The 115,343-nt window shown below is 36.9% G+C and carries 90 protein-coding genes and 3 pseudogenes (2 of these 93 running past the window's edge); 54 read left to right on the forward strand and 39 right to left on the reverse strand.

Annotated elements, in window-relative coordinates; translation table 11 throughout:
* Positions 1-1,106 carry the 3' portion of an NAD-dependent DNA ligase LigA gene (ligA, locus tag ACY45D_RS04095; RefSeq protein WP_463108560.1) on the forward strand. It extends 925 nt beyond the left edge of the window, so only the last 1,106 of its 2,031 coding nucleotides appear in the window; the start codon falls outside the window, past its left edge; the stop codon is at positions 1,104-1,106.
* A 152-nt stretch (positions 1,107-1,258) separates the two neighbouring features.
* Here the strand turns inward: ligA and ACY45D_RS04100 are convergent, their stop codons facing one another.
* Complete coding sequence (locus tag ACY45D_RS04100) at positions 1,259-2,323, reverse strand: SDR family oxidoreductase (protein WP_463108561.1); 1,065 nt, start codon at positions 2,321-2,323, stop codon at positions 1,259-1,261.
* Between the two features lie 388 nt (positions 2,324-2,711).
* On the opposite strand from ACY45D_RS04100, the gene ftn reads away from it, so the two are divergent.
* Positions 2,712-3,176: a heteropolymeric bacterioferritin subunit Ftn gene (gene ftn, locus ACY45D_RS04105; RefSeq protein ID WP_010116029.1), complete on the forward strand. Its 465-nt coding sequence runs from the start codon at positions 2,712-2,714 to the stop codon at positions 3,174-3,176.
* A 119-nt stretch (positions 3,177-3,295) separates the two neighbouring features.
* Here ftn and ACY45D_RS04110 read toward each other — a convergent pair whose 3' ends face one another.
* Positions 3,296-3,871 carry a peroxiredoxin gene (locus ACY45D_RS04110; RefSeq protein ID WP_463108562.1) on the reverse strand — a complete coding sequence of 192 codons (576 nt, stop codon included), beginning with the start codon at positions 3,869-3,871 and terminating at the stop codon, positions 3,296-3,298.
* Between the two features lie 162 nt (positions 3,872-4,033).
* Between ACY45D_RS04110 and ACY45D_RS04115 the strand changes: the two genes are divergently transcribed.
* From ACY45D_RS04115 to bioD, 6 genes are all read left to right on the forward strand, one after another.
* On the forward strand, positions 4,034-4,360 hold the full coding sequence (locus tag ACY45D_RS04115) for a DUF6176 family protein (protein WP_463108563.1): 327 nt from the start codon (positions 4,034-4,036) through the stop codon (positions 4,358-4,360).
* A 543-nt stretch (positions 4,361-4,903) separates the two neighbouring features.
* Entirely contained in the window at positions 4,904-5,623 is a 720-nt protein-coding gene (locus ACY45D_RS04120; protein ID WP_463108564.1) for a lipase family protein, read from the forward strand.
* A gap of 115 nt (positions 5,624-5,738) precedes the next feature.
* A complete protein-coding gene (bioA, locus tag ACY45D_RS04125) occupies positions 5,739-7,034 on the forward strand; it encodes an adenosylmethionine--8-amino-7-oxononanoate transaminase (protein WP_463109422.1) in 1,296 nt (431 codons plus the stop codon).
* A complete protein-coding gene (locus ACY45D_RS04130; protein WP_463108565.1) occupies positions 7,031-8,200 on the forward strand; it encodes an 8-amino-7-oxononanoate synthase in 1,170 nt (389 codons plus the stop codon). The genes bioA and ACY45D_RS04130 overlap by 4 nt, the downstream gene beginning before the upstream one ends.
* A 15-nt stretch (positions 8,201-8,215) precedes the next feature.
* Positions 8,216-8,986, forward strand: a complete 771-nt coding sequence (gene bioC / locus ACY45D_RS04135; RefSeq protein ID WP_463108566.1) for a malonyl-ACP O-methyltransferase BioC — start codon at positions 8,216-8,218, stop codon at positions 8,984-8,986.
* Positions 8,983-9,624: a dethiobiotin synthase gene (gene bioD / locus ACY45D_RS04140; RefSeq protein WP_463108567.1), complete on the forward strand. Its 642-nt coding sequence runs from the start codon at positions 8,983-8,985 to the stop codon at positions 9,622-9,624. Before bioC ends, bioD begins: the two co-directional genes overlap by 4 nt.
* A gap of 71 nt (positions 9,625-9,695) precedes the next feature.
* Here bioD and ACY45D_RS04145 read toward each other — a convergent pair whose 3' ends face one another.
* From ACY45D_RS04145 to ACY45D_RS04170, 6 genes are all read right to left on the reverse strand, one after another.
* Positions 9,696-10,133 carry a hypothetical protein gene (locus tag ACY45D_RS04145; RefSeq protein ID WP_463108568.1) on the reverse strand — a complete coding sequence of 146 codons (438 nt, stop codon included), beginning with the start codon at positions 10,131-10,133 and terminating at the stop codon, positions 9,696-9,698.
* Positions 10,134-10,311: 178 nt separating this feature from the next.
* Positions 10,312-10,734, reverse strand: a complete 423-nt coding sequence (locus ACY45D_RS04150) for an ExbD/TolR family protein (RefSeq protein ID WP_463108569.1) — start codon at positions 10,732-10,734, stop codon at positions 10,312-10,314.
* A 21-nt stretch (positions 10,735-10,755) separates the two neighbouring features.
* Positions 10,756-11,181 carry an ExbD/TolR family protein gene (locus tag ACY45D_RS04155; protein WP_120383880.1) on the reverse strand — a complete coding sequence of 142 codons (426 nt, stop codon included), beginning with the start codon at positions 11,179-11,181 and terminating at the stop codon, positions 10,756-10,758.
* Between the two features lie 14 nt (positions 11,182-11,195).
* The gene (locus ACY45D_RS04160; RefSeq protein ID WP_463108570.1) at positions 11,196-12,050 is read right to left on the reverse strand and encodes a MotA/TolQ/ExbB proton channel family protein; all 855 of its coding nucleotides are present in this window, start codon (positions 12,048-12,050) and stop codon (positions 11,196-11,198) included.
* A 31-nt stretch (positions 12,051-12,081) separates the two neighbouring features.
* On the reverse strand, positions 12,082-12,768 hold the full coding sequence (locus tag ACY45D_RS04165; protein WP_463108571.1) for an energy transducer TonB: 687 nt from the start codon (positions 12,766-12,768) through the stop codon (positions 12,082-12,084).
* A 150-nt stretch (positions 12,769-12,918) separates the two neighbouring features.
* On the reverse strand, positions 12,919-15,621 hold the full coding sequence (locus ACY45D_RS04170) for a TonB-dependent receptor (protein ID WP_463108572.1): 2,703 nt from the start codon (positions 15,619-15,621) through the stop codon (positions 12,919-12,921).
* A 771-nt stretch (positions 15,622-16,392) separates the two neighbouring features.
* On the opposite strand from ACY45D_RS04170, the gene ACY45D_RS04175 reads away from it, so the two are divergent.
* Genes ACY45D_RS04175 through ACY45D_RS04200 form a run of 6 tightly spaced genes read left to right on the forward strand, consistent with a single transcriptional unit; the run spans position 16,393 to position 25,884 of the window.
* Complete coding sequence (locus tag ACY45D_RS04175) at positions 16,393-18,141, forward strand: ABC transporter substrate-binding protein (RefSeq protein WP_463109423.1); 1,749 nt, start codon at positions 16,393-16,395, stop codon at positions 18,139-18,141.
* Between the two features lie 20 nt (positions 18,142-18,161).
* Positions 18,162-19,970: an ABC transporter substrate-binding protein gene (locus ACY45D_RS04180; protein ID WP_463108573.1), complete on the forward strand. Its 1,809-nt coding sequence runs from the start codon at positions 18,162-18,164 to the stop codon at positions 19,968-19,970.
* A gap of 23 nt (positions 19,971-19,993) precedes the next feature.
* Positions 19,994-22,030: a M3 family metallopeptidase gene (locus ACY45D_RS04185; protein ID WP_463108574.1), complete on the forward strand. Its 2,037-nt coding sequence runs from the start codon at positions 19,994-19,996 to the stop codon at positions 22,028-22,030.
* A gap of 14 nt (positions 22,031-22,044) precedes the next feature.
* On the forward strand, positions 22,045-22,983 hold the full coding sequence (locus ACY45D_RS04190; RefSeq protein WP_010116887.1) for an ABC transporter permease: 939 nt from the start codon (positions 22,045-22,047) through the stop codon (positions 22,981-22,983).
* 7 nt (positions 22,984-22,990) lie between these two features.
* Positions 22,991-24,133, forward strand: coding sequence for an ABC transporter permease (locus ACY45D_RS04195; RefSeq protein ID WP_463108575.1), 1,143 nt, complete (start codon positions 22,991-22,993; stop codon positions 24,131-24,133).
* 11 nt (positions 24,134-24,144) lie between these two features.
* A complete protein-coding gene (locus ACY45D_RS04200; RefSeq protein ID WP_463108576.1) occupies positions 24,145-25,884 on the forward strand; it encodes an ABC transporter ATP-binding protein in 1,740 nt (579 codons plus the stop codon).
* A 617-nt stretch (positions 25,885-26,501) separates the two neighbouring features.
* Here the strand turns inward: ACY45D_RS04200 and rluB are convergent.
* The 3 genes and pseudogenes from rluB to ACY45D_RS04215 all read right to left on the reverse strand — a co-directional run.
* Positions 26,502-27,359 (reverse strand): annotated as a pseudogene (rluB, locus tag ACY45D_RS04205) (23S rRNA pseudouridine(2605) synthase RluB); the annotation flags it as partial.
* A 41-nt stretch (positions 27,360-27,400) separates the two neighbouring features.
* A complete protein-coding gene (gene scpB, locus ACY45D_RS04210; protein ID WP_463108577.1) occupies positions 27,401-27,991 on the reverse strand; it encodes an SMC-Scp complex subunit ScpB in 591 nt (196 codons plus the stop codon).
* Complete coding sequence (locus ACY45D_RS04215) at positions 27,988-28,779, reverse strand: segregation and condensation protein A (protein ID WP_463108578.1); 792 nt, start codon at positions 28,777-28,779, stop codon at positions 27,988-27,990. Before ACY45D_RS04215 ends, scpB begins: the two co-directional genes overlap by 4 nt.
* A 444-nt stretch (positions 28,780-29,223) precedes the next feature.
* On the opposite strand from ACY45D_RS04215, the gene ACY45D_RS04220 reads away from it, so the two are divergent.
* From ACY45D_RS04220 to ACY45D_RS04230, 3 genes are read left to right on the forward strand one after another with little or no spacing between them, the layout of a single operon-like run.
* On the forward strand, positions 29,224-31,956 hold the full coding sequence (locus tag ACY45D_RS04220; protein ID WP_463108579.1) for a type VI secretion system Vgr family protein: 2,733 nt from the start codon (positions 29,224-29,226) through the stop codon (positions 31,954-31,956).
* Positions 31,957-31,974: 18 nt separating this feature from the next.
* Positions 31,975-33,033 carry a T6SS immunity protein Tli4 family protein gene (locus tag ACY45D_RS04225; RefSeq protein WP_463108580.1) on the forward strand — a complete coding sequence of 353 codons (1,059 nt, stop codon included), beginning with the start codon at positions 31,975-31,977 and terminating at the stop codon, positions 33,031-33,033.
* A 1-nt stretch (position 33,034) separates the two neighbouring features.
* Positions 33,035-34,759: an esterase/lipase family protein gene (locus ACY45D_RS04230; RefSeq protein ID WP_463108581.1), complete on the forward strand. Its 1,725-nt coding sequence runs from the start codon at positions 33,035-33,037 to the stop codon at positions 34,757-34,759.
* Positions 34,760-34,874: 115 nt separating this feature from the next.
* Here ACY45D_RS04230 and ACY45D_RS04235 read toward each other — a convergent pair whose 3' ends face one another.
* From ACY45D_RS04235 to ACY45D_RS04250, 4 genes are all read right to left on the reverse strand, one after another.
* Positions 34,875-36,290 carry a hypothetical protein gene (locus ACY45D_RS04235; protein WP_463108582.1) on the reverse strand — a complete coding sequence of 472 codons (1,416 nt, stop codon included), beginning with the start codon at positions 36,288-36,290 and terminating at the stop codon, positions 34,875-34,877.
* 151 nt (positions 36,291-36,441) lie between these two features.
* Entirely contained in the window at positions 36,442-38,472 is a 2,031-nt protein-coding gene (locus ACY45D_RS04240; RefSeq protein WP_463108583.1) for a TniQ family protein, read from the reverse strand.
* A 3-nt stretch (positions 38,473-38,475) separates the two neighbouring features.
* Complete coding sequence (locus ACY45D_RS04245) at positions 38,476-39,414, reverse strand: TniB family NTP-binding protein (protein WP_428854133.1); 939 nt, start codon at positions 39,412-39,414, stop codon at positions 38,476-38,478.
* Positions 39,407-40,039 carry a Mu transposase C-terminal domain-containing protein gene (locus ACY45D_RS04250; RefSeq protein WP_463108584.1) on the reverse strand — a complete coding sequence of 211 codons (633 nt, stop codon included), beginning with the start codon at positions 40,037-40,039 and terminating at the stop codon, positions 39,407-39,409. Before ACY45D_RS04250 ends, ACY45D_RS04245 begins: the two co-directional genes overlap by 8 nt.
* A 284-nt stretch (positions 40,040-40,323) precedes the next feature.
* On the opposite strand from ACY45D_RS04250, the gene ACY45D_RS04255 reads away from it, so the two are divergent.
* Positions 40,324-45,003, forward strand: a complete 4,680-nt coding sequence (locus tag ACY45D_RS04255; RefSeq protein ID WP_463108585.1) for an RHS repeat-associated core domain-containing protein — start codon at positions 40,324-40,326, stop codon at positions 45,001-45,003.
* Positions 45,004-45,008: 5 nt separating this feature from the next.
* Entirely contained in the window at positions 45,009-45,431 is a 423-nt protein-coding gene (locus ACY45D_RS04260) for a hypothetical protein (RefSeq protein ID WP_463108586.1), read from the forward strand.
* A 175-nt stretch (positions 45,432-45,606) separates the two neighbouring features.
* On the opposite strand, the gene ACY45D_RS04265 is transcribed toward ACY45D_RS04260, so the two are convergent.
* Positions 45,607-46,149 carry a hypothetical protein gene (locus ACY45D_RS04265; RefSeq protein ID WP_463108587.1) on the reverse strand — a complete coding sequence of 181 codons (543 nt, stop codon included), beginning with the start codon at positions 46,147-46,149 and terminating at the stop codon, positions 45,607-45,609.
* 95 nt (positions 46,150-46,244) lie between these two features.
* Here ACY45D_RS04265 and ACY45D_RS04270 point away from each other — a divergent pair, with 95 nt between their 5' ends.
* The 8 genes from ACY45D_RS04270 to ACY45D_RS04305 all read left to right on the forward strand — a co-directional run bounded on the left by ACY45D_RS04270 (position 46,245) and on the right by ACY45D_RS04305 (position 60,705).
* Positions 46,245-46,451 carry a helix-turn-helix domain-containing protein gene (locus ACY45D_RS04270; RefSeq protein ID WP_111035174.1) on the forward strand — a complete coding sequence of 69 codons (207 nt, stop codon included), beginning with the start codon at positions 46,245-46,247 and terminating at the stop codon, positions 46,449-46,451.
* 189 nt (positions 46,452-46,640) lie between these two features.
* Positions 46,641-46,811, forward strand: a complete 171-nt coding sequence (locus ACY45D_RS04275) for an acetyltransferase (RefSeq protein WP_463108588.1) — start codon at positions 46,641-46,643, stop codon at positions 46,809-46,811.
* 237 nt (positions 46,812-47,048) lie between these two features.
* Positions 47,049-49,424, forward strand: coding sequence for an EcoAI/FtnUII family type I restriction enzme subunit R (gene hsdR, locus ACY45D_RS04280; RefSeq protein WP_463108589.1), 2,376 nt, complete (start codon positions 47,049-47,051; stop codon positions 49,422-49,424).
* Between the two features lie 53 nt (positions 49,425-49,477).
* Entirely contained in the window at positions 49,478-50,953 is a 1,476-nt protein-coding gene (locus ACY45D_RS04285) for a type I restriction-modification system subunit M (protein WP_463108590.1), read from the forward strand.
* Between the two features lie 15 nt (positions 50,954-50,968).
* Entirely contained in the window at positions 50,969-53,392 is a 2,424-nt protein-coding gene (locus tag ACY45D_RS04290) for a restriction endonuclease subunit S (RefSeq protein WP_463108591.1), read from the forward strand.
* Positions 53,393-53,487: 95 nt separating this feature from the next.
* Positions 53,488-55,398, forward strand: coding sequence for a DUF262 domain-containing protein (locus tag ACY45D_RS04295; RefSeq protein WP_463108592.1), 1,911 nt, complete (start codon positions 53,488-53,490; stop codon positions 55,396-55,398).
* Between the two features lie 520 nt (positions 55,399-55,918).
* Entirely contained in the window at positions 55,919-56,620 is a 702-nt protein-coding gene (locus tag ACY45D_RS04300; protein WP_463108593.1) for a hypothetical protein, read from the forward strand.
* 38 nt (positions 56,621-56,658) lie between these two features.
* On the forward strand, positions 56,659-60,705 hold the full coding sequence (locus ACY45D_RS04305) for a type I secretion C-terminal target domain-containing protein (protein WP_463108594.1): 4,047 nt from the start codon (positions 56,659-56,661) through the stop codon (positions 60,703-60,705).
* 63 nt (positions 60,706-60,768) lie between these two features.
* Here ACY45D_RS04305 and ACY45D_RS04310 read toward each other — a convergent pair whose 3' ends face one another.
* From ACY45D_RS04310 to ACY45D_RS04330, 5 genes and pseudogenes are all read right to left on the reverse strand, one after another.
* On the reverse strand, positions 60,769-62,742 hold the full coding sequence (locus ACY45D_RS04310; protein WP_463108595.1) for a TniQ family protein: 1,974 nt from the start codon (positions 62,740-62,742) through the stop codon (positions 60,769-60,771).
* A gap of 11 nt (positions 62,743-62,753) precedes the next feature.
* On the reverse strand, positions 62,754-63,695 hold the full coding sequence (locus ACY45D_RS04315; RefSeq protein ID WP_463108596.1) for a TniB family NTP-binding protein: 942 nt from the start codon (positions 63,693-63,695) through the stop codon (positions 62,754-62,756).
* A pseudogene (locus ACY45D_RS04320) lies at positions 63,682-65,562 on the reverse strand (Mu transposase C-terminal domain-containing protein). The gene ACY45D_RS04315 and the pseudogene ACY45D_RS04320 overlap by 14 nt, the downstream one beginning before the upstream one ends.
* Position 65,563: 1 nt before the next feature.
* Entirely contained in the window at positions 65,564-66,268 is a 705-nt protein-coding gene (locus ACY45D_RS04325; RefSeq protein WP_463108597.1) for a TnsA endonuclease N-terminal domain-containing protein, read from the reverse strand.
* Positions 66,269-66,508: 240 nt separating this feature from the next.
* Positions 66,509-66,775 carry a hypothetical protein gene (locus tag ACY45D_RS04330; protein ID WP_463108598.1) on the reverse strand — a complete coding sequence of 89 codons (267 nt, stop codon included), beginning with the start codon at positions 66,773-66,775 and terminating at the stop codon, positions 66,509-66,511.
* A 164-nt stretch (positions 66,776-66,939) separates the two neighbouring features.
* Here ACY45D_RS04330 and ACY45D_RS04335 point away from each other — a divergent pair, with 164 nt between their 5' ends.
* Complete coding sequence (locus ACY45D_RS04335; protein ID WP_463108599.1) at positions 66,940-67,809, forward strand: hypothetical protein; 870 nt, start codon at positions 66,940-66,942, stop codon at positions 67,807-67,809.
* A 65-nt stretch (positions 67,810-67,874) separates the two neighbouring features.
* Here ACY45D_RS04335 and ACY45D_RS04340 read toward each other — a convergent pair whose 3' ends face one another.
* Positions 67,875-68,117: a transposase gene (locus tag ACY45D_RS04340; RefSeq protein WP_425918046.1), complete on the reverse strand. Its 243-nt coding sequence runs from the start codon at positions 68,115-68,117 to the stop codon at positions 67,875-67,877.
* Between the two features lie 117 nt (positions 68,118-68,234).
* Between ACY45D_RS04340 and ACY45D_RS04345 the strand changes: the two genes are divergently transcribed.
* The gene (locus ACY45D_RS04345) at positions 68,235-68,465 is read left to right on the forward strand and encodes a helix-turn-helix domain-containing protein (RefSeq protein WP_463108600.1); all 231 of its coding nucleotides are present in this window, start codon (positions 68,235-68,237) and stop codon (positions 68,463-68,465) included.
* Positions 68,466-68,491: 26 nt separating this feature from the next.
* Here the strand turns inward: ACY45D_RS04345 and ACY45D_RS04350 are convergent, their stop codons facing one another.
* The 8 genes from ACY45D_RS04350 to ACY45D_RS04385 all read right to left on the reverse strand — a co-directional run bounded on the left by ACY45D_RS04350 (position 68,492) and on the right by ACY45D_RS04385 (position 78,599).
* On the reverse strand, positions 68,492-69,706 hold the full coding sequence (locus tag ACY45D_RS04350; protein ID WP_463108601.1) for a hypothetical protein: 1,215 nt from the start codon (positions 69,704-69,706) through the stop codon (positions 68,492-68,494).
* Positions 69,707-69,720: 14 nt separating this feature from the next.
* The gene (locus tag ACY45D_RS04355; protein WP_463109389.1) at positions 69,721-70,251 is read right to left on the reverse strand and encodes an IS630 family transposase; all 531 of its coding nucleotides are present in this window, start codon (positions 70,249-70,251) and stop codon (positions 69,721-69,723) included.
* Positions 70,248-70,625 (reverse strand): IS630 transposase-related protein, encoded by a 378-nt coding sequence (locus ACY45D_RS04360; RefSeq protein ID WP_463106851.1) that lies wholly within the window; start codon positions 70,623-70,625, stop codon positions 70,248-70,250. Before ACY45D_RS04360 ends, ACY45D_RS04355 begins: the two co-directional genes overlap by 4 nt.
* A gap of 52 nt (positions 70,626-70,677) precedes the next feature.
* The gene (locus tag ACY45D_RS04365) at positions 70,678-73,242 is read right to left on the reverse strand and encodes a YobI family P-loop NTPase (RefSeq protein WP_463108602.1); all 2,565 of its coding nucleotides are present in this window, start codon (positions 73,240-73,242) and stop codon (positions 70,678-70,680) included.
* A gap of 227 nt (positions 73,243-73,469) precedes the next feature.
* Positions 73,470-74,753, reverse strand: a complete 1,284-nt coding sequence (locus ACY45D_RS04370; protein ID WP_463108603.1) for a ribonucleotide-diphosphate reductase subunit beta — start codon at positions 74,751-74,753, stop codon at positions 73,470-73,472.
* A gap of 135 nt (positions 74,754-74,888) precedes the next feature.
* Positions 74,889-75,287 carry a hypothetical protein gene (locus ACY45D_RS04375; RefSeq protein WP_463108604.1) on the reverse strand — a complete coding sequence of 133 codons (399 nt, stop codon included), beginning with the start codon at positions 75,285-75,287 and terminating at the stop codon, positions 74,889-74,891.
* 173 nt (positions 75,288-75,460) lie between these two features.
* Positions 75,461-75,589, reverse strand: coding sequence for a preprotein translocase subunit YajC (locus ACY45D_RS04380; RefSeq protein WP_463108605.1), 129 nt, complete (start codon positions 75,587-75,589; stop codon positions 75,461-75,463).
* A 139-nt stretch (positions 75,590-75,728) separates the two neighbouring features.
* On the reverse strand, positions 75,729-78,599 hold the full coding sequence (locus tag ACY45D_RS04385) for a ribonucleoside-diphosphate reductase subunit alpha (protein ID WP_463108606.1): 2,871 nt from the start codon (positions 78,597-78,599) through the stop codon (positions 75,729-75,731).
* A 555-nt stretch (positions 78,600-79,154) separates the two neighbouring features.
* On the opposite strand from ACY45D_RS04385, the gene bfmR reads away from it, so the two are divergent.
* Positions 79,155-79,871, forward strand: coding sequence for a response regulator transcription factor BfmR (gene bfmR / locus ACY45D_RS04390; RefSeq protein WP_463108607.1), 717 nt, complete (start codon positions 79,155-79,157; stop codon positions 79,869-79,871).
* 45 nt (positions 79,872-79,916) lie between these two features.
* Complete coding sequence (bfmS, locus tag ACY45D_RS04395) at positions 79,917-81,545, forward strand: sensor histidine kinase BfmS (protein WP_463108608.1); 1,629 nt, start codon at positions 79,917-79,919, stop codon at positions 81,543-81,545.
* Between the two features lie 449 nt (positions 81,546-81,994).
* Here the strand turns inward: bfmS and ACY45D_RS04400 are convergent, their stop codons facing one another.
* Complete coding sequence (locus ACY45D_RS04400; RefSeq protein WP_463108609.1) at positions 81,995-82,345, reverse strand: hypothetical protein; 351 nt, start codon at positions 82,343-82,345, stop codon at positions 81,995-81,997.
* Positions 82,346-83,086: 741 nt separating this feature from the next.
* Here ACY45D_RS04400 and ndhC point away from each other — a divergent pair.
* From ndhC to ACY45D_RS04475, 15 genes are all read left to right on the forward strand, one after another.
* Positions 83,087-83,635: an NADH-quinone oxidoreductase subunit A gene (gene ndhC, locus ACY45D_RS04405; protein ID WP_463108610.1), complete on the forward strand. Its 549-nt coding sequence runs from the start codon at positions 83,087-83,089 to the stop codon at positions 83,633-83,635.
* A gap of 7 nt (positions 83,636-83,642) precedes the next feature.
* Complete coding sequence (locus ACY45D_RS04410) at positions 83,643-84,320, forward strand: NuoB/complex I 20 kDa subunit family protein (RefSeq protein ID WP_463108611.1); 678 nt, start codon at positions 83,643-83,645, stop codon at positions 84,318-84,320.
* 86 nt (positions 84,321-84,406) lie between these two features.
* Positions 84,407-86,194, forward strand: coding sequence for an NADH-quinone oxidoreductase subunit C/D (gene nuoC, locus ACY45D_RS04415; RefSeq protein ID WP_463108612.1), 1,788 nt, complete (start codon positions 84,407-84,409; stop codon positions 86,192-86,194).
* A 13-nt stretch (positions 86,195-86,207) separates the two neighbouring features.
* A complete protein-coding gene (gene nuoE, locus ACY45D_RS04420) occupies positions 86,208-86,717 on the forward strand; it encodes an NADH-quinone oxidoreductase subunit NuoE (protein ID WP_463108613.1) in 510 nt (169 codons plus the stop codon).
* Positions 86,714-88,045: an NADH-quinone oxidoreductase subunit NuoF gene (nuoF, locus tag ACY45D_RS04425; RefSeq protein WP_463108614.1), complete on the forward strand. Its 1,332-nt coding sequence runs from the start codon at positions 86,714-86,716 to the stop codon at positions 88,043-88,045. Before nuoE ends, nuoF begins: the two co-directional genes overlap by 4 nt.
* Positions 88,046-88,056: 11 nt before the next feature.
* The gene (nuoG, locus tag ACY45D_RS04430) at positions 88,057-90,741 is read left to right on the forward strand and encodes an NADH-quinone oxidoreductase subunit NuoG (RefSeq protein WP_463108615.1); all 2,685 of its coding nucleotides are present in this window, start codon (positions 88,057-88,059) and stop codon (positions 90,739-90,741) included.
* 2 nt (positions 90,742-90,743) lie between these two features.
* On the forward strand, positions 90,744-91,757 hold the full coding sequence (gene nuoH / locus ACY45D_RS04435) for an NADH-quinone oxidoreductase subunit NuoH (protein WP_120383909.1): 1,014 nt from the start codon (positions 90,744-90,746) through the stop codon (positions 91,755-91,757).
* A gap of 18 nt (positions 91,758-91,775) precedes the next feature.
* Positions 91,776-92,318, forward strand: coding sequence for an NADH-quinone oxidoreductase subunit NuoI (gene nuoI, locus ACY45D_RS04440; protein ID WP_120383910.1), 543 nt, complete (start codon positions 91,776-91,778; stop codon positions 92,316-92,318).
* A complete protein-coding gene (gene nuoJ, locus ACY45D_RS04445) occupies positions 92,318-92,836 on the forward strand; it encodes an NADH-quinone oxidoreductase subunit J (protein ID WP_463109424.1) in 519 nt (172 codons plus the stop codon). The genes nuoI and nuoJ overlap by 1 nt, the downstream gene beginning before the upstream one ends.
* The gene (gene nuoK, locus ACY45D_RS04450) at positions 92,836-93,144 is read left to right on the forward strand and encodes an NADH-quinone oxidoreductase subunit NuoK (protein ID WP_004827952.1); all 309 of its coding nucleotides are present in this window, start codon (positions 92,836-92,838) and stop codon (positions 93,142-93,144) included. The genes nuoJ and nuoK overlap by 1 nt, the downstream gene beginning before the upstream one ends.
* Complete coding sequence (gene nuoL / locus ACY45D_RS04455; RefSeq protein WP_463108616.1) at positions 93,141-95,033, forward strand: NADH-quinone oxidoreductase subunit L; 1,893 nt, start codon at positions 93,141-93,143, stop codon at positions 95,031-95,033. Before nuoK ends, nuoL begins: the two co-directional genes overlap by 4 nt.
* A gap of 7 nt (positions 95,034-95,040) precedes the next feature.
* A complete protein-coding gene (nuoM, locus tag ACY45D_RS04460; protein ID WP_463109425.1) occupies positions 95,041-96,645 on the forward strand; it encodes an NADH-quinone oxidoreductase subunit M in 1,605 nt (534 codons plus the stop codon).
* 2 nt (positions 96,646-96,647) lie between these two features.
* The gene (nuoN, locus tag ACY45D_RS04465) at positions 96,648-98,144 is read left to right on the forward strand and encodes an NADH-quinone oxidoreductase subunit NuoN (RefSeq protein WP_463108617.1); all 1,497 of its coding nucleotides are present in this window, start codon (positions 96,648-96,650) and stop codon (positions 98,142-98,144) included.
* Positions 98,145-98,265: 121 nt separating this feature from the next.
* Positions 98,266-98,901 (forward strand): uracil phosphoribosyltransferase, encoded by a 636-nt coding sequence (gene upp, locus ACY45D_RS04470; protein WP_463108618.1) that lies wholly within the window; start codon positions 98,266-98,268, stop codon positions 98,899-98,901.
* A gap of 62 nt (positions 98,902-98,963) precedes the next feature.
* A complete protein-coding gene (locus ACY45D_RS04475) occupies positions 98,964-100,757 on the forward strand; it encodes a hypothetical protein (protein WP_463108619.1) in 1,794 nt (597 codons plus the stop codon).
* A 94-nt stretch (positions 100,758-100,851) separates the two neighbouring features.
* Here the strand turns inward: ACY45D_RS04475 and gigC are convergent, their stop codons facing one another.
* Entirely contained in the window at positions 100,852-101,730 is an 879-nt protein-coding gene (gigC, locus tag ACY45D_RS04480) for a LysR family transcriptional regulator GigC (protein ID WP_463108620.1), read from the reverse strand.
* 83 nt (positions 101,731-101,813) lie between these two features.
* Here gigC and ACY45D_RS04485 point away from each other — a divergent pair, with 83 nt between their 5' ends.
* Positions 101,814-102,575, forward strand: a complete 762-nt coding sequence (locus ACY45D_RS04485; RefSeq protein WP_463108621.1) for a ferredoxin--NADP reductase — start codon at positions 101,814-101,816, stop codon at positions 102,573-102,575.
* A 98-nt stretch (positions 102,576-102,673) separates the two neighbouring features.
* Here ACY45D_RS04485 and ACY45D_RS04490 read toward each other — a convergent pair whose 3' ends face one another.
* The gene (locus ACY45D_RS04490) at positions 102,674-103,096 is read right to left on the reverse strand and encodes a hypothetical protein (protein ID WP_463108622.1); all 423 of its coding nucleotides are present in this window, start codon (positions 103,094-103,096) and stop codon (positions 102,674-102,676) included.
* A gap of 155 nt (positions 103,097-103,251) precedes the next feature.
* On the opposite strand from ACY45D_RS04490, the pseudogene ACY45D_RS04495 reads away from it, so the two are divergent.
* The 3 genes and pseudogenes from ACY45D_RS04495 to ACY45D_RS04505 form a co-directional block, all read left to right on the forward strand.
* Positions 103,252-103,386: pseudogene (locus ACY45D_RS04495) on the forward strand (hypothetical protein); the annotation flags it as partial.
* 418 nt (positions 103,387-103,804) lie between these two features.
* A complete protein-coding gene (locus tag ACY45D_RS04500; RefSeq protein ID WP_463108623.1) occupies positions 103,805-105,439 on the forward strand; it encodes a mechanosensitive ion channel in 1,635 nt (544 codons plus the stop codon).
* Positions 105,440-105,553: 114 nt separating this feature from the next.
* Positions 105,554-105,727 carry a hypothetical protein gene (locus tag ACY45D_RS04505; RefSeq protein WP_463108624.1) on the forward strand — a complete coding sequence of 58 codons (174 nt, stop codon included), beginning with the start codon at positions 105,554-105,556 and terminating at the stop codon, positions 105,725-105,727.
* A gap of 138 nt (positions 105,728-105,865) precedes the next feature.
* Here ACY45D_RS04505 and ACY45D_RS04510 read toward each other — a convergent pair whose 3' ends face one another.
* From ACY45D_RS04510 to ACY45D_RS04530, 5 genes are all read right to left on the reverse strand, one after another.
* Complete coding sequence (locus ACY45D_RS04510; RefSeq protein WP_463108625.1) at positions 105,866-107,065, reverse strand: BaiN/RdsA family NAD(P)/FAD-dependent oxidoreductase; 1,200 nt, start codon at positions 107,063-107,065, stop codon at positions 105,866-105,868.
* Between the two features lie 103 nt (positions 107,066-107,168).
* On the reverse strand, positions 107,169-108,038 hold the full coding sequence (locus tag ACY45D_RS04515) for a 1-aminocyclopropane-1-carboxylate deaminase/D-cysteine desulfhydrase (RefSeq protein WP_463109426.1): 870 nt from the start codon (positions 108,036-108,038) through the stop codon (positions 107,169-107,171).
* 172 nt (positions 108,039-108,210) lie between these two features.
* Entirely contained in the window at positions 108,211-109,344 is a 1,134-nt protein-coding gene (locus ACY45D_RS04520) for an HlyD family secretion protein (RefSeq protein WP_463108626.1), read from the reverse strand.
* Between the two features lie 70 nt (positions 109,345-109,414).
* On the reverse strand, positions 109,415-111,067 hold the full coding sequence (locus tag ACY45D_RS04525) for an MFS transporter (RefSeq protein ID WP_463108627.1): 1,653 nt from the start codon (positions 111,065-111,067) through the stop codon (positions 109,415-109,417).
* A gap of 8 nt (positions 111,068-111,075) precedes the next feature.
* Positions 111,076-111,627, reverse strand: coding sequence for a TetR/AcrR family transcriptional regulator (locus ACY45D_RS04530; RefSeq protein ID WP_463108628.1), 552 nt, complete (start codon positions 111,625-111,627; stop codon positions 111,076-111,078).
* A 209-nt stretch (positions 111,628-111,836) separates the two neighbouring features.
* Between ACY45D_RS04530 and ACY45D_RS04535 the strand changes: the two genes are divergently transcribed.
* Positions 111,837-112,487: a D-Ala-D-Ala carboxypeptidase family metallohydrolase gene (locus ACY45D_RS04535; RefSeq protein WP_463108629.1), complete on the forward strand. Its 651-nt coding sequence runs from the start codon at positions 111,837-111,839 to the stop codon at positions 112,485-112,487.
* A gap of 262 nt (positions 112,488-112,749) precedes the next feature.
* Positions 112,750-112,932, forward strand: coding sequence for an NF038215 family lipoprotein (locus ACY45D_RS04540; RefSeq protein WP_463108630.1), 183 nt, complete (start codon positions 112,750-112,752; stop codon positions 112,930-112,932).
* Between the two features lie 233 nt (positions 112,933-113,165).
* Here the strand turns inward: ACY45D_RS04540 and ACY45D_RS04545 are convergent, their stop codons facing one another.
* Positions 113,166-113,618, reverse strand: a complete 453-nt coding sequence (locus tag ACY45D_RS04545; protein WP_463108631.1) for a DIP1984 family protein — start codon at positions 113,616-113,618, stop codon at positions 113,166-113,168.
* 255 nt (positions 113,619-113,873) lie between these two features.
* On the opposite strand from ACY45D_RS04545, the gene ACY45D_RS04550 reads away from it, so the two are divergent.
* Positions 113,874-114,497 carry a LysE family translocator gene (locus ACY45D_RS04550; RefSeq protein ID WP_463108632.1) on the forward strand — a complete coding sequence of 208 codons (624 nt, stop codon included), beginning with the start codon at positions 113,874-113,876 and terminating at the stop codon, positions 114,495-114,497.
* Positions 114,498-114,726: 229 nt separating this feature from the next.
* Positions 114,727-115,343, forward strand: partial view of a type VI secretion system Vgr family protein gene (locus tag ACY45D_RS04555; protein WP_463108633.1) — the 5' portion only. It continues 2,092 nt past the right edge of the window; the window shows 617 of its 2,709 coding nt (coding positions 1-617); its start codon is at positions 114,727-114,729; the stop codon falls past the right edge of the window.

Raw genomic sequence — 115,343 nt, forward strand, 5'->3', positions numbered from 1 at the left:
AACCTCGTTGGGCAACCGCTTATAAATTCCCAGCAGTTGCAGCATTAACGACTGTAGAAAATATCGATTGGCAAGTTGGACGTACAGGTACTTTAACACCTGTTGCTCGCTTAAATCCTGTCGCTGTAGGTGGTGTAACTGTTTCGAATGTGACTTTACACAATATTGGTGAAATTCACCGTTTAGACGTCCGTATTGGCGATACAGTCAGTGTTTATCGCAGTGGTGACGTGATTCCAAAGGTTGAAAAGGTTTGGTTAGAGTTCCGTCCTACAGATGTTGTTGAAGTGCATCTACCTGAAAACTGCCCAGTATGTTCTTCACCTGTGGTGATGCCAGAAGGTGAAGCATTGGCACGTTGCTCGGGTGGTTTATATTGCTCAGCACAACGTATTGAAGCGATTCGTCACTTTGTTTCTCGTAAAGCTTTGGATATTGAGGGCTTGGGTGATCGTTGGGTAGAATCACTTTTACATTTAGATTTACTCAAAGATGTAGCAGATATTTATCATCTGCATGAACATCGTGAACAGCTATTAACCATTGAAAAAATGGGCGAGAAATCAGTTCAGAACTTATTTGATGCAATTGAAAATAGCAAAAAAACCACTTTAGCTGCCTTTATTTATGCTTTGGGGATTCGTGGCGTAGGTGAGACAACAGCACGTATGCTTGCCAACACCTTCCAAACACTCGATGCAATTCGTCATGCAGATTTAGATGCATTGAAAAAAACTCCAGATGTGGGTGATATTACCGCTGAATGGATCGCCGACTTTTTCCAAGCACCACATAATCTTGAGGTGATTGATCGTTTACTTGCCGCAGGCATTCATTGGGATGCACCGATTGCACCAACCCGTCAGCCATTAAATGGTGAAAGTTGGGTCATTACTGGAACATTGGCAACGATGGGACGTGATGATGCGACGCAGATGCTACAAGCACTTGGTGCACGTGTCAGTGGTAGTGTTTCAAGTAAAACAAAATGTGTGGTTGCAGGAGAGAAGGCTGGTTCTAAGCTTGAAAAAGCTGAGAAATTGGGTGTTCCCGTACTAGATGAGCAGGTATTTTTAGAATTGATGAAGGAATATGGGCAGATGTAAACGATCTCTCTATTCAAAGCATTTAAAAAGCAAAGGTTTGATGCCTTTGCTTTTTATATTGATGAATATGAGTTCAGTTTTATTAACGTTCGTTTTTCTCAATTTAATTCAAATGATTAAAGTAAGAAAACCGAATATGAATGCTTAAGCACTTAAATATACTTCTTCACTACACCATCATCTAACAGCTGTTGGAAGTGTTCAACCAAACTGGTTTCAATATTGTGATAAGTGACGCCAAGTTCTTGCTTACTTTTATCTGCATTGAAAATAATCGGGTAACCCATGTTCTTTTCAATAAAATCACGTGAATAACCGAAAGCAGGGCCAAGCAGTTTAAACATTCTTTTCGGCACTTGGTTACGTGGGAATGGGAATTTTTGACCAAAATGCTGACGTAAAATTTTCCCCATTTCCAATAAGCTGAGTGAACCACCGCTGATAATATAGCGACCCGATGCATTTTCATTAAAAGCAGCAAGGATATGCGCATCTGCAACATCACGGACATCGACGATACCATTCCACATTGGCGGAACACCAAATAGAGTCATACCATTGGCAAATTGTTCTAATACTTCAACACTACCCGATTGCGTTGTAGCCGTTAGGGAAGGGCCGAGAACTAAAGCAGGGTTAACGCAAACCAAAGTCCAGCGGTCCTGTGCATCTGCCATCTCCCAAGCTTTGCGTTCAGCCATAACTTTCGAGTATGGATAAGGTTGGTGTGTTGTAGAACTGGTGGTATTCCAATGTGATTCATCAAATTGATTTTCTTCAGTTTCTAAAATATCAATCGCATCACCATAAGTCGATGCAATACTTGACGTCACAATCACACGTTTCACAGACTCAGTTTTATTGACACTATTTAAAACATTTTCTGTCCCTAAAACTGCAGGTTCGATAATGTCTTTCACCGCATCTTTATAATTGGTGACAACGAATGGAGATGCCATGTGTAGCACGATTTCACAGCCTTGCATGGCCTCATCAAAAGAGCCATTTTCGAGCAAGTTCGCCTTAAATAACTTCAATGTACCTGCGTTTTCTTGTGCAATTTTTTCTAAATGTGCAAAGCTTTGTTTTTTATTTAAATCACGAACAGTCGCGTGAACAGTATAACCTTGTTCGAGTAGTTTACGAATCACCCAACTTGCAATATAGCCAGTCGCACCAGTAACAAGAATTGGGGCTGATGTATTTCCTTGGGACATCATTTTTTCCTTCTAATTTTTAATATTCAATATCATAAATATTAAATTTGATAATGTCTTTAAATATTATCATCAATATAAAGTGAATCAGTTGGCATGAGTGACAGTTCATTACAAAACATGAAAATACTCAATAGATACCCCGAAATAAGAAGCATTTTTAATGGTTACAAAATGAATCAGATCACATTTTCAATCAAAAAAGGCTTTGAGAATACGATATGTTTTTGCAAGCGGTTATTTTTTATATGGAAAATTAGGAATAAGAATTGCAAATGCGTATGTTTCTCATTTTAATTTTATAAAAATCATAAACTTACGAATATTATATTTTGCAAAATTTATAAAATTTGTCCATAATAGCTGAAAAGGGTATGGAGTTTTTGAAATGCGTGGCAATCCAGAAGTTGTAGACTATCTAAATATGTTGATCGGTGGTGAACTGGCTGCTCGTGATCAATACTTAATCCATTCTCGTATGTACGAAGATTGGGGTTTAAGCAAAATTTTCGAACGTATTGACCATGAAATGCAAGAAGAAGCATCACATGCAGACGCTTTAATTCGCCGTGTGTTGTTCCTTGAAGGCACACCCAATATGAATCGTGATGATATTGTGACGGGTGAAGATGTTGTCACTTGCTTAAAAGCAGACTTAGCACTTGAGTATCATGTACGTGAAAAGTTAGCTCAAGGTGTAAAACTTTGTGAAGAAAAGGGCGACTATGTAACTCGTGATATGTTACGTCAGCAGATGAATGATACTGAAGAAGATCATACCTATTGGCTTGAAAAACAGCTTCGTTTGATCGAACTGATTGGTTTACAGAATTATATCCAATCTCAAATGTAAGATTTTATTTTACAGATAGTAAAGCCTTTAGATACAAGTCTAAAGGCTTTTTTTGTATGACCTAATCTAAGTGAATCCTTGGTTTGTTTGAGTTTTACAATAAATAGTTTTTCGGATCTTTACTTCTTTTTCGCAAACTTTTGAACGTCTGCCAAAACTTGTACTGCATGTGTCTGTGTATTCACACTGCTGTAGTGGTAGACAATATTGGCTTGCGGATCAATCAAAAAGGTTTCTCGTTTGGCAATTTTTGCGATGCCTAAATTACGAACAATGCCAAACTGACTTGCAAGCTGGTGATTATTATCAGCCAATATCGGGAAATTCAGCCCAAGTTTTTCTGAGAATTTTTGATGTGATTTAACATCATCCAAACTTACACCAAGGACTACCGCATTATTTTTAATAAATTCTGGGTATAAGGATTTGAATTGATTGGCTTCTTGAGTGCAACCCGGTGAGTCATCTTTAGGGTAAAAATACAGAACAACCCATTTGCCTTTGTACTGGCTCAATTCATGCCATTTTGAGTTTTGATCTTGTAATTTAAATTTTGGCGCAGGTTTTCCAACCCATTGTTTTTGATCTGAATCAAATTTAGAAAAGATTGAATTTTCAGCATGACTGAATGTGCTGGTTATGCATAAGGCAGAAATAGAAAGTAAGCCAATACCGACGAGTTTTAATGATTTCATATCGCATACTTTCCTGAATGAATTCTAGCTTGATCTTAGCAAATTTTAAGCATTTATGTGGATGATAAATGTTGGCATTTATTCCAAACAAATAGATGATTTTGTTACGGGTCATGTTATTAATGAGAATGTTTATCTGAGAATAATGAGTAAGCGTAGATAATGGATGTTGGCGCAGTTTTAATACAGCTTAAACTGAATGTTTTAACCCATGTCGATGCATGGCAAGCAGAACTCAATGCACGTAAAGATGAGGCAATTGAAACGTTAAAAGCAGAAGGCGTTTTGGTTGAGTCGTGGTTTTTTCTAGAATTGGAAGGACAAAATTATTTATTGGCCTATACTCGAGCAGAGAATATTGAGAAAGCACACGCACTTGCCCGTAACAGTCATTTCCCAATCGATCAAGTGCATCAGCAGTTTAAAAGCAATTGGTTGAAAGTCATTCCAGCAAAGTTATTGCTTGATTTAGAGAATAACGTTGATTGAAAAGATAACATTGATTGAAAAGATAACATTGATGTACTAAGTAGTTAACGTCAGTTCGGGATAAACTTTGATGTAAGTAATTAAAAAGATAGATCAGGCACAGCGGAGTCTTACCGTTTAAAGTCAGATGTAAGGATTAACCCACTTCGTCTTGCACTTCGCTTGAAATATATTTCAATCTTGTTCAGGTTCGACCTGAGAGGTACTACCTCGCAAGGCTTTCGGGAAAAGTAGGCAAACCATTTGTCAGTCGCCAACTCGACAAATACTATCAAGTACCTAATATATCGCAAAAACAGTATATTACAGATCTTACGGAATATATTCCTCATGCCTCGAACAATGCGACTGACGTTTCCGCGTATCATATAATTGGGAATATATCTTATCCCGAACTCAGGTTAGTTAGTATTTAAAAAATAGCGTGGATATAAAAGATGATTTGAATTCTAAAAATATTGCAGATTAAGCAAATAGCCTAGATTTAGAAAATAGCGAAGCCTTATACTATTAATCATCTTCAGTCATTGCATAGAGTTTAAATTGAATCAACGTATTTTACTCATTACAGGCTGGGGCGGTGGGACAAAGCTGCTCAATTCACTTCAACATGCTTTACAACAAAGAAGCTATGATGTTGAGCTTATGAATATATTCAATGCTTTGGATGAAAAAGTATTAAATCAGTATGTTGAAAAGGCCAAAACGGTTGATGTGATCATCGGTTGGTCATTGGGTGGACAACTTGCAACTTTACTGGTCGATCAAGTAGAAAGAAAATATTCAGAGAAGAAAATTCTGATTACATTGGCATCCAACCCTTGTTTTGTTGCCAATGCTGAATGGCAAACAGCAATGGATCAATCGACATTCCAAAACTTTAAACAATCCTTTGGAAATGATGCTATTACGACATTAAAAAAATTTGGTTATATGGTCTGTCAAGGCGTAGAGACAACAAGAGCCGATTTTCTAACTTTGCAAAGTTTGATTCAGCCGCAGAAAATTGAATTGCTTCAAGAAGGTTTAAAGCTTTTAGAAAATTTAAATCTTGTCAGTATCCTAAAAAATTATTCAGGTCTGCAATATCATTTATTCGCCAAACAGGATTATTTAGTTAGTTACAAAGTATTTGATAATTTACAACAATTAGATGCAAAGTTTTTGCAAACTGAATTAATCAGTGGCTCGCATGGCTTTCCAGTTTTTAAATCTGAAGAAACAACTGATAAAATCTGCCAATATTTACAAAAATTGAATTAAATCTGTAGACGAGTGGTGAATATCGCAATTTCTTTTTGATCCACACAGGTTTAAGATCATTAAATTGTTTTGTTGTAACTGATACGTGTACATGGAGTTTGGGATGACTGATTTGATGGCTGAATTAAATGATCAACAATTTGATCATGCACATATTTGGCATCCCTATACGTCGATGACCCATCCATTACCGACGTTTAAAGTTAAAAAGGCTTACGGTGCAACGATTGAGCTTGAAGATGGTCGCCAACTGATTGATGGCATGTCGTCATGGTGGTGTGCGATTCATGGCTATAATCACCCTGAACTGAATCAGGCGGTTGTTGATCAATTACAAAATATGTCGCATATCATGTTTGGTGGTTTCACACATGATCCTGCAATACAACTTGGAAAATTATTACTAGAAATTACCCCACCCAGTTTAGATAAAATTTTCTATGCAGATTCAGGTTCAGTCGCTGTTGAAGTTGCTTTGAAAATGGCTGTGCAGTTTTGGTCTGCTCAGGGAAATATTCAAAAAACCAATTTTGTTACACCACGTTCGGGGTATCACGGTGATACTTGGAATGCGATGTCGGTGTGTGATCCCGTCACAGGAATGCATCAGATTTTTGGTTCAAGCTTACCTAATCGTATATTTGTTCCTGCGCCGCAAGTCGGTTTTTATGATCAATGGGATCAAAGTGACATTCTCGAACTCGAAAAAACATTAGCAGAACATCATGCAATGATTGCAGCTTTAATTCTGGAGCCGATTGTACAAGGCGCAGGAGGAATGCGCTTTTACCATCCTGAGTATTTACGCCAAGCCAAATTACTTTGTGAGAAATACAATATTCTGCTGATTTTTGATGAAATTGCGACAGGTTTTGGCAGAACTGGTAAGCTGTTTGCATGGGAACATGCACAAGTTGAACCTGACATTATGTGTATAGGTAAGGGTTTGACAGGAGGCTATATGACACTTTCTGCAACTTTAACCACAAAGCATGTCGCAGAAACTATCAGTCGAGGGGAAGCAGGCATGTTTATGCATGGGCCAACTTTTATGGCTAATCCATTGGCATGTGCTGTGGCTGTAAAAAGTACTCAATTGCTGGTTTCGCAGGATTGGCAAATGAATATTCGCCGTATTGAAAATCATCTTCGACAGGTTTTAACACCATTACAAACACTTGAATATGTACAGGATGTACGTGTATTAGGCGCAATTGGTGTGGTGGAATTAAGCTTTAATGTGGATATGAAAATCCTACAACAAGAATTTGTCAAAAGAGGAATTTGGATCCGTCCATTTGGAAAATTAGTCTATGTTATGCCACCCTATGTGATTTCCGAACAGCAACTAAAAATATTGTTAGAACAATTGGTTGACGTTGTGAAAGGCATGCAGGAGCACGTTGCATGAGTGTTATAAACTCACATCTTGAGCATTTTTCACAGCAATTAGATGACTTAAAACAGCAAGGCAATTTGCGTCAATTTACTGTCAATATTCAACAGCAACGCTATATCACCATTGATCAGCATCAAATGTTGAATTTAGCTTCTAATGATTATTTAGGTTTGGCGGCTGATGTTCAGCTACGTGAACAATTTTTCGATGAAACGCCGAATGAACAACGTTGGATGAGTTCATCGTCATCTAGATTACTGACAGGAAATTTTCCTGAATATGAACAATTGGAAGCCAGTTTAAGCCAAGCCTTTCATGGGCGAGCAGCACTATTATTTAATAGTGGTTATCATATGAATATTGGTATTTTACCTGCGTTGGCAGATAGTAAGACACTGATTCTTGCAGATAAATTGATTCATGCCAGTATGATTGATGGGATTCGTTTATCGAAAGCTAAGTATCTACGTTATCGCCATAATGATTTAGTGCATCTCACACAACTTTTACAGCAATATCATGATGATGATGCTTTTGAGCGCATTATTATTGTGACCGAATCTATTTTTAGTATGGATGGTGACGAAACTGATCTTGCTGAATTAGTTCAGATTAAAAAACAATTTTCTAAAGTCATGCTCTATGTTGATGAGGCACATGCGATCGGTGTACGTGGTGTTCAGGGTTTAGGTTGTGTAGAACAGTATGAAGTGATTGATGATATTGATTTTTTAGTCGGTACTTTTGGTAAAGCTATTGCATCGGTGGGCGGTTATTTGATTTGCCATCCTATTATCCGCGAGTATCTGATTAATAGTATGCGTCCTTTGATTTTTAGTACAGCTCAACCACCGATTTGTATGGCGTGGACAGATTTTATTTTTAAAAAAGTACAAGTACTCAATTCACAACGCCAGCATTTACAAAGCATTAGCCAAAACCTACAACACGCCGTTCAAGCCAAAGGTTTTGATTGCCCATCGACCTCGCATATTGTACCTGTGATTATTGGTGATTCAGCTAAAACTGTTGAAAAAGCCAAGGCTTTGCAAAAAGCTGGTTTTTATATCATGCCTGTACGTCCACCAACCGTACCTCAGTATAGTTCACGTCTGCGTATTTCCTTAACAACGCAAATTCTACACACGGATCTCGATCAACTTGTGAATTTATTGTGAGGGCAGTTTAACACTATGGATATTGATAAATCACAAGTGGCTTTGCGTTTTGCTCAGGCGGGAAAAAGTTATACTCAACATGCTGTGGTGCAAAAGCAGATTGCACAGCAGTTGTTTGATTTAATTAGACAATTTTATCCAAAAACCCATATCAAGTCCGTGTTTGAAATTGGTTGTGGTTCAGGGAATTTAAGCCATCTTTTGATGCAAAATCTAAACATTCAGCATTTGATTCTGAATGATTTATATGTGCAGGTGCAGCAACATTTTCCAACAGATCAAAAATTAGAATGGTGCATAGGGGATATTGAACAGCAGGATTTCCCACAACATTTGGATTTGATTGTTTCGAGTTCAGCGTTGCAATGGATCGATGATTTAGAAGCGATTTTTCAAAAATCTTATCGCAGTCTAAAAAGTGATGGATATTTGTGTTTTTCGACCTTTGGGCAGAAAAATTTACAAGAAATTAAGACTTTAACTGGGCAAGGTTTGACTTATTTATCGATTGAAACGATCCAAGAAAAATTACGGAATAGTGGTTTTGAAGTCTTATATTTGTCAGAGCAAGTAGAGCATTTAAACTTTCAGTATCCCAAACAAGTTTTACAGCATTTAAAAGCTACGGGTGTCACAGCAACAGCTTCAAATTTTCGTTGGACAAAACAGACGCTACAAGACTTTTATTTGAATTATCAAAAATTTATGCATCAAAATGAGTTCGGAGAGCAATTTTACTCACTGACTTATCATCCAATTTATTGTATCGCTCGGAGACTGCCATGACTGCATCCATTTATTTTATTAGTGGAATAGATACGGGTATTGGTAAGACGTACACGACGGGTTATTTAGCCAAGTTGTGGAATGAGCAGGGTAGCAAGACCATCACTCAAAAGCTGATTCAAACGGGCAATATTGATATTTCAGAAGATATTGAACAGCATCGCCAAATCATGGGCATGGGGTGGTTTCCTGAAGATGAAACTAAACTCACGATGCCTGAAATTTTTACTTATCCAGCATCTCCACATTTGGCGACCAAAATCGATGGTCGTGAAATTGATTTTCAGAAAATTGAAAATGCGACTCAACAACTTGCTGAGAAATACCAAGTTGTTTTACTGGAAGGCGCTGGTGGGTTAATGGTTCCATTGACAACTGATGTGTTAACGATTGATTATATTGTGGAAAAACAGTTTCCTGTGATTCTCGTCAGTTCAGGCAGATTGGGAAGTATTAACCATACTATTTTAAGTCTGGAAGCATTAAAAAGTCGTGGTCTAGCATTGTATGCTTTGGCCTATAACTTAAATGATGAATCACAAGATGCATTAATTTCCCAAGATACTGCTGAATACTTAAAGACTTATTTAGCAAAACATTTTCCAGAAGCTTTGTGGATTGATATTCCAGTTTTGTAATGGATTAAAGATTGAAAATAAGTTTTTTGAGATCAATAAAACGAAAGCTTATCGTTTTATTGATCAGTTTTTTATTGGTTGGTTTGCTGCGGGTAGATGTATTTACGATATATCGGCAATACAAAAGGTAAGATTAGAAAGTGAAATAAGCTACTTGTCCAAATGACAATAATCAATGCTGCGATGTAAGACGGGACATCAATTGCCCAAACAAAACTGAGCAAGGGGAGAAGAATAGGTAAGATTGAACAGAATGCATAGCTGATAAAAGGGTGCTTCATTGCATATTTTGAGCAAAATAAGAAAGCATAACTGGCGATCCAGATGGCATATATAAAACATGCTTGTAGAATTTCAGATGTTGGATAATTATTTTGTATTTGCAAAGATAAAATTTTAGCGTTATCGATTTGTTCTTGCGTAGGAAATTGACCTTGATAAGCAATGTAGCTACAAGCGCTTAGCCAAATAAAAAACAGTGGAATCAATATAAAATATCTTCTATTCATCTTGTTATTTTTTGATCAATAAATAATCACTATAAAAATAGTCACTTTTGATTGCAAGTTGTGTGTGGCTTTGTTCTGTATATATTCAGTATACATGTTGTGGTTGTGGGGAGTTCATCTGGTATTAAAAAAGCGCTAATAAACTGAATTATTAGCGCTTTCTTTTACTCATTGCTGATCAATTGGCATTGGCTGAAATACCAATCTTTTTCACATTTAAGCGTTGAGCGGCGGCCATGACCATTGCAACATCTTTATATTCAGACATTTTGTCAGGCTGCACTTTAATTTGATCTTGATCAGATTTCTGTGCAACACCTGCAAATAAAACTTCTAAAGCTTGTTTGTTTTCAACAGGCTGGCCATTCCAAAAGAGTTTACCTTGCGCATCAATACGTAATGTAATCGGCTCAGGCGGTTTCTCATTGGTTGGCGGTGGTGGTGCTCCGTTAGGTAAATCAATATTAATTGAGTTATTCGGAATTGGAATAGTGATAATAAACATGATCAACAATACCAACATCACGTCAATAAGAGGAGTCATATTGACGTCTAACATCACATCATCATCGTCTTTATTGGAACCTACATTCATACCCATAAGTTGTTCCTTCTTATCCGATTATGGTGCAGCGACAGGTGTAGTGACAAATGCAATTTTGCCAATACCCGCCTGTTGAGTCGCACTGATGACTTCGTCAATCGCTTCATATTTGGTAACTTGGTCACCACGAATATGAACTTCAGGTTGTGGGCGTTTTTGCGCCTCAACCTGTAACCGACTAATCAATGTACTTTTATCTGCGATATATTTTTCATTCCAAAAAATATCTCCAGCCTTATTCACAGCGATTTGAATATTGATCGGCTTGGTTACATAAGGAACGTTTTTTTCCTCAGGTAACTTGACTGGAACTGTATGAATCGCAACAGGTACTGTAATTAAAAAGATAATCAGTAATACCAACATAATATCAACCAATGGTGTGGTATTAATGGCTGAAATTACATCATCTTCGTCACCATCTGAATTGATCATCATTCCCATGGCTGATGCCTCACTTATTTAATTTCGTTATTTTTAGTGCTATCGTTTTTGATTTCGCCACTTAATAAAACAGTATGTAAATCAGAACCAAAAGTACGAACATTATCCAATACAGCTTTGTTACGACGCGTTAACCAGTTGTAACCCAATACGGCTGGAACAGCTACCGCAAGACCAATTGCTGTCATAATCAAGGCTTCACCTACAGGGCCAGCTACTTTATCGATAGACGCTTGACCTGAAATACCAATCGCAGTTAATGCATGGTAAATACCCCAAACGGTACCAAACAATCCAACGAAGGGTGCAGTTGAACCGACTGTTGCTAAGAATGCTAAACCACCGCTTAAATGACTTTGGATTTTATCAATCGCACGTTGAATAGAAATCGTTACCCAAGTATTGAAATCAATACGTTCTAGTAAGTTGCCACCATGTTTCTTGGTTGAATTAATGCCTTTTTCAGCAATAAAACGATACGCACTTTCTTCAGCAAGCGTTTCAGCGGCATTGTCAATAGATGCAGCTTCCCAGAATTTTGCTTCAGCTTCTTTACCTTGACGTTTAATTTTTGCTTGTTGAATAAACTTGGTCACCATGATGTACCAAGTACCAATCGACATGAGTACCAAAATAAATAGGGTAGATTTTGCAACGATGTCGCCTTCACGCCACAATGCTTCCAAACCATAAGGGTTATGAGTAGGTGCTGCCGCAGGTTTTGGTGGTGGCGTATGTATTTCACTATTTGTCGCTGCTGCTGGTGCAGCTGATTCTTCAGCAAATGCTGACTGAATTGGGAGTAATGTACTCGCAGCTAAAATTGTTGCTGAAGCAAATAGTTGAGCAGGTTTCATCATTTTATTCATTCATAATCTCCAAAATTTTTTATGCAATTCATTAATTCAGTACAAATTCATAAGGAATGTCATACCAAGATTCTTGAGGTTCACCATTTTTCATTGCTGGTTTAAAAGTACATAAGCTAAATGCTTTTGATGCCGCTTTATCGAGAGATTTAGCACCACTTGATTTTTTAACTTTAGCTTCTTTCACTTTACCGTCTGTACCGACATAAACTGAGATCAACACTTCACCCTGTTCCTCATTTTGTAAAGCATCACGAGGGTAGTCAGGTTTTTTGCAGCCTGCTTCACCGCCAGCCACACCACGTGTTTCACCAGTTGGTTTGGGTGCTGGTGTAGGTTCAGGTTTAGGTGTTGGTGATGGATTTGGACTCGGAGATGGATTTGGACTCGGAGATGGTGTTGGATTCTGAGTAGGAGTCGGTGTTGCCTGAACTTTTTCTGTTGGTTTTACCACAGGTTTTGGATCAGGTGTTTGCAATACTTTATCGACAAGCTTTGGTGGCTCAGGTGGTTTTTCAATTGGTTTTGGTTTCGGTGGATCTGGTTTTTTGTCCTGAATAATGAGTAACTCAACAGGCTGTTCTACTGGTTTTTCACCATTTTTAGCTAAACCTGTGATTAATCCATAGAGAACGATTAGATGCAGTAATATTACTACTCCAATACCAATCAGGCGTTTGGCAGAGTTATTTTCTAAATCTGAAAAATTCGTGCCCATTGTTACTCCTGAAATGAGAGACAAACAATCAATAGTAAAAGTGTGACTATAAAAAAATTGTTATTTCAATTCTGTTGTTTGGCTTAAGTGAGGTATTTAAATCTTGCAAACACCACCTAGAAATTTAGGCAATGTTTGCAAAACACCCATTTAGAACTTGTAAGTACCTCTTACGAAATACGCACGTCCTACTGGATCTGTATAGCGAGGATCATAACCATATTGGAAATTATCCGTTACGTTAGACGCTGAAGGTTCTTCATCAAAGATATTTTTGATACCTGCAGTCACTTCAAGATTTTTGAATCCACTATACGTACCAGAAATGTTGTATAGCGTGTAATCACTTACACGGTGATTGTCATATTTCTCATCACCTGTTGTGTTTTGATCTTTATAACCACGTGTAAATTGTTGTTCAAAAACCATTTTCCAGTTTTCATAGCTCCAATTTACATTCGCAACATGCTTCCAGCGAACGATTGCTGGGTCATCATAAGTACCAACAATACCTTCCCATTTCCCACCTTTTTCATCTTGGCGATCATACTTCATGATGTATGTACCATCGATACCAAAGCCGAAACGACCTGTTTTAGTGGTTGGCGCAAGATAGTTTAGACTTAAATCTACACCTTCAGTTTTGATACCACCCATATTCACTAATGTCGTGTTTACATACTTAATACGACCATCGGTATCACGAATGAAACGATCTGAATATTTTTCTGGATCATCAAAAATCATAGCATCGCTGATTGTAGAAATCAGGTTATCTACTTCAATATTGTAATAATCCGCAGTGAATACTAGGTTTTTGATTGGCTCTAAAACAAAACCAGCTGTATATGAGGTTGATTCTTCAGGTTGCAAATCAGGTGAACCACCTTGCATACGCTTGAATTGAACATTACATTCAGTTTGGTATTGTGGCGAAGTCGCTGTACCACCTGGGCAGAGTACAGGGTCATTATATTTAGAACCTGTATAAGTTTCGCTTTGCGGTGCATTGATGTCATATAAGCTTGGTGCACGGAAACCAGTACTATACGAAGTACGGAACATTAACTCTTTCATTGGTTCCCAACGGAACGCAATTTTCGGGTTAAAAGTATCACCAAAGTCACTATAGTCATCATAACGTGCAGCAAGCTGTGCTTCTAAATTCGCTAAGATTGGAATATGGAATTCAGTGAATAGTGCTGAGATATCACGATCACCTTCACTGATTGGTTTATTTGGGTCAATACCGCTACTTGGCACTTGGCTCACAATTGCCGAGTTAACTTTTTGGTCCCATTCTTGTTTAGTGAAGCTACCACCAAATGCAAAACCAACCTCACCCGCTGGAAGGGTGTAGATAGGACGAGATACAGTAAAATCAGCAGTTGTTGATTTTAGTTTCCCTTTATTGGTATCGCCATTAACTTCAAAAGATTTCCAAAGATTTGAATCAGCTGAAGCACCAAATGGGTTAATTGAACCATCATTAAGTGCAGCTTGAAGTCTAGAGCGATTTAAATAACCACCTGCAAAACTATCTGTTGCTTCACTTTGAGCATACGTCAAGCCACCATTCATATCCCAACCGTATGCTTCACCTTCAACACCCGCAAAAACACGATGCGAGTCAGTAGTGGTTTCGCTCATACGGTTGCCCGCTTGAGAGCGAAGGTAAAGTTGAATAGGCTGACCGCTAATCCCGTCTACATCAGGCGTGATTCCTTGACCAGGATAGTATTGGCTTGAAGATGGAAGTGATACAGAACGGCTATAAACATCTGGTGCAATTGAGGTAGCTACTTTATTGCGCGAGAAGATATATTCACCAACTAGATTGAATGTATCTGAAAGTTTGAATGTACCGCGACCTAAAGCAGAAACTGTTTCAGTTTTAGGCGTAATACCAATCAATGCTTGAGTATTTAAGTAACATAATCCACCATCTGCAACGACATTTGGGGTGTTACTACAATTACTGTCACCATAAGGGTTGCCAAGTAGTCCTTCAGGGTCCCCATTAGCATCTAGTGGGCCACCATTCGGATCGTAAAAGTTTGCAGGGAAACCATTTGCAGAACTTGCATCTAGGCCAAGTTCTGGAAGTACACCACCACGACGACTGATTTTACGGTCTTTTGCCATGATGTTGTTGGTTCTACGATAATCAACAACACCGTAGATATTGAAACCTTGTTCGTCTAAATCACCATAACCACCAAAGATTGAAATATCTTGTTGATCGCCACCAGATTCTTCAGGTTGTAGTGCGCCTGCACTGATGTTTAAACCTTCAAAAGATTTCTTGGTGATAAAGTTGATTACCCCAGCAATCGCATCTGCACCGTAAACAGCAGATGCGCCATCACGTAAAATTTCAACACGTTCTACCATCGCCATTGGAATGATATTGAGGTTGGTGGTTGATGTACTGAAAGGGCTATACGCTAAACGGCGGCCGTTTAATAAAACTAATGTTTTATCTGTACCTAACGCACGTAAGTTTGCAGATGAGCCTTCAGTATTACTTGCTCCCACGTTTTGCGAAGTTGTGAAACCTGCTTGGTTTGAGCTGACCTTCGTCAACGCTTCCTCAACAGTCGTGATCCCTTGCTTCGCTAAATCTTCACCTTTTAAAATGGTGATTGGTGATGCGCTTTGAGCTGCAACCCCTTTAATTGACGACCCCGTTACAGTCACTTTTGCGACTTTTGTTGGTTGATTTGTTTCCTCTGCTTCCGCAGCGTGAGCTAGCGATAGACACATCATACTTAAACTAAGCGCGCTTAACTTAAGTAACGATTTGCCAATCGTTGGCGATCCCAAAGAACGAACAGCGTTGTTCATTTTCATATTTTGAAACATCCTTTTTTGTTGTACTTAGCGATATTGCTGCATTGCCTTCTAGCAATTCAAGTGCCAACTATATAATTATATGTTTTAAAAATATACAATATATTGATAAAAATTTACGTTATTAGTATTGAATATCCTTATACATTCGTGACTTTATAGTTGAAAAAAATGTTTGGAATTAATTTAAAAGAATGTTAAAGCAGTATTAAGAAATGATTAAAAAATGATCGATTAGCTATATTTTAGTGCATTTCTTATTCATTTACTGTTCTGTTTAATATATTTTATACAATATATAATTTATTTTTATGTGTTACTTTAAATTGATTAATTATTTATAATCAATCTATTGTGTGTATAAAATATAGTCTTTGATAAAATAAATGGGCAATTTTGAAACATCAGTGTATTTTAATTGTGCATTATGAATTGTTTTGATATTGGTTATCTGAATTTAATATTTAGGTGAAAAATATAGGAATCGATAGGATGTCGATACATGATAAATAACTAATTAATGTGGCAATTTTACGGTAAAAGGGAATTAAATTTAGCCCGAAACAGGAGTAGTGGCATGAAATTAGCTTTGCATTTGGGGCTGTTCTATTGTCCAATTTTTCACTATTGTTAAATTAGCATTGCAGCAGAATGCACAACGTAGTGAATTACAGGATGACAAACAAAGTAAAAAGTTCTGTCAAAACATAATCTTATTTTATAAAAAATGTAGGTACGAATTTGGAATTTAAACGTTTACAAGTTGCACTGATGGCTTGTGCAATGAGTTGTGGGGGAGTGGCGATTGCAAAATCACCAGCGCAGCCAAATAAAGTCTTAAATTTGGCATTTGAAGCGCCAGATGATGGTTTTGATATGGTGAAAACCTATAATTTCTATAGCGGTAATATTGCAGAAGTTATTTTTGAACCTTTATTGAAATACGATTACCTTGCTCGTCCTGCCGTGCTGGTTCCAAATACAGCGCAAGCAATGCCAAAAATTGAACAAGAAGGCAAAATCTATACCTTTAAAATTCGACCTGGTATTTATTTTTCTGCTGATCCTGCTTTTAAAGGCAAAGCTCGAGAGCTTACTGCACAAGATTATATCTATTCAATACAACGTATTAGCGATCCCAAAAACCGTTCACCTGCATTTAATTTTATTGATGGAAAAATCCTTGGGATGGACCAAGCGGTTGCCAATGCCAATAAAACTGGAAAATTTGATTACGATGCGCCGATTGCAGGTTTAAAAGCTGTAGATCGTTATACTTTGCAATTCACTTTGACTCGTCCAGATTATAATTTTCAATACATCCTCGCTTATGTTGCTTTTAGTGGAACTGCAAGGGAAGTGGTTGAATTTTATGGTGATCGTATAGGACAGCATCCTGTGGGAACAGGGCCATATCAACTCAGTAAATATGTGCCTCGTAGTAAAATTGAATTGGTTGCAAATCCTGAATATCGTGGTTTTGTTTGGAACTTTAAATCGACTGGTACTGCTTGGGATAATAAGTTAGTCAAAGAAATGTCAGGCAAAAAAATGCCTCAAGTCGGTAAAGTCACAGTCAGTATCATTGAAGAAGAGCAGTCTCGCTGGTTGGCTTTTAAATCAGGACAACTCGATTTTGACAAACTGACTTCAAATGCGGTTCCGCAAGCACTCAACGGCAATCAACTGAAACCCGATTTACAAAAACTCGGCATTCAACATTTTCCAAATAAGGATGCTGAAATCACCTACACCATGTTCAACATGAAAGATCCAATTGTTGGTGGTTTTAGCTTAGATAAAATTGCTTTACGTCGTGCTATTAGCATGTCTTATAACCAAACTGAAGCGATTAAACAGCTTTATAAAGGTCAGGCGGTTAAGGCTGAAATGTTTATTCCAGAGGGTGTGCAAGGCAATAATCCAAAATATAGAAGCAGTGTGGGTTATAACCCATTGTTGGCAAATAAGTTGCTCGATCGTTTTGGTTATAAAAAAGGCAAAGATGGTTACCGTACTTTACCGAATGGCCAACCTTTAACGCTTAGATACAACACTGAAAATAGTTCTAGTTCAATTATTCATTCTGAGCTTTGGAAGAAAAATCTAGATGCTATTGGAGTTCGTGTTGAATTCAAAGTGAGTAACTTCGCCGACAACATGAAAGAAGCCATGCAATGTAAATATATGATGTGGGGCGGTGCTTGGATTGCAGATTATCCAGAAGGAGAAAACTTCGCACAGTTATTGTATGGGCCAAACTCGGCACGCGGTAATTTAAGTTGTTATCAGTCAAAAGCTTATGATGCACTTTATGATAAAGCGATGGTCTTATTACCTGAAAAACGACAACCTTTCTATGAGCAAATGAACCGTCAAATAGAAGCGGAGAACCCATGGATTATTCATACCACACGTGTTCGAAATTGGTTAATCCATCCTCAAGTGCAAGGTTATAAAGCCCATCCAATGATGAATACCACATGGCAATATCTTGATGTACAACCTGTCAAAAAATAACCATATTTAAGTTGATGAAAATGATGAAGGACAATCTCAATCGGAAATTGAAGCAAATCGGGGTGAGTGTTTTGTTGGGAAGTATGTTTCTCACAGGCACGATGAATGTATTTGCAAAAAGTCCAGCCGATCCAAATAAAGTTTTACGTTATGTTTTCCCTGTCGCTGAAACAGGTTTTGATCCAGCTGGAACACATGATTTGTATTCCGCGCATGTACATAACTCTATTTTTGAAGGTCTATATACTTACGATTACTTAGCATCTCCTGCAAAGTTAACAACGCGTACAGCCGTTGCGATGCCTGAAGTCAGTAAAGATGGTTTGGCCTATACTTTTAAAGTTCAAAAAGGGATTTATTTTGCCAAAGATTCTGTGTTTAAAGGTAAGCCACGTGAGTTAACGGCACAAGATTATGTTTATTCTTATAAACGCTTGCTTGATCCATCTTTGCGTTCCCCAAATAGTTGGTTATTTGATGACAAAATCGTAGGTATGGATAAAGTCCTTGCACAAGCTAAAAAAACCGGCAAGTTCAATTATGATATGCCAGTTGAAGGCTTGTATGCACCTGATCGCTATACTTTGGTGATTAAACTCAAACAACCTGATCAAAATTTCCCAATGTTATTGGCACATCAACCCGCGGGTGCTGTGGCAAGAGAGGTGATTGAGCATTATCGTGACAAAGCAGGCTTTGCGATGGCAAATCCTGTCGGTACAGGGCCTTATGTTCTTTCTAAATGGACACCGGGTTCACGCATTATTCTCAAAGCAAATCCAGACTTTCGTGGCTATGTTTGGGATTTCAAAGCCTCTTCACCTGAAGATCAGAAAATCGTCAATGCGATGAAAGGCAAAAAAATGCCTCAAATCGGCGTTGTTGATATTCAAGTGATGGAAGAAGGGCAATCTCGCTGGTTATCTTTCAGCAAAGATGAAACAGATCTTTTTGTTTTGGATGGTGAGCTTACTGTTCAAGCAATTCAGGATGGTAAGTTGAAACCTGAATTAGTTAAAAAAGGCGTTCAGCTTTCTCGTATTGTTGATCCATCTATCGATTATCATTATTGGAATATGCAAAACCCTGTAGTTGGTGGGTTGACCAAAGATAAGATCGCTTTGCGTCGAGCAATGGCGATGGCTTATTCGGCGGATAATCAAATTAAAATTTTGTTAAAAGGGGATGCGCAGAAGCTGCAATACCCAATTCCTTATGGCATTGTGGGCCATGATCCAAATTATAAAACCAGTATTCCTTATTCAGTTAAAGCAGCCAATTTACTGTTAGACCGTTATAACTATAAAGTTGGCGCGGATGGTTGGCGGACACTGCCTAATGGTAAACCCCTTGTGATCGAAATGACATTGTCGGGCAATACCTTAAAGAGCCAACAAGGTGCCGAATTTTGGAAAAAGACTTTAGACAATATCAAAATCAAAATGACCACCAAGTCGATGCCGTTTGCTGAAGCATTAAAAGCTGAAAAACAATGTAAAACTATGTTTAAAGGTTCAGCTTGGATTGCCGACTATCCTGATGCAGACAATTTTATGCAATTGTTCTACGGCAAAAATATTCATGTCACCAATAATGGCTGTATGAAAATTCCTGAATATGACCGTTTGTATGAGCAAACCCAGAAAATGAAGCCGGGACCTGAACGTGATGTTTTGTATCGTCAGATGGCACGAATCATGGAAGTCTATATGCCTGTTCAGATGGAATCGACACGTTATAGAAATGCACTTGCCCAACCCCGTGTGATTGGATTTAAAAAGCATCCAATTATTCCTTCGGAATGGATGTATTTCGACATTAAAAAGTAAGCAAAATTGAATGATGTAGAAAAATGAATAAATTGGAAATTGGAGAAAACATGAAGACTCAAGCCTTTAAACTGACAACACTCTGTATGTTAAGCATGGGGATTAGCCAAGTTGCATTCGCCGACACTGCACGCAGTACTTTACCTAAGTTTCAGACCAAAGATATTCCAGCTCAGTGTGATGCAACCATCGCAAAGATTAAAAAGCAACTGACTGATTTTGAAAAAATTAAGTTGAAAGATCATGCAGAGGCAGGGCCAGTTTTAGCCAAATGGGATCAGATTTTTGCTGATTTTGAAGATTTTTATGGGCCAATCAATTTATATAGTAATGTTGATCCGAGTACAGACTTACGTAAGGCTGCTGAAGATTGTGAAGTTAAAATTAGCCAGTTCCAAACTGAAGTTTATCAAAACTCAAAGCTCTATCAACAAATCAAAAAAACCAAAGCGAGCAATGATATAGATACTAAATATCGTCAAGATATTTTAGATGGATTTGAAGATACAGGCGTACAACTTCCTGCGGAAAAACAAGCACGTTTAAAAGTTATCCTCGATGAACTGACCAAGATTCAACAAGAATATGCACGTAATATCCGTGATAATCCTGAAAAATTAGAATTTACACCAGCCGAACTAAAGGGTTTACCTGAAAGCTATATTGCTGCTTTAAAGAAAAATGAGAAAGGTAACTATTTACTCGGTTTTGATTCACCAGAGTACCGTCCATTTATGGAATTGGCTGATAATGATGATGCACGCAAACGTTATCAAATCGCCTATACGCGTCGTGGTACAGAAAAGAATTTGGTTTTATTGAAACAAGCCATGGACTTACGTCATGAATTGGCTCAGTTGTTTGGTAATAAAAGCTATGCAGATTGGGCACTTAAAAACCGCATGGCGAAAAACCCAGAAACGGTCAACAAATTCTTAAATGAAGTCCACAGCACCGTCGCACCTTTAGAGAAAAAAGAAGTACAAGAATTACGTCAGTTTAAAGCTGAAACTTTAAAAATACCTGTAGAAAAAGCTGAAATTGATCGTTGGAGTGAAGGCTATTGGAGTGAGAAATTACGCCAAGCTAAATATAAGATTGATCAAGAAAAAATGCGTGAATATTTTCCAACGCAAGCATCTCAAGACTGGTTATTTGCAATTTCATCTGACTTATATGGTATTGAATTTAAGCCTGCCAAAGTGGATGTTTGGCAAGATGAAGTTGAATACTATGATGTAACTGATAAAAAAACGGGTCAATTGCTCGGTGGCTTGTATATGGACAAATTCCCTCGTGAAGGGAAATATGGCCATGCTGCGGTTTGGGGTGTAAAAGGTGGCAGTACACTGACACAGCGTAAACCGATTTCAGCTTTGGTGACGAATTTTAACCGTAAAGGTTTAAACAGTGATGAGTTAGAAACTTTTGTACATGAGTTTGGACATGCGCTGCATGGTATTTTGTCGAATACGCGTTATACGTCCCAATCAGGAACGTCAGTAGAGCGTGATTTTGTTGAAGCACCTTCTCAAATGTATGAGGAATGGGCACGTCGTAAAGAGAGCTTATCCAAACTGGCAGATTATTGTAAACCTGCTTGCCCACGTATCGATGACGAGCTGATTGCCAAACTCAAAGCTGTAAATAATTATGGACGTGGTTTGTTCTATTCACGCCAAACTTTATATGCACAATTTGATATGGCACTACACACAGCAGATGCACTAAAAACTCAGCCTTTAGATGTGTGGAAAAAACTTGAAGGCGCTACGGCTTTAGGTTATGTACCAACCACAGAATTCCCAGGTCAATTTGGGCATATCATGGGCGGTTACCAAGTCGGTTATTATGGTTATATGTGGTCTGAGGTGATGGCTTTAGATATGTTGTCTGCATTTGGAAATAACTTAAATAATCCAGAAGTAGGGCAACGTTATCGTCAAACGATTTTATCTCAAGGCGGTCAAAAGAAAGCATCACAACTGGTGGTGGATTTCTTAGGTCGTGAACCTGATAACAAAGCCTTCTTTGATGAAATTACTGGTCAACGTGATTAAAAGGAATTAATACTATGTTGGCATATATCATACGCCGTATTTGGCAAATGATACCCACGATGTTGGGTGTCGTTTTGCTCATATTTTTCCTATTTAACTGGGTCGGAGGCGATCCAGCTTATATTCTTGCAGGAAAAATGGCGAATCCAGAACAAATTGAAAATATTCGTCAGCAATTGGGGGTGGATCAACCGTATTACGTCCAGTTGTGGATATTTATCAAACAAATCGTCACTTTTGATTATGGTTTTAGTTGGAGTACGGGGGAGTCAGTATCTGACATTATCCTGACTCGTTTAGGGCCTTCACTTACCATTTTGATTCCATTGGTTATTTTACAAACTGTGGTTTCTATCGTACTTGCTTTAGCAGTTGCTGCTGTACGTGGTTCATTGACTGACCGTATGGTGATGATGCTGTGTACGATTGGTATGTCGATTAGTATTCTAGTGTATATCATTGTTTTTCAATATGGTTTGGCTTACAAGCTTGGTTGGTTCCCAGTACAAGGCTGGAGTGATAGCCTGAGTGAAAACCTTTTTAAATACTCATTATTACCAATTCTCATCATGTTGGTGGTGAGTATTGCACCGACTTTACGTTTATACCGTAGCTTTGTTTTAGATGAAGTCAATCAAGATTATGTGCGTACTGCACGTGCCAAAGGTGTTGGTGAAAGCCGTATTCTGGGCATACATGTATTGCGTAACGCTTCGATTCCAATTGTTACAGATGTAATGGCGAGTTTGCCTGCATTGTTGATTGGTGCATTTTTAATTGAACGTTTCTTTGGTATTCCGGGCATTGGGCGAGAAGTCATTATTGCGGTAGAGCGTAGTGATTTTCCAGTGATTAAAGCCATTACGGTTTATGTCGCTGCGGCAACCATGATTTTTAACCTGATCGCTGATTTGATTTATAAAGTGATTGATCCACGTGTACAGTTGAAGTAGGTGAGCCATGCTTGGAACTTTATTAAAAAGCAAAGCTGAAGCTCAAGATCATTCAGCTTCTCCTGGGTTATGGCGTTTAGCCATGCGTCGCTTAAAAGCAGATCGAATTGCGATGGTTTCGCTATTTGTTGTGCTGTGTTATTTCGTCATGCTCATTTTATCGATGACAGGTGTTATTGCATCAAACTGGAATAAAGAAGTCGCTGTCAGCTATGCACCGCCTACGTTTATAGGTGCAGAGCAAAGCACGGCTGATCCTGCTAAAAAGGCGGCTGTTGTTGAAGCATTGCCAGAAAATCCTGTCGACCCTTTAAAAGATGTGATTAAAGAATTAAATACTCAAATTGCAACTGAGCAAAGCTCAGGTGGTGTGATTGACTATTATGGTGTGCAAGATCCTTTGGCTGAAGATATGAAAGCCATTGATCAACAATTAGGTGGGCATTTACTCGACCAAAAAACTGAATTGAAACAAACTTTACCTTTTGGTGCGGACAAATGGGGGCAGGATGTTCTGCTTAAAACCATTAAAGGTGCTGAAACTTCGATTATTGTCGGTGTGGTCGCAGCTTTGGTTGCTGTTGTGATTGGTACGATTTTAGGTGCAATTGCAGGTTACTTTGGTGGTTGGGTGGATGATGTTCTGAACTGGTTCTATAACATTTTTACTTCAATTCCATATTTATTGCTGGTTTTGGCAATTGCAGCGGTATTACAACAAAAAGGGATTCTCTCTATCGTCCTGATTCTCGGGCTAACGGGATGGACAGGCGTGTTTCGTTTAGTTCGTGCTGAATATATGAAGCATACTTCTCGTGAGTATGTACTTGCAGCCAAGGCGATTGGGGTAAGTCATTACCGTCGTATGTTCGTACACATTTTCCCGAATGTAAGCCATATTGCTCTGGTACAAATGTCGATTCTTGTGGTTGCATTCATTAAATCAGAAGTCATTCTAAGCTTCTTAGGTTTTGGTGTCCCTGTTGGCGTCGTGTCATGGGGAAGTATGTTGAATGAAGCGCAAAGTGAATTGATTTTAGGAAAATGGTGGCAATTGGTTGCAGCTTCAGTCGCAATGGCGATTTTGGTGACTGCATTTTCAATGTTTACAGATGCATTACGTGATGCATTAGACCCTAAACTCAAATAAGGAGCGGCAGAATGTCAGAACAACAAACTACAACTTCTGCGCTACTTCGTGTAGAAAATTTAAGCGTAAGCTTTAAAGGTGAAAATAAACAATTTGTTGAAACAGTGAAGGGAATTTCTTTTGATATTCCACCAAATACGACTGTTGCACTCGTGGGTGAGTCGGGTAGTGGTAAATCGGTGACTTCACTTGCAACAATGGGTTTGTTACCTGTAGGGCAGTCTCGAATTGCTGAAAAAAGTAAAATCATTTTTGAAGGGATAGACTTACTCAGTTTACCGCCTAAGAAGATGCGAGAAATGTGTGGTAAAGAAATTGCCATGATTTTTCAGGAGCCAATGTCCTCACTGAATCCAGTGTTTACGGTTGGCGATCAAATTGCTGAAATCCTACGTTTGCATCTCAATATGGGACGTAAACAAGCAAGACAACGTGCTTTAGAATTGTTAAAAGAAGTGGGTATTCCTTCACCTGAAACAAAAATTGATGCCTACCCAAGTCAACTTTCAGGTGGTCAACAGCAGCGTGTCATGATTGCTATGGCGATTGCCTGCGAGCCTAAGTTATTGATTGCGGATGAACCGACAACGGCATTAGATGTCACCATTCAAAAACAAATTTTAGATTTGCTTGAAGACCTACGTAAACGCCGTCAAATGTCGATGTTGTTTATTACCCATGATTTAGCCTTGGTGAGTGAAATTGCTGATGAAGTGATCGTCATGCGTCATGGTGAAATCCGTGAACAAGGTTTAGCCAAAGATGTTTTGGAGCATCCTAAAGATGCTTACACCAAGGCATTGTTAATGTGCCGTCCTCAATTGTCACATCGTCCATATCGTTTACCCATGATCAGTGACTTTATGAAGCAAGAGGGCGACCAATTGGTCGAGGCGCAGAATTTATCTGAGGCTAATCGTGCTGAACGTAGTCGCGGCTTGGTTGGAAATGAAGAGATTATTCTTGAGGTCCAAGACCTTAAAAAGTCGTTTTATAGTCGTAAAGGGCTGTTTGGAAAAGATGAATTTAAAGCGGTAAAAGGCGCTTCTTTTAAACTGGCTAAGGGTAAAACTTTAGGTTTAGTTGGGGAGTCTGGTTCGGGTAAAACCACGATTGGTTTATTGTTGATGCGTTTACAAGAATCAACGGGTGGAAAAGCATTATTCGAAGGTAAAGATATTTTAGCAATGTCTGAAAAAGAGTTTGCTCAGTATCAACGTAAAATTCAAATTATTTTCCAAAATCCGTATGCATCTTTGAATCCACGATTTACTGTGGGGCAAATTCTGATGGAGCCGATGCAAGTTCATCACATTGGCGCGAATGATGCAGAACGTAAAAAAATGGCACTTGAGTTATTAGAGCGTGTCAGTTTACCTGCACAAGCTTTTGATCGTTATCCGCATGAGTTTTCAGGTGGTCAGCGTCAACGAATTGCGATTGCACGTTGTTTAACGTTAAAGCCTGAAATTTTGATTTGTGATGAATCTGTTTCGGCACTCGATGTTTCTGTACAAGCGCAAGTTTTGAATTTACTTCAAGATTTACAAGATGAGTTTGGCTTAAGCTACATTTTCATTTCACATGATTTATCTGTCGTGAAGTATATTTCAGATCAAATTATGGTGATGAATCATGGTGATATTGTCGAGATTGAAAATTCAGACGAATTGTATCGAGCACCAAAACATGAGTACACCAAACGGTTGTTGAGTGCTATTCCTCAGGGTGCAGTAGAGCATATTGGTTAGTGATTGTTGAATTTAGGAAATGTAAAAAGCCACTCAAATGGGTTAATGCTAGTCAGTTAAGAGTAATTTAATCGTTACTCATTTAAGAATCTCCCCTAACCCCTCTTTAAAAAAGAGGGGAACTACTGAGAATTTAAAATAATTTTAGATTCTTGGTACTCCCTCCTTTATCAAAGGAGGGTTGGGGAGGATTTAAAAAGGCTTAACTGATCAGCATTACTCAAACGAGTGGCTTTTTACTGTCTTACAGAAGTTTTAACGAATTAAAACTTCTTAAATCCTTTATTTACAACAAAAGGTTTTTTCTTTTCAGGCTGTTCACTACGTTCTTCACGGTCTGCATAGTCACGACGCTCATTATATTGAGGGCGACCTTCAGAACGTTTATTTTGACCATAACGATTTTCAGAGCGATCATTGTGGTAGCTATTACCACGGTTGTCTGAACGGTTATCCGAACGACTGTTGTTATAACCATTACCACCTGAACGTGCTTTGTTAAAGCGATTTTCAGAGCGTTCATTGCGGCTGTCAGAACGATTCTCAGAACGGTTTTGACCATACTGGTTATTCGTTGCTTGGTAATCGCGCTGTTCTGGTTGATTGCTATGTACTATTTCACCTTCGCTATCACGGCGTTGTTGACGTAAGAAGCCCCCACGACGTGCCGCCATTGGTTTATCTTGCATACGCTCAGTACGGCGTTTAGCCATACCAAATAAACCAGTACCTTGACGTGGTTTAAGCTCAACCGCTTTAGTGAGGTTGTCGATATCATTCTTATCGAGTTCCATCCAACGACCAGTACGAAGCTCACGTGGCAAGATAACAGTACCATAGCGAGTACGTAATAAACGGCTAACCTTTAAACCTTGCGATTCAAAGATACGACGAACTTCACGGTTACGACCTTCTTTTACCACAACTTGGTACCAACGGTTGATCCCTTCACCACCAATTTCAGTGAAAGATTCAAATTTTGCAGGACCATCATCTAAAACAACACCTTTAATCATGTTGTTTTTCAACTGTGGTGTCACTTCACCCATGACACGAACAGCATATTCACGTTCGATTTCATTCGATGGATGCATTAAACGATTGGCAAGTTCACCGTCATTTGTAAAAAGTAGTAAACCTGTAGAGTTGATATCTAGACGGCCCACCATAACCCAACGGTCATTGGCAATCGTTGGAAGATGTTCAAATACAGTTGGACGTGACTCAGGATCATTACGTGAGCAGATTTCACCTTCTGGCTTGTAATAAATCAAGACACGACGACGAATTTCGTCTTCAATTTGGAATTGAACTTTACGACCATCGATGCGAAGCTCATCAGTTGGTTCGATACGTTCACCCACTTGAGCAACCTGCCCATTGACACTTACACGACCAGCCGCAATGACCTCTTCCATATATCGGCGAGAGCCCAAACCAACTCGTGCGAGTACCTTTTGCAATTTTTCACTCATGACAGCATAACCTTAGAAATAATCATCAACAGTGCACCTATTTAAGACTTTGGAGCTTGCGCATCCAAAGCCATAAAAGCTTCCTTGGCGTCCTGCAGGGGAGGCAATTGATCTATAGAAATTAGACCAAAAGCATTTAAAAACTGTGGCGTTGTGACTAACAACGCAGGTCTTCCTGGGAGTTCTCGGAAACCAGATTCTTTAATCCAGTTCCAATCGAATAATGTCCTTAAAATCTGACTGTTATTCGTTACTCCACGTATTTGTTCAATATCAGCACGTGTTACAGGCTGATGATAAGCAATCACTGCAACTGTTTCTAACAGTGATGGCGATAATCTTGTTGGTCGATCAGGCCAAACTTGTGCAATCACATTTCGATATTTTGCACGAACTTGAAAGCGATAGCCTAAAGCGGTTTCAACCAGTTCAATCGAGCGACCATGTTGCAAAATCGACAATTGCTGCAAATGTTGGCGTAATTGTTGTTTAGAATATTGATCTTGGAAAGCTTCTTTTAAACGTGCCAATGATACTGGTGCATCGCTGGCAAAGATAATCGCTTCCAATTGCATTAAAACTTCGTGATGCAACTCATCAACATTGAATGCATTATTTTGATCAATCGTCATGCATGCGCTCCTTGAATCGAAAGCGGAGCTTCAACACCTGAAGAAATAATTTGAACTTTTTGCTGACGTGTTAATTCTAAAATAGCCATAAAAGTAACAACCATGCCCATACGACCTTGGCTAGGCTTGAGTAACTCTTGAAAATTGAGCACTTCGCCAGTTTTAACCATTAGTTCAATATAGGCGATCCGCTCCTCAAGTAAAACAGGTTCTTGTTCGATTTTGTGGGTAATCGGTTCAGGACGATTGAAAATGCAGAACAATGCATCTCTGAGCATTTCCACTTTATAGCCTTCGTATACTTTGGGAATATGACCGATAGAAACACTGGTCATATAAGTATCCCGATCTAAAACAGGCATTTGCCCTAAACGTTCAGCAGCTTGTTTAATACGTAAATAAGTTTCAAGACGGTCAATTAATTCTTGTTTTGGATCTTTTTCGATATGAACAGTCTTAGGTTTTGGCAATAACAAACGAGATTTTAAATCTGCTAATAATGCTGCCATGACCATATAGTCTGCGGTTAGCTCAATATTTAAGGACTTCATATTGTCCATATATGATAAATATTGAGCAGCAATCGGTGCAATATCGAGTTGTAATAAATCAAAACCGTTTTTTTGAATCAAATAAATTAAAAAGTCGAGTGGTCCTTCGAAATGTTCAAGTAGAATTTCGAATGCAGCAGGCGGAATATACAAATCTTCTGGAATGGTTTCATGCCATTCATCCAATACTCTGATGTGGGAAACCGATTCCATAGAATCATGCGATGTTTGAGTCATTACAATTTATTAGCCACGCGAATTTTCAAAGGCATGTTTTATCGTACTGCCACTCAATGAAACATGTACATTGGAGAGAGGTGGAGACGAGTTACAAAAAGATAGTAAGTCTATTTTAAAGGAAAAGCACGTAGGAATACATTGCTAAATCATAAAAAACGATAAAAACCTGAAAATAAATAGGGAATTTTTTAATTTATGCTGCGATTAAAATGATCATTATGAGAATGTGTAGAGTACATATTCGTATGAGTTGAATTAAATGGAAGTTTGATATGGAGAGTTTTATGCACTTCTAATGATTATGTAAATACCAAATTGGACGATATATCGTTCAAGGCTATAAACGACTGTTAACTAAACTGAAACAAAATGAAAAGCTTTAAATATTGAGTATTTCTTATATTGTTATTAAGATTTATTAATTAATAATAGGTCATAATAATGATAAATAATATTTTTGGTATTTTGGATAAATTAGGTTATGGCACACGCAAGCGTGCCATAACCGCCCAGTTTTCAAATGAGGAATTGAACGCTCAGGTCGTGTTACAACGCATTGAAGGACATCATGGTATTAACGATGGTTTGTCTGCTGAGTTAATTTGCCTTTCAACCAATCCTTATATCGCTTTAAAAGAATTTATCGGTTGCCAAGTGGCTGTTGATCAAATCACAGATATGGGGCAACTATTTAGAACCACAGGGATAATTACAGGTGCGAGTCAGGGACAATCTGATGGAGCATTTACGCTTTATCGCCTAACTATGCAAGATGCAAGCAGTTTATGGCATAAACGGCGCAATAGCCGTGTGTTTATGAATAAGAGTGTTGTTGAAATTATTGCTGTTATTTTCAAAGAGTGGCGGCAGCGGAGTGCCTTATTTGCGAGTAGTTTAAAGCTGGATTTGAGTGGTTTAACAAAAGATTACGATATACGCCCTTTTTCAATGCAATCGAATGAAAGCGATTTTGCATATTTGACCAGACTAATGCGTGAAGAATCCATTAATTACTTGATTGATGAATCTCAGCATATAGTATCTGCACAGAGTCAAAGCATAGAACCACAAAAACTCCGTTTAATTGACGACAATAACCAATTTAAAGCACTTGAACGCAGGGTCATTCGATACCATCGCTCAAATGCAACAGAACGATATGACACGATCACCAGCTTTATTGCACAACGACAATTGCAATCAACAGCGATTCATTTACAACGTTGGCAGGCAGACTATTTGAGTCAAGAGGATGGCTGTGGTTCAGTACTTAGTTCACACAAGCACAGTAACCAAAGGCACAATGAAAGTTTAAGTCTTGAACAGGCATGGAGTTTATCACCCGCATGGATCAGTGACTTAAAAAGACAAGACCAAGCAACTGTTTCGAATAATCATCAACTAGACAAGCTGAATAAACATCTCAGTCAATACCAATCGCTGCAAGCTAAATATTTTACAGCACATAGCAGCGTCCGAGATAGCCAAGTCGGTTATTGGTTTCAACTGAGCGGGCATCCTGAACTTGATCAAAATCATCGTGACAATGATAAGGAATTTTTGATCTTAAATAAAAATTTCTACAATCAGAATAACTTCCCCAAAGATATACAAGACAAAGTTGAGAGACTACTCAGGTTGAGCCATTGGCAAAAAAATAAGGACAGTAGCGAGGAACGCCAAGCAAATGAATTGATGTTGGTACGTAGAAATATCGCGATTGTTCCTGAATATGATCCGTTGGAACATCGTCCAGTTGCACATGTGCAACGCGCTAAGGTCGTAAGTGATGGAGAAGAAATATGTGTAGATGAATGGGGACGGATCAAAGTTCGGTTCTTATTCACACGGAAAGAAGATCATACGCATGATAGTGGAGCAGGAAGTAATGATACGACGATGGACTCTGCGTGGGTGGATGTACTGACGCCGTGGGCGGGTGATGGTTATGGCGCACGATTTTTACCACGCAAAGACGAAATAGTCGTGATCGACTTTTTTGACGGCAACATAGACCGACCATTCGTGACAGGGCGAATCCATGAAGGAAGACGTTCTCCAACCCAGTTTGATGTTAAAGGCAAATTACCTGCGACCAAAAAACTCAGTGGTATTCGTTCCAAAGAGGTTAATGGTGAGGGTTTTAACCAACTGCGTTTTGATGATACGACAGGGCAGATTAGTACTCAACTTCAAAGTAGCCATGGTGCTACGCAACTGAATTTGGGAAATTTAAGTCATCCTAAAGAACAGGCTGAAAGTGAAGGTCGTGGTGAAGGTTTTGAGTTGAGGACGGATGATTGGGGAGCTGTTCGAGCACCAAAGGGTATTTTGATTACAACAGAAACCTCGGAACAAGCTCAAGGTGAACAGCTTTCAAGAAATAAAGTTCAGGAAAATATGAACTATCACACAGAGAATAACAAATACTTTAAAGAGTTAGCTTCCGTTCATGAAGTTGATGAGCCCAACTTAGAATCGCAAGCCACTATCAAAGATAAACTTGAAAAGTGGAATGAAGAAGCGAATGGTATTGTCGCTTTACATAGTGAATCAGCAATCATTTTAGACAGTAAAGAAGGTATTCATATTGAGTCAAAAGATAATATTGATGTTAGCACACCTAAAAATCTTCAGTTTTTTACTGGAAAAAGTTGGATTGCAAAAGCGTTAGATAAAATTAGTATTTTTGCGAAGCATGCAGGGATCAGAATTAAATCAGGTGAAGGGGATATTGATGTAGCTGCTCAAAAAGGAAAAATGACATTATCTTCAAAACAACAAATGCATGTTTATTCACTTAATGACTTTGTACGAATAGAAAGTGGTAAAGGAATATTGATTACTTCAGGTGAGGGATATATCAAAATTAAGGATGGAAATATTGAAATTGGCTGTCCTGGTTTACTTGAGCTAAAAGCAGGGCAGATTAAAACGAATAGTGGTGCAAGACTTTCTAGCCAACTCCCTGCTATGCCAGAATTTAATGCAGAATATGATGAACACTTTATTTTGCATTACCCTGATGGAGCACCAGCGAAAAACCTCAAATATAAAATTACGACTAATGATGGTCAGATTTTTGAAGGTGTATCAGGAGAAGATGGTAAAACGCAGGTTTGTAATAAAAACGTTATGACGGCTTTGAAAATTGAAGTCTTTTCACCTGAATAAAACGATAGAGAGAATAAGATGAAAATATTAAAAGTTATTGTTTTTTGCTTATTTATAACAGTTTCTTTTAGTGCATGTTCTAATGTTGAAAAACAACAAGAAGGTATAAACGTGATAGATTTTAAAAATCCTAAGAAGGTATGTTTTGGTCGGATTGAAGTGACTGTTCCAAAGGAAACACAAATTGAATACAGTAATTTTAATTATAATGGTAGCGATTTAGAAGTTGATGAAAGTATAAAAACTTATGAAGCTTACCAAAAATTAATCAATGATAAAATTCAGCATTTAAAAAATGAACCTCATGAGACTGAGGGAAGATTATTGACAAGTGAGATGAGAGGGCCTGTACAACAAGTAGGGCGTTCAGTGAGTCATATTATTGTTTTTAGAGATGGAAAATACGTTAGTTCATTATATGAAATTTATGGTTATCTCTATTTAAGCCCTAAAAAGCTTATTATATTAAAGAGTGGGGCAAGTAATGATCTGTTAGAAGAGTCGTTAACAGAGATGCAGCATAACTTGGCAAATATAAAAATAAGATCAAAGAAAGATGAAACACAAGCAGGTCTATGTTGGAAAGATTTTTTTATTTTAGATGATATGAGTAAAAACATTCCATTTACAGGGGGATATTTACATTTTAGCTTTCCAAGCTATCCTCGGGTTCGAATTGATATTTCACATCGTGTTCGTCTAGAGTCAGATGTACCATTAATCGAGCTTATGAGAAAAAATAAAAATGATTTACCAGAAATTGTAAAAGCCAGAATGAAAATTGAAAACTTAAGAGAGGATAAAAAAGTGATTAACGGTTTGGCGGGTGAAGAAGTGCTGAATCATATGTCACAACGAGGGTATTTTGAAAGAGGATTTGAAGATGGGGCATGGCAATACTTAGGTGATTTAAATAATGATAATGACCCCTATATTAAATTTGATTTTGAAAGTGCCGAGTTGGTTCATGATGATGAACCTTTGATCTCTACGGTAAGCCAAAAAAATGCCTTGCAACTGTATGATTTTATATTAAACAGTGTTCAAACTTCACCAAATAATAAGAAGGAAAAATAAAATGGCTGAAGTCGTATCACAAACAAACTCAGTGACTAGCCCTAGTTCAAACAAGCTAGGTACTCATGTCGAGATCCCTTTAAATGATACCATTCCAATTATATTTGTACCCGGAATTATGGGGTCAAATATATACAATACAGCTTTAAAAAAACCAGTTTGGAGAATTGGTAATGGTATTACTGGTCAAGTGGGTACTTTGACATCACAAATGAAAAAATCGCCTGCTGATTTGCAAACGGAATTAGATCCTTTAAATACTCGGGTAGATACGACAGGAGACATTAAAGTTGATACTCGTTTAAAATTAACAGAGAAAGTATTAAGAGATCGTTATTGGGGAACTGTGCATTGGGATAGTTATGGTGGTGTTTTAACGTATTTACAATTGGTCTTGAATAATGTCGATTTAAACGAAAAACCTATATATAGTATGGGAGGTGTAGGTGGAGGCTATGCTGCTATTCAGCAAATGAAATTGCAAGAATCTATTTATGAATGGAAAAGCCTTTTAAATAAAAAAGAAGTAGAGAGTTGGCACCCTCAAGAAGCATTTACAAACATAAATCAACAAGACATTGAACACTTAAAGGCATTTCATTTCCCTGTATATGCAATGGGCTATAATTGGCTTCAATCGAGTGAAGATGGCGCAAATATAGCCGCAGGAAAGCTTGACGCAATTAAAAAGTCATTGGGTGCGCGCTTTCATAAATTCATTATCGTGACTCATTCTATGGGGGGATTATTAACTCGCCGTTTAGTGCAATTGAGATCTAGTGATATTGCAGGTGTGGTACATGGGGTGATGCCAGCAGAAGGTGCTGCGGCAGCTTATCGACGTATTGTTGCAGGTTCAGGGGATGTGGGTGCTATACCAGCTTATGTACTCGGGAAAAATACGGAACATGTCACAGCGGTTTTAGCAAATGCACCTGGTGGTTTAGAGTTACTACCTAGTAAAGTATATAACAATGGAAAACCTTGGTTATTTTTAAATGGGTCAGGGCTCATGAATGGGCAAGATTTGCAAAATAATGTGGTTTCGTTGCCAACTAGAGGCGATCCTTATGAGGAAATTTATAAAGCAGATGGTGTCTGGTGGGAAATGGTCAAAGAAGAGTTGATTGATCCTGCGAAATTAATAAGTCAAAGAAATCCAGGTAAGAGAATAAAAGATATATATTTTAAGAAAATTGAAAAAGTTAAAGAGTTCCATAGTTTAATAACCAATAAATACCACCCTCATACTTATGTCAATTATGGGCATGACCCAAAATACGCTAGTTTTGGTACTTTGACTTGGACTTTAGATCAAGCTTTAAGGGGGTTAACGGCTGCACAAATGAAAAGGTTGCCAAGAGTAAGTGCTCAAGAGGTTGAAGCATATAATCAAAATGTTGCAAAAGATGCGATGTATATGGGGCAAGGTGCTTCGTATTACATCAAGGAAAATATTAAAAAAAATAATGGATTACGATATATTAAATTGACCAGTGGTAAGTTTGGGACGTTTAAAATCTCTGAAAAAAATGCGGATGGTGATGGTACTGTTCCTTACCAGTCTGGTTGTGCTCCATTTAAACAAGTAGGTGTCAAACAAGTTTTTAAAATGACAGGTTTTGATCATCAGGGTTCTTATAATAATACTCAGGTTAGGCGGTCAGTTCTTTACTCAATAGTCAGAATTATTAAGGACAATAATATTCAGCCTAAATTTAGATAGAAGTGTTTTAAAATGAGTTTTGATTATTTTTTATTAGAGCCTGTTGATATTTTAAGCTGTAAATTTGTTCTACAATGGCAACTTGAAAATCGTATCTATATAAAATATGAGTAAATTATTCATTTTTATCTGAACTATTCAAGATTCTATTCAGAAAAGGAACATTTTTGAATGGGAGAGTATCTATAAAGTTATAATTTGCTTTTTGTGAGCTTTCTCTTTCTGCGAACTGTTGATATCTATTAAACTCTGAATTCAAAAACTCTCTTATAAGTTTCATTTTTCGATCAACACGTAGTTTTTGGATAATTTCTTCATTTAGAGAGCTATGTTCACTATCAGAAACATCGCGAGCAAGCATACTAATTTTTGAAAGATTTAACTCTTGTTGTTGAATTTCTGTTAAATGACGAACCATTTTATATAAGAATGCTAAACACATAGAAGCTAATGTAATTATGAGTAATGTAAATGGCAATCTTTGAATCAAGATTATCCATGCTTTTTCAAACGTATCAACTGTTGATATTGTGGTGAAGTCTTTTAAAGTCTTCCAAGAAAGATTTACAATAAACCCTAAAATAAGTAGGGGAATGAATGCTAAAAATCCATAAGTCCATTTAGTTTTAGTTGATCGTGCAACAAAACCTTCAAGATTATCAGGAAATAAGTTTACTGATTTCTCTAACTCTTTTCTTCGTTCCTCTAAGCGCTCATTACCGTCACTTAAATATTTCGAACGGTTCTGTAACTCTAAAAAATCTTCATTTAGTTTTGATAATTGATTATCTTTCGCAGTAATTTGTGAGTTAAGTGATTCAATTTCTGCATTTTGCTGGTTTATATTATTTTGAAAATTTCTCTTTTGTTCTTTTAATTCATCTATATTGCTTTCTAGCTCAGTTTCATGTTCTTCTTGTGTTGCTAAATATTCTTGATATTCATCAAATTTGTTTGTAATTCTTTCAACTATTTGGGTTAGTTCTCTTTTTTTTGTTGAGATAATTTCTTCATATTGATTGCGATCTTCTTTAATTTGGTAAAAATTATTTAGTTGGGTAACTGCATCATTAAACGTAATTCCATAAAGTTCAAATTTTTCTAAGTTAGTTCTCTTTTTTGCGAAAATTTTTTCATTATTGAATTTTAACGATATTTGTTTAACACAATCGTTAGTCCAGAAAATGATTCTTCCTTGTGTATCTAGCTTCTCTTGACGTAATACTTTTTTTATACCAAATAAATTTGTATATGTAAGCTCAAATACACCATCTTCTTTAGGGGTAAATAATATTGCAGATACAAAAAAGTTATCTGTAAATGTAGCTATAGAGCTTGCTTTATTTAGTGAGTAATTTAATTTAGAGTTCTCAACAAATCTTGCAAATTTGCTATTTTCTAAAGCTATTGTAGGAGATAGGAAAGTATCTTTATATAGATTTATAAATAGATTTGGATTCTCATCCTCTTCTTGTAATTGATTGATTTCAGGATTTATTGAATCTAAATCAATACTGAGTTCTTTATTCATATTTTATTCTCAGATATTGAAAGGTCGAGAAAACTCGACCTTTCCAGTAAATGACAGATAATGTGAGATTGGTTTTTTTAATTAAATCAATAGCTTTTAATTTTTTGTGACACGTGATCTGAGCTACTTTTGACACATAAGTTAAGATTTTCTAAGAATCTGTGTCACATAAGTTAAGATTTTTCTCACTACGTTGATTTCCATAACCTGAATGAAGTAAATTTTCTACATCCTTTTTTTTAAATAACCTGATGGAGTAATGATGATTGCCATAAAAATATGGTTTGATTAATCCACGCGTTACTAAATTCGTAATGTGCGTTCGATGCATGCCTAGATATTTATTAGCTTCCGAAGCTGTAAAAAATTCCTTTTTAATCTCTAACACATGATTGAATTGTTTCTTAGTGAATAATCGGCAATAACCAATAGATTTTATTGTTAAGAAACCAGTCATAATCCAATTTTTTTGTAGCTGATTGAAAGTACAATTTAGAGTTCTGAGCACTTCATCTATTTCAATATATGAAGGATCATTCTTTTGTTGTAGTAGTTTATTAACACTGCTTCTAGGAATGCGGTAAGGCCGTGCATCTAGATCTTCGACTTGAATCCAATTATGTTGAATTAGTTGGGCTACTTGTAACGATGAAATGCTCAAAAGCTCAGCTGCTTCATTTAGACTCATAAAATTATTTTTTCTATCCTGAAATGTAGTATTTTTTTTATTACGCCTGCGATTGTTTTTATATGTTGTTATTTTTTCAATTATATCTTTAGTTAAATGGCTAACTGAACTTCTATTATAGTAAGCAGGATAAGTTTTATCACTATCAATTGGGTTAATATTTAAACTTGAAAGTTTATCTCTTAAAGTAAATACTGAAACATCTAAAGTCCTAGCAAGAGAACTTAAAAAAATATAATTTTTATTGAATTTATTAACGAATTCCTTCTCAAGACATAGTTGCATAGAGCGATTGATATATTTTTTGGTTGCTGGAATGGTTGGCATTTTAAGAAATAACCGTGTATTACCAATATTAATGTCAAGTATTTTCATGATTTCAGTAATGGTATAATAGTGACTGGATTCATCTTCTAATGCTGGTGGACGGTTATATTTGTAGTTGCCATTGATATTTTGTTTTTCATAAATAAGCCAGTCCTCAAGAATTTCTATAGTGAAATTAGTTTTATCGCTATTGATAAATTGCTCATGATATAAAATTCCAGCTTTCAATCTTTTATTGAATGATACGAAAGTTATCCCAAGTATATGAATAACATCATTTTTGTTGAATTTTTTACTGATGGGTAGGGATGATTTTTTTTTATAATCTCTAAAGTAGGATTGCACATCATTTACAATATTTCTAAATCTAGTTTTATTTCTTGAAAATGGTAGTATTTGAATTTGAGGATGAGCATAATTTAAATTATTCTCGATTTCTTTGATAAATATAGATGCAAATCTTTTTTCATTGTGAAAATACTCGTGACATAATTTTAAAATATAAGAATAGTTTGCTGTAATTTCTAAATTGGAAAAATATTCAATTAATGCTATCCATATATCAAAAAATATTTCAACAAAATTTTCTTCAGCTGAATTTAGTTTTTCTATGAACCAGCTGTTAATATTCATATTTTCAGGGGCAGATGGTTCTATCAGGCTTTTTCGAAGATCAAAATTGCAATTTGAGCATTCGAATAAAGATCTTCGATTTGTTTGCAACGTGGTGTGACATTCTGGGCAGTTGCTTATTAAATTAACATGATGATCTGGACAAATTAATAAAGGAGTTAATAACCAGTTATTTTTCCAATAACCATTTTTATCTAAACAAATTGGACAGAACTTATTTAAACCAATTGTAAGCAGTTTTGGTTGAATTATTTGATTATTATTCCAAAAAAAATATTGAGAAGTTGGAGGAACTTTTTTTATGACTAATTCTAATAAATCATATGAAAGATCTAAACACTCTATGATTTGTTTGAATTTATTTTCGTCAGTAAATATAGAATCATATGATAATTTATAAACTGGAATGCCAACACTATTTAGCATTTGTTTCGGCGATTGATAACCGTTTGAGTATGATGCTCTAAGTAGAAAGCTTGCTAAAAATTCATCACTAAACGGAATTGGCGTATGAGAAAGAGTCAGTTTTTTCATGATTTAAATTAGAATTTCAGTAATTTGAGAAGGATTGAGTTGAAAAATATTTTTTTGAGTCATTGGTTTATATAAGATACTTTTCGAAGCATATGCTTCATGAAAGTCGCTTATTGAAACAACTAGGCGGTTATTGTTCATCGCATTTAAGCAACTCTGGTGTACAAGCTGCATAACATAAGCTTGATAGCCACTAGTCGCTAAAAATATTCGCGTTGATAGATCTTTTGAGCTAATTTCTGGATCAAATCTAATGTTAAAATTCTTTAACATATATATAGAAATTTGCTTTAAAAAAGGTATTAGTGTCGAATTTTCTGCATGTACATCTAAAGTCAGAGGGTTGAGTTTTACAACACATGAGAACCTTCGTGCTAATTGGCTATCAATGAACAGATTGTGTTGAATATTCGGTAATCCGACTAAACATATAGATATTTTCGTTTCATCCGCTAATGTCTTGATCCAGTTCGCAACATTTTCCGAAGTCTTATTTTTTTGAGCGCTTGAGCTGTAAATGTGATGAAACTCATCAAGCATAATCAGTTGTGTTTTGCATTCTTTTAAAAGAATGCGTAATCGATAATTTAATTGCTCACTAGTACCTTTGTGGTCAGTACATCCAAGCTCTTCTAGCATTCTGATTGCTAGGCTCTTGATCGTGATTGGAGATGGGACTGGAAAATAAAAAGCGGGAACAATTAACTTCTCCATATTATCTTCAATAGATTTATATGTTTTATATCTACTTCTAATAAGCTTACATATCGTTGATTTACCAACACCTCCTTCACCAAGCAATAATGAGCCGATAGGACGATTATTCAGGTAACTCATCTGCATACATTCATCAATACAGGTCAAAGCATTTGAAAAATCAGAATGGTGACAAATGAAGTTTCTTAACTTAGAGAGAACTTCAATATTTGTATTATTATTCATCGAAATTAATCTCTTCGTAAAAAAAATCAGTTAAATCTGAAGGTAAATTGTCAGATGTAAGGTGAGGGATATCGTCTATATGAATATTGGATGAACGTACATCAACTTTTTCATCATTTAGACTTGTTAGCTTTAAACGATCTTCCTGCTGTTTAATCATCAAAGGTAAATCATTTTTAACTTGTCTAAAACGTTTATTCTTCTTATTAAGTGTTTGTATTTTTAATAAGAAGTTTAAGCGTGCTAGATATAAAGTCTCTTCATTTTTGATTTCATCAGGATCAAATTTATACTTTTCACGTAAGATTTCCTTTGCTTCTAACCATTCTGATAGAGTTAAATCTTTAGTAGCTTCTGGATAAATTGAGTCTGCTTGTATTAGGTTATTTTTATTGAAAGGATCTTGCACATAAATAGAGCTCAGGTCTAATTGATTAACATAAATGGTAACTTTCTCTTTAAAATTAAAGCCTAATGTGGCGAGTGCTTGCGATTTATATCTTAGACCTTTTAAGTTAATTTGGCCTTTGTTGATTTTATATCGAAAAACTGTCCGACATTTTCTTTCTATTTCTAGTTCAGGAATAGTTAGAACAGGAAATCTTTTAGATGCTTCTCTCCACATTTTTTCAGGTCTTTGCTGTATTTTTATAACAGGTTGTAAGACAGAACAGGCAACGAATAGTAATGTTGCTGCTGGATATAACGAAGATTTCGGGAAAAATCAGGCTCGGTTGATGAATGAGGTTGCCTTAGAAAAAGCCCCTGTTTCAAATATGCCTGTGGTTGCAGATGGTAAATCACATAACATTTCGACTATGCCAGATACATCAAAATAATAAGGCTAATAAAATGATTAATTTCAATTTTCGTAGTGTTGCGATTCTTTTTATTGCTTATTTTTTATCAATGTCTCAATTAATCTATGCGGCACCTGATGTGGTTGCACAAAATTATGCGGCAGCCAACTCACCGGGTATTCAGTCCTGTACAGCTGGTTATGATCTGATGAGTGGAGATGTTGCTTATCAACAACCGTTAATTTCCAGTAAATTGCCCTATTCGTGGAATTATAAAGCACCGTTACGTTTGAATTTATCAGCAGCTCAAACCTTTGCTCAACCCGAAAACACAACAAGCGGTTGGAGTGATAATTACCAATCATCAATTATTATTCAAAATATAAACTCAAAAACAACTCAATATACAAGTTATTCCACGACACCAGATTCATTCAATCCAGGATATTATTGGCTATATACATCAAATCCAATAACAACAGAATTGTCTGCAAAATTAATTATTGCTAGATTACCTGGTGAAACGATTGATACTGTTTTTAAAGAAGAAAAAGGAGGGTTCTCTAGATTATACTCCGCAGATGCAATCCGTGATATGAATCGTTATTCAATAAATCAACTTTCTTGGAATACTGATTTAGGTGAATATGAATTAAATCGTATAAATGGAAATTTGGTTATTACAAAGAATGGAGTTAAGTATACCATTTCAAGTGATAATTATAGAACAGCCCCAGCGACAACATCTTCTAGTATCCTAAATTTATATATAGATAAAACTGGAAGATTACAAACAACCACAAGTTCTTGGTTAGGTTCTAATGGGGGTGCCAATAGATTTAATAGTATAACCAACGTGGCTCGTTATATAGAGACAACGACAACAACATCTGTAGATTTATATCGTGTTGCACGTATTGAATCTCAGGGACGAAGCCTAGATATGCAATATGATGGCTCAATGAATCTGACACAGGTTACTGATAATTTTAATAATAAATTAATGATTGAGCATACCTTTGATGACCCCAATATTGGTAGTGGGCAGACAATTGATGAATCCCGCCTAGTGACTAAGGTCAGCTATGCTGATGCAGGACAGGAAGTAACTCAGGTTGCTGAGTTTAAATACGAGTCATATGATGTAAAAACTCCCAGTACAGGTATAACAGCGAAAGTTTATGCCTTGGTTGAAAGCAATTCGACAGCAGCAGGACAAACGACCTATGTGAACGCATTAACCGAACTGGGAGCCATGAAAGCTTATGTTGCAAGTAAAGGTAGAACAGCTGACAGTAGTTATTATTATCCTGTTTTAAAACAGGTTAAAAATTCACTTTCTCAGATTGTACGTCAGTGGGATGTAACTCAAAATTATGTTTTAGGCAGTGGAAATACTTATTCTACAGCTCAGACGACATTAAGGTCATTTACACCTGATAATGGAACAGTAGCGGACAATACTACGATATATGATGATATTTCTAAAAGTATCAACCTAAACTTTGCACTGGATGGGATAAGTCGGGCGACCACCACTGTACAGACTACTATCAACTCTGACAAAAGTATTACGTTAACGAATACAGGCTATCCTTGTCTGACATCAAATAAAAAGCCATTAACTTCAGCAACTTTTGATACTGCACGCAGCCGTCTTATTCAGGTGATGGATGTCAATGCTAGTAATACAGTCTACACTTATGATAGTCGCAACCGTCTTACATCCACAACAGAAGCAGCAGATACGCCACTGAGCCGCCTGACAACCTACGTCTATGGATTACTGGCTGATGGCCAGCCTAACCCTTATTCCACACCTGAAACCATACAAACATCTAACCTGAAGATAACCAATGTTTTAAATAACCGTGGGCAAATTATTACTCAGACTGAAAGTTCAACACAAGCCGGCAGTACAAGTAAAGTGACTAATTACAGTTACTATGAAGCAAACCTTACTGGGCTGGGGCTGTTAGTCAATGTCGATGGACCACGTGATAAAATCACTTATGCCTATGATGCGTATGGTAATGTAGCCAATATCTCTAAGGTTGTAAGTGGTATTAGCCGAATAACGCAGTATGTGGGCTTCAATTCATTTGGTCAGCCCGAACGTATTGTCTCGCCAAACGGGATGGTAGAAAAACTAGTCTATAATGTTGATGGTACTGTAAAAAGCAAAACTGTAGGTACAGGTGGTGCATCAGGCACTGTCACCGGGCAAACAACCACTTATGGTTATAATGATCTCAAACAGATGATCAGCCAGACCAGCCCTGATGGTGAAGTCGTCACCTATCAGTATGATGTAGCAGGAAGACGCATACAGTCAGTTTTACCTGACGACACGATTGAGAAATATACCTATCATCCAATTGGAACACAGGAAAGTTATAAAAGGACTGACAGTGCAGGAAATGTCTTCAGTGCAATTTATCAGGATCTGAATTTTCAGGGTCGTACTTACAGAATACGGCAAAGTACAGATGCTGGTCAGTATATGAGCACCTATGGCTATGATAACAATGGAAATCTGATTCAGGCAACCAATACACTTGGGATTACAGAAAAATGGACATATGACCTGCTCAACCGTATAAAAACGCATACTGACGGCAATGGTAATACGGATACCAAAGATTACGATACCAATGACAATGTGATTTCAGCAAAAGATGCACTCAATGCAGGGTCAGCACCTTTGACCTACCGCAACGGCAATGTGCTGGTTCAGGAAAACAATACTGACTTTGGTCAAAAAACCTATACTTATAATAATGCCGATCAACTGACCAGGCGTCTGCATGGAACCCGTCAATGTGACTATAACAACATTGATGAAATTGGTCGTTATACTAATTTTGCCTGCAAGGCTAGCAGCGGTTCCACTGATACTGAGCATCAGGTGAATGACAGCTACACCTATGATCAAAGTCGTTATGGGCGGCTTGACAAGGTAACAACCAGTACAGGTTATGATATTGATACCAGTTACAGTTATGACAGCTATGACCGTATTACCAAAAAGACACAACTCAATTATTTCTATAATACTGGGCAGGCATTGTCCGTAGGTTACAGCTACAGTACAGCAGGAAAACTGACTTCAACAACTTTACCGTCAGGCCGAGTAATTAATTATGGACTTAACCTATCCAAGGGACAGGTGACCAGCATCAGTGTATCGGGTACAGTCATCAGCCGCCTAATCAGCTATAACGGTGGCGGTGATCTTGCTGGCCTGTCTTGGGGTGCATCTGGCAATGCCAGTCAGAAAATAAATTATGATTCAATCGGAAATATCAGTTCTATAAGCAACAGCAATACAGCAGGTAATATCAATTATTCTTTAGCTTATGGACGGGATAGTGAAGGCCGTATTACCAGTCTGACCCGTCATGATGGTACGAGGGATGCTTTTACTTACGATAATGTTGACCGTTTGTTGACTGAAAAGCGGACCAATGGTGCAACCAGTGTCTATGGCATAACATATACCTATGACAGGAATGGCAATCGGACCAGTTTAAGGGCGACAGGAAATCATCTGCAACCAGCCACAAATGCAGACTCTACCTACAATAATAACAGGCTAAACAGCTACAGTAAGGATGGTAATGCCCAATATCTGAGTTACACCCCCATGGGCGATTTAGCCTATGGTACTTATGGTGGAGGTTCTTATGACAATGGCGGCAGGCGTAAAATTGAGCATGGAACTGTTGATTATTACTACATGAATTATAACCATAAAAATGAGCGTAGTTTAAGAACTTCGCCCACGCATGGTGTTCAGGCGACAGCTGTACAGTATGTTTATGATGAAAGCAGTCATTTGATTGGGGAATACAACGCTAGTGGTGTGATTGTTGAATATGTCTGGTTGGGGGATAAGCCTGTTGCTGCTATTTACGGTTCAGGTGCAGCAACTAAAATATATTATATTGTCACAGACCATTTGAATACACCACGTCGTTTGATTGATAGCAGTACATCAACAGTTGTGTGGTCATGGGATTCTACAGCATTTGGATTAGGTGATCCTGTAGAAGTAGGTTCAATAAAATTCAATCTGCGTTTCCCTGGTCAGTATTATGACAAGGAAAGCAAACGGTTCTATAACCATAACCGTTATTATAACCCTGAGCTTGGGCGTTATATGGAGCCTGACCCAATTGGGCTTGAAGGCGGCTTGAATCCGTATGCCTATGCAGGGAGTAATCCTGTCATGAATACGGATAGTACAGGATTGGTGTTAGATACTATTCCAGATATTGCATTAGCTGGCTACTCTATATATTCAGCATATAACAATCCTACCTGGCTGAATATTGGTTCTGCAGTATTTGATTCAGCAGCTATTTTTGTTCCTTTTGTTCCAGCTGGAGCTGGATTAAGTGTTCGAACTGGTACCAAAGCAGCAGAAATTACTAAAGTTTCAAATAAAATTCCAGAGCAGTTTTATAAACCTAATGGTGGAAGAGTAGCTGAAGATTTTATTACAACTCACTCAACTAAACATATGTATAATCCTAGTACAGTATCTACCCCGAATAAAACTCAATTCGGTGAGAACATAAATGTACAAGCCTTGCGTGAAGATACAATGAAAAATTATGATGTTTGGTCATCAAATATTAATAGCAAGATAACCAAATATGAAAAAACCTATGATTTCAATATAAGCACTCCAAATACACCAACAGGAGAGATGAGGATATTTATTAATAATCCAAAACCTGGTTCATCTACCCAGTTTCCTTATTTTCCTAGACCTAAGAGATGATAAAGATGAATTATTTAGGACTAGATGTAAAAATTATTGGAGAGGCTGAGGTCTTTGAGCTGGATGGATTGTCTTTCACACAAGCAGCATTTATCTGGCCAAATAGTAAATCAGATCTAAGACAATATATTGGTAATGATGGACTTATTGTCTTTTCTGAATTAGAAAAATCATTAAATGGATCAGGAAGTTATTTAATATTTACTGCTGTTGGCGGAATAGCCATAGAGAGCGGTTGGGATTATGTAAATGTTGAATATACAAATGGTGTGGTTACTTGGGAGTTGTGGGTTAATGATAGTTTAATTAATTTATCATTTGATTTAGCTGAATATCATAGCGAAATTATGGGGCTTAAAGATCGAATAAAGAGCTTGCCTCAAGGGATTATGCTAGAGCCAAGTCAAGTGATTTTCCCTGATGATTAATTAACTATATTGGTTCTTTGGCTGGACAATAGTCCAGCCTTTTACCTTCATCGCTATGCTCTTACCGCTGTACCACCTATAGGCATCATCGCGCTTACAAAAAATAATGGTTTGTTTTGAAGTTGAATTTCCAAAAAGTTAATTTTACTGTGGTCATATTGATGAAAATGACTGGTCAATTGAGTTGAAACTGCTTTGCTCTAAATGATGCTTTTAGTGTGGTCAATTGGTGTGAAAATATCCAAGTGCAGTGTTGTAGGTTTTTAATAATATCTATGATTATTTCTTTCTCATTATTAAGTTTATTAATATTTTTTTTAATTAAAGAAATATAATTATTGAAACAAAAATCAATAGTATTGATATTTTTCTTGATTATCTCTATATCTTTGATTTTACTGTTTTTTATTATAATTTCTAATTGTAGTTCTTCTAATCGTTTTTCTAATGCTTCTTTTGCTTTTTTCTCGCAGTGATATTGCCTAAATTTAGCCAATTTTTGTGTTTCTGAGTAGAGTTTTTCATTATCTTCATAATGAATAATTAGATATTCATAATAAACTAACTCTTTGATTAAAGAGTACGTTTGTTGCTGAATTGAATCGGAATTTGGATTGATTTCTTGCCAAATTCGTTTTGGTCTAAATGCAAATAAAAGTGGATCATTTTCTATGATTTCTAGAAAATCCTCTTTTAGTGGATGATTGAACTCATTCATGAAAACCATACTTTTAATTTTTAAAAGAGGATTATAGTCCGTGGATGTTTAATCCTCAAATAGTGATAGTTCTGTTTTTTGAGCAATTGATTCAAATGACAGAGTTGGCAATAGCGATAGGTCAAAACATACGCAAAGCTAGGAAAGAGAAAGACCTTTCACAAGAAAAATTAGCATTGATGTGCGAACTTGATAGAAGCTATCTGGGGCGCATAGAAAGAGGAGAAGTAAATATAACGGTTTTAAAACTATATGAAATATCGAAAGTTTTAGAGGTTGATATTCGAATTTTGCTTGTCTAATTCAAGATATACGATTTTATAGTTAGAAATTAGAATAATTTTTCTGATAATAGTCTGATGAGAATACTTATTGTTAATCTTTTGAACTATATTGGTTGTACACAGGCTCATATTTTTTTAGATGTAAGTTTAGTTTTTTTATTGGTTTTTTGAATAAGTAAGTATGTAGTTAGTATCTATGAGATTTATATGGAAGATTCAGTTAAAAAGTATGGTGTTAAAGTAGTTCCTCGTCCGAAAATAAAGGCTTCTAAAAAGCTTGATTTGACTGGGAAAGAAGGAGAGAAAATCGTTGAATATGAAACGAAATTGCTTCTAATTCGCCATAAAAAAGCATTCGAGCGTTTAGCTGATTTATAATTATTTCTTTAAATACTTATAGAATGAAAATTGTAGGATTGCAGAAATCCTCATTGTCATTCCAATATACAACAAATTCCAAAGGAATACTGAGTCTGTGCATCTGTACCTCTTTCATCCATTTATTTAACTGTAGGTTGGCCAGACTAGATCCAATAATAAATATGGCATCATAGCTTTTAAAAAAACTTGCTATTCATTATGCTTAGTTTAATTCCAAAAAATTATGGCTTTAGAATGGATAAGAAGAAACTATCTGAACGAGATATATGTAGTAAATTTATCAATCCTGCCTTAGAACAAGCAGGATGGACTGCACATCAAATCCGTGAAGAAGTAACTTTTACCAATGGTCAAATCATGGTACGTGGAAAACTACATACCCGCGGTGAACGAAAACGTGCCGATTATGTTCTTTACTATAAAAAAAATATTCCTCTAGCAATAATTGAAGCAAAAGATAATAACCATAGTATTGGAGCTGGAATGCAACAGGCTTTAGCATATGCTGATTGCTTACAGGTTCCTTTTATATTTTCAAGTAATGGTGATGGCTTTTTATTTCATGACCAAACGGGTCTATTTGGAAAGGTGGAGCAAGAGTTAGGATTAGATGAATTTCCCTCCCCTGAGCGATTATGGAAGCTGTATGAGCAATATAATGGTTTGACTACCCCTGAATCAAAGCAAATAGTCGAATACCCATATTATGACGATGGCTCAGGACGTATGCCTCGTTATTACCAAGTTAATGCAATTAACAAAACAATTGAAGCGATTGCGCGTGGGCAGAACCGCATTTTACTTGTCATGGCAACTGGAACAGGAAAAACCTATACAGCTTTTCAAATCATTTGGCGTTTATGGAAAGCTGGGGCCAAAAAGCGAATCTTATTTCTGGCTGATCGTAATATTTTAGTAGATCAAACAAAGAATAAAGATTTCAAACCGTTTGGTCAGCATATGACTAAAATATCGAACCGTATGATTGATAAAAGTTATGAAATCTATTTATCACTTTATCAAGCAGTAACAGGCTCAGAAGAAGAAAAGAACATTTATAAGCAATTTTCTCCTGAATTCTTTGATTTAATTGTGATTGATGAGTGTCATCGGGGAAGTGCAAAAGAAGATTCAGCTTGGCGTGAAATTTTAGAATATTTTAGTTCAGCGACTCATGTTGGTTTAACCGCTACTCCAAAAGAAACCAAAGATGCTTCCAATATTACCTACTTTGGTGATTCAGTTTATACCTATACATTAAAACAAGGGATTCAAGATGGTTTCCTTGCACCTTATAAAGTTGTGCGTATCGATATAGATAAAGACCTACAAGGATGGCGTCCTGAAAAAGGAAAAAAAGACCATCGTGGGAATGAGATCACAGATCGTATTTATAACCTTAAGGATATGGATAAAGGACTTGTTCTAAAAAAACGAACTGAACTTGTTGCAAGAAAAATCACTGAATTTCTTATTAATACAGACCCTTATGCTAAGACAATTGTATTCTGTGATGATATTGATCATGCAGAACGTATGCGTCAGGCATTGGTTAACTTGAATCCTGAGCGAATTAAAGAAAACCGTAAATTTGTCATGCGTATTACTGGCGATGATAAAGATGGTAAGGCTGAATTAGATAACTTTATTAATCCCGAAGAACGTTATCCTGTCATAGCAACAACCTCCAAATTGATGACTACAGGGGTGGATTCAGAAACTTGTAAATTGATTGTGCTTGATCAGCATATTAAGTCTATGACGGAGTTCAAACAGATGATTGGACGTGGTACACGTATTAATGAAGAGTTTGGAAAAACTTGGTTTACGATTATGGATTTTAAGAAGGCTACAGAGCTTTTTAGTGATCCAGCTTTTGATGGTGAGCCTGTTGTCATTTATGAACCCAAACCTGATGAACCTGTAGTACCGCCTGATGAGCCAGATACAAACGAAGAAGATGATACAGATCGTCCTGACGATGACTCAATAACAGGTAGTGATTCTGGTGATGATGACTTCGGTGGCGGTGATGGTGAGCCACCAAGAAAATTCTATGTAAATGATGTGGCTGTTAGTGTGATCGGGGAACGAGTTCAATTCTATGATAATGATGGAAAACTGGTTACTGAGTCCTTAAAAAATTATACAAGGGAACATATCTTGAAAGATTATGAGTCCTTAGATGCTTTCTTGAGAAAGTGGAAAGGTGCTGATAAAAAGTCTTTGATTATTGATGAGTTTAAGAAGCAAGGCGTGATTTTTGAAGCTTTAGAGGATGAGGTAGGTAAAGATTTTGATCCATTCGATATGGTGTGCCATATCGCTTTTGACCAGCCTGCTTTAACTAAAAAAGAACGTGCTAATAATGTACGAAAACGCAATTACTTTACGAAGTACAATGAGCAGGCACGTCAAGTATTGGATGCATTACTTGATAAGTATGCAGATCAAGGTATTGAGCCTATTGAAGATGTAAAGATTTTACAAATTCCTCCATTTAATCAAATGGGGTCAATCATTGAAATTATTCAGTCATTTGGATCGGTTGAAGCGTATACGAATGCTTTAAAAGAGTTAGGAGATCACTTATATGAGGATGCATCTTAATCACTTGATTGATACAATCAGCGCCAAATTTTTAAGTTTAATGCAGTTATCATATGAGCATTTCAGGAACCATTAAATCCATTCAAGATACCATGCGTGAAGATGTGGGCGTTGATGGTGATGTGCAACGTCTTGGGCAGTTGGTTTGGATGTTGTTCCTTAAGGTTGTTGATGATCGAGAAACTGAACTTGCAGCTTTAGCTTCGTTGGAAGGACAAACTTTTAAATCTCCGATTCCTGAAAAATTTCGTTGGCGTAATTGGGCTGCCAATGATGAGGGTATGACAGGCGATGAACTGAAAGATTTTATTGATAATCAATTGTTCTCTGCATTACAAAATCTAGCAGTTGAAAATGATGATCCTCGCACTCGTGTAGTGCAAAATGTATTTGCTGATGCATATAATTATATGAAATCGGGTGGTTTAATTCGAAAAATTATTAACCAAATTCAGAAAGGTTTTGATTTTAATAAATCTAAAGAACGTCATGCTTTTGGTGATATTTACGAACAGTTATTACGTGATTTACAAGCAGCGAAGAACTCAGGTGAGTTTTATACTCCTCGAGCAGTCACAACTTTCATGGCGCAGATGATCGATCCTCAATTAGGTGAATCTGTGCTTGATCCTGCGTGTGGTACAGGTGGATTCCTTACTTCCGCTATTGAACATAAACGTGAAAATTATGTTCAAACTGCTGAAGATGAGAAGATATTACAAAATAGTATTTATGGAATTGAAAAGAAGCCTTTGCCGCATTTGCTATGTACAACTAATATGATTTTGCATGGTATTGATGTACCTGTACAAATCCGCAGAGACAATACTTTGTCTTATCCTTTGATTTCATGGGGAACAGATAAACGTGTAGATGTAGTTCTGACTAATCCTCCATTTGGTGGTACTGAAGAACAAGGCATTGAGAAGAATTTCCCTTCAAAATTCCAGACTCGTGAAACTGCCGATTTATTTATGGTGTTGATCATTCAGCTTTTAAAAGCACATGGTCGTGCAGCAGTGGTATTGCCTGATGGTTTTATGTTTGGTGAGGGCATCAAAACAGCCATTAAAGAAAAATTAATGGCAGATTGTAATTTACATACAATTATCCGTTTACCTAAGACAGTATTCGCTCCTTATACATCTATTAGTACCAATATTTTGTTCTTTACTAAAGGTAAGGAAACAGAAGAGGTGTGGTTCTATGAACATCAATTACCACAAGGTGTAAAAGCCTATAACAAAACCAAACCGCTTCAGCTTAAGGAGTTCGACACTTTAAAAGCATGGTGGGGGAAAGAATGTGATGGCTTTGCAAGTCGTATAGCAAATGAACAAGCATGGAAAGTATCACTTCAAGATATTATTGGTCGTGGTTATAACCTTGATATAAAAAATCCGCATCAAGTTGAAGAGGATGTAAAAGACCCTGAACAGCTTTTGGCTAAATATGAGAGCCTTGAAGCTGAGGTTGCTAAAATTCGTCAGCAATTAAAAGCAATTTTAGATGAATCTTTAGGTCAATAGTTTGGGATGAGTAAAATGACAGATGTTAAGAAACTCATTACTGAGCATTTAGATATTTGGTTAACAGCGGAAACTGAAAAAAAGTCGGGACGTGGACGTAGTTCAGGTTCTAGTGATTCAATTTATGGTGTTCAAAAGCTTCGTGAGTTGATTTTAGAACTTGCTGTTACGGGTAGATTGACGAACCAAAAAAAGGATGAAGATGCTAAAGAATTGTTAAGTTGTCTTTTAGCTGAACGTGCTGAATTAATCAAACAGAAAAAAATTAGAAATTCAAAAGTAAACTCTATTGATAAGAGCCAGTTTCATGTAGATATCCCTGATAATTGGGAAGTATGCAACCTAGGGTCAATATCTAAAAAATTAACAGATGGATCACATAACCCTCCAGCTAATAATGGTAGCGGTTTTCCAATGCTCAGTAGCCAAAATATTAATGACAGCAAAATTGATTTTGAGAACCCATCCCGTTTTGTAGATCAATCTGGATTTGAAATAGAAAATGCAAGAACAGATATCAAAACAGGCGATGTTTTATTAACAATCGTTGGAACAATAGGTCGGTCGGCGGTTGTGCCTCCACAAGCTCCTAAATTTGTTTTACAACGAAGTGTTGCTGTTATTCAAACGGGTATAAATTCTTATTACTTATCATTATATTTTCATTCACCTTTATGTATAAATTACTTTTTAGAACATGGTAAGGGTACTGCGCAAAAAGGGATTTATTTAAATAAGTTGTCGGATTTACCATTAGCTTTACCTCCACTTGAAGAGCAACAACGTATCGTTTCCAAAGTGTATGAGCTGATGCAACTTTGTGATCAACTTGAACAGCATCAAAATTTAAGCTCAGAAGCACATGATCAATTAGTTGATACGTTATTAAATGTTTTGACTAATTCATCTGATGTTGAAGAGTTCCAACAGAATTGGCGACGTATTTCAGAAAATTTTGATCTGCTATTTACTACTGAATACAGTATTGAACAGCTAAAACAAACGATTTTGCAGTTGGCTGTGATGGGTAAGTTAGTAAAACAAGACCCTAATGATGAACCAGCAAGTGAATTGCTAGAACAAATTGCTCAAGAGAAATTGAAATTAGTAAAAGAAGGTAAAATTAAGAAGTCTAAGCCTTTGTCCGAAATTGATTTAGATAAAGTACCATTTGAAATTCCAGATAGCTGGGCTTGGGCTAGATTTTCTGAGTTAGGAGAGTTTGCTCGGGGTAAGTCAAAACATAGACCACGTAATGATCCAGCTCTGTTTAATCCACCAATTTATCCATTAGTCCAAACTGGTGAGGTTGCTAGAGCAGGAAATATTATTCTTGAATATCATTCAAAATATAGTGAAGTTGGTCTTGCCCAAAGCCGAATGTGGTCTAAGGGAACTTTATGTATCACAATTGCAGCTAATATTGCTGATTCTGCAATATTAGGTTTTGATGCATGTTTTCCGGATAGTGTGGTTGGTTTCACACCAGTTGAGCCATTATACAGCGCTCGATATCTTTTATTTTTCATGAAAACAGCTCGACAGCAATTATTAGAATATGCACCTGCGACTGCTCAGAAGAATATTAATCTTGAAATACTTGAGTCAGTTTATATACCAATACCTCCATTAAATGAGCAAGAAAAAATAATTCAGACTGTTGATGAGTTTCTTAATATTTGTAATGTATTAAAAGATAAAATTAAACACGTTAATAGTATCAAGTGTGAACTTTCAGATGCTTTAGTATCAAATGCTTTAAAAGATTCGAATAGTATTGGTAAGCCCAAAGTTGCCGATAATCTTATTCATTTTGAAAAACCAATTGAGATGGTTAAAAATTCGAAGCAAAAAAGTAGTGATCAAATTGATTTGTTTACAGATGAAAGCGTTGACGATGATTTGAAGCTTTTATCTTTAGCTGCTGAAATCACGTTTCAGTTGCGTACAGAGCCGACTTTTGGTCATTTAAAACTACAAAAATTGATCTACTTATGCCAACAGTTAAAGCATATGGATTTGGCTGCTGATTTTAAACAACATGCCGCTGGTCCCTATGATCCAGTTATGGCTCGTTATTTAGATAAAGAGTTTAAAGATCGTGAGTGGTTCAGTTACGATCCTAAGCGAGACTTAAAGTACAAACCTCTCAGTAGATGTAATGATCATAGATCAGCATTTAGTAAGTATTTTGCTAAAGAAACATCAGATATTTATGTGCTAATCGGACTTTTTAGAACAAGCAAGTCTGATCATATAGAAATTGTGGCAACAATTTTTGCCTGTTGGTTACGTTTGTTAGAGAAAAAACTACCTGTTGCTGAAGAGCAACTTCTGAAAGACTTTTATGCATGGTCAGAAGAGAAAAAAGAATTTAGCCAAAATGAAGTGTTGAATGGGTTGAAGTGGATGAAACAGAATTCAATAGTTCCGCTTTAACTTAGTTAAAACTTTATAATTAATCTAAAGCACATTTATAAAATGTGCTATTTTTTTATTATCAAATAAATCACTAACTTAAAATCGGGGAATAAGTGTCTAGTCTTTCAAACAAAATAGAGGCATCTCATAAAACACTATATCAGGTATTAAATGAGCAAAAATATTCTGTTGATTATTTCCAAAGAGAGTATTCTTGGCAGAAAATACATATCCAACAACTTGTAACTGACTTAACATCAGCATTTTTAAATGAATATACGCAAGGTGATGCACGCAAAGATGTCCAAAATTATAATAGCTATTACTTAGGCCCGTTTGTTGTTTCAGCTTCTGAAGATGGTAGTTTAAGTATTATTGATGGACAACAGCGGCTAACTTCACTAACACTTTTCTTGATTTTTCTAAATCATTTTCAAAAAGATTTAAATGAAAATTTAACAATATCGTCTATGATTTTCTCTGAAAAATTTGGTGAGAAAACTTTTAATATTCAAGTTGATGAACGTCTAGCTTGTTTTAATGCTTTATTCGAGGATGGGAAGTTTACGGGTACTGATTCAGACGAGTCTTCTTTGAACATGGCTGCGAGATATGAAGATATTACCGAAGTCTTTCCAAATGAGATTACAACCTGTTTCGCTAACTTTATTGATTGGCTGAAAGAAAAAGTAATATTAGTTCAGATCACAGCTTATTCTGATGAAAATGCTTATACAATATTCGAGACGATGAATGATCGTGGTTTAAATTTAACTCCATCTGAGATGTTGAAAGGTTTTCTACTATCGAAATTTAGTGATAAAAATAAAAGAAAAAAAGCAGATGAATATTGGAAGTCTGAAATTCAAAACCTTAAATCTTTTGATAAAAATGAAGATCAAAAATTCTTTCAATCTTGGTTTCGAGCGCAATATGCCGACACAATTAGACAAGGTTCTGCGGGATCAAAAAATGAAGACTTTGAAAAAATTGGAACACGTTTTCACAGTTGGTTAAGAGATAATCCTGAAAAAGTTGATCTTAATAATTCAGATACAGAATCTTATGAGTCATTTGTAAATGTTAGATTCAAGTTTTTTCTAAAAGCATATTTAGTTATTTTAAATGCTCAAAAGAATTTAACTGAAGGTTTGGAACATGTCTTTTATATTCATAGATGGGGGATTGCACCAACTCTAAGTATTCCATTAATGTTAGCACCTTTAAAATTGACAGATGATATGACTGTCGTAAAACAAAAAATAGATTTAGTCGCTCGATATATAGAGACTTTTTCTGTAAGACGCTCTCTCAATTTTAAATTGTTTTCGGCTACATCTATTCGTTACACAATGTATAGCCTAGTCAAAGAAATTAGGCAGCAAGATTTTCAAGAGATTAGAAAAATTCTTTCCGAAAAATTAGCCAAGATGGATCAAAAAATTGATGGTGTTCTTGGTTTTAGATTACATGGACAAAATTATAGATTTGTAAAATTTCTATTAACTAGAATTACTGTTTTTATTGAACAAATTTCCGGTATGCAAACTAATTTTGTTCAATATTATGAACCATCAAAAGGTAAACCATTTGAGGTTGAACATATTTGGGCAAATAAATATGAGCGCCATCAAGGAACTTTTGCTGATAAGCGTTCATTTGAAGATTATAGAAATCGTATAGGTGGCTTGATACTACTTCCAAATGGAACTAATCAATCATTTAAAGATATGTTTGTTCATGAAAAAATTCCTCATTATTTGAAAGAAAACCTTTTAGCACAGTCTTTAAATGAGGATGCATATATTAATAATCCAAATTTTACTAATGCTAAAAATGAATTCAAATTGAGTTTTCAATCTTATAAGGTTAAGGTATTAAAAAGTCCTGATAATAAAGAGCTATTCGTTAAAGACTATCTTGATCAAAGACAAAGATTGTATTTAGAGATTTCAGAGAAAATTTGGGGTGATTTTTGGAAGTCAGATTCTCTAAATGAATTCCATACACCTAAGGATTTGTAATTATATTGCAAGCTTAATTTTTAATTCAAAAAAATAGAGCCATTAGGCTCTATTTTTTTGAATTAATGTAGTTGATGGAATTTGTAACAATCTCGAAATATGTGTCAAAAATCTCGCATTATCTGTCATTCAACGCTTTCGTCACGCGACACATAAGTTGTCATTTTCCATTCCAGAAATTCAAAAACTTAGCAATCTTTGCGACACATAATGACACTTGGATGCGACACATCCAATGACATTTTGAGAAGAAAACGACACATCTTGTGTCATTTTAATAAAAGTATATAAATTAATGAAAAACAATAGTTATGAAATTTATGTTAACTAATATTAAATAGTTTTAACTTTTTGTTAACAAAGTATCAATATGTATCTATCATAGACGTCGAAAGAATACTAATGCCTAATCTTTGTACGACAAATTTTGTCGTGGGACTGGTACTTTCATCTATTCAAAAAAATGCTTCATGCTAATATTTCATAACTAATTTTACTATAACTTTAAAGAGAGAAAACTATGTCTAATAATGTATGGACAACAACGATCATGTTTGATGAAAACTATCGGGTATTTGATTTATCTTTTCCAGGAATATTTGACTATGCTGAACTTTATAAAATTAAAGGAGATTCAGAGGAAGAAAAAAATAAAAGAAATATAATGCGTCAAGCTAAAATAGAAATAGTTGACAAATACCATTTAAGTGAAAAAATAGCACCTGTGAATGCGCCTACTATTCTATATGCGCATGGTTTTGGAAAAACAGTTAAATTACCTAGTTTTTTTCGTACTCAAGATGGCTTTGTTATTGTCACTGAAGAGTGCGCCAATGTACTGAAAAAGTTTCGCTTAGGTGAAAGCACACTCTATCCCTTATCTTTTTTTGATATTCAATTAAATGAACCTGTCAATGAACAGACCTATTATTTTTTCAATATTGCTGAGTTACGAAGCTATTTGCGTCCAGAATATTGTACAAAAGATTTAGACAAACATTCTTATACCAAGCATAAAGACTATCAACTTTTCAAATTATATCATGCTGATTATGCTGATTATGCTATCGCAATTGCAAAAGAGGCCACAACATGTGATGTCGATTTATGGCAAGACCCGGAATTGAATCATTCAATTTTTATGTCGGATGAACTTAAAAAAGCGTTAGATGATGCGCAATTGAGTGATGCGTGGCAATTATTTTTATGTGACCTTAAATAAAAACAGATAAAAAATAAACAAAATTAGGAATAATCAACATGGCTACTTCTTTCCAAGTACATCACATATTACCTGTCCAACTTTTCAATTCGGAGTTTAATGAGAAACTAAACAATATTTTAGGAAATGAGATATCAGAAGATAAAAATAAAAACTTAGCGCTACAGTCCTATAATAATCGCATTGCTTTATATTCAGATGCTGACCGTGCCGAGATGGCAAAAGCTTTACAGGACAGCGGACACCCCATATCAGATAGTCCGATTGGTGCATCGCAACACTATACCAGCCATTCTGATTACAATAAGGCTATTATAAAATGGGTTGAAGACAAGATTTTTGATAGTAGTTTAAGTGATAGTCAAAAAAAACTTGCGATTCTTGATTTACAGACAACGCTAAAAGAAGGACTAAGCACAGGTGAAATTGTCCTACATGGCGATGATGCTAAACAAAGTATCAATAATTATCTAGCTCAACATGCAATAACGGTTGAGCAATTAAAAGATAGTAGCGATCCACGCTTTAAGCAGGCAGAAGCACGATTAGAAACATATGCAGAAAACGACATCAAATATGCAAAAGTTGCTAATGAAACTGTGACAGTTGATAGTGAAGGTAAAACAAGTGCTGGAAATGTAGAGTTTACCAAAACAGCTATAGCTGAAGCTATTGAGATAATAAAAGCACAATCTTTTGATTCTATTCCTTTAACTTTGGACATGAAAAATGATTTAGAAAAATTGCTTAATGGGGAAGCATTGACTGATGCAAGTAAAAAACAAATCGTAGAACATTTTATTCACGCCAAAGCATATGCAAATGGTATCACCACAATACCGCCCTCAGATAAATATGAAAAGTTGGTAAATTCATCTGCTGATCTCACCCAAAACCAACAAAAAACCAATCAACTCACAGACGCTTTAAAAAATAATGGTCTTTCTGATGCAAAAAAATCAGATATTCAAAGTGAAATTTCAAGGTTACAAGGTGAAAAAGTCATTATTGATGCAGAAATTGCAAAAATTCAAGGTACTCCAGAAACACATATTGTCGATGTAAATCTTGGAAAATTTGGTCAAGGCGGAGCTATAGACATTCAGGTCTTTGGAGATGCTCTAAGTAAATCCATGCAAATTGTAAATGGAACTATTGAAACGATTCGACAAGATACACAGCAAATTATTAAAAATAACATGCTGCAAGTCGAAAATGGTCAAATTAAAATTAACCCTGAAATGGCAGATAACTTAGGTAAATATCTAAAAGACAATCTCTTTGGTGGAAAAGTCGGTGCAGGCGTCATGACTGCTGACTTCCTAAATAATACCTTCGAAGGGTTGGTGGTTGGACTCGAAACGGGCAATTGGAAACCATTCCAAGAACAAGCAAAAGAATATGGGCCCCAAGCTGTTATAGGAACAATAATATTTGCTGCGGGGGCAGAATTGATCCCTGTTGTTGCAGGATTACTTGGTGTACCTGTATTAGGTGAGGTTGTTCTAGCAGGCTTGCTTATTTATGGAGCTTATCAAGGTGGTAAAGCAGTAGGAAGTTTACTGTATAAACTTTACAACCACATTGCCGAAAATGGTATCGACTTACCTTTTGGACTAGATAAATTATTTGATCCAGATAATATTTCAAAATGGGTTGATGACGTAACTCCTGATTTTATAAAGGATTGGTTTGGTCTAAACCGTGAAGGGCATCATTATTACTATGATCCACTTATTTTAGATTTAGATGGAGATGGTATTGAAACAGTTGCACACAATAAGTTGAATGGCGCACTGTTTGATAATGATGCTGATGGTCTTAAAACTGCTACGGGTTGGGTCAGTCCAGATGATGGATTATTAGTATTTGATCGTAATCGAGATGGGATTATCAATGACGGTACAGAAGTCTTTGGTGATAACACGAGTCTCAAAAATGGTGAGAAAGCAAAACACGGTTTTAATGCATTAGCAGATTTAGATACAGATAAGAATGGAAAAATTGATGCCAATGATGAAGATTTCAATAAACTAAAAGTTTGGAGAGATTTAAATCAAGATGGTAAAAGCCAAGAAAATGAATTGTTGAGTTTAAGTGATTTAGGAGTTAAGTCGTTAAATGTAAATTATCAAGATACAAATACGGCTTTGGCTGGAAATAACATTCTGGCTCAAGTTGGTTTGTATGAAAAAACGGATGGCACTACTCACACAATGGGTGATGTTAATTTTAGTTTTGATTCAATTTACAGTGAATTTACAAATAAAGTTGAGGTAAGTAAAGAAATTGAAGATTTGCCAGATTTGAAAGGGTATGGTCGAGTTCGTGACCTCCATGAAGCAATGGCTCAATCCTCTAATTTAGAACAACTAGTAAGACAGTATGAGTCTGCTCAAACTACAGAAGCACAAAAAGAATTATTACCTACATTATTAAAAGCATGGGCTAAAACAGATCCTTCTTATCATGAGTATACAGAAGGACTATGGGAGTCAATGGTAAGTTCGAATGGGCAAGGTGTTGGTATTGCTGGTGGAAATAGAGGTCCAACGATTAGTTTTGATCAAGTTGATCCTACGATTCAATCTGCTTTTAATGCAGCTAAATCTAAAGTCGGTGTTATTGATTCATTCATGGGAACTAAGACCGAAAAGCTTTTCTATATTCGTGAAGAAGATATCATTAAAACCACTAACGCAATTAATAGTATCTATTCTGATATTACTTTCTCTATCTACAAAGGCTTATATGGGCAAACAGCAATTTATAAGAATTATGCAGATGAAATAGAGAAAGAATGGATATTAAAAGATAACGGTGATATTGGGTATATTCAGAATTTTAAAAATGTAGAGCAGCTATTTGAGGACAAATTCTCATCTGATATTAAGAATACATTCATTGAGTTAGTTGAATTTACAGATCATATCGCTAATGTTTACCGTGATGTTCCTAAGAAGGGATTCGATGGACTTCAATCGCTTATTTTTGAGAATTATGAAAAGTTTGATGATAGTACATTAGTTGAAATCAATACCTTTCTTACTAAATATTCCACAGCATTTGTATATATTGGCGGTACAAGTGAGATAGATATTTTAAAAGGAACGTCTAAATCAGAAATGTTATTAGGTGCTGCAGGCAATGATAATCTGAATGGTGGCGGTGGAGATGATACGCTTTCTGGTGGCACAGGTGATGACATCCTGGATGGCGGTGACGGAGTTGATACGCTTTTTGGTGGTACGGGAGATGACAAGCTTTATGGTGGTGCTGGTATAGATACCTTAAATGGTGGATTAGGAAACGATTATTTAGATGGTGGCTACCAAGGGGATACGTACATCTTCTCGAAAGGCCATGGTCAAGATACAGTTTCAGACTACAGCGGTGGACAAACAGGCGAAGATATTCTGAAGTTCACTGATGTTAACTTTACAGATGTTAAATTCACCAAAGATACAAATGACTTACTGCTCTGGGGTTATTCAGACGGTGATAGTGTCCGTATAAAGAGCTTCTTTAGTAGTGCTTATTACGAAATAGAACAATTTGCATTTGCAGACCAAACGGTCACGATCCAAGACTTTAAAGACAAAGGCATGACTTTCCACGGTACATCAGGGAATGACACAATCAATGTGTGGGCAGGAAAGAGCTATGCACTGGGTGGTGATGGCAATGATATCTTGAATGGTAATATTGGAATAGATTATCTAGAAGGTGGAGCAGGTGACGACAAGCTTTATGGCGGTGAAGGTTCTGATACTGCAATCTTTAAAATTCTTCAAGGTTTTGAAAGTGATGCAATTGGTGGAAATGGAATAGATACTTGGGGAGATTTTAATCTAAGTCAAGGTGATAAAATTGACATAGCTAGTTTATTAATTGGTGAAGTTAATAAGACCAATTTAAATCAATTTATTTCATATGAAAAAAATAGCACTACTGTTACTTTAAGTTTAGATAGAGATGGAACTGGAACTAATTACGAGAGTAGTAAATTTTTAGTTTTAAATAATCAATCAAATGTGAATACTAAATTGGATGATTTAATTAAGGCCGATACATTTATTATTTGAGTTGGGTTATAAGTTTCTACTTTGATATAGGGTTGTAACTAAACAGCCCTATTTTTTGATAGGCTATTTAGTTATAAAATAATAATCTTTTATTTGGTATACATCCGCTTTTTTAAACATTCTAACTTTTTTATCTGTTTTACCTAAATAATAAGGTGTTATAAGACCTTGGCTCTGTAAGTTAGTGATATGAGAGTGACGCATTCCTAAGAGAGCACTTGCCTCAGCGCCTGTAATAAAGCCCTCTTTTAGCTTCAAAATTGCAGCTAATTCATTTTTCTTGATAAGTTTCCAATAGATTAAATCCTCAATGTTTAAGAATCCCGTATCACACCAATATTTTTTCATCCAATTGACAGGGCAGTTCAATTGCTTTGCAGCATCAAGGTAGGAAGTAAATTCATCACTTAGTAGTTTGTTTTTAAGATTTAACAGGGAGCAAGCTTCAATCTGAACAGATAAAGGGTTGTTCTCCTTTTTCCTAAGAATGCCTTTTTGAACAAGTACAGCTACTTTATTTGAGCTGATTTCTAATATAGATGCAGCATCATTTAAAGAGTAATAATCTGTTCTTTGAAATACAGTTTTTGAGGTATTTTTTTGCCTTCCAGAACGAGTCGGATAACCTTTAATCATAATTAAGTCATCTGGCTTTATATCTTGGACATCAGTCTTTAAAAAAATATTTATTGCAGTTGAATCTATATGTGGACCATTAGTAGGAGTAATACCTAAAGCCCCTAATTTTTCCACTAGATTAGTTGGAGATGCCTTTAGCTGTGTTGCTAGTGGACTAACGAGTATGTAATTTTCTTTGAATTCATTCACCTTTTCTTTTGAATATTTTTTGAAAGTCTGTGGTATTTCATTTGTATTCTCTAATTTGAACCATCCAGCTTTTGCTAGTTTTCTAGCAATGTCATAATTGATATCTAACAACTTAGCAACATCCTTTAATTGCATACTATTATTGTCTACGGGTGCTTCGATGCTAGTGAGAAGTGCTGATTTAGGCTGAGAATATGTATCAATTAAGAAGAGTTCTATGTCTCTGCTAGCAATATCTCCTTTGTAGAGTTCTTTCTGTCCAAGGTTCAAAAAGTCATTTTCTATCAATTTCTCAAACTCAAATCGAGAAATATTCAAGATTAGTTGTATTTCATAATTTCTAAGATTTTTGGAAATACTATTTTCACTAATTCTATATTCTGAAGAATTCTTTTCGGTGATTTTAATATGCTTGTTGAAAAGTTTTTTATGTTTTAGAAATGGTAACAATAGAATACGTGGATGAGAATTCTCACTTCTACTGTTAATATTTTCACTTAATTTTATGGCAGAAGTCTCTGGGTCAGAAAAATATTCATACACTTTAAAAAAAATATTTTCATTTGTATTGGAATTATCATCTTTTAAGAAAGAATTGAATGCTTTCCAGCATGATGCAAAATCTGAAAAAACTTCATTTGAACTATGCGTAAGTATGTCAAGAAACCAATAGATACTTTCCATTGATTTTACTTTTTGTACAGGTCCTTTATCTAATTTAAAACCGCAGCGAGAACAGTTTAGAACCCCTGTTTTGGGGAGAAGAAAACTCTTACATTCAGGACAAGAATCAATTAACAAACAAGAATGTATTGGACATGCATGTAGAGGCTTTAATGTCCATATTTTTCTAAGATATGCTTTTTCAAAAAGACAAGTAGGACAGTAGCGTAAACCTTCTAATTCTAATAATTCATGGGGGACTTCAATTGTTCCAATCATTATAGGAGATCTATTGGTTGGCCTTGATCTTTCAAAAGCTAGAAATTTATAAGAACTATCAAGATTTAATACTTCTAACACTTGAGTGAAGCGTTTCATATCAGAAATATGATAATTCAAAGACTGACGAATGATAGATTTATACTTTTCTTTGCCTATTAAATTAAAAATTGAACTATGTGCATTGAGTTCTGCTGTTCTTAACAAGAAACTCATTGGTGACTCATCTTCATGAGGTATTGCTTGTATTAAAAGAGGATTTTGCATAATTCTGACTATTAAATTAATGAAATGATTTGTGAAATGTTCATTTCAAATGGATTTTTATTTTGTTTGCTAATGTAGAGCGTGATGCCTAATTTCCATGAATAACTGAAATCAAGGGGAGTTATTACTTGCCTATTATCATGTAAAGCATGTGCGATACTTTCTCTAATCAGGCTCATTACGTATGAGTGATAGCCTTTTGTTGCTAGTTGAATTTGCATGCCTACAAGTTGGCTATTTAGAGGTGGTGAGAAAGTGATGTTTTGCTTATTGAGTGTTCTTGCAACTTCAGCAAGAAATGCAAACATGCTCCCGCCATTTGAAGGATCAACAGTTAATGGATTTAGGTGGTAGATGAAAGGGAATCTACGAGCAATCTGGCTATCAACTTGAAGTAGTGGGACAAACTCAGGTAAACCAACTAAACAAAAACTAATCCCTGTTCGGTTTACTAGCGTTTTAAGCCAGTTGCCTGTAGTCCGATTCATTCTTGTAGATGTTGGTTTACGCTCAAATAAATGGTGAAATTCATCTAAGAATATAAGCTTAGTTTCGCATTGTGCGAGTAAATAAATAAGCCTGCTAGTTAAGTATTCAGTAGTGCCATACCCATTTTCATAAGTAGGATCGCCAAGCTCTTTGAGCATCGTTATTGCTAATGATTTAACTGTGGCAGGCGATGGTACCTCTACATAGCATACAGGGATGATATTTTTCTTATGATCCTTCTCAATTTTTTCTGTACGAGGCATCAGACTTAAGATCGTTTTACAGAGCGTAGTTTTTCCAAGTCCTCCTTCAGCTAGAAGCATACTTCCAACAGGTTCACTAAATGAAATACTTCTTTTTACACAATCTTGTATACCTGTGAAAGCGGTGATGAATTCATTAGAAGTAATAACAATATTGTTAATAGATCGAATTTGTTCAAAACGATTCTCAAATTTTTCCATGTTTAAAAACCTCCAATGAACCAAATTGATTAATTGGTGTAGGTACATTTATTGAGGAAACAGCTTGTTCAGCAATATCCTTGTCTTTTGAGAATAGTTGTTCTTCGATCCTTTGTAGCTGCTTCGGAAGCTCAAGAGTAAGTGGTTTCAATCTTGGCTTTCGTCTCACAAGATTAGTTTGAATCTCATGCATAAGTTTATACAGATAATATAAATCGGACATCAAACCAATTTTTTGTTTATCAGATCGAGATTGGATTTTCTTTAGTTTTTGAACTTCAAGATGGGTTACTCGTGTTAATCCAAATGTATAGTCTTGATTGGTTGAATCTGCTTGAATAATTACATCTTTTTTGTCGGGATCAATGATAAAAACTTCATTTAAATTTAAATCATCTATAAGCACGGTAACTTTTTTTATGCCTTTAGTTTGTAGTGTAGTTAGAGCATGTGAAAAATAACTAATACCATCTACACGGATTTGACCATTATTAATGGCTCTTTCAATAGGCCTACGGCATAAAATTTTTGCATCTATATCTGTAAGAAAACTCGGTCGTATATCTTCAATGGCATCTTGCCACATGATGATAGGTGAACGTCCTGTCGTGTGATGGATAGATCGGTGATAAACCTCATGAATCCAAGTATCTATATATTGTTTTAATTGTTCTAAAGTTAATTGTGCAATTTTACTTGAATTATATTCACCTCTATTCGTTGGATTAGAAAAAGTTGTACCCGGTAGTTTTTGAATAATCCCATGTGTGAGCGTACTAAAAAAACGTTCAATATGAGGTTTGTTATTAGGTGTACCTACTTGGGAAGGAGTCAAAGTAATTTTCAGCTGTTCACATACTCGCTCGAGAGCATTGTTTTTAAACTCCACTCCATTATCTGGAATGACGATACTTGGGATTCCTCCTGGTAACTTTTGGTTTGGCCGAGTAATCATATCTTTGATGACTTCTAATGTAGTTGCAGCACTAGGGGGGTACATATTGATATAAGTTCCAACAATGGCTCTAGAGTAGATATCAATTGCACATGCGAAAAATGGTCGACCTAAGGCAAGTTTCGTCTTCGGATCAATCACGATTAGATCTAAATAGTGTGTATCAATTTCGACCATATAAAGAGCGAATGGACTAATGATACTTTTGCCAGCAGCTTGAAATTTTTTCTTCGCTATCCGGGACCCTTTTTTCATTTTAAATTCAATATAAGGATCTAATTTTTTGATATGTCGCTGGATACTACGAAGTGTTGGTAACTGTTCTAATGGGATGCCTTGCTCCATGAATCAACCAAGCATATAGGCAAGTACATCTTTACCACTTCTGTATTCAGGCTTTAAATAAACTTCATTAATTGCTTGATTTAGAATTTGATAAATTTCAGGAGAGAATCGTAAACTACGATTACCTGAATATTTATTTTGTAAGCACATTTTATTCTGAGAAGAATTTCTATATTTATTGATCCATCTTGCCACAGTACGGCACGAAGGTGGGTTAAGATCATTAATGTTGGAAGCTATCTGGGGGATTAATTCGGAAAGCAGATTAATACTAGTAGGGTGCTCCAATAGTTGTAATGCATTGACAACATAGCGCTCTTTGCGATGAAGTTCTGAACTATATTTTGGGTTGATTATGAGTTTCTCAGGTGCAAATACACATAAAATTTCACCTAATTTATAGCGACTTTCGAATTCGTTGGGTGTTATTGAAAATGACTTTCCACCAGCTATAGCAGCATATCGAATAGCATTATAAGTTATAGATCCGATTTCAAAAACATAGTCGGGATGTGCTTTAAAATAAAAACGAAAACCAGATTGAGGTATAAAAAGAGAGTTTTCCATATTAATAGACCTTTCGACTATTCATATTTTCTAAGCGGAGTTTAATTTTTTTATGAAAAAATAAATAATCAGCTAGTTCTTGTTTAAGACCTATTGATTCAAGTGTTTTGTAGACTTGCTGTGAGGTATCAAATTTTTTGAAATTTAAGTGACGTAAGGCGTAATTGATTTCGAGGGTGTTCCAATTGAATCTATGTCCTCTTTGATACCAGTAAAGTAGCTGCGAAATTTCTGATTCACTTGGTAAGTCTATGTGATCTATTAGCCTAAAAGTAATATCTATTGAGCGGAGTAGATCAGAAAGTATTGCAAAGCGGTTTAAGTCATCGGTTGATAATGATGCTATGGATGGTTTGACTTCATGAACTTCATAAGCACCTTCTTTGGTTTGAACCAAGAAATCTGGAAAACAATACTGTTCATTGGCTAGTAAGATTTTTAATGCTTGTGAGCGATAATTTAAGATGTTGGGATCTTGCTCTAATGAGATTGCATGAGCGAGTTCAAGTCTGCTTTCTAAGGGTATTGCTCCGCAACACTTTTGACTAGGGAATAGGGAAGTTCGACGACCAAAAGCACCTTGATAGATTTTACGTTGCCCATGAAGTGTAGCTGCTACATTTGCTGTTGATTCAAAGGCAATCCTGATCTGTTCAAGGATATTTATTTGAATATCAGTTTTTGAAAAAACTGTTTTATAAGACATATCTGTTTATCCAGAAGTAATCCTATTCTCAATAGATATTTGAGAATGAGTTAATCTGTACTATTACGATTGAATAGCACTTACTTGACTGGTGACGATATAGAGAAGATACTATGATTCTCAGGTCTTTATATGCTTCTATATAAAGTCACAAACGGATCCTTTTAGGGTCCGTTTTTTATTGATTTTTGATTTAATTTTTCATGATGGCTCCATAATAATTTTTTGAAAAATGAAAATTTAGTGGTTATGGTTCTGATCTAAAGATGAGTTTCTTTGGTTTGCTAGCCATGTAGCAACATCTTTTACTAACGCATATTTTCCACGACGATTTGGGAAAGTGAAAATAGGAATAGGAACAGTTTTACGTGTTAATGCTTGACGAAAAGCATCTGTGGTTTTGTAACCTAAAGCAATTCTTAAAGCATCATCAGCTATTAGTGGGCCGTAACGGTCAAATAGCTCTTTTTCTATTGTTGTTGCATCAAGCATTAAATGTTTTTGCATAGGGTGTCTTGTATTGTCCTGTCACAACAGAAGCATATATCTTTTAAAAAAAGTTGTGTAGAAAGTAAAAACAGCTCAATCTTTTACTCTATACAAATTTCTAATTTATTGTTTTTAAATTATAAATAACTATAACTAGGATTTTTTTTGAGATTGACTAAAAAATGAAAAATACAAAAATGGAAAAAAGAAGTGAGTTGGATATCGTTCGAGTTTCATTATGGTATTGGTATATCAGGGTCAATTTATCTAAAAATTCAGATTATCAAATTGAAAAAGTAATTGAGCCAGATGCTTTTAATAAAAATAAGCATGGTGATGCTTATCATAATAATAAATGGCGAGGTTATCGCTTAGGTAAACATACTCCAAGTCCTATACTTATAGGCCAAGCAGAATCTCATGTACAAGGCAGCTCTATGCTTCTTAAACATACTCTTTGGCAAGTCATGAATAACTCCATCAGTATTGAATCGCTGTTAAGTGATGAGCTTAGAAATCTATCGTGGGAAGTCCAACGTATTCTTTATAAAGCTAACAAATATGATTCTGGGAGTGCATTAGTTACACACCTATCTAAAAGAAAATTACGCCAGCTAGAGTGTTTAGCTGGATTGGATGCATTGGCAGCACAGATAATTTTTTTTAAATTAGCTGTTAAAAGGGAAGAGGATACTTCTGCAATAAGTCAGTCTATTTATAGGACTCTACTTATTATCTGTACTGAACTTCCATTCTTTAATTATCGTGAACACTTTATTTCATTAGTTAATTCAAATGTTTTCTCTTTGGTTACCTCAACAAAGAAAGTATTGGGTAAAAATTTTGTGGATAGTTTTTCGAAAAATGTCAGAATTTTGATAAACCTATTGTTATCAATGGAAGATAAGGGGAAAGTAGGTATTACAAGAAAGGAAAATGTAAGAGCATTATCAGATTTATTGCATGAGAAGCAGGTTATAAGTCTGTTTGACGGGGCTAATATTTTGACAATAGATGCTATATGGGATGCTTCGAATGCAAATTATCTTTGAAATTTACATTCGAGATTTTTAACGAGAGCTATTGAATCGTGAAATGAATAGGTGCATTAAAAGCTCTACCTTTCTAGACGCTTAGATAATTTTTCTTCCGCATACATCTGCTTTAGAGCTAAATTTTCCTGTTCTAACATATTCAGTCGAGTAAAAATCTGTTCATCGATATCTAAATAGCTAGCTTTCCAACGGTAGAAAGTAGCGACACTTATTTTATACTCTTGGCACAGTTGTTCGACAGTTGCGCCTGCTAAATTCTTTTTAACAATACTGTTGATTTGAGCTACAGAAAATTTTTGCTTCACAGTGAATTCCTAAACTATCGTTCAATCATTATCCAAAAGAAAAATTTCAGTAAACAGATAGGGTTAAGTTGAAATATCCTATTTTGGGATATTTTTAATTGTAACTGATATTGAGCCATGCGCTCAATACACGATCCTAGGTATCAAGACCTAATTAAGAAACTTATAGCACTTCGTGAGTTCAAAAATGTGACTCAGGTTGAGCTTGCTCGTCGTTTGGAAAAGCCGCAGTCTTATGTATCTAAGGTAGAAATATTGGAAAGAAGACTTGATGTGATTGAGCTAATGGATTGGTTGGATGCAATTAATGAGAAGTTACCAAATTTTATAAATAGCTATCTTATATAAGAAAAATATTTATAAGATAGCTATATTTATTTTAAGTAAAAGAAGATTTTATCTTCAGCAAACTTATATTTTTTTATTTCTTTTTTATGAATATATCCTGTCATTTCTAACTCAATAGTTAATTTATCATGCTGTTGAGTGAAATTTAGTTTTTGGCGATTAGGAGTAGATATCTCCTTGTAGGGAGTACCAAGCGAATTTAAATATTTAGTAATGCTGATTTTATCTAAATATCTGATTTGTGATATAAATAAATCTATTTTTTTTGACAATGAAATTGAGTTTTCAAAATAATAATCGATATATTCAATAGGTATTTTTACTGATAATTGATTATAGATATTAATTATTAGTAATCTAATATTTTCTGATTTTGAGAAAAGGTCAATGTTTAGTTTATCTACTATTGCCTTTTTAAATTGTGTAGTGAATTTATTGGATGCTAGAATTAACTCGAACTCATCATTTGTTAGTTCTAACTCAGTAGGCACTTTCTCTAATAAATGATTTGTATTTTGAGATAAAAACTCTACTAAAACTTCATTTGATTTCTTTCTTATACTTTCAAGGTTTGTATCGGTGAAAGATAAAATTTTCTTTTGACACAGAATTAGCGTTTTTTCATTAGATAGTTTAGATATGTCTAGATTCTTGTAGCTGTACTTATGTGCTTGTATGATGGAATTATAAGCATTTAAATTAAGTTTTTCAGATTTTAGTAAGCTTGATTCGAATTTTTTTCCAAGATCATCATCATTTTTTGCAGAGGTAGAGTCAAATATTTTTATCTTTCCTAGGTTTTTATAGACTTCTGGTGAGTTTAAATAGCTGATAAGGGTACTATCTATGCCAAATTCTTTATGAGTGAAATATATAATTAAGGAATTCCAATTAGGTATTATTCTCATATTTTTAATTAGAAGTTCCCATAATATTTTTTCTGTTATTTCGTTAAGATCATAAATTTGCACTTCATTGTTTTCAATTAACCATTCTTTATGAGAATTATCTAAATCTTCATTATTAATTAATTTGATGAAATTATCTGAGTTTTCACTTAGATTTTCAGACGATGAAATATACACCTCTTCGAAGAAATGATTGATTGATTGGTCAACCTGAGCTTTCAAGTAGTCTGGCGCAAAGTCTTGTAAAACACCATAAGGTTTTGAAGCAAAAATATTTTGGATTTCATCATTTTTTTGAACTTCATTATTTATAAATATAATTTGTATAGCCACATGTAAATTAAAGGCTACATTTCTTTAAATCCAATATCTAAAGCCTCAGAGATAGAAATACTCTGCTGACTTACAATATTTCTGACTTTCCTTTTTAGTACAGACCATGCTTGTTCAATTGGATTTAAATCAGGGCTATATGCAGGAAGATAGGCAATTCGTACATTATACGCTTCCGCAAGCTGTACTATCTCTTTGCCTTTATGAATAGAAGCATTGTCTAGAATCAAAAGATACTTTGACCTAGGTAAATTTTGAAATAAATAATCAAGCCATCCTGTGAATAACTTTCTGTCACATGAACCTTGAAAAACTATTGGTGACAAAAAACTGTATGGGGAATTTGATCTCACGGCACTGAGCATACTTATTCTTTTTCCATGACCACCTGATTTTAAATCTTGACAACGTTTCCCTTTAAATGACCAGCCATATTCTGCTGTCTCAGCACTGTTTATTCCAGATTCATCTACATACAGAATATTTTCCTGACCATATTCACTTTCCCATTGAGGGAGAATCCATTGAAATACCGTTCTGCTTATTTTGCAGGCTTGTCTGTAGAGGAAACTCTTTTTTTATGAGTCCAACCTAATTTATGAAGTGCAGCAAGCACGACATCATAAGTAATCGCATATCCAAACTGAATTTCAAATAAGGCAACTAAGTCTTTTGCCTGTGAAAACTTTGTATTTTCCACGAATACTTTGAATGCCTGCCAATCCTTAATGGATGATGGTCTACCAACATTGACAAGTTTAGGCTGAGCCAGTTGTCCAGTCTGCTGTTCAAGTAGAATCCAGTCATCCAATGTTGTTCGGGCGATGTTGAAAGTCGTGCAGGTATTTGATTTATGGTTGCTCTTTGTGTAGAACTCCATGACTTTCTGACGTAAGTCTTCTGAATATATTTTTGGCATGTAAAAACAGTTTAAAAGAATTTATCTATTGTAGCTCAAAAATATCTTTTTTCTATAATATCATTTTTTCATTAAATTCAAAATATTCATTTCTACATATTTCATTAAATATACTTACATTATTTTGGTTATTACAATCCAAATACTCGAATACTGGTTTAATCAGCTGTAGAAAGTTAAGAATTTCTTGCTCAGTACTATAGGTATCTTTGATGTATTCGATAAAATTACTTTTAGAAGACAGATAGTTTTTTAGAATGTCATCTTTGTTAAGTAAAGAAATATTTTCTTTTTCTAAATTTTTTAATATCAGTAGAAGATAACTTTCGACTTTTTCATCTGTCATTGACGTATGTATATGCTCAAAAATATTCTGCCAGCTTTTAACTATTTGATTAATGAATATGGATAAATTTTCTCCTCTATCTATATAATCAAAAACAAACTGAATAGAACGATCATCTTGATTTGATAATAATTTGAATAAATTATTATAATGATCATTAAACTTATCATGGTTCTCAAGTATAAAATCCACTAAATTAAAATTGAGAATGCTTGTATGTAAAAACTGTCTAGGTGTTAAATATTTTTCTAATATTTTTTCTATATTAATTAAAGCTACATCAAATTCTGAATTGATATGCTCTATTACACGATGTGCATAATCTCTTTCATTAATATTAATTACACTATCAATAAAGAATGAAATATAGTCAGGATATTGTTCATCTATGTAGCCTTCTCTGATTAAAAACTGTAGTAAAGGAGGATGCTTTTTTGAGTCAAATGGTTCTTTAATATCTTCAGCTATAAGTATTTCACTTAATGTACTTTGAGTGAGCTGATTTTTAGTGTTAATTAAGTTTTGCTTTTGTTGTAATATTTTTTTTCGATTTATTTCTAATTTATCAGTTACTCTAGTTTCTCTATCTAAATATGTGAGATTACTATGAATGATTGCTTCAATAGTTTTAAATGAAAATTTAATATCTTCAGTATTGCTTATACTTATGCTGGCATAACCGATATAAGTAGTTGACTCTTCAATTTTAGCTTTCCATTCAATATTATTGGATTCAGTTAATTTATAAAAATTTTCATCTATGGTTAGTTGATTGTAATCAATATGTTGACTATCTACATAAAGTTGTATTGATGTTGAAGCAGTCTGCATATATTGACGATTATGTACGTGTGTAATAACTGGAAATCTTTTAAAAATCTCATAAATATATATCTTTCGTAACTCTTCTACAGTTTGTTGTTTTTCTAATTCAGATGCGCGAATTTTATCCTCAAGATTATTTAATTCTTGATTAATTGACACTAGTAATTCAGAAATTATATTCTTTTTACGAATATTAAAAATTTCATATATTTCTCCTTTATTCGAATGTAGATTTGCAAATTCGGCAGGGTAGTAGTTTTTATGAATTATTAAAGCTAATAATTTGTTTTTATTTAAATTTGGGTTGTTAAGTTTCTTTACATAGAGTTTAAATTCATTAAAAATATTTGTTACAAGTCTCATATCATCAAAATAAAGTGAGACTTGATGTAGGAAAACATCTTCTATTTCATCGTGTAGTTGAATATCACTTTCTTTGTTAATATAGTTTTTTCGAATCAAATCATAAGCATTTGTAGGGTTTATGACAGGAATAATTGGGATGATAAAATCGAAAAACTTAGATCGATCTTTATCTTTGAACATGTTATCTCTAATAGCATATAAAAATACTATAGGATGGTTTACTTGCTTTGAATTGTTGATAAGGGTATTGAGCTCTCTTAGTCGAATAAAAATTTCAGAGTTTTCAAAGCGGTCTAGATCTTCAATTACGATTACATCGAAATCTGTTCTTTCAAAGAAGTATAAAATTTCATCTAAGTGTTTGTTTAGTATGGACTCTACTGTGTCATTATTTAATGTGATTTCGGTATCTTGAAACTTTAATTTAAGTTCTTTAAGCTTTTCAATATATTTTATTCCAGTGAATAATCCAACTATGCAATACAATAAGAATAATAATGAGATAGTTTTTTGAGCTAGTTGGTCTGAACTAGACAATATACTAAACTTATCAAAAAGAACGCTTTCTGGAAAAAATATAAATAGTGTTAGAAAAGCCCATAGGAAAATAAAAAGTGTATTAGCAATTAGCTCTCTAGGTTGAACAGTTACTATTCGCTTTAGTCGGGAGCGAGGTAATGTTTTTTGATCTACAGAATAAAAGAGTTGTTGTAATATACTTTTTTCTATAGCTTCGATTTCAATTTCTTTATTATTGCCTTCAATTTCTAAATGATCTTTGAATGTTGCTAGCGATATATTTAAGTATTTCCATTGTGGATTATTTTTTTGGAAAGTTTGTAACACGCTACTCTTGCCTGAACCATATGGTCCAGTTACAGCAATGTTGTTGGTTTTCTTCTGTGATAATGCAAATTTTAGCATATCAGAATAAGCATTATCTTCATCTGCATTAGTAATTGGTGTCAATGATAAATATTGATGTGTAGAGGATATTTGAGGAGCTGAATAAATTTCTTGAATTTTGGCATAAGTTATTTTTATTTCATTCCAAATTTTTTGAATTTTATCTTTTGACATTTAAATAGTCTCGTCCCTAATACTTATTGAATTTTACTATTATTTTAGCCTTTTCATTGCTATAACATCTATGTGTAATATAAATATTTAATTAAAGACTAAATCGCATCTTTTAAAAAACCGCCATGAATGGCGGTTTTTTATCAATGACAACTTATGTGTCGCGCAATGACATTTTATGTGTCGCAAATGACAACTTATGTGTCGCGTGACGACGTTTTAAAGACTTACCAGCTTAAAGCGCCGCCAGTTTGATAGTCTGTTACACGTGTTTCGAAGAAATTCTTCTCTTTACGTAAGTCCATCATTTCAGACATCCATTGGAATGGATTGTTTACACCAGCAAACTGCTCAGGTAAACCTAACTGAGCTAAACGACGGTTACAGATGAATTTTAAATATTCTTCCATCATTGCAGCATTCATACCCAATACACCACGTGGCATAGTGTCACGCGCATATTCGATCTCAAGCATTGTTCCTTCAAGAATCATTTGAATGATTTCTTCTTGGAATTCAGCAGTCCACAAACTTGGGTTTTCGATCTTGATTTGGTTAATCATATCGATACCAAAATTCAAGTGCATGGATTCATCACGTAAAATGTATTGGAATTGCTCAGCAACACCATTCATTTTATTACGACGTCCCATAGACAAGATCTGACTGAAACCACAATAGAAGAAGATCCCTTCAAGAACACAATAGAAAGCGATCAAGTTACGAAGTAAGATTTGATCGTTTTCAGGCGTACCTGTTTTGAAAGTAGGATCACTTAAAGACTGTGTATATTTCAAGCCCCAAGCTGCTTTACGCGCAACCGATGGAACTTCACGATACATATTGAAGACTTCGCCTTCATCCATACCTAAAGATTCGATACAGTATTGGTAAGCATGTGTATGAATCGCTTCTTCAAATGCTTGACGCAAAATGTATTGGCGACATTCAGGGTTGGTAATATGACGGTAAATTGCCAATACTAAGTTATTGGCTACCAATGAGTCAGCAGTTGAGAAGAAACCTAAAGAACGCATAACAATGGTACGCTCATCTTCAGTTAAGCCATTTTCAGACTTCCAAAGTGCAATGTCATGGTTCATGTTGACTTCTTGTGGCATCCAGTGGTTTGCACATCCGTCTAGGTACTTTTGCCAAGCCCACTCGTATTTAAATGGTACAAGTTGGTTTAAGTCCGCACGACAGTTGATCATCGCTTTATCATCAACTTGTACACGTTGCGCACCCATTTCAAGCTCTTCTAAGCCTGGTGCAACATCTAAGCTTTCTAAGGCGTGAGATGCTCTTGCCAACGAATCGGTTGGATTTGTTGCTCGACTTGCACTGGTTCCAGCGGGTTGTGCAGCTGCCAAATTCTGCGATGGCTGCTTTGCATTAGATACCACCTGCGAATCAATCGCTTTTTTCTGTTCGACGGGCGCAGGCTGGTGAGCTTGTGCAGCTTGTTTCGGTTCATCATCTTCGAAATCGTCCCAACTTAGGATAGACATACGAATTCTCTCACTTTTATTTAAATTCTAAGAACCTATAAAAGTCACGGAATTCAAAATGCATAGTGTAAACCTCTAACATCATAAAGCATAGAATGATTTTTTGAGGAGAAGGAGAACAAAAGTTCTCCTTAATTACGCATTTCGATCTTGCCAAGCTATTGAAATAACAAAAATTCCTAAAAAACAAAATAAAATAGGAATGAATGGGATTTCATAGTTAAACAAGGTGGAAATTCCTTTGCTTAAACATAGGAAACCAATCAGTAATATTAGCCAATCTAATGATAGTGACTTTGATATAATTTGTCGTAAGCAATTTATTAACATCAAAGTACCAGCAGTAGTAAATAATGTTCCAGCCGGAAGATTAAATAAATAAGCTAAACCACCTATCAAAATAAAAAGTCCGAGCGATATTCGTTCGAATAAATTATTTTGAGAGTTATTTGGTTGCGAATTGTTGCTCGAAGAATAGCCTGAGTTTGAAATTTCAGGCAAATTCTCCATATTTTCTAGATGATTACCATTCATAGGTAAATCTCCTCTTATAAGGTTTACTGATTTGACCTTGTTTGACGGCATCTAGAAACTAGTTCACAATCGCAACTAATCTTTCTATGAAGAAGATGCCTTTCGAAAATTGGTCTTGATTGATTTTCGAAATCCCAAAAGAGCTTCTGTTCCCGCAGAAGTTCTTTTTTTTGTCATTTGTTTTTACGCTTTTGCTGCTTACGGATTGCAAAGAATGCATAGACCGCAGGCACGTAAAAAATTAAAAAGGCTAAGATCAGTGCGATTACGCCTAACTCGTAGTTATGACTTAAATTGAACATTTCTTTGCCTCTTTGAAAACCTCTCCCTAACCCTCTCCTTTAAAAAAGGAGAGGGGACTCAACACTGTTTTAAATGAGGTTTGTCCCCCTCCTTCTAGGAGGTGAGTAGTATTGCTACGCAAGGGAGGTCAATTAAAAATTACTGACAAGCTTCACAATCAGGATTGTCGATTGAACATGCCATAGGTACTGGAGCAGCTTGAGAGAAACCATCTTCTTCAGTCGCAACTTCAGCTTTAACTTCTTGCGCAACCGCAACGACTGGTGCAGCAACAGTTGTCGGTTTAACAGCGTTCAATGCACCTGTGTTGATCGTAGATTTCTCAGCAGATGTCGCACCTAATGCACGAAGGTAATAAGTGGTTTTAAGACCACGTAACCATGCCATTTTATAAGTGATATCCAACTTCTTACCATTTGCACCAGAGATGTAAAGGTTAAGAGACTGAGCTTGATCAATCCATTTTTGACGACGAGAAGCTGCGTCAACGATCCAACGTGTATCCACTTCAAACGCAGTTGCAAAAATTGCTTTTAATTCTTCAGGAATACGTGCAATTTTTTGTACTGAACCTTCAAAGTGTTTCAAGTCATTGACCATCACAGAATCCCAAAGGCCACGGTCTTTCAACGCACGTACTAAGTACGGGTTGATCACTGTAAATTCACCAGAAAGGTTTGATTTTACATATAGGTTTTGGAAAGTCGGTTCGATTGACTGAGAAACGCCACAAATATTCGAAATCGTTGCAGTTGGTGCAATCGCCATCACATTTGAGTTACGCATACCGTCTTTTTGAACTTTGGCACGTAATGTGTCCCAATCCAAACGTTGTGTACGGTCAACTTCAAACATGCGTTCAGGACGAGACTTCGCAACGATGTCTAAAGAATCGATTGGTAGAATCCCTTGATCCCACAATGAGCCTTTAAATGTTGAGTAAACACCACGTTCAACAGCCAAATCACTCGAAGTTTGGATCGCATAGTAGCTGATCACTTCCATAGATTCATCAGCAAAGTCTACCGCTGCATCTGAACCATAACCCATACCCAATTCATATAAAGCATCTTGGAAGCCCATGATACCCATGCCGACTGGACGATGTTTCATGTTTGAATTACGTGCTTGTTCAACTGCATAGTAGTTAATGTCAATCACGTTATCGAGCATGCGAACAGCAGTCTTCACTGTACGTGCTAATTTTTCACGGTCTAATTGACCACCTTGAACGTGTTGCACAAGGTTGATCGAACCTAAGTTACATACTGCAATTTCATCTTTATTGGTATTTAAAGTGATTTCAGTACATAAGTTTGATGAATGTACGACACCTACGTGTTGTTGTGGTGAACGTAAGTTACATACATCTTTAAATGTGATCCATGGATGACCTGTTTCGAACAACATAGACAACATTTTGCGCCATAAGTCTTTCGCACGGATTTTCTTATGAAGCATGTTGCTTTCTTTGGCAATGCCTTCGTAGTAGGCGTAGCGTTCAGCGAATTCAACACCAGTCAAATCATGTAGGTCAGGTGTTTCAGATGGTGTGAACAATGTCCATTCAGCATCTTCAATCACACGTTGCATGAATAAGTCTGGAACCCAGTTCGCAGTATTCATGTCATGGGTACGACGACGGTCATCACCCGTGTTTTTACGAAGCTCTAGGAATTCTTCAATGTCTAAGTGCCAAGTTTCAAGGTACGCACATACTGCACCTTTACGTTTACCACCTTGGTTTACTGCAACAGCTGTATCATTGGCAACTTTAAGGAATGGTACAACACCTTGTGATTTACCATTGGTTCCTTTGATGTATGAGTTTAATGCACGAACTGGCGTCCAGTCATTGCCTAAACCACCTGCCCATTTAGAAAGTAGGGCATTGTCACGCATTGCGCCATAGATGTCATACAGATCATCTTGGATTGTCGTTAAATAACAGCTAGATAACTGTGGACGTAACGTACCTGAGTTAAATAGAGTCGGTGTAGACGCCATATAATCGAAGCTAGACAATAAGTCATAGAATTCAATGGCACGTTCTTCACGCTGTTCTTCATTTAACGCAAGACCCATCGATACACGCATGAAGAACAATTGCGGAAGTTCGAAACGCACATCATTTGAATGGATGAAGTAACGGTCAAATAAAGTTTGTAAACCTAAATAGGTAAATTGGTTTGAACGCTCAGGTTTGATCGCAGTAGCCAATTTAGCAAGGTCAAAGTTTAAAAGTTCAGGAGATAAAAGCTCAAGCTCGATCCCTTTTTTCAAATAAGTTTCGAGCGCATCGCCTTCGATAGTATCTGTGGCTAAACCTAAGAATTTAAGACCTGTTGCAACCAAATCATCACGCAGTAAACGTGCAGTCACATAAGTATAGTTTGGTTCTTGTTCGATACGGGTACGAGTCGCCATCATCATCGTGGTTGAGATGTCTGACTGTTTTACACCGTTATATAAGTTTTTAACTGTTTCATCGACAATGGCTTGAACGTCAATCCCTTCTAAGCCTTCGCTTGCTTTTTCAATCGTCGCTTGAAGTTTACCCAAATCTAGAGGCTGAAGCTGACCATTCGTATCTAAGATTTGTAAGGTCGGATGATGATGAGCACCCGTTTGTTTACGTGCTTCAGAGCGTTGCTCACGGTAAATCACATAAGCACGAGCAACTTTTTGTTCGCCAGTACGCATAAGCGCCAATTCAACTTGGTCTTGAATTTCTTCAATGTGAATTGTTCCGCCAGAAGGTAAACGGCGATTAAAAGTATTCATAACCATTTCTGTTAATTGTGTAATACGGTCATGAATTCGGCTTGAGTCAGCACTTTGTTGGCCTTCAACAGCTAAAAAAGCTTTACCAATTGCTACAGATATTTTATCTGCATCAAAAGCGGCAACGTCACCAGTGCGTTTAATCACTTGCAGTTGACCTGGGGTTGTAATGGCGTTCATTGTCAGCGTAGCTCCATTGTCATCATTGTTATGTTTATGGACCATTTGAATCGGATATATTGTACAAAATATTATCACGATGTTTGAGGACTAAACACAATACTTAGTGGTTTAATTTAATTTAGAACACAAGATACGGTAATTTTTAAGGTAGATCAATATTGACATTTTAAGAATGTTTTATCCCTAAACAATAAATTTTTATTTGCTTCTTTCTTCCTAAAAGAACCGTTTTTGTTATATGCCTTATTTGACAAGGGCATAGCATAACAAAGTCTGTAAAGAGTGCTTATAGATAAGTGTGTGGATAAGTCAAAAAGCGATAAACTGTTTAGACATAATATGAACAATGAAATATTTTGTTTAAAAAACTATCTGGTTAAAGCATGTAAACAAGAATCTAAGAAGTATTGTGGTTTACAGAAGAAAAGTACTAATAATTCAATCATTAATAAAAATATAACAAATTGATGCACTCATGTATCAGTTTGGTGAATGAGGTCTTGTTTACATTGTAAACGTGTGTATATTGCAAAACATAGTGTGTTGAATCTGCGAGATTTGTACGCAGATACCGAAATTAAATACAGGGGCAAATAGATGAGCCAAGAAGAAAAGTTACCTAAAATTTTAATCGTTGAAGATGATGAGCGTTTGGCTCGCTTGACTCAAGAATATTTAATTCGCAATGGATTAGAAGTTGGGGTAGAACCTGATGGTAATCGTGCCATCCGTCGAATCATTGCCGAACAACCAGATTTAGTTGTACTTGATGTCATGTTACCGGGTGCTGATGGCTTAACCGTTTGTCGTGAAGTGCGTCCACATTATCATCAACCGATTTTGATGTTGACAGCACGTACAGAAGATATGGACCAAGTCCTTGGTTTGGAAATGGGGGCAGATGACTATGTCGCTAAACCTGTACAACCACGTGTTTTACTTGCGCGTATTCGTGCTTTATTACGTCGTACCGACAAAGCACCTGAAGACGAAGTGGCACAACGTATCGAATTTGATGATCTCGTGATTGATAATGGTGGCCGTTCAGTGACTTTGAATGGCGAACTTGTCGACTTTACCAGTGCTGAATATGACTTATTGTGGCTGTTGGCTTCAAATGCGGGTCGTATTCTTTCTCGTGAAGATATCTTTGAGCGCTTACGTGGTATTGAATACGATGGTCAAGACCGTTCAATTGATGTCCGTATTTCACGTATTCGTCCAAAAATTGGTGATGATCCAGAAAATCCAAAACGTATTAAAACAGTACGAAGCAAAGGTTATCTTTTTGTTAAAGAAACCAATGGTATCTAATAGAATTCATCCCTTTATGCATCATTCCTTTTAAGGACAACTTCGGTGTCAAAACACAGCATATTCCTGCGTATCTACGCAGGACTTGTTATTCTTGTGGTCTTAGTTGCGCTATTTGGGTATTTGTTGGTGCAAATCATCAACTATCAACGTGCGCAAGAATATCGTGAATCATTGACAGATGGTATCTCATTTGTCATTAGCGAAGGTGTGGCACGTCAGCAAACTGAACAGCAACGTTTAGATTGGATTTCTGATGCATCTGATTTATTGGAATTACCCATTTATTATTTGGATGCACAAAAAGTTGATTTGTCACGCACTGAAGAAAAGCGCATAGAAAGTCAAAAAGCGGTTGTGCGCTATGATGCTGAATTGGGGATCGCCTATTTAGTCCTTGGGATTCGAAATGATCCTAAGCACTATTTATATATCAAGGTCGATCAAATTGGTGAGCGTCAAATGAAGGCCTTACCCGTCTTTATTTTGGATTATTTGGTTTACTACCCAGGGCAAGAACGAGAATATCTTAAAAAAATCCAGCAGCATTTTTACTATGATGTTGGTGTAGAGAAAATTTCTCAGCTAAATTTAGATTCTGAGCAAATCGGGCGATTACGTTCAGATCAAAGTGTGATTCTATGGCGTGATAGTGCGACAGCACGTGGTACAACCATATCGATTGTTTCTCCATTGCCTAACTCGCCTACAGATGTATTGGTCATGGGGCCTGTGCCGATGTTTAATTGGATGCCAGTTAAACTTGCCGCAGGTATTACATTGCTGAGCATGTTCTTACTGTGCTTAGGTGTTTATGGCTTGATTGTGCCCATGCAACGTAAGTTGAAACAAGTCAATGAAGCCTTAGACATTATGAAAACAGGGGATATGTCGCAACGTGTTCCTGTTGAAGGCCATGATGAAATGGCAAGCTTGGCAAGCAGTTATAACAGCATGTCTGACCATATACAGCGTTTGATCGAGGCGCAACGTGAGTTGATGCGCGCCGTATCGCATGAGTTACGTACACCTGTTGCACGAATACGCTTTGGTATGGAAATGTTGGCCGATGAAGAAGATTATGAATATCGCTTGCAACAAGTAGAAATGATTGATAAAGACATTGAAGCGTTAAATACGCTGATTGATGAAATCATGACTTATGCTAAGTTGGAGCAGGGCACACCTTCTTTAGATTTTGAAAAAATTGCTTTAATCGATGTGTTACAACAAGTCGCAACTGAAACGGAAGCATTAAAAACCCAGAAAATCATTCATTTGAATCCACTTGCTAATGATGTTGTTGTCGATGCAGAACGTCGTTATTTACATCGAGTGGTGCAGAACTTGGTGGGTAATGCAGTGCGTTATTGTGATAACCAAGTCAATATCAGTGGTGGCATCGATCATCAAAAAAATATGGCATATGTCTGTGTTGAAGATGATGGGCCGGGGATTCCAGAAGAAGATAGAAAACGTGTCTTTGAGGCATTTGCCCGTTTAGATGATAGCCGCACACGAGCTTCGGGTGGTTATGGCTTGGGTTTATCGATTGTAAGCCGTATCGCTTATTGGTTTGGAGGCACCATTCAAGTGGATCAAAGCCCTGAATTAGGTGGTGCAAGATTTACCATGTCATGGCCCGTCAATCGCTTTAAAAAGAAAAAAGTTTAACTGTGAAAAGCTTAATTGTGAATTGAAGTATTTTTCAGATTTAAAGTTTCAACCTAGTCAATTGTTGAAAATCAATCGACATAAAAAAGCGCCAATCAGATTCGGCGCTTTTTTAATATTTAATCTGAGTTTGGGATAAGATATGTTCCCAACGATATGATACGCGGAAACGTCAGTCGCATTGTTCGAGGCAGGGCTGCGTCTGTAATATACTGTTTTTGCGATATATTGGGTACTTGATGGTATCTGTCGAGTTGGCGACTGACAAATGGTTTTGCCTTTGCGTGGCAGTGCCACTCATCCCGAAAGCCTTGCGAGGTAATACCTCTCAGGTCGAACCGAAGGTTAATCCTTACATCTGACTTTAAACGGTAAGACTCTGCTGTGCCTGATCTATCTTTTCAATAACTTACATCAAGGTTTATCCCGAACTGGCGTTATTCAGTATTTTATTCTTGAGTTGTCGCATCAGGTGCAATAAACGGCTTGCCTTCTTTTAGTGATTGTAACGCATCAGCATTAAAGTCAATTAACAAGCTATTTTGTTCAGCATCAATTTTAAAACCACTGATAATTTTTTGATCCCCTTGAATGGTATCAATACGATATTCATCAGCAATATTGAGAATACCTTCTAAATTTGTCGTTGTAGCCGCTAAATCTTGGCGAAATAGTTCGTAAATATCCCTTAAATCAAAAATTGCATTTTGTGCATCAGGATGTTTTTTAACATAGTTTTCAAGATGGCGAATGATTAATTGGGCAAACAGAAAATAATTAGGTTTACTTGAGAATTCCACGTTATTTTGCTCCTAAGTTATCGGTTTAAAATTATTGATAAGTTATTAATTCTTAGCATACACAGGAAAATGATTGAATGTTGTATAAAGTTAATTAATCCGTGTTGTTAAATTGAAATTTTTCAATGGCTAAAGGCCGATTTATTTTGAATAAGGTAGGTGAAAAGTAGGCGTTCTCATCCTTCAGTATTTTTAATATAGGCTTTTATGCTTAAATCTAAGGTTTAATTTGATAATAATCATATTTAAAAATCTAAAAATAGAATTTATTTTAATTATTTTGTCGCATGTTGATAATTTGATTAAGTGTTTAAAAAGGTGAATTTATTTTACTACATAGAATGTAACAAAATGTGTAACAGTTGAAATTCTCAAATTGATCGCAAAGATGGATTCCATCATAGAAAAAAGCACTAAAAAAGCACATTTTTTATCAGCAAGCGCACAACTAAGCTGCTGATTTGTCATTTTTAATTCATATACTGCATTTGTAGTTCGGAAAATATAATGATAATAGGGGTTTATATTTAAGAAAACGATAAAAAGCAGCTGTATTGGCTTAAATAATGCCGAATTGTGTATTTTGCATAAAAAATCATCCGAAAGACTTAGAGTGATTAACTAGCAACAGATGACATCAATCGGGTACAATTGATCGGATTTATTTTGTGTTTGGTGTATTTACTAGGCCAATACATACATTCTTTAGTTAATAATAGGCCTGCCAGGAGTTATCCCCGCATGAGTGCCATTACTCCATACGAATGGGCAATTATTGCCTTCGTGATCGGCGTTACATTTCTATGTGTCTTTATGCTCACCGTTCCTTTGCTCCTTGGGGGTAAATCTTGGGGACGTGCGAAGCAAGAGCAATTTGAATCAGGTGTGGTAAGTGCTGGTGGTGCACGTATCCGCTTATCTGCAAAATTTTATTTGGTTGCAATCTTCTTTGTCGTGTTCGATTTGGAAGCACTGTACCTATACGCATGGGCGAATTCTGTTCGTGAAGTGGGTTGGGTTGGTTTTGCAACTGCGGCTGTATTTATTTTAGTTTTGCTTGTTGGTTTGGTTTATGAACTTTCAACTGGCGCACTTAACTGGGCACCTTCAGATCGTCGTAAAGCAGCAGGTATCAAACCTAAAGTAGGTTCGCCGAATATGGACCTTGCAGAGATTACTCGTTTCAACTCTATTGAAGAGTTAGTTGTTGACCCTACAGGTACAATTCCAGCTCAATCATCAGGTCGTGTGAAATCTAAATCTCCGACTATGTCACTGAATAAGGAGTAACTCGGGAATGAAATATACTTTAACCCGTGCGAATCCAGAAGCTGAGCAATATCCACTTCAAGATCGTCAAATTGTGATCGATCCACTTGAAGAAGAAGTGAATAAAAATGTGTTTATGACTCGTTTAGAGGACGTAGCACATACAGCTGTGAACTGGGGCCGTAAAAATTCATTATGGCCTTTCAACTTTGGTACGTCATGCTGTTACGTAGAATATGCAACAACTTTAACTGGTGTGCATGATTTATCACGTTTCGGTGCCGAAGTTATTCGTGCTTCACCACGTCAAGCCGATTTAATGATCGTTGCAGGGACATGCTTTGTAAAAATGGCGCCTGTAATTCAACGTTTGTATGAACAAATGCTTGAGCCTAAATGGGTGATCTCAATGGGTGCATGTGCGAACTCTGGTGGTATGTACGATATTTACTCAGTTGTACAAGGTGTAGATAAGATTATTCCTGTTGACGTGTACGTTCCAGGCTGTCCACCTCGTCCTGAAGCACTTATTCAAGCATTGATGTTGTTACAAGACCAAATTCAATTAGAGCGTCGTCCACTTTCTGCAGTGATCGGTGATGATCTTAAGCCAGTGTATAAGCCAAAGATGATGCCTGAACGTGATCGTAAGAATGCAGAACGTATTGCTGTTAAAAACTTACGCTCTATGGACGAAATTGAGTAATTTTTACTGATGAATGTTTGACATATCCGATGGATATGATCATCAGGAAATTTCACAGAATTTGTATTAAATAGGAAGCCAAGCCAATGGCTGAAACTGAAATTGCTATGCCAGAATCGACTCCAGTCGATTCACGCCCAGCATTTGCGATTGTAGAAGATCTCAAAGCCAAATTTGGCGAGAACTTCTACGTGCAACCGACGTTTGAAGATTTTCCAACGGTCTGGGTTGAGCGCGCACGTGTACAAGACGTTTTAATGTACCTACGTACAGTGCCACGTCCTTATGTGATGCTGTTTGACCTGTCAGCAGTAGATGAGCGTTTACGTACTCATCGTGAAGATTTACCTGCATCTGACTTTACGGTTTTTTATCACTTGCTTTCTTTAGAACGCAATAGTGATATTCGTATCAAAGTCGCATTGAATGAGAATGATATTAACATTCCAACAGCGACCAATATTTGGCCAAATGCCAACTGGTACGAACGTGAAGCTTACGATATGTTTGGGATCAATTTCGAAGGGCATCCAATGCTCCGTCGTATTTTGTTACCGACGTATTGGGAAGGTCATCCACTGCGTAAAGAATACTCTGCACGTGCGACTGAATACACGCCGTACATGCAAGACAAAGCAAAACAAGATTTTGAACAAGAACATCTTCGTTTCGTTCCAGAGGACTGGGGTCTAACCCGTGGTAATGACGATGAAGACTTCATGTTCCTAAACTTAGGTCCTAACCATCCATCTGCTCACGGTGCGTTCCGTGTGATTTTGCAGCTTGATGGTGAAGAAGTGAAAGACTGTGTACCTGATATTGGCTATCACCATCGTGGTGTGGAAAAAATGGCTGAACGTCAGACTTGGCATTCTTTCATTCCATATACAGACCGTGTGGACTACTTGGGTGGTTGTGCGCAAAACATGCCTTATGTGATGGGTGTGGAGCAAATGGCAGGAATTACTGTTCCTGACCGTGCACAATGTATCCGTGTGATGATGTCAGAATTATTCCGTATCAATAACCACTTGTTGTATATCGGTACTGCAATTCAGGATGCGGGTGGTATGACTCCAGTATTCTATATGTTTGCTGACCGTCAAAAAATCTATGACGCAATTGAAGCGATCACAGGTTTCCGTATGCATCCAGCTTGGTTCCGTATTGGCGGTACTGCACACGATTTACCAAACAATTGGCAAAAGCTCATTCGTGAAATTCTCGAATGGATGCCTAAGCGTATGAATGAATACTACACCGCTGCATTGCGTAACTCAGTATTTATTGGTCGTACTCGTAATGTTGCACAGTACGATGCAAAATCTGCATTGGCTTGGGGCGTAACAGGTACTGGTCTGCGTGCGACAGGTATTGATTTTGACGTTCGTAAATATCGTCCATACAGTGGCTATGAAAACTATGATTTCGAAGTGCCATTGGAGTATGAAGGCGATGCTTATGCACGTGTCATGGTGCATTTCCATGAAATTAACCAATCATTGAAGATCGTTAAACAATGTTTGGATAATATGCCATCTGGTCCGTATAAAGCAGATCATCCATTGGCTGTTCCACCACCAAAAGACAAGACTTTACAAGATATTGAAACTTTGATTACGCACTTCTTGAGCGTGTCATGGGGTCCTGTAATGCCAGCAGGCGAAGCGTCTGTAATGGCTGAAGTTGTGAAAGGTGCATCGAACTACTACTTGACTTCAGATAAGTCAACGATGAGTTACCGTACCCGTATTCGTACGCCAACATTCACACATCTACAGCAAATTCCTTCCGTGATTAACGGCAGTCTTGTATCTGACTTGATCATTTATTTAGCGACTATTGACGTCGTTATGGCTGACGTGGATCGCTAGGGGTAGACGCATTATGATGATTTTGACTGATAAAAAGCCACGTGTGAATGTTGAAGGGATTTTGACTACTGACGAAATCCATGAAATTGAACATCACATTGGTCATTATCCTTACCCACGTGCAGCATCTTTGGATGCGCTAAAGTGCGTACAACGCCGTAATGGTTGGGTGGATGATGCACAGCTAAATGCGATTGCTCAATTACTGACAATCAGTGTTGCTGATCTTGAAGGTGTTGCAACCTTCTATAACCGTATTTATCGCCAACCTGTTGGTCGTCACGTAATTTTATTGTGTGACTCAATTGCTTGCTTCTTGATGGGTGCGGAAACTTTGGCGGAAGCTTTTCAACGTGAATTGGGTATTCAATTTGGTCAAACAACTGCAGATGGTCGTTTCACTTTATTGCCAATCTGTTGTTTAGGTAACTGTGACAAAGGTCCTACTTTGATGATTGATGAAGATACTCACGGCTTGGTTGAAGTGACATCAATTCAACAGTTATTGGAGAAGTATGTATGAATACCGAACCAAAACCAATTTATGGCGAAGGTAACCCTGAAACCCACCCATTGACATGGCGTTTGAGTAAGCAAGAATCTGTACGCAATGCAGATGATTATGAAGCACTTGAAGGTTATGCAGGCTTTAAAAAAGCCATCACTATGCCACCGAAAGATGTGCTTGAAGTGATTAAAGCAGCGACTGTAAAAGGACGTGGTGGTGCAGGCTTCCCAGCAGGTATTAAATGGTCATTGATGGCACCTAATGATGGCGGCCCTCGTTATTTGATCTGTAATGCCGATGAGATGGAACCAGGAACATTCAAAGACCGTTTGTTGATGGAAAAACTTCCTCACCAATTGATCGAAGGAATGTTGATTGCAGCTTATACCCTTGAAACAACGCAAGGTTATATCTTCATTCGTGGTGAATACATCGAAGCCGCTCAATATTTAAATGAAGCTTTAGAACAAGTTCGTGCCAAAGGTTACTTGGGTGACAATATCCTCGGAACAGGTTGGAACTTTGATTTACACGTACATACAGGCGCTGGTCGTTATATTTGTGGTGAAGAAACTGCATTGATTAACTCGCTAGAAGGCCGTCGTGCGAATCCACGTACTAAACCACCTTTCCCACAAGTTGCGGGTGCTTGGGGTCGTCCTACGATTGTAAACAACGTAGAGACCTACAATAACTTGCCTGCAATTATGTTGCGTGGTCCTGAATGGTATATCAATCTTTCAGCAGGTAAGTCGAAAGATCCAGGGACAAAAATTTATGGCGCATCAGGTAAGGTGAAATTCCCAGGTCTATGGGAACTTCCGTTTGGTACGACTGCACGTGAAGTGATTGAAGACTATGCGGGTGGCATGCGTGACGGCTTAAAACTTAAAGCATGGTTACCGGGTGGTGCATCAACGGACTTTTTGGCTGCTGAACACATCGACCTTCCAATGGATGCCGAAAGCATCATGAAAGCGGGTTCACGTTTAGGTACGTGTTTGCTGATGGTGGTGGATGAAACGCAATGTATGGTTTCAGCGACACGTAACTTAGAAGAGTTCTTTGCACGTGAGTCATGTGGTTTCTGTACGCCTTGCCGTGATGGTTTACCTTGGGCAGTTAAAGCGCTTAAAGCAATTGAAAATGGTGAAGGGAAGATGGAAGACATTCAACATCTTCAGGAACTCACACGTAAATTGTGGATTGGTAAGACTTTCTGTGCTCACGCACCTGGTGCGATGGAACCACTTATGGGCGCACTCAAATATTTCCGTAGCGAGTTTGAAGCAAAAGTGACAGATCGTCCTGCTGCTCAAGCAAGCAACGTAGAACAAGTTTAAGGAACTCGACTATGGCTACAATTCATGTCGATGGAAAATCGTACGAAGTCAACGGCTCGGAAAACTTGCTACAAGCATGTTTGAGTCTTGGCATCGACATCCCATATTTTTGTTGGCATCCATCCTTAGGTTCTGTCGGTTCTTGCCGTCAATGTGCTGTTACTCAATACGCGAATCCTGAGGATACGCGTGGTCGTTTAGTAATGTCATGTATGACGCCAGCATCTGACAACACCTATATCTCTATTGAAGATAAAGAAGCAAAAGATTTCCGTGAATCTATCGTGGAATTCTTAATGACGAACCACCCGCATGACTGTCCAGTTTGTGAGGAAGGTGGTCATTGTCATTTGCAAGATATGACCGTGATGACGGGTCATGATCGTCGTCGCTATCGTTTTACTAAGCGTACGCATCATAACCAAGAATTAGGCTCATTCATTGCGCATGAAATGAACCGTTGTATCGCATGTTATCGTTGTGTTCGTTATTACAATGATTATGCAGGTGGTACAGACTTTGGTGTGTATGCAAGTGCTTCACGTGTTTACTTTGGTCGCCCAGAGTCAGGTACTTTAGAGTCAGAGTTCTCTGGTAACTTGACTGAAGTTTGCCCAACAGGTGTATTTACTGATAAAACACATTCTGCACGTTATAACCGTAAATGGGACATGCAGTATGCGCCAAGCGTATGCCAAGGCTGTTCTTCTGGTTGTAATATTTCACCGGGTGAACGTTATGGCGAATTACGTCGTATAGAAAACCGTTTCAATGGTGACGTTAACCAATACTTCCTTTGTGATAAAGGTCGTTTTGGTGCAGGTTATGTGAATCTTGAAGATCGCCCACGTCAACCACAATTCCGCAGTGGTACTGAAGTTACTACAGTTTCTGTAGATACGGCTTTAGATACTGTGATTGAAAATATTCAAGGCAAAAAAGTTTTGGGTATTGGTTCGCCACGCGCATCGCTTGAGTCAAACTACGCACTACGTGAGTTGGTTGGACAAGCGCATTATTCAACAGGTATGTCTCAAAAAGAGCAAAGCTTAGTTGAATTAGCAGCGTCTATCATGCAAACCGAAGGGATTTACAATCCGGGTATGCGTGAAATTGAAAGCTATGATGCTGTGTTAATTCTCGGTGAAGATTTAACGCAAACTGCGCCACGTATGGCATTGTCTGTTCGCCAAGCTGCGAAAAACAAAGCCAAAGAAATGGCAGCAGAACGTCGTACTCAAGATTGGTTGGCTGAGCCTTTACAACGTATTGCTCAAGATGCGAAATCTCCAATTTATATCTTGGCTGCAACGCAAACACGTCTTGCCGATGTTGCTACAGGTGAAGTCGTTGCTTCTCCAAATGATATTGCACGTTTAGGCTTTGCAGTGGCTGCGGCAGTGAAAGGTGAAACGATTCTTGGTTTAGATGATGATGCTAAAGCATTTGCACAAACCATTGCAGATACCTTAAAAGCTGCGAAAAAACCATTGATCATTTCTGGTACAAGCTTGCAAGATGCTGCGATCATGGAAGCAGCGACACAAGTGGCACAGAATCTTGGTGGAAATGCAGGTTTAACATTGACCGTTCCAGAAGTGAACTCAATGGGCTTAGCATTGTTTGGTGGTTTGAGCTTAGAGCAAGCTTTTGCACAAGATTACGATTCAATCGTGATTGTGGAAAATGACTTATTCCGTCATTTACCAGCAGCACAAGTTCAAGCAGCATTTGACAAAGCGCAAAGCGTTATTGTTCTAGATCATTCTGAAACAGACACTGTAAAAGCTGCTGACATTGTATTGTCTGCTGCAAGTTTTGTTGAAGGTGATGGAACAGTGGTTAGCCAAGAAGGCCGTGCTCAGCGTTTCTATCAAGTTTATGATCCAAGTTACTACAAACCTGAGCTTGCGATTAAAGAATCTTGGCGTTGGTTACATGCCATTGAAACTGGTGTGAAAGGTAAAGCAATTTCTTGGACGCTACTGGATGATGTTATCGAGTCAGTGGTTAAGAATGTTCCTGCACTTGAAGCAATTCAAGATGTTGCACCTAATGCTGGTTATCGTGTACATGGCTTGAAAGTTGCGCGCGAACCACGTCGTTACTCTGGTCGTACAGCAATCCGTGCATTATTAAATGTACATGAGCCAAAACAACCTGTAGATAAAGACTCAGCATTAACATTCTCAATGGAAGGTTATGTTGGCCCTCAAAATGCGTCTTCATTGGTACCATTTGCATGGGCACCGGGTTGGAACTCTCCGCAATCTTGGAACAAATACCAAGATGAAGTGGGTGGGCATTTGAAAGGTGGTGATGCAGGTGTTCGTTTATTTGATCGTTTAGCAAAACGACCTGTACGTAGCTATGTTGCGCCTACAGCAATTGTTGCAAATCCAGACAGCTTCCGTTTAGTGCCAATGCACCATATCTTCGCCTCAGGCGAGTTCACAGTGAAAACACCTGCAATGGAATCACGCATTCCTGCCCCTGTTTTTGCAGTCGGTGAGCAAGATGCGAAGCGCTTAAATGTACAAGATGGACAGCAACTTACAATCAATGCTGGTGAGACAACAATTCGTCTTCCTGTACAAGTGATTGAATATTTACCTTCAGGTTATATTGGTTATCCAGTAGGTCAAGCACCTACGGTATCTCTTGCTGAACCTGTATCTGTGGCGGTGGGAGTGTAATCATGAATGAAACTTTACGCGCCCTACCAACATGGGCTCAGGACTGGCCAATCGCCTATGCAGTGATTCAAGCCATCGTGATCTTGTTGGTCGTGGTTTTGCTTGCAGCATTGATGTCATTTATTGAGCGTCGTTTGCTTGGTTTATGGCAAGACCGTTATGGTCCAAACCGTGTTGGTCCTGGCGGTATGTTCCAGATTGTTGCTGACATGCTTAAAATCATGTTCAAGGAAGACTGGACACCAAAATTTGTTGATAAACTCACGTTCCGTCTAGCACCAGCAGTTGCGATGGCAACTGCGGTACTGTCGTTCATGGTTATTCCTGTTTCACCTTATTTAGGTGTTGCAGATATGAGTATCGGCTTATTGTTCTTTATGGCAATGGCGGGTATCGCAGTGTATGCCGTGTTATTTGGTGGTTGGTCATCAAATAACAAATATGCGCTACTCGGTGGTCTACGTTCAGCAGCTCAAACCATTTCTTATGAAGTCTTTTTAGGGATTTCATTGATGGGTGTGGTTGCGATTGCAGGTTCATTCAACTTGCGTGACATCGTAGAAGCTCAACGTGATGTATGGTTTGTTATTCCTCAGTTTATTGGCTTCATGATTTTCGTGGTTGCTGGTGTTGCTGTAACGCACCGTCATCCATTTGACCAACCAGAAGCAGAACAAGAATTGGCTGAAGGTTACCACGTAGAATACGGTGGTATGAAATGGGGGATGTTCTTCGTTGCTGAATATGTCAACGTTATCCTGATTTCAGCACTTATCGTGACTTTATTCTTCGGTGGTTGGTTAGCGCCATTCAACTTAGATATTCCATTCATTCCAGATGCGTTCTGGTTCATTGCAAAAACAGCATTCTTTGTAATGATGTTTGTCTTGGCTCGTGGTTCTTTAATGCGTCCACGTTATGACCAAGTGATGAACTTTGGATGGAAGGTATGTTTACCACTGGCGTTGGTTAACCTTTTGGTGACTGGTGCTGTGATTCTGATGAATCAAGCCTAGGACAGCAGGGAGTACAAAATGTATAAAATTCTAGCTGGAGTCGGGTCAATTGTTCGTTCGTTGTGGATGGTGTTTAGCCATGTTACACGTAAACGTGACACGATTTTATATCCTGAAGTACCAGCCGAACAAATCGTACCTCCGCGCTACCGTGGTCGTATTGTGTTAACGCGTGATCCAGATGGTGAAGAGCGCTGTGTTGCGTGTAACCTATGTGCGGTTGCATGTCCAGTCGGTTGTATTTCGTTGCAAAAAGCGGAAAAAGAAGATGGACGTTGGTATCCAGAATTTTTCCGTATTAACTTTTCACGCTGCATTTTCTGCGGTATGTGTGAAGAGGCGTGTCCTACAACCGCAATTCAGTTAACACCAGATTTCGAACTTGGTGAATATGTACGTCAAGACCTTGTTTATGAGAAAGAAAACTTACTTATTTCAGGTCCTGGTAAATACCCAGATTACAACTTCTATCGTGTAACGGGTATGGCAGTTGACGGTAAAGAAAAAGGTCAAGCGCAACGTGAAAGCGCACCTGTTGATGTACGGAGCTTATTACCATGATGTGGCCATTTTATTTAATGGCTCTCGTGGCCATTGTTTCTACGGTTCGTGTTGTGACCAATGCGAACCCAGTACATGCACTGTTGAGTTTGATTGTGTCATTACTTGCAGTCGCAGGCATTTTCTTAACCATTGGTGCTCCATTTGCAGCAGCATTAGAAATTATTGTTTACGCAGGCGCGATCATGGTTTTGTTCGTGTTTGTGGTGATGATGCTCAATCTTGGTCAACATACAGTTGATCAAGAGCGTAAATGGTTAACTTCTGATGCATGGGCTTTTCCAGCACTCATGAGCTTTTTAATTGGCTTGTGTTTAGTATGGAGTTTAGGCTCGGATTACACAGCTTCGGGTGCAGTAATAGGTGCTCAAGTGGTGGGTCCAAAAGTAGTGGGTCAAGCGCTTTTTACACAATATTTATTATTGGTTGAAGTTGCTGCAATGTTATTGCTCGCAGCGCTTGTTGCAGCATTCCACTTAGGCAAACGTGAACCTAGTGCAGAAGGGGATAAAGAATAATGGGCAACATTCCTTTAGAACATGGTTTGATCGTTGCATCTATCCTTTTCGCACTGGGCTTTTACGGTGTGATGGTACGTCGCAACTTATTATTTATGTTAATGAGCCTTGAAATCATGATGAATGCGGCTGCGCTTGCATTTGTTGTGGCAGGGAGTGCATGGGCACAACCAGATGGGCAAATCATGTTTATTTTGATTTTAACGCTGGCTGCGGCAGAGGCGTGTATCGGTCTCGCGATCGTCCTTCAGTTCTATCATCGCTTCCATCACTTGGATGTAGATGCTGCTAGTGAGATGCGCGGATGAGTTATTTATATTTAACGATTTTATTCCCGCTCATTGGTTTTGTCCTTTTAGCGGCAGGGCGTAATAAACTTCCTGAAAATGTAGCAGCAATCATTGGTGCGGGTTCGGTTGGACTTTCTGCATTATTTGCATTAATTGCTGGTATGGATTTTGTGAATAATGGGTCTGTTGCTCAAACACAACACCTTTGGACTTGGTTCAATGTGGGTGGTTTTGCTCCAGGTATTAACTTACATTTAGACGGCTTGTCATTATTGATGATGGGCATGGTTACTGGTGTAGGTTTCCTTATTCATATCTTTGCAACATGGTATATGCGTGGCGAAGAAGACTTTGCGCGTTTCTTCTCTTATTTCAACCTGTTCGTTGCAAGTATGTTAGTGCTTGTATTGGGTGATAACTTAGCGTTGTTATTCTTAGGTTGGGAAGGCGTAGGTCTATGTTCTTACCTATTAATTGGTTATTACTACCAAAACCCTGCAAATGGTTTTGCTGCAATTAAAGCGTTTACAGTAACACGTGTGGGTGACGTATTCTTACTCATCGCATTGTTCTTGCTTTATCAACAATTTGGTACTTTGCACATCGGAACGATTGTTGCAAATGCATCTCAAGTTTTAGCACTTGACCATAATCTTGCACTTTGGACTTCGTTGATGTTGTTCTTGGGTGCTGCGGGTAAATCTGCACAAATTCCATTACAAACATGGTTGGCAGATGCGATGGCTGGTCCTACACCAGTATCAGCATTGATCCATGCTGCGACAATGGTAACGGCTGGTGTTTATCTGTGCTGCCGTATGTTCTCTGTGTTTGAAATGACACCTGAAGTGATGCAGTTCATTTCGATTACAGGTGCGGTAACATTATTGGTTGCTGGTTTTGCTGCATTGGTTCAAACCGACATCAAACGTATTCTTGCTTACTCTACAATGAGTCAGCTCGGTTATATGTTTATGGCTGTTGGTGCTGAAGCGTACCAAGCAGGTTTATTCCATATGCTTTCGCATGCATTCTTTAAGGCATTATTGTTCTTGTCTTCTGGTGCAGTGATTTTGGCTTACCATCACGAACAGAACATTTTCAAAATGGGTGGCTTGTTCTATAAGAATAAATTCCTATTTGCATGTTTTGCGATTGGTGGCGGTGCATTAGCAGCGATTCCATTTGTTACGATCGGTTTCTTCTCTAAAGATGCAATCTTGGGTGCTGTTTGGGTTCAAGGTCAATCTATAGCAATGTATGGTTGGTTGTATTGGGTGGGTGTAGCAGGTGCGTTCTTAACCTCGATTTATACATTCCGTTTAATTTGGGTTGTATTCTTTGGTAAAGAAAACACGCCGTATCATGAAATCAAAGGTGCGACTTACTGGGCTCCATTGGGTATTTTGGCTGTACTTTCAACAGGATTGGCTTATTTCTTAAAAGCGCCTGTAGAAAAAGCATTAACCGCTGCAAATATTCCAGTGTTTAATATTCCAACAGAAGAGTTAGTGCATGGTATGCATTCTGCTGAATATACAGCAGTAGGTATCGCATTGGCTGGTTTGGCTGTGGGTATTGTTCTATTCGCATTTGCATATAAAGCAGTAAAAGGCTTTGCCGAAACCTCTTTTGGTGCTGGTCTTGTTAATATTTGCCGCAATGCATTTGGTTTTGATTCGTTATATAACCTTGTATTTGTTCAACCTTATTTACTATGTGCGAAAATTTTTGGTCGTGATCCGATTGACGGACTATGGCTAGTTTTACCTGCAATTGTGAAAAGTGGTAATAAATTTACAAGTACCCGTCAGACAGGTTCATTACGTGAATATGCATCAAGTATGTCACTTGGTATAGTGGTGTTGTTGATGATCTTGATCGTGATTCAGGTAGTGGGGAAATAAGATGGAAATTACAAACAATTGGATCTTACCCGCACTGATTCTTGTACCTTTTATTGCAGGTTTCGTTTGCTGGTTAGTTGATAAACTTGATCAACATTTGCCGCGTTATATTGCCTTAGTCGGGATGCTCCTGACTTTGGTTCTGACCATTGTATTATGGAAACAAGGCGGATTTAGCTATGAGTTGGGTGCGAAAACCCCAACTTGGGCAGCAGAGTTCTATTTGCCTTGGATTAAAACACTCGGTATTAACATTCATCTTGCTGTTGATGGTCTTTCACTGTTGATGGTTGGCTTAACGGCATTGCTGGGTGTACTTGCAGTAGGCTGTTCATGGGGTGAAATCCAAAAGAACGTTGGTTTCTTCCACTTAAACCTTTTATGGTCTTTGGGTGGGGTTATTGGTGTTTTCCTTGCGATTGATTTGTTCTTGTTCTTCTTCTTCTGGGAGATGATGCTTGTTCCAATCTATTTCTTAATCGCACTTTGGGGACACAGTGGTGCAGATGGTAAATCACGTGTTTACGCTGCAACCAAATTCTTCCTCTATACTCAAGTTGCTGGTTTAATCATGCTAATCGGTATCCTAGGCTTAGTAGTCTATGGTTACATGATGACAGGTATGATTGGTTTCGATTACACCTACTTACTTGCAGTTGCGAATACACTTGATGCTCAAGCGCCACATGTTGCTTATGCATTAATGATCTGTTTCTTTATCGGTTTTGCGGTAAAACTTCCAGTTTTCCCTTTACATGGTTGGCTACCAGATGCGCATGCTCAAGCACCTACAGCAGGTTCTGTAGACTTGGCAGGTATTTTGATTAAAACGGCTGCTTACGGTTTACTCCGTTTTGTTATGCCGTTCTTCCCAGCAGCTTCTGCACAATTTGCAGATATTGCGATTATTTTAGGTTTGATTGGTATTTTCTACGGCGCTTGGTGTGCTTTCCAACAAACGGATATGAAACGCTTACTGGCGTACACATCAATTTCTCATATGGGCTTTGTTTTACTTGCGTTATACGCAGGTAACATTTTGACATTCCAAGGCCTAATGATCATGATGTTGGCGCATGGTTTGTCTTCTGCTGCATTGTTCATTATGTGTGGTCAAGTGTATGAGCGTTTACATACACGTGATCTACGTTTGATGGGTGGTATTCGTGGTCAATTCCAGTATTTACCATTCTTTTTAATGTTCTTTGTTTGTGCGCTTGTTGGTATTCCAGGTTTAGGTAACTTTATTGGTGAATTCATGATTCTTATGGGTTCATTTGCGAAGTTCCCAACATTTACCATTATTGCTGCAATCAGCTTGGTTTTTGCGGGTCTGTATGGTCTTATTTTGATCCATAAAGCTTTGTTTGGTACGCCAAATGAAGAACAGAAACAGCATTATGAAAGCCCTTTAAAAGATTTAAATACACGTGAAACTGTAATTTTATTAATCTGTGCTTTCGGCTTAGTTTGGTTAGGCATCTATCCTCAATCATTCTTGGATATTTCAAATTCAAGTATGGCATGGTTAGCAAATAGCTACATTCCAGTTCAAGAAGTTGTCGATGTTGCTCAACAAGTAGTTTCACAACAAAATGTGGAGATCCAATAGTCATGAACTTCACAATGTCATTTTCGGATCTCATGCCTTTGGCTCCTGTAATGATCGTAGCGTTAACTGCGATTGTTGTGATGATCTTAACTGCGATTAAACGTAATCATAATTTGATTGCGACAGCTTCGGTTGTAGGTTTAAACCTGGCAGCAATTGATATTTTATTCATGATGTTCGGCGGTGCTTATGCACCATCGAATGTGATGAATATGTTTATGGTTGATCCATTTACATTGCTTTATCAGTTAATCATTATTATTGCTGCATTGGCTTGCTGTACTTTATCTCATGCTTATATTGAAACGTATAAAGATAATCGCGAAGAGCTGTATATCTTGATGTTGATCTCTGTTGCAGGGGCAATGTTAATGGTGACAAGTTCACATTATGCATCTTTCTTTATTAGCTTAGAGTTAATGTCTATTCCTGTTTATGGTCTGTTGGCTTATACGCATCAGCGTGCGAAGTCTTTAGAAGCAGGTGTTAAATATTTAGTTCTCTCTGCAACAGCTTCTGCAATGTTGCTGATGGGGATGGCTTATTTATATGCTTATACAGGTTCTTTAGCATTCTACGAATCTTTCCAAGCATTATTCGAAGCGATTAAGCAGCCAATGGTTGTGTTAGGTTTAGGTCTGATTATTTTTGCAATTGGCTTTAAACTTTCACTTGCTCCATTCCATAAGTGGACACCAGATGTTTACCAAGGTGCGCCAGCGCCAATCGCAACTTTCCTTGCTACTGTTGCAAAAGTAGCGACGATTGGTTTAATGGTTCGTTTTGTACTGAGTTCTGGTGCGATTCTTGTTCCATCTATTGTGACCATCATTACAGTAATTGCAGTGCTTTCAATTGTCGTCGGTAACTTGCTTGCAGTACGTCAGGTGAACTTGAAGCGTATCTTAGGTTATTCATCGATTGCCCACTTCGGTTATTTACTGATTGCATTGGTGAGCATGACTTATGCAAGCTTAGGTAGTGTTAGTGTTTATGTTGTGACCTATACATTGACTACGATTGGTGCATTTGGTGCTGTTGCTTTAATGTCTAGCCCTTATAACAATATTGATGAAGCTGAGTCACTTGCGGATTACCGTGGTTTATTCTGGCGTCGTCCAGTATTGACAGCGACATTAACAGTGATGATGTTGTCATTGGCAGGTATTCCATTAACAGCTGGCTTCATTGGTAAGTTCATGGTGGTTATGGCTGCTGTGACTACACAACACTGGTTCTTGGCGGCAATGGTTGTCGTTGGTAGTGGTATTGGTTTGTATTACTACTTACGTGTTATGGTTGTGATGTATATGACACCACCTGAAAACCCACGTATTGACGCAGTTGATCATTGGGGACAAAAAGTGGGTGGGATCATGGTACTTGGTGCAGCTGCATTGGTATTGTTGATCGGTATTTACCCAGATCCAATTATTAATTTTGCATTGAAATCAGAAATTTTATCTCCGATACATTTTTTGATGTCTCAACAGCGATAATTTAAAAAAACGATCATTATTAACAAAAAAAGCCCTCATTCGTTGAGGGCTTTTCTTATCTGGAATATAAAAAACATTTATAATAGTAGAAATTTACTTTTATCTTTTTAGGTGTTCTCCCGTGTCTATTCAAGAAATTCGCCATCCGCTCATTCGTCATAAATTAGGTTTATTACGTCGTGCTGATATTAGTACTAAGAATTTCCGTGAGCTTGCCCAAGAAGTAACGATGCTGTTGACCTATGAGGCAACAAAAGATTTACCTGTGTGTGACCATGAAATTAGTGGATGGGCGGGTAATGTTACTGTAGATCGAATTGCGGGTAAAAAGATTACTGTCGTACCTATTTTACGTGCAGGTATTGGTATGTTAGATGGTTTTTTAAACCTCATTCCAAGCGCTAAAGTTTCAGTTTTAGGTTTAGAACGTGATGAAGAAACACTTGAAGCACGTACGTATTATAAAAAATTGGTTCCTGATGTTCAAAACCGTATTGCGATGATTATTGACCCGATGCTTGCAACAGGTTCTTCTCTAGTTGCTGCAATTGATGTACTTAAAGCAAGCGGTTGTAAAGACATTCGTGTGATGGTTTTGGTTGCTGCACCAGAGGGGATTAAGCGTGTTGAAGCCGCGCATCCTGATGTGACGATTTTTACTGCATCTGTAGATCAAGGTTTAAATGAACATGGTTATATTGTTCCCGGTCTTGGTGATGCAGGAGATAAAATTTTTGGTAGTGTGCAAAAAGATTAAAATTTAGTATGATCAGAGGAGGCTTAAAGCCTCCTTTTTTACGCTTTTAAAAGAGAACAAAAATGTTTCGTAAAGGCATTGTTACTTTTTTTGATGATCGCTTGGGGTTAGGCCACATAGAGCTAGTGGCGGATCATCGGCAAATTATTTTCAAATTAGAAAATTTTTCAAATACTTCGCTTTTGCCACAAATTGGTGAACGGGTTAAATGTATTGTTGTCGAAGAACATGGTGAATTTCTAGCTAAATTCATTGTTCGTTTAGATCATAAAAATTATGTCGCAGATAAAAAGAAACCTTTATCTTCACATTATGCATATGATGAAAATTCATTTGAGAATGTTCGTAATTCAAGGAAAATCTTGAAGAAAAGAAGAATTTCTGCGGATAATATTGCACATGAGAATGAACATTCTCCTGATAGTATTTTAAGCGATCATCAGAACCATATATCTGAAAAAGATGAAAATCAGTCTACTGAGCAGAGAAATGCATTTGCTACGCAGTCTACTAAAACAGTTCAATTCCAACAAGTTGCGATTCAACCGCAAATCATCAAAAGCAGCTCATATACTGAACCTTTCGTTGAGGCAATTAAGCCAATTCAGATTAAAGAAGCACAACCTGTCATTGATGAGGTTGCAGTTGTTGATACTCAGCAACCGATTGTAGACGAACAGATTTCAGAACCAATTGAAACAGTTCAAGCGTTAGAAACTACTGAATCGATCCAATCAATTCAAGTTAAAGAAGTACAACCTGTCGTTGATGAGGTTATAGTTATTGATACTCAGCAACCGATTGTAGATGAACAGATTTCTGAACCAATTGAAACAGTTCAAGTGCTAGAAACTACTGAATCGATTCAACAGATTCAAGTTGAAGAAGTACAACCTGTCGTTGATGAGGTTGTAGTTATTGATACTCAGCAACCGATTGTTGAAGAGCAGATTTTTGAATCAATTGAAACAGTTCAAATGCTAGAAACTACTGAATCGATTCAACAGATTCAAGTTAAAGAAGTGCAACCTGTCGTTGATGAGGTTGTAGTTGTTGATACTCAGCAACCGATTGTAGATGAACAGATTTTTGAACCAATTGAAACAGTTCAAGCGTTAGAAACTACTGAATCGACTCAACAGATTCAAGTTGAAGAAGTAAAACCTGTCGTTGATGACGTTGTAAATGTTGATACTCAGCAACCGATTGTAGAAGAGCAGATTTTTGAACCAATTGAAACAGTTCAAGCGTTAGAAACCACGGAAGCTGTTCAATCAATTCAAGCTGAAGAAGTACAACCTGTCGTTGATGACGTTGTAAATGTTGATACTCAGCAATCGATTGTAGAAGAACAGATTCTAGAACCCGTTCAAAAAGTAGAAATCGTTGAACCGCTGAAAAGCAATTTGAGCATTGAAAAAGCAACGGAAAGTATTCCTGTAGTCATTCAAGCTATTGAAACTGCGCCAGTTGCCGATGCTTTTCCTCCAGTTAAAGATAAAGCAGAACCAAATGCAAATACTGTAGATAGGCAGAAACAGTTGCTTGAACGGCAATTGCTTGAAAAAAACATGAACTTAACTGCTTCGCAAAAGTTCATACAAAAAATGAAGGTTAAATTTTTATATTCTAAACGGAAGCAAACTCAGGCTAAGCCAGAAGTTAAAAAGCAATTTAATTTTAACCCATGGATATTGGTCACAGGTGTGGTGTTATTGGGCGTTATTAATTTAGGTTTCTATGCACGTGATCAATACACAGAATATAAAACTGAGAGTTTGTTAAAACTACAACAGTATGAAAATGCACAGAAAGAAGAAATTAAACGGCAGAAGAAAGAAGCCACTGCACGATAAATTTCTGTTCTTTAGGCTGTTGGTCTGATTTGAAAAAAATAGATATTCATTTGAAATCAGAACATAAAAATAAAGCTCCAATAGGAGCTTTATTTTATTCTTCACAAAATTTCATAAAGGCTTTTAAGCCAGGCCCTTGATATTTTTGACGATGAACTAACATGAAAAGAGGGCGAGTAAGTTGCCAAAAAGGTGTATCGAGAATGACCAGTTGACCTTTATCAATCAACGGTTGAATGGCAAGTTTTGAAATACATGACATACCTAGACCACCTGCAACAATTTTCAAAATGGCCTCGTTATGTCCTAGAGTCAATCTGATCTTGGCATTGGGAAGATCTTTTAAAATAGCATTATCAAAAACTTCACGCGTCCCAGAACCTTCTTCACGTAAAATCCACTCAGTTTGATAAAAGTCTTCAGGTTTTAATGGCCGATTAAGATTGGCCAATGAATGGTTTGGAGAACAACATACGGCAAGCTCATCATCACGCCAATGAATACATTGTAATTGTGGTAAATAACATGAGCCTTCAATTAATGCTAAATCGAGTTGGAATTGATTAACAGCCTCAATCATTTGACGAGTATTACCCACTTGAAGTTGCAAGTGTGCTTGTGGTTGAATTTGTAGGAAATCTGCCATTAAATCAGGCATTAAATAATCACTAATCGTGAGGGTTGCACCAATTCTTAAGTCGATGCTTTGCAATTCACCTTTAGCTGCTTGTTCAAAAGCTTCACAGCGCCCCAAGATTTCGAGTGCCTGAGGCAGTAAAAAACGGCCTAAATCGTTTAACTGTAAGCGTTTTCCAAGACGATCAAACAGTGGTGCACCTAATCCATCTTCCAAGTCTGCCAAAGCCATACTTGCAGCACTTTGAGTCAACCGAACTGCATCACTCGCTTTGGTAACAGTACCTTCCTGAGCAACAGCTACGAAAACAGCCAATTGGCGTAAAGTCATTCGCATGTGTAGAGCCTTAACATTTTAAATATTCATAAATTATATAGTCATGCTACCATGAGCACTATCTTTCATGCCACGTAGAAATCATGTCAATTGAAAAATTTAGCGTAGAAAAAGTTTTGTCTGTTCGTCGCTGGACCAATACACTTTTCAGTTTTACCATGACCCGACCTGCACATTTTAAGTTTACAGCGGGGCAATTTGCACGAATCGGTTTGAAAGTGAATGATGATTTGGTTGTGCGAGCCTATTCTGTCGTTTCATCTCCATTTGATGAAACCTTAGAATTCTTTTCAATCGTTGTCCCAGATGGTGCTTTTACGTCAAATTTACAACATCTCCAAGTGGGAGATGAGTTGTATCTAGAAAAAATTCCTTATGGTTTCTTAACTTTAGCACGTTATCAGTTACCTTTACCAAAAGATTTATGGTTACTCGCAACAGGAACAGGCTTAGCGCCGTTTATTTCCATGCTACAAGATTTTGAGACATGGTCTAAATATCAGCAAATCAATTTAGTCTATAGTGTAAGAACTGCGTCTGAGTTGGCTTATGTCGATCGTATTCAGGAAATTGCTGAAACATTTGGTGAAGGACATACGGGTTTTAAATTTATTCCAATTATTACTCGTGATCCAAATGCAGTATTGCATGACCGCTTACCCATTTTGATTGAAAATGGTGAATTGGAAAAAGTGGCTGATTTAAGTTTTAATCATGAAACGACTCATGTCATGCTCTGCGGAAATCCACAAATGGTGGATGATACCAAAGCCGCTTTAAAAGCGCGTGGATTAAGCATGAACCGTCGTGGTGAAGGGAATATTGCTGTAGAAAATTATTGGTAAAACTTTGCTATATTTGATGATTAATTTTATTCATTCAGCGTAAGTCGGCTGCAAAACGACAGAATTGAATGGCTCTATTTACCGTTGTGCATTGTCCATCAATGCACAAACATGTCCATAAATTCACGTAGTTCTTGAATCGCTGTATCGATATCGCTGGTCAACCAAGTTGGTTCGAAAAGCCCTGCATAATGTTCTAAGCGTTCATGTGGAACAACCAAACGAATAGGGCAATCTTCTTCGATTAAACGCCAAGGGATGATTGGCACTTCATTATCCAAAAATGCTGCGACATTACGAATATCAATAATCATCGCATTGATACAATCTGGTAGAGGCATCACAGAAAACTCATCTGTACGTCGACGAAAGTATTCTAAATCCCCCCATTTCACCACATAGCTTGGCTTGCTAAATTCAATAATTCCAATCAAATGTTCATCACGAGATGTATGCAAGTAGCATTGATGTGTGACATCAGTGTCTAAATCAAGTGCGACACTTTGTCGTTGATAAGCCATATCTACAATAGCCAAAAAATCGGGTACATATTATAGCTTATTTATTGGTTGAGAACCGCTCATGCTCAAATTTACTTTCGTTTAAAATATTTTACACAACTGCACAAATTAACTTGCTAATATAAAAGCACATCATATAGATGGAGGTAGAAATTATGCGACACGATTTCAGCAAACCATCTCATGTAACCAGTGCAGAAGAAATTACTCATAAGAAACGCTTACCGGTTTATATGCTTATTCTTGTGGGGGTATTTCTCGTTGCGATGATGCTTTACATGATAGCGAATTGGGTGTGATGAATAAACAACATCAGCCCATGATAATGAAGAATGATTTATCTAACCAACTCTAGCCATATTCATATTGCTAGAGTTTTTTACTTTTTATACTTTTGATGATCAGCTCATTAAAAAATAAAGTGGTTGAGCATTTATTTCTACCCATAAAAATATTCATTTCCAAAAACTCAGCTTATTCAATACGTATATCACTCATAATTTTTCGCATGAGAATAGGGGACTTATGATTTGTTTTGAATCATATTTGTACAAGTTATGCAGTAAAAATTGAACAATAAATGCTCAAAAGATAAAGTGAAAGTGTTGTTAATCAAAAAATAGATCAACATTCCAGATTGAGTTTGGAATGATTGCGAATCTCAACGAAGTATAAATTCATATAAATCTTAAGCTTGAGGAATAAAAAATGAATGAAATTTTACAAGCACGGGGACATTTTGATGCCATGTATTATTGGGATCAATTTCAACCGATATTCGCAGCAGTGGCTATCCTTATTATTGGTTGGATTATTGCTTTAATTGTAGCCGCTGGCATTAAAAAAATCCTTGAAAAGCTTGGGACAAATCAAAAGTTATCGGCAGCGACAGGACATCGTTCAAATATTGAAAATATTTTATCTCGAATCGTGTTTTGGGTGGTCATGATCATTGCGGTGATTGGTGCATTAAATGTACTGAATTTAACCAGTGTCAGTGGCCCATTTAGCTTGATGATTCAACAATTCTTATTGTTTATCCCTCAATTATTGGCTGCTGTTGCGATTGCTTTTATTGGTTGGATCGTAGCGAATTTAGTCCGAGTTGGATTAAAAAGAGTTTTAGACCGTACACAATTAGATGAAAAGCTCAGTGCAGATGTGGGGGTGAGTCCAATCACTCAGAATATTGCAGATATCGTGTACTGGCTGATTTTACTTTTATTCTTACCAATTGTTTTATCAATTTTGGGTTTACAAGGTCTGTTGCTTCCTGTTCAAAATATGTTGAATGAAGCAGTGTCGTATTTACCCAATATTTTTATTGCAGGCGTTATTGTCTTTGTGGGTTATATCTTGGCAAAAATTGTTCGGGGAATTGTTGAGGGGTTAATTAGCAGTTTAAATCTACAAACTCAAATTGAGAAAGTCGGCTTATTTAAAAATTCTAATCAAGGTTTATCTAAGTTTTTAGGCTCTTTTGTATTTGCGATTGTGATGATTACCTCGTTAATCGTTGCTTTTGAAGCATTGGGTATTCAAGCGATTTCTCAGCCTGCTACAGCGATGTTAGCAGAAATCATGTATGCGATTCCGCATATCATTGCAGCAGGGTTAATCCTAATCGTCGCTTATATCGTGTCTCGTTTTGTCGGGCGTTTAGTTGCTGAAGTCGTTGCAGGTACAGGTGTAGATGAAATACCTGCAAAATTAGATGTGCAGCGTTTTTTAGGTGACACCAAAGTTTCTTGTATCATCGGTTATCTTATCGTTATTTTTACGATGTTATTTGCAGTTTCCGAAGCAGCGAACAGACTTGGATTTGAACAGGTTAGTGGCTTAATCTCCATGTTTATTCACTTTGGCGCAAATATATTATTAGGTGCTGTGATTCTGGTGATTGGTTTCTGGTTAGCCAATATTGTTGCAAATGTTGTACAACGTGGTGAATACAATAGCTCTCGTTGGTTAGGGAATTTGGTTCGTATTCTGATCATGGGTTTAGTCATTGCAATGGGTTTAAAAGCCATGGGAATTGCAGACTCTATTGTCAATCTTGCCTTTGGTCTAACGTTGGGTTCAGTTGCAGTGGCATTTGCTTTGGCCTTCGGTTTAGGTGGACGCCAACCTGCTGAGCGAGTTTTAGGAGATTTAATTGATAAAGCAAAGAAGCAAGCCAATCAGCCGAATCCTTTGCATCAAAAAAATAGCGCAACAGCGGACACGCCAATGGCTGAAACGAATCAAGTTACAGCGGATGCGCCCATCATAGAAACTGAGTACCAGTCTTTGAATGATTCATTGGATCATACTCACAATCATGATGAAAATGACCCGAAATAACCTTTAATTTAAAAAAAAGATCGATCAGGATATTTGATCGGTCTTTTTTATTTTATGATCGTATCAGATATCCATCGTGAGATAGTATTGTATAAAGTGTAGAGGAGAAAAATAATGTCAAACAAACACCCGAATAAATTTATTGCTCCAATTGTTATTGCTGGAATTACAATTGGTTTTTTAGCCAGCGCTTATAAATTTGTGTTTGCTAAACCCAATAAACAACAAAGTCCAAATGAAGTTGAGCAACAGCAGCAAGAAAATCATTCCAAAGACTCACAAGCGTGAAACTGAGTTTTTGAATGTCAGCTCTGTCATCACATAGGAAGTTGAATAAAGAGCAGTTTGGCGATTTTGAGTGATTTAAGGTTTTAAATAAAATCGCCAAAGGATGTGATTTTAAATAGATGATTGAGTGCTCATCAATCAAACATATTCGGAAGCGGCGTGTGCAGATGCCCATGCCCATTGGAAATTAAAACCACCTAAATGACCCGTCACATCCAAGATCTCACCAATAAAAAATAGGCCTTTTTGTTTTTTACTTTCCATGGTTTTTGATGAAACTTCTGTGGTATCCACACCACCTAAAGTCACTTCAGCTGTACGATAACCTTCTGTTCCTGAAGGTTTTACTTCAAATTGATGTAATTTATTGGCAATATTTTCAAGCTTTTCATCGCTTAATTGTCCAATCGCTGTTTCTGCAAATTCCGCCCAAATTAAGTTTTGTAGCTCAATCACCACACTTTTTGGTAAATGTTCAATAAGTAAAGTACGAAGCAAAACTTTCGGTTGAGCTTGTTTTTTAGCTTTGAAAAAATCAAAAAGGTTTTGTGATGGTAAGAAGTCAATTTTAAAACTCTGCCCAACATTCCAATAATTAGAAAGTTGCAATGAGCTTGGCCCGCTTAGACCACGGTGAGTAAACAGTAATGCTTCGGTAAAACTATTTAGTTCGTTAGAAAGTGTTGCTTCAACTGCATTACCGCTTAAACGAGTCGTGACTTCTTTGAATTGATCAGAAAAGGTAAAGGGAACAAGACCTGCGCGTGTTGGATAAATATGATGTCCAAATTGTTTCGCAATTTTATAACCAATATCAGAACCACCTAATGTCGGAATAGATAAACCACCCGCAGCAACCACAATCGATTCAGCTTGGAAATAGCCTAAACTCGTCGCAACTTGAAAACCTTGTGGTTCTGTTTGAGAGACAGCTTTGACTTCACAGTTGGTTTTAATATCGACTAAATGAGTTTTCTCACATTCATTTAATAACATCGCTAGAATTTCTTTTGACCCTTTTAGAGTGAAAAGTTGACCATGTTTACGCTCTTCATATTCAATACCATACTCGCATACCATGCCAATAAAGTCCCAATTGGTATAGCGTGTTAAAGCAGAAATGACGAAGTGCGGATTGTGTGAAATAAAGTTTTCAGGTTCGACATAAAGGTTGGTAAAGTTACATTTACCACCACCTGACATGAGAATTTTCTTACCAACTTTATTGGCTTTTTCAACCACCAAAACTTTTCGACCACGTGCAGCCGCTTTTGCTGCAAGCATTAAACCTGAAGCACCTGCACCGAGGACAATCACATCGTATTGGTTGGAAGACATGCAAAAACTCATGAAAAGTCAAAGCAGGGGATTATAGACAAATTTGAGTTAATTTTCAGAACTAATCTTGAGCTTAAATTTTGTTCTGATTATTTAAAATCCATCAAGAGATGTTCCGACCTTGTAAACCACCTGAATGAATGACCAATATTCTAGTTTTTTGTTCAAAATAGCCTTTGGTAATAAGGTCAAAAATACCATACAGCATTTTCCCCGTATAAATTTGTTCTAAGGGAATTTGATGTTGATACTCAAAATTTTCAATAAACTCACACAATTCGGGTGTTGTTTTGGCATAACCACCAAAGCAGTAATTATCGATAATTTTCCAATTATTTTTTGAAGTCAGTTGAGCAACATCTCGTTGTAGAAAGTCACCTTTAAGTGCTGAAAATCCTAAAATTGTGTGTTGATCTGTCGCTGCTTCAATCAGTCCAGCTATCGTTCCTCCAGTTCCAACAGCACAACAAATCACATCATAATTTTGTAAATCGTCCTGACTTAGAACCTCTTGACAGCCCTGTATTGCCAAAGCATTTGTCCCACCTTCAGGAATGATATAAGCAAGAGGATATTGCTGTTTTAATTCAGCCAAAAATTCAGGTGTATCTTTTAATTTGTATTTTTCACGTGAAACGAATTGAAATTGCATACCCATTTGCTGAGCTGCTTCCAAGGTTGGATTCAGTGTTTTATTTTCTAATTCAGCGCCACGAATGATTCCAATACTTTGAAAGCCAAATAATTTAGCAGCATAAGCCGTAGCAGCGATATGATTGGAATACGCACCGCCAAAAGTAATAATCTGTTTTAAATTTAGGCGATTAGCTTCTAAAAAGTTATATTTTAGTTTAAAGAATTTATTACCAGAAATTTGCGGATGAATTTGGTCTAGGCGTTTAATGGTCATCTGCACAGGCAGATCCAAATTTAGCGTTTGCTCAGAAACCGTTTGAGCAATTCGATCGAACATATTCATATTATTCAATAATCAAGCGGTAATTAGACCAATCATTGCTATTGTACTCAAACTCAGTCTCGATATTGATTTATTTCAAATGAGATGATTTTAACACTTGGCTATGTAAAAACTTTTATATTGAAAAGCCTGCTGCTTATGAAAAACTAAACAAGTTAAAACCAATTTATTTCGAGCTTGTATCAACAGAAGTAATGACGGACATGCCCGGTCTTAAGAACTCGATTCCTTTTTGATTTGGATCAATGGCAATTCTTACAGAAATGCGTTGCACCACTTTGGTAAAATTACCCGTCGTATTATCAGGTTTAAGTACACTGAATTCAGCACCAGCCGCAGGAGAGATTTGTTCAATCTGTCCTGTGAACTTTTGGTGTTTCATTGCATCCACAGTAAAAGATGCTTTTTGCCCAATTTTCATATCGGCAATTTGGGTTTCTTTAAAGTTGGCAATGACCCAAGTCTGTTGAGGAATCAGATACATTAACTGCGAACCTGCTGCGACATATTGCCCAACACGTGGGCTTACTTCCCCCAATTGACCATCCATAGGTGCGGAAATCACACTATAATCTTTGGTGGTTACAGCTTGGTCAAATTGTGCTTTGGCATTCGTTACTTGAGCTTTTAATCCAGACTCAGCAACTTGTGCAGTTTTTAGTGCTTCTTGCGCAACCAATACATTGGCTTCTGCCTGTTTAAGTAAGGCTAGATTATTTTTAACATCTGCTGCGGCTTTGTCTTGTTCTGTTTTGGAGGCTGCACCACTGTTGCCTAATTGTTGGTAACGTTTCAGCTGTGCATTTGCTAGTTCATAAGCTGCACCTGCTTGATCTACTTTGGCTTGGGCTGCGACAATGTCTGCTTTACGTTGTTGAATCGCTTGAGTTTGATTGGCTAAAGTCGTATGCGCTTGATCTACACCTGATTCAGCTTGTGTGATTTTCTGATCATATGTTGTGCTATCGATATGCATTAAAACCTGACCTTTTTTGACGTGATCAAAATCGCTGACCAAAACATCTTTGACATAGCCATTTATCTGAGAAGAAAGTACGGTTGTCTTACCTTTGATATAGCTATTATCAGTTGATTCAATCACGCTCTCAAAAGGACCAATTCTCCACGCCCACAAGATAATGCTAATCCCCAGCAATAACACAATAAACATCAGTACCAATGTGCGTTTTGCAGTTGGAATTAATTTACTGGAAGGTGTTGTTGCAACAGGTGTCTCTGAGGCTTGAGTTTCCTGAGCTGTATTCGACGTTTGTTCTACAGGGGTTTGATCTTGTGACATAATCAATCTCGAATTTTAAAATATATACCGATAAGCAAGTGTTTGTTGACGAATAACATAAGATTAGCCTTTAACTACTATTGATGACGGGTTGTTGCTTTCTCGATTGGTATCTACTCCATGCAATATTGAATGCACCCCAGATGAGTAATAGGATTGCAAATATGCCATTGAGGGCAATCACGTCGTTATAAGCACGAACCTGAGCCTCACGGGTGAGCGCTTGGTTTAAATTCCGAAGTGCTTGATTTTGCGCTAGACTTTGATCCAACGTATATTGAGCCGCATTTTTTTGATAGCTTGCCAAGCGTTGACTTACAGTAGGGTCAGTCTGTGGTAAATCACTGATGAGTTCTGCACGATAATTTTGAGTTCGAATTTGTTGGTAAGTTGAAAAAAATGAATTACCTATTAATCCTCCAAAACTTTGCGTTGCAGAAAATAAAACCACAAAAGTGACGATGTGTGATGGTCCTTTTTGTAGAGCACTGATAATTCCAGTGAGTAATAGCGGGCCAATAAACATACCGCTTGCAAAGCCAACGAGGAATTGGCTACGGTAAAAATTTTCGGGACGTACATCACTACTTAGGTGATAATCCAAAGCACATGCAATCAGAACGAGAATTTCAGCACCGATAAGATGCCAAATGATTCTTTCTCTTTTAAATGTTAATGCACTGAAAATTGTTCCCGAAGCAATACCTATAAATACAATGCTATACAAGCTAACAAATTGATCAGGCCCCATGCCCATGGTTTTCAGGAAATTGACCGCAGCATAGCTTTGCTCAGACATTAACAAACGAATCGCCAAGGCACCGAAGATGAATTTCAGTGTAGATGCTGAACCCAACCAACGGGTAATAATCAGTGGATTTACTCGAAAATGCTCATAGGTTAAGCCAATTACAACTAAACTCAATCCAGCAATCAAAGCATAGCCGAGCCATTTTGTTTCAAACCACCAGAGAATAGGGCCTTGAGTAAGCACAATACACAGTAATGCAAAGCCGGGTGCGAGCAAAACAAAAGTGAAAAAATCCTGTTTCTCAAAAACTGCGATTCTCAAACTCCGTGGTAATTTGAGAGAAACCACCATGGCCAAGCAGCATAAAGCTAAGCCAAGTTCGAAGGTGTAAAGTACCGCCCAATCATTTACATCGACAATATATGGAGAAATCATCCAAGCTAGAGGAATACCTAACTGCTGAAAACCAAGTGCTAGATATATCCCTCGACCAAAATTCTCACGCTTAAAGGCTTGCATGATGTAATACATACCGAGCGAACTTAAAGGTGCTGCAACGAGACCGCTCATTATTCTGACAAAGAGTGCCATTTCAAAGGTATGTACAAAAATATGTAAGATGAGTACACCAATAAATAGTACTAAGCCAATTTCTGAAAAAAGTCTTAATCCATATTGTTGACGTGCTTTGAAAAGCACTAGATTTGAGCTGACATTTGCCATGACATAGGCGGCTGGTATCCATGCAGCTTCAGATGGGCTGAGCGAGTATTCTCCTTGAATTAAGGGGAGGTTGGCGGTAATAAACCCATTACTTAAGCTACCTGAAATAGCCACAAATAAACCAATAAAAAAATAGATCAGTTTTTTGGAAAGCGGGTGCGCAATTGCAGCAGGCGAACCCGGCAAGGTCGGACGTTCTTCAACTGTCCAGTCAGGGGCGGGTTCTAATAGACGAGGTGTTTTCTCCATTTCTCAACCTACGACGCTTTCATTCCATGAATCAGTAAATCTACAGCACGTTTTGCCAATTTGACTTGTTCTGCATCATTCATCCCCTGAAAAGAGGCTCTGAGAATTCCTGTAATGAGTGAATAATCTTTTGTGGTTAAATCTGGGCGACAAACATGATTGCTAATTGCTTGATCAATCAAAGGCTGCAAAATTTGATCACGCCGTTGATAAATATTGATTAAAGCAGGGTCATCATGATCAATGACTCTCCAATATTCCATAAGCGCTGTTAAATAAGGCAGATTATCGACGTGGTTTTGAATAAGGCGAAACATCCCATCTGGATATTGGACATAATCCTTGGCACGTTCTTCAAGTCGACTTAGAGCTTGCTCCATCAATGCAAGAACCAAGGCACGACGATCTTGAAAATTTCGATAAAAAGTTGCTCGCCCAACACCTGCTTCATCAATAATGAGTTGTAAGGGCGCACGAATACCTTGTTCACGAAAGATTTTTAGCGCAGCTGCAAGCAAGTCTTCACGATTTTGAGCAGCTTGTTGTTGGCGTTTGAGCATGAGTAATGCGGCGCTTAAAGTATTTATATTTATTTAACGGACATTTTTGTCCGATGTAAAATAGTACGCTGTTTATTTTTGTAAGTTAAAGCAATAACAACGCATATTTAGATAAAATGATGCTTCAATATAAAGATAAATATGATGAATAAACAATTAGATTTAGTTCTGCTGTGATAACGATGATTTTGATTAAAAAGAGAAATTATGTGAATGATTGTCGGAATTTATTGTTTTACGCCGCTGTTGTGATTTTGAGTGCTTGTCATCCACCTGATCAGCAGCAAACACCACAAAATAAAAGCAATATCCAATTGCAACAACAATTTAAACAGTGGCAAGCGCAGCAAGATCCAAAGTTACTTGCTGACTATTATCAATTTATGTCGCAATATTTGAAAAACCCACCCAGTTTGATGGAGCTTACGACAACTAGAAATAACATGCCTGAGCGTTGCTATTCCAAGCGTTTTGCAATTCCACCTAAACGTTATTGGAAAAATGTTGTGAGCAGTTTGCAATTGGTTGAAAAGTTGAATCGTAATGAGTTTTTTAAGCGATACACCATTACCGCAATTTATCGTACTCCTGAGTTAAATAAGTGCATACATGGCGCAGAAAAAAGTCAGCATTTATACCTTTATGCTGTAGATTTCCACGTGCTTGACCCCAAAGAAACGATTGAAAGTGATCGTAATTTATTATTAAAAAAAATGTGTCAGTTTTGGAAAGTTGAAGGTAAGCATTTTAAAATGGGTTTAGGTGTCTATGGTAATAATCGCTATCATATTGATACACAAGCCTATCGAACATGGGGCAAAGATTATAAATCGACAAGTTCAGCATGTTTAAAAAAATAAACTCATCTTTAAGCGGTTTAGCTTGATTTAAGCATTTTAAAAATATTGCATGCAAGTTTTGCAAATAGGCAGAATTTTACATATTAAAATTAAGCGTATATTACATTCACAACAGTATTTTCCATATACCTTTAAGGTTTGCTCAAGCAAATATATTTGTTCAATCTTGTGACAAATAAACAAGTTTTATAAGAATAAATAGCTGTATTTTTATACAAAACTGCTATGCTGAATAGATAAGAATAAGGAAAGAGGATATGTGATGAATAAACTATCCATCGGTTTAAGTGTTGTACTGGCTGTATTTTTAGTAGGCTGCGAAAAGAAAGCACCTATGAGTTCAGCCAAAACTGAAGCCCGTTCGATTCATATCGCTGGAATGCCTGTCTATGAAAAAGATTATCGTCTAACGACTCGCGACAACGCTATGGATCCAGTGCATTAAGTTGTTTGAATACATTAAAAAATCAATCAAAAGAGCATCAACTTTGATGCTCTTTGTATAATATTCAACAGTGATTTATTGAAAAACGTTTAGCAAAATGATTTCTAACTTATTGCGATTCAAAATTTAATAATTAAAACGCTTATTTCTAAGTATGTTTTGCCCAAATTTACATGTTATTTATCTTGTTAAAAATCGAATATGATTTGCTTTAATGTTTACTGGGCGATCGACTAAATTAAATCAATTTGCCAATTTGATGCAAAAATTTCTAGGTTACATTGGTGCAATTGAGCTGTGACCTCATCATAATGTTTTTGTAGATCATTCATTGTAATGGTATGAATCCATGATGCGTCTTGTTTGTATAGATGATAATCCACATTAATTTTATCAATCGCTTGCTGAATGATTCGTTGCTGATTGAGCAACGCTTTTCGATCGGCAAGTACATTTAAAACTTTACGACCGTGGATTGTTTTTGTGACGGCATTGGTGGCTGCAATACGATTGGTTAGTTCATAAATTTCTCTATTCACTGAAAAAGCTTCACGAATCAAAATATGAGGAGCGTCCTCAAGTTTTGCATCTGACTTGATCAATAAATTATTATTAATCCTTTGCTGTAAAGCGTCTCGTTTCGTGGTTAATTCTATACGAAGTAATAGAGCTTCAGCGATGGTCATGTTTTTAGAGGATTTTTTTTAGATTCATTACATTTATTTTTTAGGAATTGTTAATTATTAGAGCTAGTTTATGCTTTTTCTATTTTAAAAGAAAGTATTCCACGTGTGATTCAAACGATTTATCTTTAGATGATTGAAATTCATACTGTTATTTAATATATCAATTTTTAAAAGCATCGTATTTAATTTTGATATGTAAAAAAGCACTTTTAGGGTAAAATCTGCTTTGCCAAAAACCTGTTTGAGTAATGTTTAGTGGAATCATTAATTGTTTTAGGATCAATCGCTTTAGCCCTCATGTTGGGTGCGATTAGTCCTGGGCCTACATTTATCTATGTAGCGAAAAACTCGATTGCGATTTCACGCCAACATGGTTTATTCACGGCTTTGGGTACAGGCACGGGTGCTGCTTTGTTTGGACTATTGGCTGTCATGGGTTTGCAGGCTATTTTATTGGCAGTTCCTTCAGCTTATTTGGCTTTGAAAATTTGTGGTGGTTTATATTTGCTTTGGCTGGCTTATAAAATTATTAAACATGCTAAAGAGCCGATGCAGCAGACAGATGGTACAACACAGGTGATGAGTTTTGCCCATGCTTACCGTTTGGGTTTAATTACTCAGTTGAGTAACCCTAAAATTGCGATTATTTTAGCCAGTGTTTTTACTGCACTTTTACCGAAAGAGATTCCAACCTATTATTATTTTGTGTTACCTATTCTATGCTTTTTTATTGATGCAGGATGGTATTCGTTAGTGGCTGTTGCACTTTCAGCGGAAGGCCCTCGTAAAGTGTATTTAAAATCTAAAAAAGTATTTGACCGTATTGCCGGTGGGGTAATGACGGTACTTGGGTTGAAGTTAATTTTTGGGATGAAGTAGCGATTTAATTGGCTTATCTTAATTGGAAGTTTTCCCCGTGGGAGCGTATTTGAATTAAAACCAAGCTTCCCAGTGCGGTAATAATCAAATAAATACAGCAGTCAAAGTGTCATCAGCGGTACGTTCTAGAGCATGTGAATAATACTGTTTAGTTGTTAAACAAAATAAACAATGATATTTTTTTTAATAATAAATTTAATAAAATTAAAGAAAAATGCTAAATATACATATGATTTTAAACAAAATTGGTATAACTGCGCAGAATCGTACAATAAAAGCTCATTTTTCAAATACCAAATTAAATCAGGATTTATTTTTAAATTATTTTAGTAAAGCACATGCGTTAAATGGCGAGCTCAAAGCTGAGTTGATTTGTCTTGCTACGGGTGACTTTATTTCCTTAAAAAGTTTGATTGGTTGTCAAGTTGCCGTTGATGTTCGTACAGATCAGAATCAGTTATTTAGAACTACAGGTATTATTACCAGTGCGGAGCTTGGGCAGTCCGATGGGTCACTGACGCTGTATAAAATTATTTTAGAAGATGCAACGTCGTTGTGGCGGTATAATCGTAATAGCCGTGTGTTTATGAATAAGTCGGTCATCGATATTGTTAAAATTATCTTTGAAGAATGGCAGCGTAAATCAAATTTATTTGCTAAAAGTTTAAAGTTGGATTTAACGGGACTAAAAGGTCACTATGATATACGACCGTTTACCATGCAGGTTGATGAAAGCGACCATAGCCTCGTTACAAGATTACTTCGCTCGGAAAGTATAAATTGGTTTGTGGATGAAACTGAGAGTATTGTTACCGAATACGATGATTCAATACAGCCTCAAAAATT

This window comes from Acinetobacter sp. BZX-2, from assembly GCF_055179795.1.

Coding starts and splice junctions, on each gene's coding strand:
- nuoH (WP_120383909.1), top strand. CDS start 90,744: ATGAATGAAACTTTACGCGCCCTACCAACATGGGCTCAGGACTGGCCA.
- ACY45D_RS04335 (WP_463108599.1), top strand. CDS start 66,940: ATGAAAAATACAAAAATGGAAAAAAGAAGTGAGTTGGATATCGTTCGA.
- ACY45D_RS04225 (WP_463108580.1), top strand. CDS start 31,975: ATGAAAATATTAAAAGTTATTGTTTTTTGCTTATTTATAACAGTTTCT.
- ACY45D_RS04545 (WP_463108631.1), bottom strand. CDS start 113,618: ATGACCATCGCTGAAGCTCTATTACTTCGTATAGAATTAACCACGAAA.
- ACY45D_RS04475 (WP_463108619.1), top strand. CDS start 98,964: ATGTTTCGTAAAGGCATTGTTACTTTTTTTGATGATCGCTTGGGGTTA.
- scpB (WP_463108577.1), bottom strand. CDS start 27,991: ATGACGATTGATCAAAATAATGCATTCAATGTTGATGAGTTGCATCAC.
- ACY45D_RS04170 (WP_463108572.1), bottom strand. CDS start 15,621: ATGAAAATGAACAACGCTGTTCGTTCTTTGGGATCGCCAACGATTGGC.
- ACY45D_RS04410 (WP_463108611.1), top strand. CDS start 83,643: ATGAAATATACTTTAACCCGTGCGAATCCAGAAGCTGAGCAATATCCA.
- ACY45D_RS04325 (WP_463108597.1), bottom strand. CDS start 66,268: ATGTCTTATAAAACAGTTTTTTCAAAAACTGATATTCAAATAAATATC.
- ACY45D_RS04540 (WP_463108630.1), top strand. CDS start 112,750: ATGAATAAACTATCCATCGGTTTAAGTGTTGTACTGGCTGTATTTTTA.
- hsdR (WP_463108589.1), top strand. CDS start 47,049: ATGGATAAGAAGAAACTATCTGAACGAGATATATGTAGTAAATTTATC.
- nuoG (WP_463108615.1), top strand. CDS start 88,057: ATGGCTACAATTCATGTCGATGGAAAATCGTACGAAGTCAACGGCTCG.
- ACY45D_RS04165 (WP_463108571.1), bottom strand. CDS start 12,768: ATGGGCACGAATTTTTCAGATTTAGAAAATAACTCTGCCAAACGCCTG.
- ndhC (WP_463108610.1), top strand. CDS start 83,087: ATGAGTGCCATTACTCCATACGAATGGGCAATTATTGCCTTCGTGATC.
- nuoE (WP_463108613.1), top strand. CDS start 86,208: ATGATGATTTTGACTGATAAAAAGCCACGTGTGAATGTTGAAGGGATT.
- ACY45D_RS04370 (WP_463108603.1), bottom strand. CDS start 74,753: ATGTCTATCCTAAGTTGGGACGATTTCGAAGATGATGAACCGAAACAA.
- ACY45D_RS04130 (WP_463108565.1), top strand. CDS start 7,031: ATGAGTGTTATAAACTCACATCTTGAGCATTTTTCACAGCAATTAGAT.
- bioC (WP_463108566.1), top strand. CDS start 8,216: ATGGATATTGATAAATCACAAGTGGCTTTGCGTTTTGCTCAGGCGGGA.
- ACY45D_RS04500 (WP_463108623.1), top strand. CDS start 103,805: ATGAATGAAATTTTACAAGCACGGGGACATTTTGATGCCATGTATTAT.
- ACY45D_RS04520 (WP_463108626.1), bottom strand. CDS start 109,344: ATGTCACAAGATCAAACCCCTGTAGAACAAACGTCGAATACAGCTCAG.
- ftn (WP_010116029.1), top strand. CDS start 2,712: ATGCGTGGCAATCCAGAAGTTGTAGACTATCTAAATATGTTGATCGGT.
- ACY45D_RS04310 (WP_463108595.1), bottom strand. CDS start 62,742: ATGCAAAATCCTCTTTTAATACAAGCAATACCTCATGAAGATGAGTCA.
- ACY45D_RS04345 (WP_463108600.1), top strand. CDS start 68,235: ATGCGCTCAATACACGATCCTAGGTATCAAGACCTAATTAAGAAACTT.
- ACY45D_RS04300 (WP_463108593.1), top strand. CDS start 55,919: ATGTCTAATAATGTATGGACAACAACGATCATGTTTGATGAAAACTAT.
- ACY45D_RS04360 (WP_463106851.1), bottom strand. CDS start 70,625: ATGCCAAAAATATATTCAGAAGACTTACGTCAGAAAGTCATGGAGTTC.
- ACY45D_RS04190 (WP_010116887.1), top strand. CDS start 22,045: ATGTTGGCATATATCATACGCCGTATTTGGCAAATGATACCCACGATG.
- ACY45D_RS04185 (WP_463108574.1), top strand. CDS start 19,994: ATGAATAAATTGGAAATTGGAGAAAACATGAAGACTCAAGCCTTTAAA.
- ACY45D_RS04305 (WP_463108594.1), top strand. CDS start 56,659: ATGGCTACTTCTTTCCAAGTACATCACATATTACCTGTCCAACTTTTC.
- ACY45D_RS04260 (WP_463108586.1), top strand. CDS start 45,009: ATGAATTATTTAGGACTAGATGTAAAAATTATTGGAGAGGCTGAGGTC.
- ACY45D_RS04365 (WP_463108602.1), bottom strand. CDS start 73,242: ATGTCAAAAGATAAAATTCAAAAAATTTGGAATGAAATAAAAATAACT.
- ACY45D_RS04385 (WP_463108606.1), bottom strand. CDS start 78,599: ATGGTCCATAAACATAACAATGATGACAATGGAGCTACGCTGACAATG.
- bioA (WP_463109422.1), top strand. CDS start 5,739: ATGGCTGAATTAAATGATCAACAATTTGATCATGCACATATTTGGCAT.
- ACY45D_RS04375 (WP_463108604.1), bottom strand. CDS start 75,287: ATGAATGGTAATCATCTAGAAAATATGGAGAATTTGCCTGAAATTTCA.
- ACY45D_RS04245 (WP_428854133.1), bottom strand. CDS start 39,414: ATGAATAATAATACAAATATTGAAGTTCTCTCTAAGTTAAGAAACTTC.
- ACY45D_RS04490 (WP_463108622.1), bottom strand. CDS start 103,096: ATGGCTTATCAACGACAAAGTGTCGCACTTGATTTAGACACTGATGTC.
- ACY45D_RS04270 (WP_111035174.1), top strand. CDS start 46,245: ATGACAGAGTTGGCAATAGCGATAGGTCAAAACATACGCAAAGCTAGG.
- nuoF (WP_463108614.1), top strand. CDS start 86,714: ATGAATACCGAACCAAAACCAATTTATGGCGAAGGTAACCCTGAAACC.
- ACY45D_RS04485 (WP_463108621.1), top strand. CDS start 101,814: ATGTCAATTGAAAAATTTAGCGTAGAAAAAGTTTTGTCTGTTCGTCGC.
- bfmR (WP_463108607.1), top strand. CDS start 79,155: ATGAGCCAAGAAGAAAAGTTACCTAAAATTTTAATCGTTGAAGATGAT.
- ACY45D_RS04265 (WP_463108587.1), bottom strand. CDS start 46,149: ATGAATGAGTTCAATCATCCACTAAAAGAGGATTTTCTAGAAATCATA.
- ACY45D_RS04510 (WP_463108625.1), bottom strand. CDS start 107,065: ATGTCTTCCAACCAATACGATGTGATTGTCCTCGGTGCAGGTGCTTCA.
- ACY45D_RS04200 (WP_463108576.1), top strand. CDS start 24,145: ATGTCAGAACAACAAACTACAACTTCTGCGCTACTTCGTGTAGAAAAT.
- nuoJ (WP_463109424.1), top strand. CDS start 92,318: ATGTGGCCATTTTATTTAATGGCTCTCGTGGCCATTGTTTCTACGGTT.
- ACY45D_RS04110 (WP_463108562.1), bottom strand. CDS start 3,871: ATGAAATCATTAAAACTCGTCGGTATTGGCTTACTTTCTATTTCTGCC.
- ACY45D_RS04115 (WP_463108563.1), top strand. CDS start 4,034: ATGGATGTTGGCGCAGTTTTAATACAGCTTAAACTGAATGTTTTAACC.
- ACY45D_RS04220 (WP_463108579.1), top strand. CDS start 29,224: ATGATAAATAATATTTTTGGTATTTTGGATAAATTAGGTTATGGCACA.
- ACY45D_RS04255 (WP_463108585.1), top strand. CDS start 40,324: ATGTCTCAATTAATCTATGCGGCACCTGATGTGGTTGCACAAAATTAT.
- ACY45D_RS04175 (WP_463109423.1), top strand. CDS start 16,393: ATGGCTTGTGCAATGAGTTGTGGGGGAGTGGCGATTGCAAAATCACCA.
- ACY45D_RS04230 (WP_463108581.1), top strand. CDS start 33,035: ATGGCTGAAGTCGTATCACAAACAAACTCAGTGACTAGCCCTAGTTCA.
- ACY45D_RS04315 (WP_463108596.1), bottom strand. CDS start 63,695: ATGGAAAAATTTGAGAATCGTTTTGAACAAATTCGATCTATTAACAAT.
- ACY45D_RS04100 (WP_463108561.1), bottom strand. CDS start 2,323: ATGTCCCAAGGAAATACATCAGCCCCAATTCTTGTTACTGGTGCGACT.
- nuoN (WP_463108617.1), top strand. CDS start 96,648: ATGAACTTCACAATGTCATTTTCGGATCTCATGCCTTTGGCTCCTGTA.
- ACY45D_RS04150 (WP_463108569.1), bottom strand. CDS start 10,734: ATGGGTATGAATGTAGGTTCCAATAAAGACGATGATGATGTGATGTTA.
- ACY45D_RS04505 (WP_463108624.1), top strand. CDS start 105,554: ATGTCAAACAAACACCCGAATAAATTTATTGCTCCAATTGTTATTGCT.
- ACY45D_RS04515 (WP_463109426.1), bottom strand. CDS start 108,038: ATGTTCGATCGAATTGCTCAAACGGTTTCTGAGCAAACGCTAAATTTG.
- nuoL (WP_463108616.1), top strand. CDS start 93,141: ATGAGTTATTTATATTTAACGATTTTATTCCCGCTCATTGGTTTTGTC.
- ACY45D_RS04330 (WP_463108598.1), bottom strand. CDS start 66,775: ATGCAAAAACATTTAATGCTTGATGCAACAACAATAGAAAAAGAGCTA.
- ACY45D_RS04380 (WP_463108605.1), bottom strand. CDS start 75,589: ATGTTCAATTTAAGTCATAACTACGAGTTAGGCGTAATCGCACTGATC.
- ACY45D_RS04285 (WP_463108590.1), top strand. CDS start 49,478: ATGAGCATTTCAGGAACCATTAAATCCATTCAAGATACCATGCGTGAA.
- ACY45D_RS04160 (WP_463108570.1), bottom strand. CDS start 12,050: ATGAATAAAATGATGAAACCTGCTCAACTATTTGCTTCAGCAACAATT.
- gigC (WP_463108620.1), bottom strand. CDS start 101,730: ATGCGAATGACTTTACGCCAATTGGCTGTTTTCGTAGCTGTTGCTCAG.
- ACY45D_RS04525 (WP_463108627.1), bottom strand. CDS start 111,067: ATGGAGAAAACACCTCGTCTATTAGAACCCGCCCCTGACTGGACAGTT.
- ACY45D_RS04180 (WP_463108573.1), top strand. CDS start 18,162: ATGATGAAGGACAATCTCAATCGGAAATTGAAGCAAATCGGGGTGAGT.
- ACY45D_RS04215 (WP_463108578.1), bottom strand. CDS start 28,779: ATGACTCAAACATCGCATGATTCTATGGAATCGGTTTCCCACATCAGA.
- ACY45D_RS04240 (WP_463108583.1), bottom strand. CDS start 38,472: ATGAAAAAACTGACTCTTTCTCATACGCCAATTCCGTTTAGTGATGAA.
- ACY45D_RS04195 (WP_463108575.1), top strand. CDS start 22,991: ATGCTTGGAACTTTATTAAAAAGCAAAGCTGAAGCTCAAGATCATTCA.
- ACY45D_RS04155 (WP_120383880.1), bottom strand. CDS start 11,181: ATGGGAATGATGATCAATTCAGATGGTGACGAAGATGATGTAATTTCA.
- nuoI (WP_120383910.1), top strand. CDS start 91,776: ATGTATAAAATTCTAGCTGGAGTCGGGTCAATTGTTCGTTCGTTGTGG.
- ACY45D_RS04275 (WP_463108588.1), top strand. CDS start 46,641: ATGGAAGATTCAGTTAAAAAGTATGGTGTTAAAGTAGTTCCTCGTCCG.
- ACY45D_RS04235 (WP_463108582.1), bottom strand. CDS start 36,290: ATGAATAAAGAACTCAGTATTGATTTAGATTCAATAAATCCTGAAATC.
- nuoK (WP_004827952.1), top strand. CDS start 92,836: ATGGGCAACATTCCTTTAGAACATGGTTTGATCGTTGCATCTATCCTT.
- bioD (WP_463108567.1), top strand. CDS start 8,983: ATGACTGCATCCATTTATTTTATTAGTGGAATAGATACGGGTATTGGT.
- ACY45D_RS04290 (WP_463108591.1), top strand. CDS start 50,969: ATGACAGATGTTAAGAAACTCATTACTGAGCATTTAGATATTTGGTTA.
- ACY45D_RS04145 (WP_463108568.1), bottom strand. CDS start 10,133: ATGAATAGAAGATATTTTATATTGATTCCACTGTTTTTTATTTGGCTA.
- ACY45D_RS04530 (WP_463108628.1), bottom strand. CDS start 111,627: ATGCTCAAACGCCAACAACAAGCTGCTCAAAATCGTGAAGACTTGCTT.
- ACY45D_RS04250 (WP_463108584.1), bottom strand. CDS start 40,039: ATGTGGAGAGAAGCATCTAAAAGATTTCCTGTTCTAACTATTCCTGAA.
- nuoC (WP_463108612.1), top strand. CDS start 84,407: ATGGCTGAAACTGAAATTGCTATGCCAGAATCGACTCCAGTCGATTCA.